The 113,309-nt window shown below is 63.6% G+C and carries 105 protein-coding genes, 1 tRNA gene and 1 pseudogene (2 of these 107 cut by a window edge); 54 read left to right on the forward strand and 53 right to left on the reverse strand.

Features of this window, described 5'->3' with window-relative positions; all coding sequences use genetic code 11:
* A protein-coding gene (locus tag MUN81_RS21330; RefSeq protein ID WP_245114114.1) for a M1 family aminopeptidase crosses the window boundary here: on the reverse strand, positions 1-1,230 show its start. The gene continues 1,404 nt to the left of window position 1, outside the view; the window shows 1,230 of its 2,634 coding nt (coding positions 1-1,230); the start codon lies at positions 1,228-1,230; its stop codon lies beyond the left edge, outside the window.
* A gap of 112 nt (positions 1,231-1,342) precedes the next feature.
* Between MUN81_RS21330 and pxpB the strand changes: the two genes are divergently transcribed.
* From pxpB to MUN81_RS21400, 14 genes and pseudogenes are all read left to right on the forward strand, one after another.
* A complete protein-coding gene (pxpB, locus tag MUN81_RS21335) occupies positions 1,343-2,086 on the forward strand; it encodes a 5-oxoprolinase subunit PxpB (RefSeq protein ID WP_245114119.1) in 744 nt (247 codons plus the stop codon).
* On the forward strand, positions 2,076-3,080 hold the full coding sequence (locus MUN81_RS21340; RefSeq protein ID WP_245114120.1) for a biotin-dependent carboxyltransferase family protein: 1,005 nt from the start codon (positions 2,076-2,078) through the stop codon (positions 3,078-3,080). The genes pxpB and MUN81_RS21340 overlap by 11 nt, the downstream gene beginning before the upstream one ends.
* Before the next feature lie 108 nt (positions 3,081-3,188).
* Positions 3,189-3,971: a 5-oxoprolinase subunit PxpA gene (locus MUN81_RS21345; protein WP_245114121.1), complete on the forward strand. Its 783-nt coding sequence runs from the start codon at positions 3,189-3,191 to the stop codon at positions 3,969-3,971.
* Entirely contained in the window at positions 3,968-5,170 is a 1,203-nt protein-coding gene (locus tag MUN81_RS21350) for an NRAMP family divalent metal transporter (protein ID WP_245114122.1), read from the forward strand. Before MUN81_RS21345 ends, MUN81_RS21350 begins: the two co-directional genes overlap by 4 nt.
* A gap of 78 nt (positions 5,171-5,248) precedes the next feature.
* Positions 5,249-5,716 carry a hypothetical protein gene (locus MUN81_RS21355; RefSeq protein WP_245114123.1) on the forward strand — a complete coding sequence of 156 codons (468 nt, stop codon included), beginning with the start codon at positions 5,249-5,251 and terminating at the stop codon, positions 5,714-5,716.
* Positions 5,717-5,758: 42 nt separating this feature from the next.
* Complete coding sequence (locus tag MUN81_RS21360; RefSeq protein ID WP_245114124.1) at positions 5,759-7,282, forward strand: NCS1 family nucleobase:cation symporter-1; 1,524 nt, start codon at positions 5,759-5,761, stop codon at positions 7,280-7,282.
* A gap of 8 nt (positions 7,283-7,290) precedes the next feature.
* On the forward strand, positions 7,291-7,650 hold the full coding sequence (locus tag MUN81_RS21365; protein ID WP_245114125.1) for a hypothetical protein: 360 nt from the start codon (positions 7,291-7,293) through the stop codon (positions 7,648-7,650).
* 21 nt (positions 7,651-7,671) lie between these two features.
* The gene (gene msrB, locus MUN81_RS21370; RefSeq protein ID WP_245114127.1) at positions 7,672-8,157 is read left to right on the forward strand and encodes a peptide-methionine (R)-S-oxide reductase MsrB; all 486 of its coding nucleotides are present in this window, start codon (positions 7,672-7,674) and stop codon (positions 8,155-8,157) included.
* A 53-nt stretch (positions 8,158-8,210) separates the two neighbouring features.
* Complete coding sequence (gene uvrA / locus MUN81_RS21375) at positions 8,211-10,754, forward strand: excinuclease ABC subunit UvrA (RefSeq protein WP_245114128.1); 2,544 nt, start codon at positions 8,211-8,213, stop codon at positions 10,752-10,754.
* A 166-nt stretch (positions 10,755-10,920) separates the two neighbouring features.
* Complete coding sequence (locus MUN81_RS21380) at positions 10,921-11,559, forward strand: methyltransferase domain-containing protein (protein ID WP_245114130.1); 639 nt, start codon at positions 10,921-10,923, stop codon at positions 11,557-11,559.
* Between the two features lie 154 nt (positions 11,560-11,713).
* Positions 11,714-13,189, forward strand: a complete 1,476-nt coding sequence (locus MUN81_RS21385; protein ID WP_245114131.1) for a M48 family metallopeptidase — start codon at positions 11,714-11,716, stop codon at positions 13,187-13,189.
* A 35-nt stretch (positions 13,190-13,224) separates the two neighbouring features.
* Positions 13,225-14,811, forward strand: a complete 1,587-nt coding sequence (locus MUN81_RS21390) for a DUF6770 family protein (RefSeq protein ID WP_245114132.1) — start codon at positions 13,225-13,227, stop codon at positions 14,809-14,811.
* 103 nt (positions 14,812-14,914) lie between these two features.
* Positions 14,915-16,368, forward strand: a pseudogene (locus MUN81_RS21395) (NAD(P)/FAD-dependent oxidoreductase).
* A 29-nt stretch (positions 16,369-16,397) separates the two neighbouring features.
* Positions 16,398-16,748, forward strand: coding sequence for a hypothetical protein (locus MUN81_RS21400; RefSeq protein ID WP_245114133.1), 351 nt, complete (start codon positions 16,398-16,400; stop codon positions 16,746-16,748).
* Between the two features lie 70 nt (positions 16,749-16,818).
* Here the strand turns inward: MUN81_RS21400 and MUN81_RS21405 are convergent.
* Both MUN81_RS21405 and MUN81_RS21410 read right to left on the reverse strand, forming a co-directional pair.
* Positions 16,819-16,891, reverse strand: a tRNA-Met gene (locus MUN81_RS21405).
* Positions 16,892-17,011: 120 nt separating this feature from the next.
* The gene (locus MUN81_RS21410; protein ID WP_245114134.1) at positions 17,012-17,206 is read right to left on the reverse strand and encodes a hypothetical protein; all 195 of its coding nucleotides are present in this window, start codon (positions 17,204-17,206) and stop codon (positions 17,012-17,014) included.
* Positions 17,207-17,388: 182 nt separating this feature from the next.
* On the opposite strand from MUN81_RS21410, the gene MUN81_RS21415 reads away from it, so the two are divergent.
* The 8 genes from MUN81_RS21415 to MUN81_RS21450 all read left to right on the forward strand — a co-directional run bounded on the left by MUN81_RS21415 (position 17,389) and on the right by MUN81_RS21450 (position 29,736).
* Positions 17,389-18,645, forward strand: a complete 1,257-nt coding sequence (locus tag MUN81_RS21415; protein WP_245114136.1) for a TCR/Tet family MFS transporter — start codon at positions 17,389-17,391, stop codon at positions 18,643-18,645.
* Between the two features lie 61 nt (positions 18,646-18,706).
* The gene (locus MUN81_RS21420) at positions 18,707-19,135 is read left to right on the forward strand and encodes a hypothetical protein (RefSeq protein ID WP_245114137.1); all 429 of its coding nucleotides are present in this window, start codon (positions 18,707-18,709) and stop codon (positions 19,133-19,135) included.
* A 164-nt stretch (positions 19,136-19,299) separates the two neighbouring features.
* A complete protein-coding gene (locus MUN81_RS21425; protein ID WP_196287000.1) occupies positions 19,300-19,668 on the forward strand; it encodes a BlaI/MecI/CopY family transcriptional regulator in 369 nt (122 codons plus the stop codon).
* Positions 19,669-19,670: 2 nt separating this feature from the next.
* On the forward strand, positions 19,671-21,434 hold the full coding sequence (locus MUN81_RS21430; protein ID WP_245114138.1) for a M56 family metallopeptidase: 1,764 nt from the start codon (positions 19,671-19,673) through the stop codon (positions 21,432-21,434).
* A gap of 153 nt (positions 21,435-21,587) precedes the next feature.
* Positions 21,588-23,684: a M13 family metallopeptidase gene (locus MUN81_RS21435; protein WP_245114139.1), complete on the forward strand. Its 2,097-nt coding sequence runs from the start codon at positions 21,588-21,590 to the stop codon at positions 23,682-23,684.
* Between the two features lie 142 nt (positions 23,685-23,826).
* Complete coding sequence (locus tag MUN81_RS21440; RefSeq protein ID WP_245114141.1) at positions 23,827-25,536, forward strand: T9SS type A sorting domain-containing protein; 1,710 nt, start codon at positions 23,827-23,829, stop codon at positions 25,534-25,536.
* Between the two features lie 303 nt (positions 25,537-25,839).
* Positions 25,840-29,421: an endo-1,4-beta-xylanase gene (locus MUN81_RS21445; RefSeq protein WP_245114143.1), complete on the forward strand. Its 3,582-nt coding sequence runs from the start codon at positions 25,840-25,842 to the stop codon at positions 29,419-29,421.
* 96 nt (positions 29,422-29,517) lie between these two features.
* Positions 29,518-29,736 carry a hypothetical protein gene (locus MUN81_RS21450; RefSeq protein ID WP_223827735.1) on the forward strand — a complete coding sequence of 73 codons (219 nt, stop codon included), beginning with the start codon at positions 29,518-29,520 and terminating at the stop codon, positions 29,734-29,736.
* A 150-nt stretch (positions 29,737-29,886) separates the two neighbouring features.
* Here MUN81_RS21450 and MUN81_RS21455 read toward each other — a convergent pair whose 3' ends face one another.
* The 6 genes from MUN81_RS21455 to MUN81_RS21480 all read right to left on the reverse strand — a co-directional run bounded on the left by MUN81_RS21455 (position 29,887) and on the right by MUN81_RS21480 (position 36,750).
* Entirely contained in the window at positions 29,887-30,981 is a 1,095-nt protein-coding gene (locus MUN81_RS21455; RefSeq protein WP_245114146.1) for a chorismate mutase, read from the reverse strand.
* A gap of 134 nt (positions 30,982-31,115) precedes the next feature.
* Entirely contained in the window at positions 31,116-31,961 is an 846-nt protein-coding gene (locus tag MUN81_RS21460) for a prephenate dehydrogenase (protein WP_245114149.1), read from the reverse strand.
* 117 nt (positions 31,962-32,078) lie between these two features.
* Complete coding sequence (locus tag MUN81_RS21465) at positions 32,079-33,278, reverse strand: aminotransferase class I/II-fold pyridoxal phosphate-dependent enzyme (RefSeq protein ID WP_245114151.1); 1,200 nt, start codon at positions 33,276-33,278, stop codon at positions 32,079-32,081.
* Positions 33,279-33,284: 6 nt separating this feature from the next.
* Positions 33,285-34,163 (reverse strand): prephenate dehydratase domain-containing protein, encoded by an 879-nt coding sequence (locus MUN81_RS21470; protein ID WP_245114153.1) that lies wholly within the window; start codon positions 34,161-34,163, stop codon positions 33,285-33,287.
* 364 nt (positions 34,164-34,527) lie between these two features.
* The gene (locus MUN81_RS21475) at positions 34,528-35,082 is read right to left on the reverse strand and encodes a DUF4833 domain-containing protein (protein WP_245114155.1); all 555 of its coding nucleotides are present in this window, start codon (positions 35,080-35,082) and stop codon (positions 34,528-34,530) included.
* Between the two features lie 123 nt (positions 35,083-35,205).
* Positions 35,206-36,750, reverse strand: coding sequence for a tetratricopeptide repeat protein (locus MUN81_RS21480; protein ID WP_245114157.1), 1,545 nt, complete (start codon positions 36,748-36,750; stop codon positions 35,206-35,208).
* A 166-nt stretch (positions 36,751-36,916) separates the two neighbouring features.
* On the opposite strand from MUN81_RS21480, the gene MUN81_RS21485 reads away from it, so the two are divergent.
* The 6 genes from MUN81_RS21485 (at position 36,917) to MUN81_RS21510 (ending at position 42,929) form a co-directional block, all read left to right on the forward strand.
* The gene (locus MUN81_RS21485) at positions 36,917-38,083 is read left to right on the forward strand and encodes a 2-isopropylmalate synthase (protein WP_245114159.1); all 1,167 of its coding nucleotides are present in this window, start codon (positions 36,917-36,919) and stop codon (positions 38,081-38,083) included.
* A 3-nt stretch (positions 38,084-38,086) separates the two neighbouring features.
* On the forward strand, positions 38,087-38,263 hold the full coding sequence (locus MUN81_RS21490) for a hypothetical protein (RefSeq protein WP_245114160.1): 177 nt from the start codon (positions 38,087-38,089) through the stop codon (positions 38,261-38,263).
* Between the two features lie 115 nt (positions 38,264-38,378).
* A complete protein-coding gene (gene leuC / locus MUN81_RS21495) occupies positions 38,379-39,773 on the forward strand; it encodes a 3-isopropylmalate dehydratase large subunit (protein WP_245114162.1) in 1,395 nt (464 codons plus the stop codon).
* 149 nt (positions 39,774-39,922) lie between these two features.
* The gene (gene leuD / locus MUN81_RS21500; RefSeq protein ID WP_245114163.1) at positions 39,923-40,519 is read left to right on the forward strand and encodes a 3-isopropylmalate dehydratase small subunit; all 597 of its coding nucleotides are present in this window, start codon (positions 39,923-39,925) and stop codon (positions 40,517-40,519) included.
* Positions 40,513-41,631, forward strand: coding sequence for a 3-isopropylmalate dehydrogenase (gene leuB / locus MUN81_RS21505; RefSeq protein ID WP_245114165.1), 1,119 nt, complete (start codon positions 40,513-40,515; stop codon positions 41,629-41,631). Before leuD ends, leuB begins: the two co-directional genes overlap by 7 nt.
* A 200-nt stretch (positions 41,632-41,831) precedes the next feature.
* On the forward strand, positions 41,832-42,929 hold the full coding sequence (locus tag MUN81_RS21510; protein WP_245114167.1) for an NADH:flavin oxidoreductase/NADH oxidase: 1,098 nt from the start codon (positions 41,832-41,834) through the stop codon (positions 42,927-42,929).
* A gap of 124 nt (positions 42,930-43,053) precedes the next feature.
* On the opposite strand, the gene MUN81_RS21515 is transcribed toward MUN81_RS21510, so the two are convergent.
* Positions 43,054-43,584, reverse strand: coding sequence for a DinB family protein (locus MUN81_RS21515; protein WP_245114168.1), 531 nt, complete (start codon positions 43,582-43,584; stop codon positions 43,054-43,056).
* A gap of 91 nt (positions 43,585-43,675) precedes the next feature.
* On the opposite strand from MUN81_RS21515, the gene lysA reads away from it, so the two are divergent.
* A complete protein-coding gene (lysA, locus tag MUN81_RS21520) occupies positions 43,676-44,908 on the forward strand; it encodes a diaminopimelate decarboxylase (protein WP_245114169.1) in 1,233 nt (410 codons plus the stop codon).
* A 12-nt stretch (positions 44,909-44,920) separates the two neighbouring features.
* On the opposite strand, the gene MUN81_RS21525 is transcribed toward lysA, so the two are convergent.
* The 4 genes from MUN81_RS21525 to MUN81_RS21540 all read right to left on the reverse strand — a co-directional run bounded on the left by MUN81_RS21525 (position 44,921) and on the right by MUN81_RS21540 (position 48,244).
* Positions 44,921-45,274: a hypothetical protein gene (locus MUN81_RS21525; protein ID WP_245114170.1), complete on the reverse strand. Its 354-nt coding sequence runs from the start codon at positions 45,272-45,274 to the stop codon at positions 44,921-44,923.
* A gap of 73 nt (positions 45,275-45,347) precedes the next feature.
* Positions 45,348-45,770: a hypothetical protein gene (locus tag MUN81_RS21530; RefSeq protein ID WP_245114172.1), complete on the reverse strand. Its 423-nt coding sequence runs from the start codon at positions 45,768-45,770 to the stop codon at positions 45,348-45,350.
* Between the two features lie 114 nt (positions 45,771-45,884).
* On the reverse strand, positions 45,885-46,736 hold the full coding sequence (locus MUN81_RS21535) for a pirin family protein (protein WP_245114173.1): 852 nt from the start codon (positions 46,734-46,736) through the stop codon (positions 45,885-45,887).
* A gap of 167 nt (positions 46,737-46,903) precedes the next feature.
* Entirely contained in the window at positions 46,904-48,244 is a 1,341-nt protein-coding gene (locus MUN81_RS21540; RefSeq protein WP_245114175.1) for a Gfo/Idh/MocA family oxidoreductase, read from the reverse strand.
* Positions 48,245-48,428: 184 nt separating this feature from the next.
* Here MUN81_RS21540 and MUN81_RS21545 point away from each other — a divergent pair, with 184 nt between their 5' ends.
* From MUN81_RS21545 to MUN81_RS21560, 4 genes are all read left to right on the forward strand, one after another.
* The gene (locus MUN81_RS21545) at positions 48,429-50,510 is read left to right on the forward strand and encodes an ExeM/NucH family extracellular endonuclease (protein WP_245114177.1); all 2,082 of its coding nucleotides are present in this window, start codon (positions 48,429-48,431) and stop codon (positions 50,508-50,510) included.
* Positions 50,511-50,520: 10 nt separating this feature from the next.
* Complete coding sequence (locus tag MUN81_RS21550; protein ID WP_245114178.1) at positions 50,521-51,126, forward strand: pentapeptide repeat-containing protein; 606 nt, start codon at positions 50,521-50,523, stop codon at positions 51,124-51,126.
* Positions 51,127-51,433: 307 nt separating this feature from the next.
* Positions 51,434-52,468: a LacI family DNA-binding transcriptional regulator gene (locus MUN81_RS21555; RefSeq protein ID WP_245114179.1), complete on the forward strand. Its 1,035-nt coding sequence runs from the start codon at positions 51,434-51,436 to the stop codon at positions 52,466-52,468.
* Between the two features lie 187 nt (positions 52,469-52,655).
* Positions 52,656-54,308 carry an MFS transporter gene (locus MUN81_RS21560; RefSeq protein WP_245114180.1) on the forward strand — a complete coding sequence of 551 codons (1,653 nt, stop codon included), beginning with the start codon at positions 52,656-52,658 and terminating at the stop codon, positions 54,306-54,308.
* Between the two features lie 17 nt (positions 54,309-54,325).
* Here MUN81_RS21560 and MUN81_RS21565 read toward each other — a convergent pair whose 3' ends face one another.
* The 10 genes from MUN81_RS21565 to MUN81_RS21610 all read right to left on the reverse strand — a co-directional run bounded on the left by MUN81_RS21565 (position 54,326) and on the right by MUN81_RS21610 (position 62,185).
* Positions 54,326-54,751, reverse strand: coding sequence for a hypothetical protein (locus MUN81_RS21565; RefSeq protein ID WP_245114181.1), 426 nt, complete (start codon positions 54,749-54,751; stop codon positions 54,326-54,328).
* A gap of 68 nt (positions 54,752-54,819) precedes the next feature.
* A complete protein-coding gene (locus tag MUN81_RS22845) occupies positions 54,820-55,194 on the reverse strand; it encodes a DUF433 domain-containing protein (RefSeq protein WP_348533150.1) in 375 nt (124 codons plus the stop codon).
* Between the two features lie 37 nt (positions 55,195-55,231).
* Positions 55,232-55,867 (reverse strand): HAD family hydrolase, encoded by a 636-nt coding sequence (locus MUN81_RS21575; protein WP_245114183.1) that lies wholly within the window; start codon positions 55,865-55,867, stop codon positions 55,232-55,234.
* Between the two features lie 238 nt (positions 55,868-56,105).
* Positions 56,106-56,873: a creatininase family protein gene (locus MUN81_RS21580; protein ID WP_245114185.1), complete on the reverse strand. Its 768-nt coding sequence runs from the start codon at positions 56,871-56,873 to the stop codon at positions 56,106-56,108.
* A 72-nt stretch (positions 56,874-56,945) separates the two neighbouring features.
* A complete protein-coding gene (locus tag MUN81_RS21585) occupies positions 56,946-58,208 on the reverse strand; it encodes a M48 family metallopeptidase (protein ID WP_245114186.1) in 1,263 nt (420 codons plus the stop codon).
* 223 nt (positions 58,209-58,431) lie between these two features.
* A complete protein-coding gene (locus tag MUN81_RS21590; RefSeq protein WP_245114189.1) occupies positions 58,432-58,983 on the reverse strand; it encodes a GNAT family N-acetyltransferase in 552 nt (183 codons plus the stop codon).
* Between the two features lie 44 nt (positions 58,984-59,027).
* Positions 59,028-59,390, reverse strand: coding sequence for a VOC family protein (locus tag MUN81_RS21595; protein WP_245114191.1), 363 nt, complete (start codon positions 59,388-59,390; stop codon positions 59,028-59,030).
* A 167-nt stretch (positions 59,391-59,557) separates the two neighbouring features.
* A complete protein-coding gene (locus MUN81_RS21600) occupies positions 59,558-60,820 on the reverse strand; it encodes a TPM domain-containing protein (protein WP_348533178.1) in 1,263 nt (420 codons plus the stop codon).
* Between the two features lie 107 nt (positions 60,821-60,927).
* On the reverse strand, positions 60,928-61,557 hold the full coding sequence (locus MUN81_RS21605) for a YhcH/YjgK/YiaL family protein (RefSeq protein WP_245114197.1): 630 nt from the start codon (positions 61,555-61,557) through the stop codon (positions 60,928-60,930).
* A 52-nt stretch (positions 61,558-61,609) separates the two neighbouring features.
* The gene (locus MUN81_RS21610) at positions 61,610-62,185 is read right to left on the reverse strand and encodes a GNAT family N-acetyltransferase (protein WP_245114198.1); all 576 of its coding nucleotides are present in this window, start codon (positions 62,183-62,185) and stop codon (positions 61,610-61,612) included.
* A gap of 122 nt (positions 62,186-62,307) precedes the next feature.
* On the opposite strand from MUN81_RS21610, the gene MUN81_RS21615 reads away from it, so the two are divergent.
* The 4 genes from MUN81_RS21615 (at position 62,308) to MUN81_RS21630 (ending at position 65,052) form a co-directional block, all read left to right on the forward strand.
* Complete coding sequence (locus MUN81_RS21615) at positions 62,308-62,736, forward strand: hypothetical protein (RefSeq protein WP_245114200.1); 429 nt, start codon at positions 62,308-62,310, stop codon at positions 62,734-62,736.
* 42 nt (positions 62,737-62,778) lie between these two features.
* Positions 62,779-63,198, forward strand: coding sequence for a hypothetical protein (locus MUN81_RS21620; RefSeq protein WP_245114202.1), 420 nt, complete (start codon positions 62,779-62,781; stop codon positions 63,196-63,198).
* Between the two features lie 77 nt (positions 63,199-63,275).
* A complete protein-coding gene (locus MUN81_RS21625; protein ID WP_245114204.1) occupies positions 63,276-63,935 on the forward strand; it encodes a helix-turn-helix domain-containing protein in 660 nt (219 codons plus the stop codon).
* A gap of 139 nt (positions 63,936-64,074) precedes the next feature.
* The gene (locus MUN81_RS21630) at positions 64,075-65,052 is read left to right on the forward strand and encodes a hypothetical protein (RefSeq protein ID WP_245114207.1); all 978 of its coding nucleotides are present in this window, start codon (positions 64,075-64,077) and stop codon (positions 65,050-65,052) included.
* Here the strand turns inward: MUN81_RS21630 and MUN81_RS21635 are convergent.
* Positions 65,049-66,053 (reverse strand): DUF5694 domain-containing protein, encoded by a 1,005-nt coding sequence (locus MUN81_RS21635; RefSeq protein ID WP_245114209.1) that lies wholly within the window; start codon positions 66,051-66,053, stop codon positions 65,049-65,051. The genes MUN81_RS21630 and MUN81_RS21635 overlap by 4 nt on opposite strands.
* Positions 66,054-66,160: 107 nt before the next feature.
* Between MUN81_RS21635 and MUN81_RS21640 the strand changes: the two genes are divergently transcribed.
* The gene (locus MUN81_RS21640; protein ID WP_245114211.1) at positions 66,161-68,221 is read left to right on the forward strand and encodes an ExeM/NucH family extracellular endonuclease; all 2,061 of its coding nucleotides are present in this window, start codon (positions 66,161-66,163) and stop codon (positions 68,219-68,221) included.
* Between the two features lie 161 nt (positions 68,222-68,382).
* Here MUN81_RS21640 and MUN81_RS21645 read toward each other — a convergent pair whose 3' ends face one another.
* Together MUN81_RS21645 and MUN81_RS21650 are read right to left on the reverse strand one after the other, a co-directional pair.
* The gene (locus MUN81_RS21645; RefSeq protein ID WP_245114212.1) at positions 68,383-69,657 is read right to left on the reverse strand and encodes a cation:proton antiporter; all 1,275 of its coding nucleotides are present in this window, start codon (positions 69,655-69,657) and stop codon (positions 68,383-68,385) included.
* 105 nt (positions 69,658-69,762) lie between these two features.
* Positions 69,763-70,482, reverse strand: coding sequence for a DUF3826 domain-containing protein (locus MUN81_RS21650; protein ID WP_245114213.1), 720 nt, complete (start codon positions 70,480-70,482; stop codon positions 69,763-69,765).
* Between the two features lie 198 nt (positions 70,483-70,680).
* Here MUN81_RS21650 and MUN81_RS21655 point away from each other — a divergent pair, with 198 nt between their 5' ends.
* Positions 70,681-71,655, forward strand: a complete 975-nt coding sequence (locus tag MUN81_RS21655) for an NADP-dependent oxidoreductase (RefSeq protein WP_245114216.1) — start codon at positions 70,681-70,683, stop codon at positions 71,653-71,655.
* Positions 71,652-72,563 carry an AraC family transcriptional regulator gene (locus MUN81_RS21660; protein ID WP_245114217.1) on the forward strand — a complete coding sequence of 304 codons (912 nt, stop codon included), beginning with the start codon at positions 71,652-71,654 and terminating at the stop codon, positions 72,561-72,563. The genes MUN81_RS21655 and MUN81_RS21660 overlap by 4 nt, the downstream gene beginning before the upstream one ends.
* 155 nt (positions 72,564-72,718) lie before the next feature.
* Here MUN81_RS21660 and MUN81_RS21665 read toward each other — a convergent pair whose 3' ends face one another.
* From MUN81_RS21665 to MUN81_RS21710, 10 genes are all read right to left on the reverse strand, one after another.
* A complete protein-coding gene (locus MUN81_RS21665; protein WP_245114218.1) occupies positions 72,719-73,249 on the reverse strand; it encodes a transposase in 531 nt (176 codons plus the stop codon).
* 305 nt (positions 73,250-73,554) lie between these two features.
* Positions 73,555-73,974, reverse strand: coding sequence for a hypothetical protein (locus tag MUN81_RS21670; RefSeq protein ID WP_245114219.1), 420 nt, complete (start codon positions 73,972-73,974; stop codon positions 73,555-73,557).
* A 213-nt stretch (positions 73,975-74,187) separates the two neighbouring features.
* On the reverse strand, positions 74,188-74,520 hold the full coding sequence (locus tag MUN81_RS21675; RefSeq protein WP_245114221.1) for a hypothetical protein: 333 nt from the start codon (positions 74,518-74,520) through the stop codon (positions 74,188-74,190).
* 308 nt (positions 74,521-74,828) lie between these two features.
* Entirely contained in the window at positions 74,829-75,203 is a 375-nt protein-coding gene (locus MUN81_RS21680) for a DUF5615 family PIN-like protein (protein WP_245114222.1), read from the reverse strand.
* A complete protein-coding gene (locus MUN81_RS21685) occupies positions 75,200-75,445 on the reverse strand; it encodes a DUF433 domain-containing protein (protein WP_245114224.1) in 246 nt (81 codons plus the stop codon). The genes MUN81_RS21680 and MUN81_RS21685 overlap by 4 nt, the downstream gene beginning before the upstream one ends.
* Before the next feature lie 234 nt (positions 75,446-75,679).
* Positions 75,680-76,039: a YbbC/YhhH family protein gene (locus MUN81_RS21690; protein WP_243517733.1), complete on the reverse strand. Its 360-nt coding sequence runs from the start codon at positions 76,037-76,039 to the stop codon at positions 75,680-75,682.
* A 58-nt stretch (positions 76,040-76,097) separates the two neighbouring features.
* Positions 76,098-76,856 carry an abortive infection family protein gene (locus MUN81_RS21695; RefSeq protein WP_245114225.1) on the reverse strand — a complete coding sequence of 253 codons (759 nt, stop codon included), beginning with the start codon at positions 76,854-76,856 and terminating at the stop codon, positions 76,098-76,100.
* Positions 76,857-76,908: 52 nt separating this feature from the next.
* Positions 76,909-79,290 (reverse strand): ribonucleoside-diphosphate reductase subunit alpha, encoded by a 2,382-nt coding sequence (locus tag MUN81_RS21700; RefSeq protein ID WP_245114227.1) that lies wholly within the window; start codon positions 79,288-79,290, stop codon positions 76,909-76,911.
* A gap of 280 nt (positions 79,291-79,570) precedes the next feature.
* Positions 79,571-80,188, reverse strand: a complete 618-nt coding sequence (locus MUN81_RS21705; protein WP_245114228.1) for a YceI family protein — start codon at positions 80,186-80,188, stop codon at positions 79,571-79,573.
* 200 nt (positions 80,189-80,388) lie between these two features.
* Positions 80,389-81,348, reverse strand: a complete 960-nt coding sequence (locus MUN81_RS21710) for a ribonucleoside-diphosphate reductase small subunit (RefSeq protein ID WP_190926887.1) — start codon at positions 81,346-81,348, stop codon at positions 80,389-80,391.
* Between the two features lie 521 nt (positions 81,349-81,869).
* On the opposite strand from MUN81_RS21710, the gene rplU reads away from it, so the two are divergent.
* Positions 81,870-82,175, forward strand: a complete 306-nt coding sequence (gene rplU, locus MUN81_RS21715) for a 50S ribosomal protein L21 (protein ID WP_190926885.1) — start codon at positions 81,870-81,872, stop codon at positions 82,173-82,175.
* An 82-nt stretch (positions 82,176-82,257) separates the two neighbouring features.
* Positions 82,258-82,533 carry a 50S ribosomal protein L27 gene (gene rpmA / locus MUN81_RS21720; RefSeq protein ID WP_245114231.1) on the forward strand — a complete coding sequence of 92 codons (276 nt, stop codon included), beginning with the start codon at positions 82,258-82,260 and terminating at the stop codon, positions 82,531-82,533.
* A 76-nt stretch (positions 82,534-82,609) separates the two neighbouring features.
* Here the strand turns inward: rpmA and MUN81_RS21725 are convergent, their stop codons facing one another.
* The 5 genes from MUN81_RS21725 to hemW all read right to left on the reverse strand — a co-directional run bounded on the left by MUN81_RS21725 (position 82,610) and on the right by hemW (position 86,536).
* Complete coding sequence (locus tag MUN81_RS21725) at positions 82,610-83,269, reverse strand: hypothetical protein (RefSeq protein ID WP_245114232.1); 660 nt, start codon at positions 83,267-83,269, stop codon at positions 82,610-82,612.
* Positions 83,270-83,355: 86 nt separating this feature from the next.
* A complete protein-coding gene (locus MUN81_RS21730) occupies positions 83,356-84,132 on the reverse strand; it encodes a cyclase family protein (RefSeq protein ID WP_245114235.1) in 777 nt (258 codons plus the stop codon).
* A gap of 169 nt (positions 84,133-84,301) precedes the next feature.
* Entirely contained in the window at positions 84,302-84,943 is a 642-nt protein-coding gene (locus MUN81_RS21735) for an alpha/beta hydrolase (RefSeq protein WP_245114236.1), read from the reverse strand.
* Between the two features lie 13 nt (positions 84,944-84,956).
* Positions 84,957-85,391, reverse strand: coding sequence for a hypothetical protein (locus MUN81_RS21740; protein WP_245114238.1), 435 nt, complete (start codon positions 85,389-85,391; stop codon positions 84,957-84,959).
* Complete coding sequence (hemW, locus tag MUN81_RS21745) at positions 85,388-86,536, reverse strand: radical SAM family heme chaperone HemW (RefSeq protein ID WP_245114240.1); 1,149 nt, start codon at positions 86,534-86,536, stop codon at positions 85,388-85,390. The genes MUN81_RS21740 and hemW overlap by 4 nt, the downstream gene beginning before the upstream one ends.
* 183 nt (positions 86,537-86,719) lie before the next feature.
* Between hemW and MUN81_RS21750 the strand changes: the two genes are divergently transcribed.
* The 3 genes from MUN81_RS21750 to MUN81_RS21760 all read left to right on the forward strand — a co-directional run bounded on the left by MUN81_RS21750 (position 86,720) and on the right by MUN81_RS21760 (position 90,577).
* Positions 86,720-88,033, forward strand: a complete 1,314-nt coding sequence (locus tag MUN81_RS21750) for an O-antigen ligase family protein (protein ID WP_245114242.1) — start codon at positions 86,720-86,722, stop codon at positions 88,031-88,033.
* 90 nt (positions 88,034-88,123) lie between these two features.
* On the forward strand, positions 88,124-89,989 hold the full coding sequence (locus MUN81_RS21755) for a BamA/TamA family outer membrane protein (protein WP_245114244.1): 1,866 nt from the start codon (positions 88,124-88,126) through the stop codon (positions 89,987-89,989).
* Between the two features lie 204 nt (positions 89,990-90,193).
* Positions 90,194-90,577 (forward strand): Hsp20/alpha crystallin family protein, encoded by a 384-nt coding sequence (locus MUN81_RS21760; protein ID WP_190926867.1) that lies wholly within the window; start codon positions 90,194-90,196, stop codon positions 90,575-90,577.
* Positions 90,578-90,753: 176 nt separating this feature from the next.
* On the opposite strand, the gene MUN81_RS21765 is transcribed toward MUN81_RS21760, so the two are convergent.
* Entirely contained in the window at positions 90,754-91,077 is a 324-nt protein-coding gene (locus MUN81_RS21765) for a hypothetical protein (RefSeq protein WP_245114247.1), read from the reverse strand.
* Between the two features lie 5 nt (positions 91,078-91,082).
* Positions 91,083-91,358 carry a VF530 family protein gene (locus MUN81_RS21770; protein WP_190926863.1) on the reverse strand — a complete coding sequence of 92 codons (276 nt, stop codon included), beginning with the start codon at positions 91,356-91,358 and terminating at the stop codon, positions 91,083-91,085.
* Positions 91,359-91,455: 97 nt separating this feature from the next.
* On the opposite strand from MUN81_RS21770, the gene MUN81_RS21775 reads away from it, so the two are divergent.
* The 3 genes from MUN81_RS21775 (at position 91,456) to MUN81_RS21785 (ending at position 93,116) form a co-directional block, all read left to right on the forward strand.
* Positions 91,456-92,343, forward strand: a complete 888-nt coding sequence (locus tag MUN81_RS21775) for a glycoside hydrolase family 25 protein (RefSeq protein ID WP_245114250.1) — start codon at positions 91,456-91,458, stop codon at positions 92,341-92,343.
* Between the two features lie 96 nt (positions 92,344-92,439).
* Positions 92,440-92,877 carry a septal ring lytic transglycosylase RlpA family protein gene (locus MUN81_RS21780; RefSeq protein WP_245114251.1) on the forward strand — a complete coding sequence of 146 codons (438 nt, stop codon included), beginning with the start codon at positions 92,440-92,442 and terminating at the stop codon, positions 92,875-92,877.
* A 44-nt stretch (positions 92,878-92,921) separates the two neighbouring features.
* Complete coding sequence (locus MUN81_RS21785) at positions 92,922-93,116, forward strand: hypothetical protein (RefSeq protein ID WP_245114253.1); 195 nt, start codon at positions 92,922-92,924, stop codon at positions 93,114-93,116.
* Positions 93,117-93,157: 41 nt separating this feature from the next.
* On the opposite strand, the gene MUN81_RS21790 is transcribed toward MUN81_RS21785, so the two are convergent.
* The 4 genes from MUN81_RS21790 to MUN81_RS21805 form a co-directional block, all read right to left on the reverse strand.
* A complete protein-coding gene (locus MUN81_RS21790; protein WP_245114254.1) occupies positions 93,158-93,532 on the reverse strand; it encodes a hypothetical protein in 375 nt (124 codons plus the stop codon).
* 83 nt (positions 93,533-93,615) lie between these two features.
* The gene (locus MUN81_RS21795; RefSeq protein WP_245114256.1) at positions 93,616-94,278 is read right to left on the reverse strand and encodes an SOS response-associated peptidase; all 663 of its coding nucleotides are present in this window, start codon (positions 94,276-94,278) and stop codon (positions 93,616-93,618) included.
* Between the two features lie 169 nt (positions 94,279-94,447).
* The gene (glgP, locus tag MUN81_RS21800; RefSeq protein WP_245114257.1) at positions 94,448-96,100 is read right to left on the reverse strand and encodes an alpha-glucan family phosphorylase; all 1,653 of its coding nucleotides are present in this window, start codon (positions 96,098-96,100) and stop codon (positions 94,448-94,450) included.
* Positions 96,101-96,324: 224 nt separating this feature from the next.
* On the reverse strand, positions 96,325-96,780 hold the full coding sequence (locus MUN81_RS21805; protein WP_245114258.1) for a PA2169 family four-helix-bundle protein: 456 nt from the start codon (positions 96,778-96,780) through the stop codon (positions 96,325-96,327).
* Between the two features lie 292 nt (positions 96,781-97,072).
* On the opposite strand from MUN81_RS21805, the gene MUN81_RS21810 reads away from it, so the two are divergent.
* From MUN81_RS21810 to MUN81_RS21825, 4 genes are all read left to right on the forward strand, one after another.
* Complete coding sequence (locus MUN81_RS21810; RefSeq protein WP_245114260.1) at positions 97,073-98,950, forward strand: alpha-amylase family glycosyl hydrolase; 1,878 nt, start codon at positions 97,073-97,075, stop codon at positions 98,948-98,950.
* Between the two features lie 119 nt (positions 98,951-99,069).
* The gene (locus MUN81_RS21815; RefSeq protein WP_245114262.1) at positions 99,070-99,777 is read left to right on the forward strand and encodes an SDR family oxidoreductase; all 708 of its coding nucleotides are present in this window, start codon (positions 99,070-99,072) and stop codon (positions 99,775-99,777) included.
* A gap of 110 nt (positions 99,778-99,887) precedes the next feature.
* Positions 99,888-101,708, forward strand: a complete 1,821-nt coding sequence (locus MUN81_RS21820; protein ID WP_245114263.1) for an alpha-amylase family glycosyl hydrolase — start codon at positions 99,888-99,890, stop codon at positions 101,706-101,708.
* 91 nt (positions 101,709-101,799) lie between these two features.
* Entirely contained in the window at positions 101,800-103,473 is a 1,674-nt protein-coding gene (locus tag MUN81_RS21825) for an MFS transporter (RefSeq protein WP_245114264.1), read from the forward strand.
* A gap of 75 nt (positions 103,474-103,548) precedes the next feature.
* On the opposite strand, the gene MUN81_RS21830 is transcribed toward MUN81_RS21825, so the two are convergent.
* The 5 genes from MUN81_RS21830 to thrA form a co-directional block, all read right to left on the reverse strand.
* Positions 103,549-104,850: an NAD(P)/FAD-dependent oxidoreductase gene (locus MUN81_RS21830; protein WP_245114267.1), complete on the reverse strand. Its 1,302-nt coding sequence runs from the start codon at positions 104,848-104,850 to the stop codon at positions 103,549-103,551.
* Between the two features lie 119 nt (positions 104,851-104,969).
* On the reverse strand, positions 104,970-105,653 hold the full coding sequence (locus MUN81_RS21835) for a DUF3365 domain-containing protein (RefSeq protein WP_245114269.1): 684 nt from the start codon (positions 105,651-105,653) through the stop codon (positions 104,970-104,972).
* A gap of 69 nt (positions 105,654-105,722) precedes the next feature.
* Positions 105,723-107,018: a threonine synthase gene (gene thrC / locus MUN81_RS21840; protein WP_245114272.1), complete on the reverse strand. Its 1,296-nt coding sequence runs from the start codon at positions 107,016-107,018 to the stop codon at positions 105,723-105,725.
* Positions 107,019-107,029: 11 nt separating this feature from the next.
* Positions 107,030-107,959, reverse strand: coding sequence for a homoserine kinase (locus tag MUN81_RS21845; RefSeq protein ID WP_245114273.1), 930 nt, complete (start codon positions 107,957-107,959; stop codon positions 107,030-107,032).
* A gap of 82 nt (positions 107,960-108,041) precedes the next feature.
* A complete protein-coding gene (gene thrA / locus MUN81_RS21850) occupies positions 108,042-110,486 on the reverse strand; it encodes a bifunctional aspartate kinase/homoserine dehydrogenase I (protein ID WP_245114276.1) in 2,445 nt (814 codons plus the stop codon).
* 114 nt (positions 110,487-110,600) lie between these two features.
* On the opposite strand from thrA, the gene prfA reads away from it, so the two are divergent.
* A complete protein-coding gene (gene prfA / locus MUN81_RS21855; RefSeq protein WP_198975568.1) occupies positions 110,601-111,674 on the forward strand; it encodes a peptide chain release factor 1 in 1,074 nt (357 codons plus the stop codon).
* Positions 111,675-111,779: 105 nt separating this feature from the next.
* Positions 111,780-113,309: the 5' portion of a hypothetical protein gene (locus tag MUN81_RS21860; RefSeq protein WP_245114279.1), read on the forward strand. The gene runs 36 nt beyond the window's last position; only the first 1,530 of its 1,566 coding nucleotides appear in the window; the start codon lies at positions 111,780-111,782; its stop codon lies off the right edge, out of view.

Here is a 113,309-nt window from a genome sequence, read left to right on the forward strand (position 1 = left end):
GATGGGGTTGGCGCCGGCCGTGCGGTCGATGCCGTAGGCGGCCGGGTAGTGGTCGATGACGAACTTGAGGTCGTAGTTCGAGTTTTTGACGGCCACTTGGGTGATTTTATCGGCCATGAAATTGGCAAACACCTCCTTCATCCACACGTCGTTGAACCACTGCATGGTCACGAGGTCGCCGAACCACATGTGGGCCGTTTCGTGCGAAACGACGTTGGAGCGGGCCAGCACCTGGTCCTGCGTGGCGCCCTCGTCCAAAAACATGGTCGAGGCCTTGTAATCAATGGCCCCGACGTGCTCCATGCCGCCGTACTGAAAATCCGGAATGGCCACAAAATCAAACTTCTGAAACGGGTACTTGATGCCCGTGTACTGCTCCATGAACTGCAGCGCATCGGCGTGCAGCTGGAAAATGGGGCCGAGGCTGGGGCGCAGCTTGGTGGGGTCGGTTTCGCGGTGCAGCAGCGTCATGGAGCGGCCGTTGAGCGTGCGGTTTACCCGCGTGAACTTGCCCGCCGCGAAGGAAAACAGGTAGGTGCTGATGCTGTCGGAGGGGGCGAAGGTGTAGCCTTTGGACGGACTAGGACCAACGTTGAGCACCGAGTCGCGCACCGGCGCATTGCCCACGGCTTTCCAACCGGCGGGCACCGTGAGGGCCAGCGTAAACGTGGCCTTCAAATCGGGCTGGTCGAACACCGGAAACACGGTGCGGGCGCGGTCGGGCACCAGCAGCGTGTAGAGGTAGTCGGCGTTGCGGTTGAGCGACTGCTCGCCGGCCGTAAAGTTGATTTCGGCCACGTTGCGGCCCACTTTCAGTGCGGCGGCTGGCAGCACGAGGTGCTCGTTGCGGTGGTCAATTTCAACGGTCTGCCCGTTTACCCGGAGGCTGTGCAAGTTGGCCGTAGGCGCTTTGAAGTCGAGCTGCACCGGGTCGAGCGCCTCGCGCAGCGTGAACGACACAGACTCAACGGCTTCGATGGGCGCAGCTCTCGAGGCCGGAATGTTCAGGCTAAGGTCGTAGCCTACGCGGCTGATGTTCTGTATGCGCGCCGTGGCCAGAGCTTCGGAAACGCCTTTCTCAACCGGTGGCAGGGGACGCGCCGCCACCGACGACACCGGGGTAGCCACTGGCGCAGCGGTTTGGGGGATAGGCTGGCGCTGGCAGGCCGCAGTTCCGAGCAGGAGGCTAGCCAGCGCAACAGTCGGGGCAGCGTGGGAAAGAAATTTCATAGAAACTAGCCGGGGGTAGAGACGCATATTTGCGTCTCGTCGTTGAAACCGCTACGCAAACGACGCGCCCGCAGAGACGCAAATATGCGTCTCTACCCCCAACCGCCGACCCGTGACCAGCCTCTCCCCGCCTCCCCTGCCCCCGCCCGCCGACGTGCGGCTGTTTCCGCTGGGCGACGCGGCCGTGGTGCTGGAATTCGGCACGGTCATCAGCCCGGCCACGCACCGCGCCATTCAAGCGGTGGGCGCGTATCTGGCTCAGCACCCGTTTGCCGGGCTGCGCGAGTGTGTGCCGGCTTTCACCACCCTCACGGTGTACTACGACCTGTGGCTGCTGAGCAAAAACGGCCAGCCACCTTACGAAACAGCCGAAAAGATTCTGCAGGAACTGCTCCCCGCGGCGCTTGCTACCGAAGTAGCAGCAGTGGCCGCCGTCGTGGAAATACCCGTGTGCTACGGCGGCGCCTTCGGGCCTGATTTAGACGCGGTGGCCGCCCACGTCCGCCTCACCCCAGCGGAGGTCATTGCCCGCCATTCGGCCCCAGACTACTTGGTGCACATGATAGGCTTTGCGCCCGGCTTCCCCTACCTGGGCGGGCTTAATGAGCGACTGGCTACCCCGCGCCGGGCCCAGCCGCGGGCGCTGGTGCCGGCCGGCTCCGTGGGCATCGCCGGGGCCCAAACCGGCATCTATTCCCTGCCCACGCCGGGCGGCTGGCAGCTCATCGGGCGCACGCCGCGGCGGTTGTTCAACCCCGAATGGGCACAGCCCAGCTTGCTGCAGGCCGGCCAGCGACTGCGCTTCGTGCCGATTGACGAAGCCGGGTTTTACCGCCTTCAGCAGCATGAGCATTAGCATCTTGCGCCCCGGCCTGCTCACCACCGTGCAGGACCTCGGCCGGCACGGCTACCAGAAAGACGGCATCCTTGTGAGCGGCGCCACGGACGCCGTGTCCCTGCGCGTGGCCAACCTGCTGGTGGGCAACACCGAAGATGCGGCCGGGCTCGAAATCACCCTGCTCGGCCCTCGCCTCCGCTTCGATGCCGACCACCTCATTGCCCTCACCGGCGCGCACCTTTCGCCTACCCTCGACGGCCAACCCGTGGGGTTGAACCGCCCCGTGTGGGTAGCCGCCGGCACCGAACTGGCTTTTGGGACGGCGGTGGCGGGCAGCCGGAGCTACCTGGCCGTGGCGGGCGGCCTGGCGGTGGCGCCGGTGCTGGGCAGCCGCTCTACCTACCTGCGGGCGGGCTTTGGCGGGCTCGAAGGCCGGGCTTTGCGAGCGGGCGACCACCTGCCCTGCGCCGCCCCCAGCGCCACCGGCCGCCAGCTGATGGCTGCGCTGGCTGCGGCAGCCGCTTCGGCCACGTGGGCGCAGGCCCGCTGGGCGCCCGGCCCGGCACTTTGCCCCGTGCCCCGCGCCAGCCCCGTTGTTCGGGCCGTGGTTGGGCCGGAGTATGGGCAGTTTTCGGTGGAAAGCCAGCAGGCTTTCTGGCAGCAGCCATTCACGGTCACGCCTGAAGCCGACCGCATGGGCTACCGGCTGCAAGGCCCGACACTGACGCGACACACCGCTGCCGAGCTGCTTTCCAGCGCCGTCACGTTTGGCACCGTGCAAGTACCAGCCGGCGGGCAGCCCATCCTGCTCATGGCCGACCACCAGACCACAGGAGGCTACCCGCGCCTGGCCCAGGTGATAACGGCCGATTTTTCGGTGCTGGCGCAGCTGCGACCGGGGCAGACCGTGCGGTTTGCCGAGGTTGCGTTGGCCGAAGCGCAGGCGCTGTACCTTGCGCAGGAGCGGCGCCTGCGGGCCTTGCGCCAAGCGGTGGAGACTAGAACAAGGTAGAGACGCAATATTTTGCGCCTCGTCGTTGAACGGTCATCGTCAGCGCGGCACGGAGCCAATCGTTCAACGACGAGACGCAACATATTGCGTCTCTACAACCCGCCTTCTATGCCCCCAACCCTTACCGTTGACCTCAACTGCGACATGGGCGAAAGCTTCGGTGCCTGGACCCTGGGCCACGACGCGGCCCTGATGCCTTTCATCACCTCGGCCAACATTGCCTGTGGTTTTCACGCCGGCGACCCGGCCATGATGAAGCAAACCGTGCGCGCTGCGCTCAGGCACAACGTGGCCCTCGGCGCCCACCCCGGCCTGCCGGATTTAGTGGGTTTTGGGCGGCGCAACCTGGATATTTCGGCCGAAGAGGCTTTTGACATGACGGTGTACCAGCTTGGCGCCCTAGCGGCCGTGGCCCGGGCCGAGGGCGGCCAGCTGCACCACCTCAAGCCCCACGGTGCCCTCTACAACATGGCCGCCACCAACGCCGCCCTGGCCGAAGCCATTGCCGAAGCCGCGTACCAAGTGCAACCTGAGCTGGTGCTCTACGGCCTGGCCGGCTCGGAGCTGACCCGGGCCGGCGAAAAGCTGGGCCTGCGCACCGCCCACGAAGTATTTGCCGACCGCACCTACCAGGCCAACGGCACCCTGACCCCGCGCCGCCAGCCCGATGCCTTAATTACCAGTGCCGAAGAATCCCTGGCCCAGGTGCTGCGCATGGTGCAAGAGGGCCGAGTACGCGCCCAGCAAGGCCAGGACGTAGCCATTCGGGCCGATACCGTGTGCCTGCACGGCGACGGCGCCCACGCCCTGGAGTTTGCCCAGCGCCTCAATCAGGAGCTGCGCCAGGCCGGCGTGACGCTGCAAGCGGCCGGCGGGTCCGCCGCCCAATGAAGCCGCAGCCCAAAGCCCGCTGGTGGGGCGGGGCCACGCTCGGCGCCGCGTTTTTGATGGCCAACTCGTCCATCGGGCCGGGGTTCCTGACCCAGACCACGGTGTTTACCCAGCAACTGCTCACCAGCTTCGGGTTTGTCATTTTGCTGTCGGTGCTGCTGGACATTGGGGCGCAGCTCAATACCTGGCGCATTCTCACGGTGAGCGAGCTGCGGGCCCAGGATTTGTCAAACAAGCTGCTGCCGGGGCTGGGCTACTTCCTGGCCGCCATGGTGATACTGGGCGGCTTTGCTTTCAACATCGGCAACATTGCCGGCTGCGGCCTGGGCCTGAACGTGCTCACCGGCCTCAGTTTCGAGCAGGGCGCCATGATAAGCTGCGGGGTGGCGCTGCTGCTGTTCTGGGTGCAGGAAGTGGGGAAGATGCTCGACGGCTTTACCAAAATCCTCGGCACCGTCAAGATTCTGCTCACGCTGGGCATTGCCATCAGCGCGCATCCGCCCGTGCTGCAGGCGCTGCACCACACGGTGTTGCCGGTCAAGATTAGCGCGGCGGCCATTGTCACCATTGTGGGCGGCACGGTAGGCGGCTACATCACGTTTTCGGGCGCGCACCGGCTGCTCGACGCAGGCATTAAGGGTCGCGAAAGCCAACCGCAAGTGACGCGCAGCGCCCTCAGCGGCATTGTTATTTCCACCATCATGCGGTTTGTGCTGTTTCTGGCCATTGTGGGCGTGCTCAGCCACGGCGCGGTGCTCGACAAGGACAACCCCGCCGCGGGCGTGTTCCGCTCGGCGGCGGGCGAGGTAGGCTTCCGGGTGTTTGGGGTCATTTTGTGGAGCGCGGCCATATCCTCGGTGGTGGGCGCGGGCTACACGTCGGTGTCGTTTTTCAAGACCTTTCACCCCGTTTTCGAGCGGTATGAGCGGGTGTGCATTTCGGTGTTTATTCTGCTTTCCACGGCGGTGTTTGTGCTGGTGGGCAAGCCCGCCCAGCTGCTGGTGCTGGCCGGGGCCGTGAACGGGCTCATCCTGCCCATTGCGCTGGCCATTGTGCTGGTGGCCGCCACCAGCCGCCGGCTGATGGGCACCTACCGGCACCCGCGCTGGATGCTGGCCGCCGGCTGGGTGGTGGTGCTGATAATGGGCGGCCTGAGCGTGCCCGTGCTGGTAGAGCAGGTGACGGGGCTGCTGCGCTGAGGCCGCACCGCTTTTCCGGCAACCCGTGTATCTTGGCGGCCCCTTGCCTGGCCAATTCTGCTTTCCCAACTCCCTCATATGAAACGTCTTCTACTGCTATCGGCCTTTCTGGGCCTGGCCGGCTCCGCTTCCGCGCAGGCCAATCTCATCCACGCCATTTCGCTGGGCACCCGGCTGGGCGTGGATGCCGCGGTGGCGGGCGGCCGCAAGCACCGCGACGCCACTTCCGACCGCTACGTGACGACGGCCACCTACCGCGGCGATTCCTATTACCAGAAGCGCACGCCCGCCAGCAAGCTCAAAGGCCCCGGCGGCCCCCAGATTGCCTACCAGGAATCGACGCTGCAACAGTGCCAGGCGGCGCTGCTGGCCGATTCTACCAGCGCCCTTGGCACCGCCGAGACCTGGGCCATGCTCGAAAGCTCGCGCGGCCTCATCGTCCGCGACCGCCCTTCCTGGAACGTCGATGCCTACGCCGATGAGGCGTCTTTCTACCAGGCCGAAACCATCCGACGGCAGCGCCGCGCGGCGGCCGGCAAGCACTAGCCCGCCCGCCATTCTCCGGTAAATTCTTTGCTCTCAACCGCCATGAACACCGCTACTGAATCTGCTCCCGCCCCCGGCCTTACCAGCCCCGACCTGGCGCCCGTGGCGCCCGCCGAGCGCACTTGGGGCACCGGCAACTACGCCGCCCTCTGGGTCAGCATGAGCCTGTGCATCCCCACTTACATGCTGGCCAGCTCGCTCATCGAGGGCGGCATGAACTGGTGGCAGGCCCTGCTCACCATTTTCCTGGGCAACACCATTGTGCTGGTGCCCATGCTCTTGAATGGTCGGGCCGGCGCGCAGTACGGCATTCCGTTTCCGGTGTTTGCGCGGGCCAGCTTCGGGGTGCGCGGGGCCAACGTGCCGGCGCTGCTGCGGGCCATCATTGCCTGCGGCTGGTTCGGCATTCAGACGTGGATAGGCGGCTACGCGCTGTATCAGATGGCGGTGCTGTGGGTGCCGGGGCTGGCCACGCTGCCGGCCGTTTTTCCGGCCAGTTGGGGGCTGGCCACGGGGCCGGCCATCGTGTTTCTGCTGTTTTGGGTGCTGAACATGTACGTGGTGTACCTGGGCGTCGACAGCATCCGGAAGCTGCTTGTTTTCAAGGCATTTTTCTTGCCGGTGGCGGCGCTGGCGCTGCTGTGGTGGGCCATCTCGGCCGGGCACGGGCTGGGGCCCATTCTGGCGCAGCCGAGCAAGTTCACGTCCAGCGCACAGTTCTGGGCGTTTTTCTTTCCCTCGCTCACGGGCATGGTGGGCTTCTGGGCCACGCTCTCGCTCAACATTCCGGACTTCACGCGCTACGCCACCAGCCAGCGCGCCCAGCAGATGGGCCAGGCCATTGGCCTGCCCGCATCCATGACCATGTTTTCGTTCGTGGGCGTGGTCGTGACCTCGGCCACGTTCGTCATCTACGGCAAAACCATCTGGGACCCGGTGGTGCTGGCCGGCAAGTTCGACAGCAAGCTGCTGGTGAGCTTCGCCATGCTGGCCGTGGCCCTGAGCACGCTGGCCACCAACATTGCGGCCAACATCGTGAGCCCGGCCAACGACTTCGCCAACTTCTCGCCCGAGCGCATCAGCTTCAAAACCGGCGGCTACATCACCGGCGTTATCGGCCTGCTAATCTTCCCCTGGAAGCTGATTGCCGACCCGTCGGGCTATATTTTCACCTGGCTGGTGGGCTACTCGGGGCTGCTCGGGCCCATCGGCGGCATCATGATAGCCGACTACTACCTCATCCGCCGCCAGCAGCTCGACGTGCCCGACCTGTACCGGTACCACGGCCGCTACGGCTACCGCAACGGCGTGAACCGCGCGGCCATGCTGGCGCTCATCATCGGCATTCTGCCCAACGTGCCGGGTTTCCTCACCGCCATTGGCGTGCTGGAGAAGGGCGCGGTGTGGCCGGGGCTGGTGGCGGTGTACAACTACGCGTGGTTTGTGGGTTTCCTGGTGTCGGGCGGCGTTTATTTGCTGCTGATGCGGGCCCAAACCGCCGGCCAACCCGCGCCGCACGGCCCGGAAGCCGCCATTCCCAATTCCTCACCTTCGCTTGCTCAATAACCTGGTTCATGGTTGATGTCACCATTCAGCACGACACCGTCGTGTTCACCGTGCAGGGTCTGCACAAAATCTGGGCTTTCAAAAGCTCGCTCACCATTCCGCGCAGCCACATTTCGGGCGTCCGGGCCGATGCGGAAGCAGGCAAAAACCTTAGCGGCTTCCGGGCGCTAGGCACTTACATGCCGTGGGTCATCAAAGCCGGCACCTTTTACCTGCACGGCGTGCCAGGTCTCAAACCTGCGTTTGTCGACGTGGTACATCCCGAAAACGTGGTGGTCATCGACCTGCAAGACGAAGAATACCAGCAGCTCATCATTGAAGTCGACGACCCCGCAGCCGTGGTGGCCCTGCTAACCACCAGCGCCTAGCCGCGCCCGGCCAATCGTAGCATGCTGCGCTGGAAAGACGTCCTCACCTACGCCAAATACGGCAACCCCGAACCGCCCCGCCGCGTCCGGCATCCGGAAACCGAATGGACCCGCTTGCTCACGCCCCTGCAGTATCAGGTGCTGCGCCAGCACGCCACCGAGCCGCCCTACCGCAACGTCTACTGCCGCAGCTACGCGCCCGGTCGCTACGCCTGCGCCGGCTGCGGCAGCCTCCTTTTCGAGGCAGAGGAGAAGTACCACGCCATTTCGGGCTGGCCCAGCTTCCGGCAGCCTGCGGCCCGCAGCGCCATTGCGTATTTCTTCGATGAGAGCTTCAGCATGCAGCGCATTGAGGCGCGCTGCAACGTGTGCGAAGGTCACTTAGGCCACGTTTTCGCCGATGGGCCCGAGCCAAGCGGGCTACGCTACTGCATGAATTCAGCCAGCTTGGTGAAGCTGGATGTTGCCACCGAGACAACGAATGAACCGGCGGGCTCGTCTGGCTAAGATGCGCGGCCGGCTATTGGCGGCCGGCTTTTGCCTTACGCTTCCTCTTTTTCATGGCCAAACCAGCCACTCCGGCTTCTGCCGCCGCTCCTGATTTCACCGGCTTCGTGCGCGTGCGCGGGGCCCGCGAGCACAACCTTAAAAACGTCGACGTCGACATTCCGCGCGATGCGCTGGTGGTGTTCACCGGCGTGTCGGGCTCCGGCAAATCGAGCCTGGCGTTTGGCACGCTCTACGCCGAGGCCCAGCGCCGCTACCTGGAGTCGGTGTCGCCCTACGCGCGGCGGCTGTTTCATCAGATGGCGGTGCCCGAGGTGACGGCCATTGAGGGGCTGCCGCCGGCCGTGGCCCTGCAGCAGCAGCGCGGCGCGCCCAGCACCCGCTCATCGGTGGGCTCGGTCACGACGCTTTCCAACCTGCTGCGGATGCTGTACTCGCGGGCCGGCGACTACCCGGCCGGGCAGGGCATCATCTACGCCGAGGCCTTTTCGCCCAATACGGCTGAGGGCGCCTGTCCTACCTGCCACGGCCTGGGCCGCGTGTACGAAGTGACCGAGCAGAGCATGGTGCCCGACCCCACGCTCACCATCCGCGAGCGGGCCATTGCGGCTTGGCCCCAGGCCTGGGGCGGCCAGAACCAGCGCGACATTCTGGTGAGCATGGGCTACGACGTGGACACCCCGTGGAAAGACTTGCCACGGAAGGAACGGGACTGGATACTCTTCACCGAGGAGCAGCCCGTGCTGCCCGTGTACCCCGGCTACTCGCCCGAGCAGACGCAGCGTGCCATCAAGCGCCGCGAGCCGCCGAACTACATGGGCACGTTCATGGGCGTGAAGAAGTACGTGTTGCACACCTTCGCCACCACCCAAAGCGCGCTCATGAAGAAGCGCGTGGCGCAATACATGCTGGGCTCCGACTGCCCCACCTGCCACGGCAAGCGCCTGCGCGTGGAGTCGCTGTCGGTGAAATTCGCCGGGCTGGACATCGCCGAAATGTCACGCTTGCCCCTGAAGCGGCTGGCGGCGCTACTGCAGCCCTTCGCCGAGGGCAAAGCTGGCAAGCAGAAGCACGACAAGGAGCACCCGGAGCAGGCCATCGTGTCCCGGCGCATTGCCGAAGATTTGGCGGCGCGCTTGGCCGTGCTACTCGATTTGGGCCTAGGGTATTTGTCGCTGGAACGCGGCACGCCCACGCTTTCGCCCGGCGAGTTGCAGCGGCTGCGGCTGGCCACGCAACTCTATTCCAACCTGTTTGGGGTAGTATACGTGCTCGATGAACCGTCAGCCGGCCTGCACCCGGCCGATACCGAAGCGCTGCTGAAAGCCCTTGCGGGCCTGAAAAGCGCGGGCAACTCGCTGTTCGTGGTGGAACATGATTTGGACGTCATCCGCCAAGCCGACTGGCTGGTGGACGTGGGCCCGGCCGCCGGCGAAAAGGGCGGCGAAATTCTCTACAGCGGCCCGCCCGAAGGGTTGAAAAGCATTGAAGCTTCGCAAACGCGCCAGTTTCTGTTCGACATTGCGGCCCTGCCCGAACAGTCGCCGCGCCGGCCCAACGGCTGGCTGAAGCTGGCCGGCGTGACGCGCAACAACCTCGAGAATCTGAGCGTGGAGTTTCCGCTGGGCGTGTTCACCGCGGTTACGGGCGTGTCGGGCTCGGGCAAGTCCAGCCTCGTGAGCCAGGTGCTGGTGGAGCTGGTGGCCGAAAGCCTGGGCCAGGCCATTGAGGCCGAGGAAGCAGAAACCGACCCACTGGCTGCCCCCGCGCCGGCCACGCTGGGCGGCCACATCGCCGCCGGGTTGGAAACCATCAAACGCCTGGTGCGCGTCGACCAGAAGCCCATCGGGCGCACGCCGCGCTCCAACATGGCCACGTACACCGGCTTGTTCGACCACGTCCGCAAGCTGTTCGCGGCCACGCCCGAGGCCCGCAAGCGCCGCTACGATGCCGGCCGCTTCAGCTTCAACGTGGCTAAAGGGCGCTGCGAAAACTGCTCGGGCGAGGGCTTTGTGATGGTGGAGCTGCTCTTCCTGCCCAGCGTGTACGCCCCTTGCCCCGTGTGCCACGGTGCGCGCTACAACGCCAAAACCCTGGAAGTACAGTACCGCGGCCGCAACATCGCCGAAGTGCTGGGCCTGACCGTGGACGACGCCTGGGAATTCTTCGCCGACGAGCCCGCCATCCACCGCGCCCTCACGGTGCTGCGCGAAGTGGGCCTGGGCTACCTGCGCCTCGGCCAGCCCGCCACTGAGCTTTCGGGCGGCGAGGCCCAGCGCATCAAGCTGGCCACCGAACTGCAGCGCATCGGGCGCGGCAACACACTCTACGTGCTCGACGAACCCACCACCGGCCTCCACCCATCCGACATCGAGAAACTGATGCTGCAGCTCGAAGGCCTGGTGGAAGCCGGCAACACAGTCATCGTGGTGGAGCACGACATGCGCGTGGTGGCCGGCTCCGATTGGGTTATTGACATCGGCCCCGGCGCCGGGGAAGAGGGCGGCCGCGTGGTGGCCGCCGGCCCGCCGCGCGAGGTGGCGAAGGTGCCGGGAAGCCGCACGGCGCCGTATTTAAAAGCGTTTCTGGCGGGGTAGGGGCACGTATTCGCGTCTCGGATTCGGCCGACATACTCGGATTCGGCTGACATAAAAACGTCATGCAGAGCGCAGCGAAGCATCTTGCGTGCCACCACTAATCAATTGATTTCTTCCCCACGCGAGATGCTTCGCTGCGCTCTGCATGACGTTCAAACACTTCTCTATGAACCCCAACGACGCTCTGCCCGCCAACCTCTTCCGCCGCCAGGACGAAACGCCCGACGCGGAGTTCTACCATCACCCGCGCTTCGTGACGCACATCGATGACCGCGCCATTGCGGCCGTTACGCAGCTGTACCGCGAGTACTTCCCGCCCAATGCGGACCTACTCGACCTGATGAGCAGCTGGGTGAGCCACCTGCCGGCCGAGGTGCCCTACCGCCGCGTGGTGGGCCTGGGCATGAATGCGGCCGAGCTCAAAGCCAACCCGCGCCTCGAATCCTACGTGGTGCAGGACCTCAATCAGCAGCCTAGCCTGCCTTTCGCCGATGAGGAATTTGATGGTGCCGCCATCTGCGTTTCCATCGACTACCTGACGCAGCCCGTGGAAGTATTGCGCGAATTAAGCCGCGTGCTGCGGCCCGAAGCCCCGCTGGTCATCACCTTTTCCAACCGCTGCTTTCCCAGCAAGGCCATTGCCGCCTGGCACTCGCTTGACGACCATGGGCACCTGGCGCTAGTGCAGCAATATTTAATCGCCGCCGACGGCTGGCACGCCATCGAGCTGCTCGACCGCAGCCCCTTGCCGCCCGGCCGCTCCGACCCGTTGTTTGCCGTAGTGGCCCGAAAAAAGGTAGCCTGAGTATGCTTTGGCAGCGTCGGGTAAGCTCCTAGCAGCCAGAAACAAAAAATTGCTGTCGGTCAGGATTTTCAGCTAGGATTATAGCAATTCGTCGCTCTACCTTTGGTTCGACGGATTGTCTGCCTTTCCCAAATCTTATTCCTCCGACGGCTTTATGCGTCTCATGTTTTTGCTGGCCGCAGTGGGCAGCATGCTGGCTACCCCGGCGTTGGCGCAACAGGCGCCTTATCTCCCCTTCTACTCCCCCGACACCTTGCAGGTGCACCAGCTGGCCGTCACGCACCGCACGGCCGTGCAGAAGTACCTCGTCACGCCCAAGTCGGTGAGCGGCGAGTACAAGGACCATTACAAGAAAATTGCGCAGGAGGCCTGCACCGATGTGTACAACACGGTGCGCTACTCGGCCCTGCTCGACCCCGTGCTGAACCCTTACGTGCAGCGCGTTTTTTCCCAGATTCAGAAGGCCAACCCGCAGCTGCCGCCCGTGCAGCTGGTGCTCAGCCGCAACCCCGAGCCCAACGCCCACGCCGTGGGCAACAGCACCGTGATGCTGAACGTGGGCCTGCTCGGCCGCCTCGAAAACGAAAGCCAGCTGGCCTACGTGCTGTGCCACGAGCTGGCGCACATCCAGGAGCAGCACATGGCCACCGGCCTGCGCGAGCAGCTCACCAAAATCCACAGCAAGCAGGTGCGCAAAGAGGTGAAGCGCATCGTGGCCGACGAGTACAACATCAGCTCGAAGCTGAAGGCGCTAGCCCTGGGCCTGACCCTGAACAGTACTTTCCACCACCGCAAATACGAAAAGCAGGCCGACTCGCTGGGCTACACCCTGCTCAAGCGCACCAGCTTCGATACCAAGCAGGCCTACCGCGTGCTGCAGCTGCTCGACCAGATTGACCAGCCCCTGACGCCGGAGCCGCTGGCGCTGGGACAGTTTTTTGGCTGCGCCAATTTCCCCTACCCGCTGGCCGAAGCGCCGGCCAAGCCCAAGTCCATTTTCACGGTGGCCGCGCCGGTGAAAACGGTGATGGAAACCTCCGACACCCTGAAAACCCACCCCGACTGCGCCAAGCGCATGCGCTACCTCAGCGAGCTGGCCCAAGGGCAAATCACCGACGGGCCCTCGGCCGTGGCACCGGAGTTTGCCCGCGTGGTGGCCCAGAGCCGCCTGGAGGCCGTGCAAAGCTGGTTCGACTACGACTGCTACGACCACGCCCTGTTCGAGGCGCTGCAGCTGCTGCGCCAGGACCCGCAAAACGCCTACCTGCGCTCGGTGGTGACGCTGAGCCTGTACGAGCTGCGCGAGCACCTGCTGAAGCACGACTTCTACGAGGTGGTGGGCAACGTGTCGAAGCACCACCATGAGAACTTCAACCAGCTGCTGACCACGCTTTACGCCTGGAAGGCCGACGACTACAAAGGCCTGCTGGCTTGCTTTGCCCAAAACGGCACCGCCCCGGCCGCGCCGGCCAACGAATACGCCCTAGCCGCCAGCTACGCCGCCGCCGCGCTGAGCGGTGAGCCCACGGCGGCCACTCTCAAGCAGCAATACCTGGCGCATTACCAGGACGGCAAATTCTCGAAGCTGCTGTTCCCAAAGCCGGTTACCTCTAAAAAGTCCATTCGTTAATTCTTCCGCTATTCACCACCCTTACCCCCATTTCCATGTTTGTTAAACGCACGCTGCTGGCGGCCTCGATGGCTGCGCTGGCAGCTCCGGCGGCTCTGCACGCCCAAACCCAAACCCTCGACGGCATCTCGCGCGTGTCGCGCACGGCCATTGAGCCGGTGTATGCCGGCAACGAGGTGAAAGGCTACGTGACCTACACCAAGGGCGACAAGGCCGACAAGAAAAACGACAACTTCCTGCTCGATTTCTACGACCAGGACCTCAACAAGGTGACCAACATCACCCTGCAGAAGCCCGCCGGCAAGTACTTCCTGCTGCGCAACGCCTTCAACGGCTCGGCCTTCGCCATGTACTACTACAACGCCAAGGACAAAACCCTGGAGCTGGAAACCTACGACACCAGCCTTAAGAAGCTGGGATTCAAGGCTATTGGCGAGTTGAACCGGGCCGATATGGCTGCCACCATGCAGTCGTTTGGCGCGCAGGGCAACGACGGCGACAGCGGCGGCGGGGGCATGTTTGGCTCGATGGGCCTGTTTCCGGTGCCCAACTACGGTTTCGTGCGCAACAGCTACGAGGGCACGATGAAGGGCTACAACCTGCAGATGTACGACGACAAGCTGACGCCGCGCTGGCGCATTGCCGCCGACCCCAAGGCCAAGTTCTACGAAACCATCAGCCTGACCCAGGCCGTGGACAAGTACATTCTGGGCACGGCGCTGCGGCGCGACGGCATGATGTCGAAGAAAATTAACCCCTACATGGTGGCCATTGAGGCGGCCACGGGCAAGAAAGTGTTCGAGATGCCGGTCGAAACCAGCACCACCGAGCAACTGTCGCTCAGCTCCTTCACCTTCGACCCGGTGAAGCGCGAGTTCATCGCCGTAGGCGAGTTTTACAAGCTGAACGACAAACCGTTTGTGAACAAAAGCCAGGGCTTTTTCATCAAGCGCTTTAGTGAAGCCGGCAAGCAGGTGGCCGTGACCAACTACGGCTGGCACAACCAGGTGGCCGCCGCCATGCCCGCCGAAGCCCGCCAGAGCCTCGAAGACGGCTTTGTGAACTACACGCACTCCATCGTGCGCGGCTCCAACGGCATGACCTACATCGTGGCCGAGCAGTACAAAGTAGTGGGCGACGGCCTCGGCATTGCCATGACCATGCTGGGCGGCAACTCTTCGGTGTCGAAGGGCAAAATCGCCAACATGCTGGTGTTTGCCCTCGACCCCGAGTACAAGCTGGCGCAAGTGAAATTCTTCCCCAAAGACCCCTCCGTGGCCTATGTGCCGCCGGGAGCCGGCCTCATGGGCACGGGTTTCCTGGGCATGTACTTCCGCCAGTCGGGCCAGTTCGACTACCAGTTCACCCAGAAAAACGACGCCAACTCGCAGTTCAACGTGGTGTACATCAACTACGACAAGGAGAAGGGCGAGGCCACCAAGAAGGTCATCGGCAACGTGGCCTTCGGCGACAACGGCCAGTTCAAAGTCGACAAGATTGACGGCACCAGCAACGCCACCGCCTCTTACCTGTACCCGGCCAAGCCCGGCTACGTGATGCTGGTGGATTACCTGAAAAAGGAAAAGAAGATGGGCATGAAGCTGGTGAAAATCAACATTTAACCCGCTACGTTTTCTGTTTGTGTGAAAAGGCCCGGCATCCGCCGGGCCTTTTTCGTTTAACTGCCCTACGCTCGGTTTCACTAGTTTTTAACCTCTCGTCTCCTTGACCAAACGCGATTTCGACGCCGTCGTGGTCGGCTCGGGCCCCAACGGACTGGCCGCCGCCATCACGCTGCAGCAGCAGGGCCTGTCGGTGCTGCTGCTGGAGGGCAAGGACACGGTGGGCGGCGGCCTGCGCACCGCCGAGCTCACGCTGCCCGGCTTCCGGCACGACATCTGTTCGGCGGTGCACCCGCTGGCGGCCGAGTCGCCGTTTTTTCGCACCCTGCCGCTGGCCGCTCACGGCCTGGAATTTATTTACCCACCGGTGGCCGCGGCCCACCCGTTTGCCAACGGCACGGCGGCCGCGCTGCACTCGTCATTGGCCGAAACGGCGGCACAATTCGGTGCCGATGCCGAGGCCTATAACCAGTTGATTGCGCCCGTGGTGCAGGACTGGCGGGAACTGGCACCGGCCATCCTGGGCCCTTTGCGGTTGCCAGCGCACCCGCTCGCCATGGCCCGCTTTGGCTTGAAAGGCCTGCTGCCGGCACAGCTGTTGGCCAACCGCTACTTCAATACGCCCGAGGCGCGCGGCCTGTGGGCGGGCATGGCGGCCCACGCGCAGCTGCCGCTGGGCAGCGTGACCACCTCGGCCATTGGACTGGTGCTGCTGGCGCTGGGGCACGTGGGCGGCTGGCCTGTGCCCAAAGGTGGCTCGCAGCAGATTGCAGCGGCCCTCACCTCCTACTTCACCTCGCTGGGCGGCCAAGTGGAAACGGGATTTTATGTGAAGTCGCTGCGCCAGCTGCCGGCGGCGCACGCGGTACTGCTCGACGTGACGCCCCGGCAGCTGCTGGCCATTGCGGGGCAGCAGCTGTCGTCGCTCTACAAGTGGCAATTGGCCCGCTACCGCTATGGCATGGGCGTCTTTAAAATTGACTGGGCCCTGGCCGAGCCTATTCCTTTCACCGCCTCCGAGTGCCGCCAGGCGGGCACGGTGCACCTCGGCAACACGCTGGAAGAAATCACCCACGCCGAGCAGCTTACCTGGGACGGGCACCACCCGGAAAAACCTTTCGTGCTGCTGGCCCAGCAAAGCCTGTTTGATGCTACGCGGGCGCCGGCGGGCCAACATACGGCCTGGGCCTATTGCCACGTGCCCCACGGCTCCACGCGCGACATGACCCAGGCCATCGAGCAGCAGGTGGAGCGGTTTGCGCCGGGCTTTCGGGAACGCATCCTGGCCCGCCACACCATGAGCCCCGCCCAGATGGAAGCTCACAACCCCAACTACGTGGGCGGCGACATCAACGGCGGTGTGCTCGACATTGGGCAGTTGTTTACGCGCCCCGTGCTCCGCTTCTCACCCTACCAGACCTCGGCCAAAGGCCTGTATCTCTGCTCCTCTTCGACTCCCCCGGCGGCGGTGTGCACGGCATGTGCGGCTACCACGCCGCCCGCCGGGCCCTGGCCGACGTTTTTAACATCCGCCTGGCCAGTAACTTGGTGGCATGAGACCTTCTTACATCTTCGCTCTTGGGGCCATGGCCCTGCTACTCTATCTGGCAATTCCCTACGGGTCACGGTTATTTTTTCCCCGCGTCGTCATCGGGTATGATACCGCAGTAGATGCACGCGTGACCGGGCACATGCAAAGCCGCCGCTTCCACAGCTTTTTCTTTAACAACCAGACCGACAACCAGTACGACGTAAGTGACTTCGTAGCAGCCACACCCGCCAACGCCGGGCCCGGAACTGACAGCGAAGACCAGCCCGACCTGGGCGAATACCTGAAACACGGCGACTACATCCACAAGGAAGCCCATTCAACTACCCTCACCGTGCGCCGCGGCAACAATGTGACCCGTTGGGTGTGCCCGCTACCGAAAAAATAAAGATGCTCCCTACGCGTAACCCGGAAAAGAAAAGAGGCCGTTTTCACTAGGAAAACGGCCTCTTCTTAGGTAGCGGGGACTGGACTCGAACCAGTGACCTTTGGGTTATGAGCCCAACGAGCTACCAACTGCTCCACCCCGCACTGTTTGGTTCTGCAAAAGTACGGGGATTTTCCGGGACGGCAATTATTTGCCTGATATTTCCTGGCCTGTGCCGGTAACCGCTTAGCGGACAGGAAATAATTTTTCGACGGCTAGTCGGGTTAGGCGCGGTCGCCGGTGGCCTTCACCAGGTTGATGCCGGCAAAAAAGAAGATGAGGCCCACCACAAACGGGACGATGGAGTTCATCTTGCTCAGGCCAATGCCGCCTACGCCCAGAAAAGCGAGGGCGCCAATGATGATGCCGATGATGCCCAACACGGTGAGAATGCTGCCAAAAGTGCGTTTCTGATTCATGGCTAAAGGTATTATACTGAAGAGGCGAAGGAGAACCCAGCCCAGCCGGGACTTGCGCCTCATACGCCAACCGCACGCAAATGGATAACGGCCCGTGCCGAATAGCCTCGGCGGTGCGCCGGCCGGGCTGCCAGATGCCAGCATAATCCCCCATCTTTGCTAGCGTATTTAGCATTGGTATTATGTCGTCTCAGCGCTCGCCTGCCCTTGGGTTCATTTTTATCACGCTGCTGATTGACGTCAGCGGGCTCGGCATCATCATTCCGGTGGTGCCTACGCTTATTCGGCAGCTTACGGGCGAGGGGCTGAGCCAGGCGGCGGTGTACTCGGGCTGGCTCACGTTTGCCTACGCCGGGGCGCAGTTCTGCTTTGCGCCGGTGATGGGTGGGCTCAGCGACAAGCTGGGGCGGCGGCCGGTGCTGCTGGCCGCGCTACTGGGCCTGGGGCTCGACTACATTTTTCTGAGCTTCGCTCCCACCCTGGGCTGGCTGTTTGTGGGCCGGGTGGTGGCGGGCATCACGGGGGCCAGCTTCACCACGGCCACGGCCTACATTGCCGACATCAGCACGCCCGAAAACCGGGCCCAGAACTTTGGCATGGTGGGCGTGGCGTTTGGGCTGGGCTTCATCATCGGGCCCACGGTGGGCGGGCTGCTGGCGGGCTTTGGCGCCCGCACGCCGTTTATGGTGGCGGCGGCGCTGAGCTTGTGCAACTTCCTGTACGGGCTGCTGGTGTTGCCCGAGTCGCTGGCGCCGGCCAAGCGCCGCGCGTTTGAGTGGGCCCGGGCCAACCCCGTGGCCTCGCTGCTGCGGCTGAAGCGCTACCCGGCAGTATTGGCCCTGGTGGCCTCGCTGGTGCTGATTTACCTGGCCGGTTCGTCGGTGCAGTCGGTGTGGACGTTTTACACCGAGCTCAAGTTTGGCTGGGGCGAGGGCATGGTGGGGATTTCGCTGGGCGTCATCGGCCTGTTTTCGGCCCTGGTGCAGGGCGGACTGGTGCGCGTGGCCATTCCGAAGCTGGGCGCGGCGCGGGCCATTGTGGTGGGGCTGCTGTGCTACACGGTGGGCTTTGTGCTGTTTGCCTTTGCCTGGCGCGGCTGGCTGATGCTGGCGTTTCTGGCGCCCTATTGCCTGGGCGGCATTGCGGGCCCAGCGCTGCAAAGCACCATTTCGGGCCAGGTGCCGGCCAACGAGCAGGGCGAGCTGCAGGGCGCCCTCACCAGCCTGATGAGCGTGACCGGCGTGGTGGGCCCGCTGCTGATGACGGGCTTGTTCCACTACTTCACCCGCGAAGATGCCCCGGTGCATTTTCCGGGGGCGCCGTTTGTGCTGGGCGCGGTGCTGGCCCTGGGCAGCGCGGCGCTGGCGCTGCGCTCGTTTCGGCGGCACCCGCCCGTGGAAGCGGGGACTCCGGCACCGGAAACCCTGGCGGCGCATTAGCGAGTATGTAGGCCGCAAGGCCGCCGCCCGCGTACTTTGCTTCCCGCCGCCCTTTCCGCCTATGACAACAGACACGCCCACTCCGCTCATCGAATTTCTGTACCGCGACGACCTCGACATCTTGGTGGGGCGCTGGGGCTACCAGCCGCACCCGCGCGAGCTGCCGGCCGTGTACCAGCAAATGACCGACGAGGCGTTGCGCCGCAACGCCCGCTTCTGGCTCCAGGACATTCGCCGCCGCACCCTCAACGACCCGGAAACCACCCTGTGGCTGCTCAACATCTTCTTCCCCGACATGGCGCGCCGGCTGGGTGGCCGGCTCTACATTGCCTACCTGGTGGGGCCAGCGCTGCACGAGTCCATTGTGAAACAGCCCGGCTACGTGCCGGCCGAAGCGTACGACGACAAGCCCTTTGCCACCTCCTTTTTCGGCGATGAGGGCGCGGCCATTCGTTGGCTCCAGATTCAGCAAACCGACAAGGTGCACTAGCCATCAGTCGGTTGTCCGGAATTCATTTTCTAATGAAAAAGCCTTTCCAGCGCCTGGAAGGGCTTTTTCATTTGCACCACAACATTTTTCAGCAGCAGACGTTTCACTATTACGAAATTTTCGTAGATTTACGACACAATCGTAATACTACTCCAACTCCTCGAATGGAACGCCTCACCCAACCCGAAGAAGACGCCCTGCGCGTGCTGTGGCCGCTGCCCGCTGGCGGATTTGTGAAAGACGTGCTCGACCAGCTGCCCGAGCCACGCCCGCCCTACACCACGCTGGCCAGCACCCTGCGCAACCTGGAGCGCAAAGGCTACGTGCGCGCCGAAAAGCTGGGCAATTCCTACCGCTTCGTGCCCGTGGTGACGGCCGACGACTACCAGCGCCGCTCCCTGGGCACGCTGGTGAAGCAGCACTTCCAGAACTCCTACAAGGAGCTGGTGTCGTTTTTCGCGCAGGACAACAAAATCAGCGCCGCAGAACTGCAGGAGATTATCAAGCTCATCGAAAGCAAGAAGGAGGACTAGCCATGCTCTCGCCCACCTTGCTATATCTGCTGAAGGCCAACGGCGCGCTGCTGCTTTTCGCGCTGGCCTATTTCGGGTTGCTGCGCCGGCTCACCTTCTTCACGCTGAACCGGTATTACCTGCTGTTTGCGCTGCTGTTTTCGGCGGTGTACCCGGCCCTGCCGGTGCCGGCGCTGCTGCCCCCGGTGGCGGCCGCCCCCGTGGCCGTGGTGCTGGTGGAGACAGCCGCCGGGCCCACCGGGGGCCTGACAACGCCCGCCCCCACCGACTGGAACGCCGTGGCGCTGGCCGTATATGGCGCCGGCGTGGCCCTGGGGCTGCTGCGGTTGCTGGTGCAGTTGCTGTCGCTGGCGCGGCTGCGGCGCCTTTCGCGGCCGGCGCTGGTGAGCGGCGTGGCGGTGCGGGTGCTGCCGGGCGAGGTCAGCCCCTTCTCCTTTGGGCCAACCATTTACCTGAACCCGGCGCAACACCCGGCACCCGAGCTGGCGGCCGTGCTGCGCCACGAGCAGGTGCACGTGCGCCACTGGCACACGCTGGACGTGCTGCTGGCTCACCTGGCCCAGGCCGGGGCCTGGTGCAACCCGGCGGCGTGGCTGCTGCGCCGCGCCCTGCTCGATAACCTCGAATTCCTGGCCGACCACGCCGCCCTGCAGTCGGGCCTCGACCGGCGCGCCTACCAATACAGCCTGCTGCGCCTGAGCCAGGCACAGCCGGGCCCGGCCCTCGTTTCGCATTTCACATTTCCAACCCTCAAAAACCGTGTTGCCATGATGAACACACCGCTTTCTTCGACCGGGCAGCTGGCCCGCTATTTTGTGGCCGGGCCGCTGGTGCTGGCTGCTGCCCTGGGCTTTTCGGGCGCGCGGGCGCAGGGCGCCGGGCCGGTGGTGCCAGTGGCGGCCCACGAAGCATCGGCTCAACCAGACCGGGAGCACGCCACCGACTACCACATCACCCACTACCTCGACGGCAAGGTGAGCTCCATAGAGGATGAACGTAAACTTGGTGCTGAAAATGTGGCATCTATGGTGGCATTAAAAGGCGAAGACGCCCGCAAAATCTCCGGCAACCCGCAGGACGAATACGTGATGGTGATGACCTCGAAGCAGAACCAGAACCGCCCCGATGTGCTTGCCTTCAACCAAAAAGTGGCCGCGGCCGAAGCCCGGGCCGCCTCTACACGCCCGGCGCCCGCGCCCGCGCCCGCCGCACGCCGCCGTCCGGCCGGGCAACCCTCGTCGGTTCGGACTGTGCAAGGGGTTCGCCTCGCGTCGGCGCCCGCGTCGAGCGCCGCGCCGGCGGCTTCGCAGCCCAGCGGACCGCCGCCGGTGTATTACGTAGACGGCAAGGTCACCCGCGACGGCTTGGCGAACGTCGCCCCCGACGCCATTGCCTCCGTCAACGTGTTCAAGGGCGAAAAAACGCGGGAGCTGGCGGGTAACGCGGGCGCGGCAGGCGTCGTGGTCATCACCACCAAGCAGCGCCAAGACGCGCCCGAAGTGCGCGCATTCAACGAGAAGCTGGGCATTGCGGCCTCACCGCCGGCTCCGGCCGCCAGTGTGCCCTACCTGGCTGCGCCAGCGCTGGCCTACATCACGCAGCACTACCCGGCCGCCCGCCTGCTGGGCGTGAGCGAAGTGAAGGCAGCCGACGCCACCCCCTTGCACTACCAGGCCAATATTGTGATGGGTCGCCGGCCGGCCTACCTGCTCTTCGACGCGCAGGGCCAGTTCATCTCGGAGTCATACACCAGCTACCTGAAATAACAGCCCCACCAGACGACGGGCATTATTTGTTCTTTGCGAAAGCCGCTTCCTTTACCGGAAGCGGCTTTTTAGTGTTTGCCGAGATGCAGCCCCGGCCGCAATTTGCTTTCTTTAGGAGCTTTTTGCATCAGTGTAACACTCCTTTTTGCGTCTATGAACAATCGATACGTTGTGGCCAGCACAGCCGCCCTGCTGGCCCTGGCCAGCTGCGCCGGCACCAAGCCTGCTACCGTGGCCACCGCCACGCCGCCCGCACCTGCCCCTACCACCGAAACCTATCCCAAAGGCGTGGGCCTCGACATGGCCGACCTCGACCGCTCGGTGAACCCCTGCGACGACTTCTTTCAGTTTTCGGGCGGCAACTGGCTGCGCAACAACCCCGTGCCGAGCTACGCCAGCAGCTGGGGGCCGCGCAACCTGCTCGGCAACCGCACGCAGGACTTGCTGCGCAAGATTCTGGAAGACGCGGCGGCCAACCGCAGCGCCCCGCCCGGCTCGAACCTGCAAAAGGTGGGGGACTTCTACGCCGCCGCCATGGACACGGCCGCCATCGACCGGGCCGGCCTCGCGCCGCTGAAGCCGGAGCTGGACCGCGTGGCCGCCGTGCGCGACGCCGCCGCGCTGCGCGCCGAACTCATCCATTTGCAGGACCTGGGCCTTGGCGTGCTGTTCCGCATCGGGGTGGACGTGGACGAGAAAAACACCTCGCAATACGCCGTGCAGATGAACCAGGGCGGCCTCACGCTGCCCAACCGGGAGTTTTACTTCAAAACCGACGCCCGCACCGAGAAGGTGAAAACGGCTTACCGCACCTACATGCAGGAGCTGTTTCGCCTGCAGGGCGCGGCGCCTGCAGTGGCCCAGCTCGACGCGGCCGTGGTGGAGCGCATCGAAACGCGCCTGGCCAAGGCCTCGCGCACGCCCGTGGAGCTGCGCGACCCGCAGGCCAACTACAACAAGATGACCGTGGCCGCCGCCCAGAAGCGCTACCCGGCGCTCGACCCCAAGAGCCTGCTGGCGGGCCTGCAGCTGGGCAAGGCGCAGGAAATCATCGTTGGGCAGCCGGCGTTTTTTGACGAGGTAAACGCCGTGCTGAAAACTGAGAGCGTGCCCGACCTCAAAACCTACCTGCGCTGGCACCTGCTGCGCAGCGCGGCCGCGGCCCTGCCCGCGCCGTTTGCCGATGCTTCTTTCCGCTACAACCAAGCCCTGACCGGCGCCAAGCAGCAGGCTTCGCGCTGGAAGCGCATGCAGGCCGTGACCGACCAGACCCTGGGCGAGGCCTTCGGGCAGCTCTACGTCGACCAGGCCTTCAGCCCCGAAGCCAAGGCCAAGGCCCTGGAAATGGTGAACAACATCAAGGCCAGCATGGCTGAGCACATCCAGACCAACACCTGGATGAGCGCGCCCACCAAGGCCGAAGCCTTGAAAAAGCTGAACGCCCTGCGCGTGAAAATCGGCTACCCCGACGTGTGGAAGGACTATTCGACGCTGCAAATCAGCCGCGAGAGCTACCTCAAAAACGTGCTGGCCGCCCGCCAGTGGGAGCGCCGCCGCGAGGCCGCCCACCTGGGCCAGCCCATCGACCGCAACGAGTGGGGCATGACGCCGCCCACCATCAACGCCTACTACAACCCGCCGATGAACGAAATCGTGTTTCCGGCGGGCTACCTGCAGCCGCCCTTCTTCGACCCCAAGGCCGACGACGCCATCAACTACGGCGCCATTGGCGGGGTGATGGGCCACGAAATGACCCACGGCTTCGACGACCAGGGCCGCCAGTACGACTCCGAAGGCAACCTGCGCGACTGGTGGACGCCGGCCGACGCGGCCGAGTTCACGAAGCGCGCCGCCGTGGTTGGCCGCCAATACGACGCCTTCTCGCCGCTCGATTCGGTGCACGTGAACGGCCAGCTGACCATGGGCGAAAACCTGGCCGATTTCGCCGGCCTCACGGTGGTGTATGGCGCCCTGCAGAAGCAATTGCAGCAGCGCTACGGCAACGGCCCACGCCCGAAGTACGATGGCTTCACGCCCGAGCAGCGCTACTTCCTGAGCTGGGCCCAACTGCGCCGCACCAACATTCGCCCCGAAGCCCTGCGCCAGCAAATTGCCACCGACCCGCACTCGCCCGGCCAATACCGCACCATCGGCCCGCTGATGAACATGCCGCAGTTCCAGGCCGCCTTCGGGTGCAAGGAGGGTGATAAGATGATACGCCCGGCCGCCCAGCGCGCCGTGATTTGGTAATAGCCAGTAGCGCGGACTTTGCAGTCCGCGTCCCCGCGTCACTTTCAATCCTCAAAGAAGCCCCGGTGCCCGCACATCGGGGCTTCTTTATGCGCCTATATTTAAGCCGGCATTCTACCCATGGTATCCCTTTTCACTCAGTATGAAGCTTTTTTTCTCTTGGAAGCGCGTCGGGCTGGCGCTATTGATTCTTCTGTGGCTGCCGGGGCCGGCGGCGCGAGCCCAGGCGCCGGCCTGGCAAATGGCCGTGGCCACCACCGGCAGCGGCGACCTTTCCCAGGCGTACGGCAGCGCCGCCGATGCCGCCGGCAATGTGTACATCGGGGGTAGCTTTCGGGGCACAGTCGCGTTTGGGGGCACCACGCTCACCAGCGTGGGCAGCTACGATTTGTTTGTGGCCAAGTACAACCCGGTCAGCCGCACCTTCGAGTGGGCCGTGCGCACCGGCGGCGCCAACAACGAGCAGGTGAATGCCGTGGCGGTGAGCAGCGCGGGCATTTACATCGCCGGTTTCACCCAAAGCGCGCTCATCAACTTTGGCCCCAGCACCCTGAGCGCCAGCGGCGGCGCCGATGCCTTCGTGGCGAAGCTCACGCCGGCCGGCAGCTTTGTGTGGGCGCTGCCTGTCAGCGGCGATGGCTTCGATGAAGCGCTGGCCCTGGCCGCCAATGGAACAAGCGTGTACGTAGGCGGGCATTTTAGCAGCAATTCGGCTAGCTTCGACGCCATACGCCTGCTGAATACCGGCACCGTGAATGCGGGCTACGACGATGGGTTTGTGGCTAAAATCGCCGACGCGGGTGCCACGGCAGGCTTTGCCTGGGCCCAGGGCCTGGGCGGCACCAACCACGACAAGGTGACGGCCCTGGCTGTGACCGGCGCTGATGTGCTGGTGGCCGGCAGCTTCCGCGTGACCAGCACGTTCGGGCCCTTCACGCTGACCAGCGCCGGCTTTCAGGACGTGTTTGTGGGCAAGTTGCTCGACACCGGCAGCAGCCGCAGCTTTGCGTGGGTGCAGCGGGCCGGCGGCAGCACCGGCGACGACGTGGCCCAGGGCGTGGCCGGGCGCGGCAACCGGGTATACGTGGCGGGCTATTTTGACAGCAGCACGGCCAGCTTCGGGACCACTACGCTGGCCCGGGCCGGCGACTACGACGCGTTTGTGGCCCAGCTCACCGATGCGGGCAGCAGCGGCAGCTTCGGCTGGGCCCAGCGCGCCGGCGGCACCAACGAGGACCGGGCCTACGGCGTGGCGGCCACGGCCGATGGCGTGTGCGTGGCCGGGTTTTCGCGCAGCGCCACGGCCACGTATGGCAGCACCACGCTAGCCAATTACGGCAGCAACGGCAGCGCCGACATCTTCGTGACCCGCCTGGTCGACAACGGTAGTAGCGGCGTCTTCGGCTGGGCCCAGCGCGCCGGCGGCACAGGCTCCGACCAGGCGTATGCCTTGACGCTTGCCGGTCCGGTCCTGTACGTGGCCGGCGCGGTTTCGCCCCAGGCCATTTTTGCCCCACTCACCATCAACGTTCCCACGAACGTGTCTATCCCCTTCCTCGCCTCCCTCACCGACCCCACCCTCACGGCTACCACCGCGGCAAAAGGCGACCTGCGCTTCACCCTTTCTCCCAACCCGGCCCGCACCACAGCCACGGTGCAGCTGCAGGCCACGCCCGGTGCCGCCACGGCCACGCTCACCCTGCTCGACGCGCTGGGCCGCGCCGTGCGCACCCAACAGGCCACTCCCGGCGCCCGCGCCGAGCTGGACCTACGCGGCCTGACTCCCGGCCACTACGCCCTGCGCGTGAGCGCGGGCACCGAGGCAGGTACCCGCCGCCTCGTAGTGGAGTAAGGCGAAGGCCGGCACGGCTTCCAGCAGTTTGAAACAGAGAAGGGCTCCCGCCGTAGCGGGAGCCCTTTTTCATTGTGGCGGTGCCTGATGCGACGGAGCAACAAAAGATTTTGGCCTGCCTCGTCTATCGCAAACGGTTGTGTAACTATCACAATCGTTGCCGGCAAAAAACTTGGCTATTGGCTAGAAAAACAGGCATTTAATCCGGAAAGGCGGGACATACTTTTAATCCGACGCTGGTGCCAACTGGGCCTTCAGCATCAGGTTTTTCTTTCCATCATCCCACCCAAACCCGTCTTCCCTATGAAGAAACTTCAACGCGTTTTTCTTACGCTGGCGGCTGCTCTCAGCGGCCACCTCAGCCTTTCGGCGCAGAACGCGCCGGTGCCGTTTGAGGCCGAAGCCGGTACTTCGGCCGGCACGCCCATCACGGGCGCGGCGCAGGGCGACTGGGCCTTCCGCACCACCGGCACGCCGGCCGTTACCTACGCCACCTCGCTCACCGACGTCAGCGCTTACACGGCGCCCACCTCGCCCGGCGGCGGGGTGGGCGCCTCGGCCCCGGCCACGGCCAACCGGGTGCTGAGCTACACCGTCACGTTCCCCGGCCCGGGCACTTACGATTTGTACGTGCGCGTGCGGGTGGGCAGCGCTGGGGCCAACGACGACAGCTTTTACTACGGCAAAACCTTGGGCGCCAAAAGCCCGACGACGGCTGCCGACTGGACAAGCGCCAACAACATCTACAACATTGGCTACACCGGGGCCACCCAGGTGGTGGACGGCGGCGGCGGGGCCGGCACCGGCGTCTGGAAGTGGATTAACATCTCAAAATACAGCTTTGGCGGGCAGGCCCTGGTGACGTACACCGTGCCGGCCGGCAGCCTCACCCAAACCTTCCAGATTGGGGCCCGCGAAGACGGGCTGGACTTCGACAAGTTCGTGTTTGGCCAAACCGGGTATTATTTCACGGTGGCCAACCTCGACGCTGGCGCGCAGGGTTCCGCCACGCCGCCGGTCACGTTTACGCCCACCGGGCCCCCTTTCGCCACCGGCAAGCCCAAGTACCTGGGCTGCGCCTACAGCTCGGCCCAGGCGCCTTTTTTTGGTAATTACTGGGATGCCGTGACGCCCGAAAACGGCGGCAAATGGGGCGTGGCCGAAAGCACCCGCGGCACCTACAACTGGGCCGAAGCCGACGCCGCCTATGCCCAGGCCGTGGCCACGGGCGGGCCGTTTCGCTTCCACACCCTCATTTGGGGCACGCAGCAGCCCACTTGGCTGGTGGGCCTCTCGCAAGCCGACCAGCTGGCGGCCATCAACCAGTGGTTTGCGGCCGTGCGCGACCATTTCGCGGGCAAGCGCATCGACTTTATTGATGTGGTGAACGAGCCCACCCACCAGCCGCCCGTGGTGCGCGCCGGCGTGGCCGACTGCGGCGGCTACATCGACGCGCTGGGCGGCAGCGGCACCACCGGCTGGGACTGGGTCATCACCTCCTTCCAGCTGGCCCGCCAGTATTTCCCCAACGCCAAGCTGATGCTGAACGAGTACAGCGTGGAAAACGAGCCCGCCCGGGCCGCTACCTATGTCACCATTGCCAACCTGCTGAAGGCCCGCGGGCTGATTGACGCCATCGGCATTCAGGGACACTCGTTTTCGCTGCTGAACACCTCCTCGGCTTCTATTCAGGCCAACATGGCCACGCTGGCCGCGCCCAACCTGCCGCTCTACGTCACGGAGTTCGACCTCGACGGCTTGGCCGACGCCGACCAGTTGGCCGCCTACCAACGCATTTTCCCGCTGTTTTGGGAAAACCCGGCCGTGCGCGGCATCACCATGTGGGGCTACCGCGTGGGCCACTGGCGCACCGCCCAAGGCGCCAACCTGGCCAACGCCGACAACACCGAGCGCCCGGCCCTGGCCTGGCTGCGCACCTACGTGGCCGGTGCCTACACCGGCCCTATGTGGACGGGCAACACCAGCGGCGCCTGGAACACGGCCAGCAACTGGATAACCAACAACGGCGCCCCTGCCAACGCGCTGGTGTCGTCGGCCACCGCCTACACCGTGCCCCTGGCCACCGACGATGCCTTCTTCCCCAGCTACGCCGCCAACCAGCCCGTGGTAAGCGGGGCGCAGGCCATTCGCAGCGTCACGCTCTCGGGCAGCGGCGCCAGCCTGACCACGCCCGCCGGCAGCACCCTTACCCTGACCGGTAACCTCACCAACAACGGCGGCGCCCTGGCTGGCAGCGGCAACGGCACCATCGCCCTGGCCGGCACCGCCGCCCAAACCATTGGCGGCACCAGCGCCTCCACCTTCCAGAACCTGACCGTGGGCACGGCCGGCGCCACGCTGGCCGCACCAGCCAGCGTGCGCCAGCTGCTCACCCTCACGGGTAACCTCACCACCAACGGCCGCGCCTTTACGCTGCTTTCGGATGCGTCGGGCACGGCGATGGTGGTGAATGCCAGCGGAACGGTAGTAGGCGATGCCACGGTGCAGCGCTACATCACGCCCAATAACACGGGCCTGGGCTACCGCCACTACGCGCCGCCAGTGAGCGGCAGCACGGTGGCCGATTTGGCTACGGCCGGCTTCACGCCGGTGGTGAACCCGAACTACAACACGGTGGGCAACACCGTAACGTCTTTCCCCACGGTGTTTGGCTATAATTCCTCGCGCCTGTTTGCTTCGGCTGCGCCCACTACCAGCGCGTTCGACTACGGCTGGGAATCGCCCACGACGCTGGGCGATGCGCTGATTCCCGGCCAGGGCTATTCCGTGAACCTGAGCGGCACGCAGCTCGTGGATTTTGTGGGCTCGCTTAATAACGGCAGCATCAGCCGCACGGGCCTCACGCGCAGCGCGCAGCCCGAGTCGGGCTGGCAGCTGCTCGGCAACCCCTACCCTGCCCCGCTCGACTGGGAAGCCGTGAGCACCAGCGGGCTTGATGCGGCCGTGTACGTGTTTCGTTCCAGCGGGCCCTACGCCGGCACCTATTCCAGCTACGTGCGCGGCGGCGCCAGCACCAACGGCGGCACCAACCTGCTGCCCGTGGCCCAAGGTTTCTTCGTGCGCACCACCTCGGCGGCCACGCCAGGCGCCATCAACTTCGCTAATTCGGCCCGCGCCACCACCTACGCCAGCCCCGTATTCCAGCGCGGCAGCGCCGCCACCGACCCGCTGGTACGCCTCGACCTGCGCGGCGCCTCCGGCCCGGCCGATGAAGCCGTGGTAACGTTCAGCAACGGCGCCACGGCCGGCTTCGATGCCACGGCCGATGCCTATAAGCTCACGGCGGCCGGCGCGCCCGTGCTGGCCGCCGAGCTCAGCGCCACCGAGCTGCTTTCCATCAACACGCTGCCGGCTCTTGGCGCCGCCGACGTGAGCGTGCCGCTGCGCGTGCAGGCGCCGCAAGCCGGCGCCTATACCCTGCGCGCCACCGAGCTGCTGAACCTGCCCGCCGGCCGCTACGCCTACCTGCGCGACGCCCAAACCGGCACCTTCTTCGACCTGAGCCAGGCCGCCGGCTATACGGTGAGCCTGACGGCCGGCCCGGCCACGGCGGGCCGCTTCACGCTCGTCATCACCCAAAACCGCGTGCTGGCCACTGCCCCGGCGGCCATCAGCCAGCAGGTGGCCTTGTACCCCAACCCGGCCCACGGCAGCGTCTCGCTGGCCCTACCTGCCGCGCTGGGCGCCCAAACCGTGGAAGTGGCGTTGCTGAATACGCTGGGCCAAACCGTGCTGCGCCAAACGCTGGCCGCCAGCACCGAGTTGCTGCGTCCACTGGCGCTACCCGGCCTGGCCCCGGGCATCTACACGGTGCGCCTGCAAACGGCCGCTGGCACCATCAGCAAGCGCCTGACCATCGACTAGTCCGGCTGCCTCCGGGAGCTGCCAGCCGCTTGTGTTAATTGGCGGCTCCCGGAGGCAGACACGGTTTTGCTTCTCATCTTTTGCATCAATAGCATTATGAAAAACACCAACATCCGGCGCAGAGCCCTGGCGGTGGCTGCCTTCACTCTCCTGGCTGGAGCTGCCTCCGAAGCCCAAGCCCAAGGCCCCGGCTCCGGCGGCCCCACGCCCGGCACACCCGCCGCAGAGGTGCCTCTGGACGGCGGCGCCTCGCTGCTGCTGGCGGCCGGCGCGGCCTACGGTCTTAAACGCCTGCGAAACCGCCGTAAATCATAAACACATCATCTCACCCAACAACAAAAAGCCGCCCTACTCACTGCAGGGCGGCTTTTCTTCATGCCACGAGTACAAAACCCGCACAAAACAATTTGTGTTTTTTTCAATAGTCAATCCTTAGTCTAAAATCAGATTGACTTTCTGGGCTGGTTAGCTTTCCATCACCTTGTTTTGGCGGTTGATGGATTCCAAATGTACAGCCGCAAGGTATTGCTCCACAAATTCTGTCGATAAGCCTACTGAATGCCCTTGACGCATAGACCGCTCCAGCACTTCATTAAAGCGTGCTGTTTGCAAAATGGTGATGTCGTTTTCCTTTTTGTACTGACCAATTTTCTCGGCCACGGCCATGCGGCGGCCTAGCAGCTGCATAATCTCGGCGTCGAGTTGGTTGATTTGCTCGCGGAAGCTGGCCAGCGCCGTGAGGTACTCGCGCTTGTCGGTGCTTTCGTGGCGCCACACCAGGTCCTCAATCAGGTCGCGCAACACTTCCGGCGTGATTTGCTGCTTGGCGTCGCTCCAAGCGTGGTCGGGGTCGATGTGGCTTTCAATCATGTTGCCGTCGAAGCCCAGGTTGAGGGCTTGCTGGGCTACTGCCGCCAGCGTGTCGCGCCGGCCGCAGATGTGGCTGGGGTCGCAGAGCAGCGGCATTTCGGGCATGCGGCGCTTCATCTCGATGGGCAGGTGCCACATGGGCGCGTTGCGGAAATCAGTGTTGCCGTAGCTCGAAAACCCGCGGTGAATGAGGCCCACGTGCGTCAAGCCGGCTTTTTGGAGGCGCTCCACGGCGCCCACCCACAGCTCCAGCTCGGGGTGAATGGGGTTTTTCACCAGCACCGGCACGTCGACGCCGCGCAGGGCATTGGCAATTTCCTGCACCGAAAACGGGTTGCCGGTGGTGCGGGCGCCCACCCACAAAATATCTATGCCGAAGGCCAGGCAGTCCTCGACGTGCTTGGCGGTGGCCACTTCCACGGCCGTGGGCAGGCCGGTCAGCTCACTGGCTTTTTTCAGCCACGGCAGGCCCTTGGTGCCCACTCCCTCGAACATGCCGGGCTTGGTGCGCGGCTTCCAGATGCCAGCGCGCAGGGCCTGCACCTTGCCGGTGGCGGCCAGGCGCTGGCAGGTTTCGAGCACCTGCTCCTCGGTTTCGGCCGAGCAGGGACCGGAGATGAGGAAGGGCTTGTCGTCGGGCTGGCGGTTGAACAGCGCGGATTTCATGGCGGGGATGGCGGATTGAGTCATGGGAATGATGGTTTAGTTGTTTCCGGAACGTCATGCTGAGCGCAGCCGAAGCATCTCTACCGCTTCGTTGGCTCGATTGAATTACTTGCGCGGTAGAGATGCTTCGACAAGCTCAGCATGACAGCCTTTTACCTCTAAGGCAGTATTTTACGAATGTGATTGGCTTGTTGAATTTGCTGGGTGAGGCCGTCGTAGTCTTCCCGCGCCAGCAGGTCGCGCAGGTGCTGCAGCTGGTGCAGATGCTCATCGAGCACGTCGAGCACGTTTGTGCGGTTTTGGCGGAAGATGGGCACCCACATGGCCGGCGAGCTTTTGGCCAGGCGCACCGTGGAAGCAAAGCCGCCGCTGGCCAAATCGAAAATGCGCTGCTCTTCTTTCTCCTTTTCGAGCACCGTGAGCGCCAGCGCAAACGAGGTGATGTGCGAGATGTGCGACACGTAGGCCGTGTGCAGGTCGTGGGCCGCGCCATCGAGGTAGAGCAGCCGCATGGGCAGCGCGTGAAACAGCTTTTCGACTAGCTGCACGGCGTCGGGGTCGCTGTGCCCGGTGTCGCAGAGCACCACGGTTTTGCCGTCGAACAGGCCCTGCGTGGCCGCATCGGGGCCGGAATACTCGGTGCCCGCCATGGGATGCACTGCCACGAAGCGGCCGCGGCGCGGGTGGCCTTCCACGGCGGCCAGCAGGGCCTGCTTGGTCGAACCCACGTCGATGACCACCTGGTTCGGCGCTGTGGCGTCCAGTACGGGCGGCAGCACGGCCAGCATGGCATCCATGGGCACGGCCACTACCACCAAATCGGCCCGGCGCACCGCCGCCGCAAGGTCGGTTTCGATTTCATCGACCAACCCAAGCTCCAGCGCCCGGCGCGCGTGGTCCGGACTTGCTTCCACGCCAATGAAATGCTGGGCCAGCCCGTGCTGGCGCAGGCTAAGCGCCAGCGAGCCGCCGATTAGGCCCAGGCCAATGATGGTGACGTTCATGTTAGTTGTCAGTTGTTCGTTGTCAGTTGTTAGTAAACACCTGTCATCCTGAGCGCAGCGAAGGACCTTCTCACATTCGCACTGTCTATGCTGACGTGAAAAGGTCCTTCGCTGCGCTCAGGATGACAGGTGGTGCACACTTTTCACCCGTTCCAGCGCCTCGCGCAGCACGCCCTCCGGCTGGCAGAGACTGGCCCGCACGTAGCCCAAACCATTGCTACCGAAGATGCCACCGGGCGTAATGAATACCCGCGCCTGGGCCAGCACAGCGTCGCTCAGGGCGTAGCCATCAGCGTATTCGGCGGGCACGGGAGCCCAGATAAAAAGGCCTACCTGGCCCGGCGCGGGCTCGCAGCCTACAGCACGCAGCAGCTCCACCACCAGCTCGCGGCGGGCGCGGTAGGTAGCGTTCAGCTCCTGAAACCAGTCATCGCCCAGGGCCAGGGCGGCTACGGCCGCCTGCTGCACCGGCAGAAACATGCCCGAATCCATGTTGCTTTTGAAGCGCAGCACGTCGGCAATGAGGTCGGCGCGACCGCAAAGCATGCCCACGCGCCAGCCCGCCATGTTGTGCGACTTGCTGAGCGAGTTCAGCTCCAGGGCCACCTCGTGGGCGCCGGGCACCGAAAGCAGGCTCACGGGCGGCGTTTCATTCAGGATGAAGCCATACGGGTTGTCGTGCACGAGCAGGATTTCGTGCTGCTTCGCAAAAGCTACCAGCCGCGTCAAAAACGCCACATCGGCCGAAGTGCCGGTGGGCATGTGCGGGTAGTTCACCAGCATAAGCTTCACCCGCGAGAGGTCGGTTTGAGCCAATGCGTCCAAATCGGGCAGCCAGCCGGCCGCGGCAGTGAGGTCGTATTCGCGCACCTCGGCCCCGCTGATTTCGGCCACGGCGCGGTAGGTGGGGTAGCCAGGGTTAGGGATGAGCACCGCGTCGCCGGCCTCCAGAAAGGTCATGGCCACGTGCATCAGGCCTTCTTTCGAGCCCAGCAGCGGCAGGATTTCACTGGCCGGGTCCAGTGTAACGCCGTAGTGGCGTTGGTAGAAATCGGCCATGGCGGCGCGCAGCGCAGGCGTGCCCTGGTAGCCTTGGTAGCCGTGGGCGTTGGGCTGGGCGGCGCTGCCGGCCAGCGCCGCCGTCACGCTGGGGTGCGGCGGCAAATCGGGACTGCCGATGCCGAGGTTGATAATATTAGCGCCAGCCGCGTTGCGGGCCGCCAGCTCGCGCAGCTTGCGTGAGAAGTAGTATTCGCCGGTGTGGGCCAGGCGGCTGGCAACGGGCACTTGCAGGCGGGTTTCGGAGGTGGTCGTCATGATTCGTTAAGCCAGTTGCGGTGCGGTGTGGGTGTCGGTGGTTTCGGAGGCAGCGGTGTTCCAGCAGCCGCGGCGGTAGGTGCCCAGCACCCGTAGCTCCTCGGTCACGGGGGCCAAATCGGCCAGCAATGCCTCCAGCTGCGCCAGGTTCTCAAATTCTACATCGGCGTGGAAGCCGTAGTGCCAGGGCTGGCCCGGCCGCGGGCACGACTGCAGCTTGCTCAGGTTGAGGCCGTGGGCGGCCACGCGGGTGAGCACGGCGGCCAGGCTGCCGGGCGCGTGCGGGGCGCAGAAGTAGAGCGAAGCCTTATCGGCCTGCGGGTTGGGCTGGGCCATTTCGGCGCGTTCCAGCACCAGGAAACGGGTGTAGTTGTGCGGGTCGTCGTGAATGGCAGGGGCCAGAATTTGCAGGCCGAACTGCTCGGCCGCTTGGGCGCCGGCCACCACGGCCACGCCGGGCGTGCGGTGCTGGGCCAGCAGTTGGGCACTGTGGCCGGTGTCGTCGGTTTCGACGAGCTTCCAGTGCGGATGGCGGTCCAGGAATTCGCCGCACTGGCGCAGGGCCATGGGGTGCGAGTGCACCTGCTGCACATCGGCCAGCGTGGTGCCGGGCAAGGCCAGCAGGTGCTGGTGAATGGGCAGATACACCTCGCCCGTAACTTGCACCGCGTGGCGTTCCAGCAGCAGGTAGTTGGGCAAAATGCTGCCGGCCAGCGAGTTTTCCATGGCCATCAGGCCGGCCTCGGCGGTGCCCTGCACCACGTGGGCCACCACGGCGGCAAAGGTGGCGCAGGGCAGCAAGACCGGCGCCGCGCCAAAAAACTGCCGGGCGGCTACTTCGTGGAAACTTCCCTGAAACCCCTGAATGGAAACGTGCTTGGGCATGAGCGTAGGTGTGAGTAATAGGCAATAAAAAAGGGCCTCCGTTGTGCGGGGCCCTGGGGTTGTTGGCAGCGAGTTGGGGGGGTTAACTCAGGCAACAGCGGGCCGGCTTCTTCGAATAGAAGAAGGTATAGCCGTAATAAAAGAAGCGCTGCTGCGAGGGTACCATGAGTGAATTGGGCATTAAAAAAGCGCCTTCCCGATGAACGAGCGGCGCTGGAGTTGGCTGAGGATTAGCTACGCGGCGGCTCGTTCTACGCGGTGGCGTAGAAGTAGTAATAGCCAAAAAAGTAGCGCGCCTGGAACATGAATGCTGGTGTTTGCGGCTGCAAGGTAGCCACGCGGCCGACAATTCCAAATCCGACCGCTACGGCAGCACCCGCTCCACCGCTGGCTCGCGGGTGGCGGTATTCATCCCTTTGAATTCGATGTACTTCACATTCGGCACCCAGAACGTGCCGCCCTCGATGCGCAGATACACGCGCTCCAGCTGCAGCTGCTTGCCGGCAATGGTGGCGTAGACGTGGAACGCCTTGTCGGCCGGCGACTTCAGCAGGAAAAACCGGACCTTGTTGTAGGCCGCAAACTTCAGCTCGAACTTGTCGGCAGCCAGCTTTTCGGCGGTGAGGCCGTAGGCAAACTTGCGCTGAATGAAGTTCAATTCCTTGCGCTCGCCGTGCTCGTCGTAGCGAATCCAGAAGGCGTTCACGGGCTCGTCCTCGTTGAGGCGACCGGCGCGGTCCACGTTCAATTGGTAGACGACGGTGTTGGTATTCGGGTCGCGCTGCAGGTAGAAGAGCTGATTGGGCACCCCGCTCGGCACCGGAAACACGATACCGGATTTCGCATCCTTTGGCGGACTGAAAAGCAGGCTAAAAAGCAGCAAAAAGGCCGTGGCCGACATTATTTCGAGCGAATGCAATGGGTGGGCAAAGGTACCACGGACACCGCCCCGCTGTAGCGTGGACGCTGCGAGTCCGCGCCCGTTTGCACGTGCGCCCATGCGCGGGCTCGCAGCGTCCACGCTACAAATCGTCCTGCCGCGCTACTTCATCTGCCGAAATTTCTGCTTCATCACATCCTGCACCGGCACGTTCGAAATCTTGCTTTCGAGCCAGGAAATGATGTCCAGGTACAGGAAAGGGCGGCTTTCGTACGGGTTAGCGGCGATGACCTGCAGCTTCTCTTTGAGGGCAATAAAGGCCTCCCGGAGCTGCTGCGGCGCCAGGCCGCCCAGCTGCCGCAGAAACCGGAAAATCTCGACCTGCATGGGCTGCTGCTCGTCCATCTTGCCCAGAAAATGGTACACGGAGCGAATCTGGTACTCCAGGCTGGCGTCGTCGCCGGCCTCGTAGTGGGCTATGAGGTTGAGGATGCGCGCGAAGCACTGCAGGTCCTCGCGCAAGCTCAAATCCTTGTGCTGAATGATGAGGCTGAGGTATTCAATGGCCTTTTCGTACTCGCCGCTGCCGAAGTAGAGGCTGGCAATCTTGTAGTAAAACACCAGCGTGCGGTGCATGTCGAGTTGCCCTTTGAAATGTTCCAACTGCTCCAGCAGCTCCGGAATGATGCGCAGGCCCTCGCTGAAGCGCCCTTCGAGGAAGTAAGCGTTGATTTTGTTGGTGTAGATGTATTGAAAGAGCAGGATTTCGGTGTTGGGGCTGCTGCGCCGGGTCTGGTTGGCGGCGAAGTCTTCAAGCGTGCGCAGCACTTGCATGAACCTGCTGTAGTAGAGCAGGTTGTAGAGCGCCGCTAGCAGGTTGTGCAGGCCTTTGATATAGAGCATGGTTTGCAGCTCCTTCATGGGCGGGGCCTGCTCGAAGAGGTCTACCCACTTCTGGGCGTAGCGGTAGCTGGCCCGAAAATCCTGGTTGAGCGTGTGGTACCACACGTGCGCCTGGTAGAAATACAGCTTCTCGAAAAAGCCGCCGCGGCTGTCCTCAGCGGCTGGCAGGTTTTCGCGAAAAAACGCCGTAATGCGCTCGTGGTCGGCGCGGTTGCGGGCGTGGCCGGCCTTCAGGTAGAGGCCGTAGAGGCGCAGCGAGGCGTTGGACAGCGCGTGCTGGCGGGCCAGGTGGCCCACGGTGTCCGCAGCTTCGGTGGTGAGGGTTTCGGCGCGGTCTTTCAGGCTCCGCGTGATGTACTGCGACTCAATCAATTTCTCAAAATCGAGGGCCAGCAGCACGATGTGCGGCATTTCGGCTTGGCGGGCCTGCTGCTTCACCTTTTCCAGCATGCGCAGGGCTTGCTGGTAGAAGCCCTTGTTGTAGAGCACGCGGGCGTAGTCGAGCTGCTCGTGCAGCTGGATGTCGGGGTTTTGGCCAGCGTGGTACACGCGCAGGCTGGCCAGCACCTGCCGGTAGAGGTTGGCCTTGAGGTTGGCCAGCTGGGCGCGCTTGAGGGACGGCACCTGGGCCAGCACCTGGGCCTCGTCGTAGGCGGCGGCGGCGTCGAGGGCGTCGAAGAGCTGCAGAAACTTAAGGTCCTCGGTCGAGCTCTGCCGGTTGGTGAACAGGCGGAAGTGCCGCTTCTCCGAGCGCGTCAGGGATTTTATCAGCTGAAAAACGGGCTCTGAACTCTTATTAGGCATCGTATGAACAATTTACACAACCTCTTTACCAACAACACTTTATTAATAAAAAAACACCGGTTAGAAATAGTAAAAACCACAAAATTGCGGTTTCGCCCCGGCTGCACGCGCCGCTACTTACGCTCTTATTCTACTCCCCGGCCCGGCTTGTGCGGGCATTTGCAGCATGGCGAACCAGCAAATCCACATCTTCGATACCACGCTCCGCGACGGCGAACAGGTGCCGGGATGCAAGCTAAACCGCGACGAGAAACTGCTCATCGCCCGGCAGCTCGAACAGCTCGGCGTCGACGTCATCGAGGCCGGCTTTCCGGTGTCGAGCCCCGGCGACTTTGCTGCCGTGCAGGCCATTGCCGCTCAAACCCGCGAAGCCACGGTATGCGGCCTCTCGCGGGCCGTCGAAAACGACATTCGGGTGGCCGCCGAGGCCCTGCGCCCGGCCCGCTACCCGCGCATTCACACCGGCATCGGCACATCGGACGTGCACATTCAGCACAAGCTCTGCACTACGCGGGAAGACGTGCTGGCCCGCGCCGTGGCGGCCGTGAAGCTCGCCAAAAGCTTCGTGGAAGACGTGGAGTTTTACGCCGAAGACGCCGGCCGCACCGACAACGAATTCCTGGCCCGCGTGTGCGAGGCGGCCATTCGGGCCGGTGCCACGGTGCTCAATATTCCTGATACCACCGGCTACTGCCTGCCGCAGGAATACGGCGCAAAAATCAAGTTCCTGCACGAGAACGTGCGCGGCATTCACACCGTGCGGCTGTCTACGCACTGCCACAACGACCTGGGCCTGGCCACTGCCAACTCCATTGCCGGCGTGATGAACGGCGCCCGTCAGATTGAGTGCACCATCAACGGCGTGGGCGAGCGGGCCGGCAACACGGCCCTGGAAGAAGTGGTGATGATACTGCGCCAGCACCCTTACCTCCACCTCGACACCCGCATCAACACCCGTCTGCTGGCCGAAACCTCGGCCATGGTGTCGCACCTGATGACCATGCCCGTGCAGCCCAACAAGGCCATTGTGGGGGCCAACGCCTTCTCGCACAGCAGCGGCATTCACCAGGACGGCATCATCAAGCACCGCGAAACCTACGAAATCATCGACCCGCGGGAAGTGGGCGTGGCCGATTCGTCCATCGTGCTCACGGCCCGCTCCGGCCGCGCCGCCCTGGCCTACCGCCTGCAGAAGCTGGGCTATGATTTCGAAAAAACAGCCCTGAACAAAGCCTACGCGTGCTTTCTCGAACTCGCCGACCGCAAGCGCGAGGTGGTGGACGACGACCTGCACGCCCTTGTAGAACAAGAAAACCTAGTAGCCGCCAACTAACCCATGACGACTCCAGAAGAATACCGCCCCCTCGCCGCCGGCCCCGCCCAACCCAGCAGCCAGCCTCCCCAACCGGAAACCCCACAACCGCCGCGCTTCACCGACTGGATTAGCTACGGAGTCGCGGTGATTCAGCAAGCAGCACCCACTGCCGCTGATTTCACCCCAGCAGGCGGCTGAAAGATGTAGAGACGCATACTTGCGTCTCGTCGTCGAATGATAGATAACGCCTCGTTTTCCTCTCCCAAACCACCCAACGACGAGACGCAAGTATGCGTCTCCACACCCCACCCCAATGGCCAAGTCCTTATTCGATAAAATCTGGGAGGCGCACGTGGTGAAAGCCGCGCCGGGCGGCCTGGATATCGTGTATATCGACCGGCACCTCATCCACGAGGTGACCAGCCCGCAGGCCTTCGACGAGCTCGAAGCCCGCGGGCTGCCGCTGTTTCGCCCCAGCCGCATCCTGGCCACGGCCGACCACAACGTGCCCACCCGCCACCAGCACCTGCCCATCGAGGAACCGCTGAGCCGCTCGCAGGTGGACACGCTCACAGCCAACTGCGCCAAATACGGCGTGGAGCTGTATGGCCTGGGCCACCCGCGCCAGGGCATTGTGCACGTCATCGGGCCGGAGTTGGGGCTCACGCTGCCCGGCACCACCATTGTGTGCGGCGACAGCCACACCTCCACGCACGGCGCGTTTGGGGCGGTGGCCTTCGGCATTGGCACCAGCCAGGTGGCGCAGGTAATGGCCACGCAATGCCTGCTACTGAGCCGCCCCAAGCGCATGCGCATCACCGTGGACGGCGCGCTGCGGCCCGGCGTCACGGCCAAGGACCTGATTCTCTACGTCATTGCGCAGCTGGGCACGGGTGGGGCCACCGGCTACTTCGTGGAATACGCGGGCAGCGCCGTGCGCGGCCTGAGCATGGAAGGCCGCATGACGGTGTGCAACATGAGCATCGAAATGGGCGCGCGCGGCGGCCTCATCGCCCCCGACGAAACGACGCTGGCCTACGTGCAGGGCCGGCCGTTTGCCCCCCAAGCGGCCGCCTGGGAACAGGCCGTGGCCTACTGGAAAACGCTGTATTCGGACGAAGACACGGTTTTTGACGCCGAGCACCGCTTCGATGCCGCCGCCATTACGCCGATGATAACCTACGGCACCAACCCCGGCATGGGCATCGCGCTCAACGGTCGCATCCCCAGCGAAGTGCCGGCCAGCGAAGCCGAGAGTTTCGACAAGTCGCTGCAGTACATGGGTTTTCAGCGGGGCGAGTCGCTGCTGGGCAAGGAAATCAACTACGTGTTTATCGGCAGCTGCACCAACTCGCGCATCGAGGACTTGCGGGCGGTGGCGGCCTACGTGCAAGGCAAGCAGAAGGCCGGGCACGTGGAGGCCATCATCGTGCCCGGCTCGAAGCAGGTGGAGCAGCAGGCCATAGCCGAAGGGCTGGACAAGATTCTGGCCGACGCCGGCTTTGAGCTGCGCGAACCCGGTTGCAGTGCCTGCCTGGCCATGAACGAGGACAAAATCCCCGCCGGTGCCTACTGCGTGGCTACCTCAAATCGAAATTTTGAAGGGCGACAGGGGCCGGGCTCCCGCACGCTGCTGGCGAGTCCGCTGGTGGCGGCCATCACGGCGGTGCAGGGTCGGATTGTGGATATCACGCAGTATTTGAATTGAGTTAAACCTGTCATCCTGAGCATTCTGCGCATTAAGCAGAGACGAAGGACCTTATCACGCTTGAAATACCCGAATTACTGCACGTCGTTCTGACCTGATAAGGTCCTTTGCTGCACTCAGGATGACAGACGATTTTGTTGCTACTCCCAATGGAAAAATTCCAGACCCTGTACTCCACCGCGGTGCCGCTGCCGCTCGAAAACATTGACACGGACCAGATTATCCCGGCCCGTTTCCTGAAGGCGACCACGCGCGCGGGCTTCGGCGAAAACCTGTTTTGCGATTGGCGGCGAGACGCCGACGGCAGCCCCAAACCCGATTTTGTGCTGAATGACCCGCGCTTTGGTGGTCAGATTCTGCTGGCGGGCAAGAACTTCGGCTGCGGCTCCAGCCGCGAGCACGCCGCCTGGGCGCTGTACGACGCCGGCTTTCGGGTGGTGATTTCGAGCTACTTCGCCGACATTTTTCGGGGCAATGCCCTGAACACCGGCTTGCTGCCGCTGCAAGTGACGGAGGCCGAGCTAGCCCGCCTGTTTGCCCTGGTGGAGGAAGATGCCCACGTGCAGTTCGTGGTGAACCTGCCCGAGCAAACCCTTTTTGTGCCGGCCACCGACGAGGTTTTTCACTTCGACCTCGACCCCTACAAGAAGGAATGCTTGATTAACGGCTACGACGACATTGATTTTTTGGTAAGTCAAAAACCGGCCATTGCGGCCTTCGAACAAAACCGAACCTGGTCATGGTAAGCAAGAAAATAGCCGTATTGCCCGGCGACGGCATCGGGCCCGAAGTGTGCCGGCAGGCCGTGAAAGTATTGGAAGCCGTGGCCACGCGCTTCGACCACCGCTTCGACCTGAGCTCGCACCTGATGGGCGCCTGCGCCATCGACGCCACCGGCAGCCCGCTGCCCGACGAAACGCTGGCCGCCTGCCGCGCCGCCGATGCCGTGCTGCTCGGCGCCATCGGCGACCCGAAGTATGACCACGACCCCAGCGCCAAAGTGCGCCCCGAGCAAGGCTTGCTGCGGCTGCGCAAGGAGCTGGGCTTGTTTGCCAACATCCGCCCCGTGACGGCCTACGACGTGCTGCTGGCCCATTCGCCGCTGAAAAAAGAGCGAATCCAGGGCACCGACATGGTCATCTTCCGGGAGCTCACGGGCGGCATCTATTTCGGTAATAAAGGCCGCACCGCCGATGGCGAAGTGGCCTACGACCATTGCACCTACAACCGCCCCGAGGTGGAGCGCATTGCGCACCTGGCTTTCCGCGCCGCGGCCGGCCGCCGCCAAAAGCTGACGCTCGTCGACAAAGCCAACGTGCTGGAAACCTCCCGCCTCTGGCGCGAAGTGGTGCGCGAAATGGCCGCCCAATATCCGGAAGTGGCCGTAGACTATCTGTTCGTGGACAACGCGGCCATGCAGGTCATTCTCAGTCCCACGCAGTTCGACGTGATTCTGACCGAAAATATGTTCGGCGACATTATCTCGGACGAAGCTTCGGTCATCGCCGGCTCGCTGGGCCTGCTGCCCTCGGCCTCCATTGGCGAGCGGGTGGCGTTGTTCGAGCCCATCCACGGCTCCTACCCACAGGCCAAAGGCAAGGGCATTGCCAACCCCATTGCCGCCATCCTTTCGGCCGCTATGCTGCTCGAGCACCTGGAGCTGGACGCCGAAGCCGCCCTGGTGCGCGAAGCCGTGGACGAAGCCCTGAACAACGGCATCCTGACGCCGGAACTGAGCCCCGCCGCCCCCTACTCCACCGAGGAAGTGGGCAACTACATTGCCTTCTGGATTGCGGACTCCAAAGAGAAGCAGTGGAATAAAAACAACGTGGAAATCGGACTGAGTACAATTATTTGACAGCTGGACGACGAAAAAGGAACGTCATGCTGAGCGCAGCCGAAGCATCTCGCGTGTGGTAGTAATTCATTTACTATTGCAGTAGAGATGCTTCGGCTGCGCTCAGCATGACGTTCTGTTGGTTTCCGGCACCATTCATAACCCCAAGGGCTAAAACCGGGTTAAGAAGGCTTGCTTTCCGACTTCATTTTTTGCCCCTCATGATTAAGCTATTTGAACCCCTGGCCCTGCGCGGCGTCACGCTGAAAAACCGCATCGTGGTGTCGCCCATGTGCCAGTACAGCGCCACCGACGGCTTTGCCAACGACTGGCACTTGGTGCACCTGGGCAGCCGCGCCGTGGGCGGCGCCAGCCTCATCATTCAGGAAGCCACGGCCGTGTCGCCGGAAGGCCGCATCAGCCCCGAAGACCTTGGCATCTGGACCGATGAGCACGTGCCCATGCTCCGACGCATCAACGACTTTATTGTGGCCCAGGGCAGCGTGCCCGGCATTCAGCTGGCCCATGCCGGCCGCAAGGCGAGCACCTACGCGCCCTGGCGCGGCGAGGGCGCCGTGCCCGAGGCCGAAGGCGGCTGGCCGGTGGTGGGCCCCGGCCCCGACGCCTTTGCCGATAACTACCCGCAGCCCCACGCCCTCGATGCCCAGGGCATTCAAAAAGTTATTGCCGATTTCCGGGCTGCCGCCTTGCGCTGCGTAGCGGCCGGCTACCAGGTGATTGAGTTGCATGCCGCCCACGGCTACCTGCTGCACCAGTTTCTGTCGCCGCTGAGCAACCGCCGCACCGACGAGTACGGCGGCTCGTTCGAAAACCGTATCCGGCTGTTGCTCGATGTGGTGGCGGCTACCCGCGAGGTCTGGCCCGAGGAGCTGCCGCTTATTGTGCGCATTTCGGCCACCGACTGGGTGGAGGGCGGCTGGAACGCCGATGACGCCGTGCAGCTGGCGGCCGTGCTCAAAACCCGCGGCGTGGACCTGATAGACTGCTCTACCGGCGGCAACGTGCCCAAGGCGCCCATTCCCGTCGGGCCCGGCTACCAGGTGCAGTTTGCCGAGCGCATCAAGGCCGAAGCCGGCATCCGCACGGGTGCGGTGGGCCTCATCACCAACCCGGCCGAGGCCGAGGCCATTCTGGCCAACGGCCAGGCCGACCTGGTGCTGCTGGCCCGGGAGTTTCTGCGCGAGCCCTACTTCCCGCTGTTTGCGGCGCACGAGCTGGGCGCCGAAATGCCCTGGCCGCCGCAGTACGAGCGGGGCAAGCCGCGCGTGCACAAGCAGGTGGCTGCGGGGCCGCGCTAGGAATTGATTTCAGGCATCGAAGTAGTCATGCAGAGCGCAGCGAAGCATCTCGCTTGAAGTAGTAATTGTTAAACACGCGAGATGCTTCGCTGCGCTCTGCATGACGTTCTTCTTGTTGGTGCGCCTACTCACCTGCAGCCACGCTGCGCACCCATTTCGCGGTTACCAGCAGCTGGCCGAGGTGGCGGGTGGTGTGTTCGGCGGCGTGCGTGAGCAGGCCGATGACGGTGGAGGGCACCTGCGCCCGTCCCACGCCGCGCACCGCGGTCAGGCTGGTTTCAGGGGTGGCTTTCAGTTGCGCCAGCGCCGCGTCTACTTCGTGGTTGAAGCGGGCCACCAGCTTTTGCACCGAATCGGGCGCAATGGGCAGCGGCGGCACTTCGGCGTGAAAATCGGCGAACTGGCTTTCGGTCAGGGTTTCGGCGCGGGCGTAGGTGAGCAGGCGGTTGAGGACGCCGGCCAGGTGCTGCAGGTGAAAGCCCACGGAAGCCACGCCGGCGGGCCGCTCGTTGAGCAGCGCGGGCGGGAAATCCTGCAGGGCGGCATTCAGCTCGTCGCGGGCTTGCAGCAGGGCGTGGGCCACGGGTTGGAGCAGCGGCGGCACGCCCGCAACGGGGCCGCGCAGCCAGACTTCGAGGGAAGCGGGGGAAGACATTAGCGGGAAAGAGAAACTATGGGTGCGCCGTGAATGTACTATCGGCTTGGTGTTCATGTAAGGCGCCGCCACGGGCCGTACTTTTGTAATTATGTCTGCTATCAACGATGCGCTGCGCGCCGCCGCCGACCAGTTCGGCACCCCTTTGTACGTGTATAATGCCGCCACCATCACGCGGCAGTACGAGAAGCTGAAAAACGCATTTACGGGGCATAAAACGCGCTTCTTTTATGCGTGCAAGGCGTTGAGCAACGTATCCATTCTGCGGCACATCCACAGCTTGGGCTCGGGGCTCGACTGTGTGAGTATCAACGAAGTGAAGCTGGGGCTGCACGTGGGCTTTGCGCCCGACGACATCCTGTTCACGCCCAACAGCGTGACGTTTGAGGAACTGGTGGAAGCCAAGGAGCTGGGCGTGAACCTCAACATCGACAATATCTCGCTGCTGGAGCGCTTCGGGGCCACGTTTGGCAGCTCCTACCCGGTGTGCGTGCGCCTGAACCCGCACATCGAGGCGGGCGGCAACTACAAGATTCAAACCGGCCACATCGACAGCAAGTTTGGCATTAGCATTCACCAGATGCGCCACCTCGAACGCGTGGTGAAGGGCACCGGCCTGCACGTGCGCGGCCTGCACATGCACACGGGCTCCGAAATCAAGGACGTGGGCGTGTTCATGCGCGCGCTGGAAATTCTATTTGACGCGGCCACGCGCTTCCCGGAGCTGGAGTTTCTAGATTTGGGTTCGGGCTTCAAAGTGCCCTACAAGCCGGGTGACCCCGAAACCGACGTGAACGCGCTGGGCACGCAGGTAGCCGCCGCCTTCAAGAGCTTTGAGAAAGAATATGGCCGCGAGCTGGAATGCTGGTTTGAGCCGGGCAAGTATCTGGTGAGCGAAAGCGGCTACCTGCTGGTGAACGTAGCGGTGGTGAAGCAAACCACGGCCACCGTGTTTGCGGGCGTCAATTCGGGCTTCAACCACCTCATCCGGCCCATGTTCTATGACAGCTACCACCACATCAGCAACCTCACCAACCCCAAGGGCACGGAGCGCCTGTATACCGTGGTGGGCAACATCTGCGAAACCGACACCTTTGCCTGGGACCGGCTGCTGCCCGACATCCGCGAAAACGACCTGCTGGCCTTCCACAACGCCGGCGCCTACGGCTTCGAGATGAGCAGCAGCTTCAACTCGCGCACCCGCCCGGCCGAAGTGCTGCTGGACGAAAGCGGCGAGCTGCGCCTCATTCGCAAGCGCCAGACGTTTGAGGACCTGCTGGCGGGGCAGGTCGAGGCCGGCGTGGCCCAGGAAAACGCGCGGTAAGCGCAGGCCGGGCTACTTGGCGCGCCGCAGCAGGTAGCCGGTCTCGGCGGTGGCGCCGGGCAGGCTGTTCACGTTGATGCACTCCCAACCCTGGCTGCTCATGTAGTCGAGGGCGGCCACCACCGAGTTCAGCCTGCGAACGGTGGCGTTGGCCTGCAGCAACTCGGGCTTGGGGGCGGCCTTTCTCACGTCCTGCCCATACTCCAGGTGCAGGCTGTTGCCAGCATGGTAGGCGTCCTCCAGCACCAGGATGCAGTGCTCGTATTGCGGGGCACGGGCAGCGCTGGCGGGCGGCGGGATGGTTTGGGAAAAGGCGGCAGGGCCGGTCAGGGCCAAGGCCAGGACGAAAAGCAGGGGGTTGCGCATAACCGAAAGCGTGGAAAGGTACCCCAAAGCTAACGGCAGCCGACGAACCCGGTCCCGCGGCGGAATGGCGCCTTTAGTTCTGGCCGAGCAGCCACGCCACGGCGTCGGCCTCGCTTTCGAAGGTGCGGTAGGTGTGCGCCAACCCGCGGCTGGCCATCACCAGCTGGTTCATGGCCAGGCGGGCGAATACGTCGTGCGCCACCAGGGCCGCGCCGTAGCGGTAGCCGCACTCGCGCACGGCGCTGGGCAGCCACTCGTTGGCCATCCAGTCGAGCTCGGCGGGGGTGAAGGGCGTCATCTCGCGCTGGTCAATCAGGGCTTTCGACCAGCGGTGCCGGCCCATGGCCTGCGCCAGGTGCGTGAGCATGGCCCGGAACTGCACCGGCTCGCGCACGCCGGCCCGGTATTCCAGCCGCACGTAGCCCTCGGGCTCTTCCCATATGCGGCCTATGCTGTTTTCAAAATAAAGGGAACGGGTGGTGGTAGTGCGCATCAAGGGAGTAAAAACAGAACGCGAATTCCGAGCCTTCCAACCGGGCAGGTCTTGGTCCGCAGGGCTCAACCGCAAAGGCTTGGCGGAGGTTGCGTAACGGCTCAGCTTTTCGACCAACTACCCGTTCCAGACGCCAAATGCCCCGCTTTGGTAGTCGCGGTAAGCCTGTTGAATCTCGGCTTCGGTGTTCATCACAAACGGGCCGTAGCTCACCACCGGCTCACCAAACGGCAGCGCGTGGCCCAGCAGCAACACAGCCGCCTCCGTTGCTTCGAGGGCCAGCTCGTCGCCGTCGTGGTTGAACTCAACCAGTTGACGGGCCCTGGCTTCGGCGCCGCTCACCTGCACCGTGCCGCGCACCACGTAGAAGAAAATGTTGCGCTCGGCGGCCACGGGCAGCGTGACACGGCTACCGGCCGGCAGTTCCAGCCAGGCCAGGGCCACGTCGGCCAGCGGCTGCACGGCCCCGGCGGTGCCCGCCCACTCGCCCGATACGGCGTGAACGACCACGCCGCCGTCCAGCGTCGCGGTCGGAATCTCGTCCTGCTGCAGGCCGATGTAGCGCGGCGTCACCATCTTGTCTTTGGCCGGCAGGTTCACCCACAGCTGCAGGATTTCGAGCGGCCCGCCGGTCTGCTTGAATTGCTCCGACGACACTTCGGCGTGAATCAGCCCGCTCCCCGCCGTCATCCACTGAATGCCGCCGGCGTTTATCACGCTTTCGTGCCCACCGGTGTCCTTGTGCAGAATGTCGCCCTCCAGAATAAACGTCACCGTCTCGAACCCGCGGTGCGGGTGCGGCCCGAAGGGCAAGCCGTTGTTGTTGGGCCGGTACACCTGCGGGCCGTGGTGGTTCAAAAACAGAAACGGGTCGATATACTCCACCGACGCCGTGGGCAGCGCCCGGTACGTGACGAGGTCGGCAATGGGGGCATTGATGGCCCGGTGCTGCTGCTTGATGGTGCGCATGGTGGTGGGGTTGAAGTTAGATGTTCTTGCGGGCGCCTCACCCCCGGCCCCTCTCCTCAGGGAGAGGGGAGCCAGCCGATTTATATGGAAGAATAACCGGTGCCCCCTCTTTTTTGGAGAGGGGGTCAGGGGGTGAGGCGTCAACGTCAGACGAGTAGACCGACTCGCTACGCCTCCTGCTCCTGCGGTGGCGAGCCCCGGAAGGCATCCAGCTTGCTCACCACTGGCAGTTTCACGGGCTTGTTTTCCTTAGCCGATTGGTAGATGGCTTCCATGATGCGCTGGTCCTGCAGGCCTTCTTCGCCGGGCGTGTAGGGCGTTTTGTTCTGGCGCACGCACTCGGCCATATGGTCGAGCTCCAGGGCAAACTGGTCTTTCTGCGGGTCGTTGGGCGTTTCCTTCAGCTGCTTGCCTTTGGGGGCGCGCACCCGCTCCTGGTGCAGGCCCTGGTAGCTAAAGGCCGGGTCCATCTTGATGGTGCCCTCCTCGCAGTGCACCATGTAGCTCTTGCTGTTGAAGGTGCCGTAGCCCGTCATGCACTGCGAAAGCACGCCGCTGGGGAAGCGCATGGTAAACGTCACGTTCTCCTCCACTTCCTTGAAGCGGGCATCGCCGGGCGTGGTGTATATCTGGGCCGATACCTCGGTGGGCTCCTCGCCCAAGAGGAAGCGGGTGGTGTTGAGGCAGTACAGGCCGATGTCGGGCAGGGCCCCGCCGCCGGCCAGGGCCTTTTTGTGGCGCCATTGCTGGTCGTGGGCCTGGTTTTGGTTATTCACCATCTGCATGAGCTTGGGCTTTCCGTAAGTTTTGTCGCGCAGCAGCTGCATGGCCATGCGGTTCAGCGGCTCGTACTGAATGCGGTAGGCAATCATGAGCTTTTTACTCGCCTTTTTACAGGCTTCTATCATCTCCTCGCACTCTTTGACCGAGTTGGCCATGGGCTTTTCGCAGAGAATGTGCTTGCCGGCCTTGGCGCCCCGCAGCGTGAACTCGTGGTGCATGGAGTTGGGCAGCACGATGTAAATCACCTCCACCTCGGGGTTGTCCTTGAGCTGGTCGTAGGTCTGGTAGGAGTAGCAACTGCTGGGCTTGATGCCGTACTGCTGGGCCACTTTGCGCATCTTTTCGGGGTCGCCGCTCACCAGGGCCACTGGCTTGGCGTGCTTGCTCTGGCCGAAAGCGGGCAGAATCTCGTTCAGCGTGAGGTGGCCCAGGCCCACCAGTGCGTAGCCCACGCGGCGCTCGGGCGCGTCGGGGTTGAAGGGCTCCGAGCCTTTCGGGTCGGTGGCAGCTTCCAATGGTGGCAGCTTGATGTCGAGCGGGCCGGTCACGGGCGGCATCCCAGCATCGGAGGTCGCAGCGGCTTCGGCGGCCGCCACGGGCAGGGCGCCGGCCACGCCCACGGCCAGCAGGCCACGCCCCGCGTGGTTGATGAATTGGCGGCGCGACTCGTCGTAGCGCGATTCCGAATCGGTAGCAGCGGGCGCGGTAGGGTTGTCTTGAAACATGAGGCAGGAACGTGGAAAAGTGGAAAGCCTAGTGGCAGCTGTACGTACGAGCCGAAGGCGGGGCTTTGTTGCCACAGTATTCGGGCATGGCATTACGCCACAGGTTTTTGGACCGCGCCAGCCGCTGGGCCAATGCGCAGTACATTTATAGCCCTGCATTTGGGTTATGTTGATTTTTAACTGCATGATAAAGCTTTCTACCGCCTCGCGTGGGGCTGTTCTCACGATATTTCTGGCCGCGGCCGGCACCCAGGCCCGGGCTCAAACCGTCACCCCCATCGGCACCATTCAAACCAGCGGCGTACTGGCCATGGCGGGTACCTATACCGTCGAGGGCATCGTGACGGCCGTGTACCCCGGCCTGAGCCCGGCCGGCTTCTACGTGCAGAACGACGCCGCTACCGCCGACGGCGACCCGACCACTTCCGACGCCCTGTACGTGGTGCAATCTTCCCCCACGGTGGCGGCCGGCACGCGCGTGCGCATCACCGGCGCCGTGCAGGAAATGCCCACCACGCCCTCGTTCAACCAGGCCGTACTCACCAGCCCCATCATCACGGTATTGGCCACGGGCCAGAACCTGCCGCCTTTCACGCTGCTGAACAATGCCACCTTCGCCATTGCCGATGCCGAAGCGTTTGAAGGCATGCTGGTGCAGTTTTCGGCGCCGGTCACGGTGTCCGATGTGGCCACGCTGAAGTCGCGCGGCGAGCTCAACATCTCGACCCGGGGCCTGGTGTACCAGCCCACGCAGTATGTAGACCCCAACGACGACCCGGCCAGCGGCACCAGCAGCACCGGCACCACCAACGTGCCCGCCGTGACCGCCTACCAAGCCGCCAACGTGCAGAAGTCGCTGCTGCTCGACGACGGCCTGGCCGCCACCAACCCCTCGCCCACGCCCTACCTCGACGCCGCTACCGGCACCGTGCGCGTGGGCAGCACCCTTGCCAGCCTGCGCGGCATCATGGGCTACGGTTCCAGCAAATGGCGCATCCAGCCGCTGCCGGGGGCCAACGCCCCGGTGGTGACGACGGTGCGCCCGCCGGTGCCTACGTTCAGCCCGCTCTCGGTGAAACTGGCCAGCTTCAACGTGCTCAACTACTTCAACGGCGACGGCGCGGGCGGCGGCTTTCCCACCTCGCGCGGGGCCCTGACCCTGGCCGATTTCAACCGCCAGCGCGCCAAAATCATCACGGCCATTGCCCAGATGAACGCCGACGTGGTGGGCCTGATTGAGATTGAAAACGACGGTACCGGGCCCAACTCGGCCATCCAGGACCTGGTGAACGGGCTGAACCAGGTGATGGGCCCTGGCACCTACGCCATCATCAACGACGGCGTGCTGCGCCAGCCCAACAACACCGACCTCATTCACTGCGCCATCATTTACAAGCCCGCGGCCGTGACGCCCTACGGCAACGTGCTGCTGGCCAGCGTCACGGGCGTGTTCGAACGCCCGCCGGTGGCTCAGCTATTCATCACGACCCGCACGGCGGCACGCGACACGTTTGCGCTGGTCGTTAACCACCTCAAGTCGAAAGCCAGCGGCAGCGGCGCCAATGCCGACCAGGGCGACGGCCAGGGTGCCAGCAACCTGCGCCGCAAGCAGCAGGCCACGGCCTTGGTGCAGTTCATCAACGGCGCGGTGCTGCCCGCCGGCACACGCTACGTGGTGAGCGTGGGCGACTACAACGCCAATTACGAAGAAGACCCCATGGACATTCTGCGGGCGGCCGGCTTCGTGCTGGGCAGCCCGGCCAGCAGCGCGTCCTACGTCTTCAGCGGCCTGAGCGGCTCGCTCGACCACGCCGTGCTCACGCCCAGCCTGCTGGGTCACGCAGCCGTAGAAAAGTGGCACATCAACGCCGCCGAGCCCGAATTTCTGGAATACGACGTGGCCGGCGCCGCCACCGACATCACCAGCCCCTTCCGCTCTTCCGACCACGACCCCGTGCTCATCGGGCTGAATTTCGGTGGCGTGGTAACGGCGGCCGCCCGGCCTGCGGCGGGCGTGCAGGTAGAGGTTTTTCCCAACCCCGCCGCCGCCGGCTTCAGCCTACGGATAACGGGCTTGGCCCCCACCGAGGCCCTGACGCTGGACGTGGTGTCGGCACTGGGCCAGCGGGTGCTGGCGCTGCATGGCCCGGCCGCCGAGCTGCAAGCTGAAACCGGCCGGCGCACGGCTGCTTTTCAGCCAGGGGCCTACTTGCTGCACCTGCGCGGCGCTGGCTTCAGCCAGACGCTGCGGGTGGTGAAGCAGTAGCTTTGCCGGCATGAAACCCGCCCGCCGCAAGCCCGTCGCCCTTCGCAAACCCGACCGATTTTCCGAGGATAATGTGGCCGTGGGCTGGGACGCGCGGCACCTGCTGGGCCACACCGAGTTCGACGAGTACCGGTTTGTGAATTGCGACTTCAGTGGGGCCGATTTCAGCCGGTTGCGGTTCAGCGAGTGCCTCTTTGAGCACTGCAACCTGAGCACGGTGCGGCTGGCGGGCACGGCCCTGCAAAACGTGGCCTTTGCCGATTGCAAGCTGCTGGGCCTGCAGTTTGCGGCCTGCCGCGACATGCTCTTTGGCGTGCACTTCGACCAGTGCCAGCTGCGCTACGCCTCCTTTGCGGGCCGCACCCTGCCCGGCACGCGCTTCGTGGGCTGCGGCCTGGAAGAAGCCGACTTCGCCGATGCCGACCTGACCGGCGCCGTATTCCAAGACTGTGCCTTGTCCGGGGCGGTGTTCCAGAATACCCGGCTGACGGGAGCCGACTTCACCACCGCCTCCGACTTCGTCATCGACCCCGAAACCAACCCGCTGCAAGGCGCCAAATTCACGTTGCAGGGCCTAGTGGGAGTGGTGGCCAAGTTTGGTTTGGTGATAGAATAAGGGCGTCAAGACGGATGCTTGCCCCGGGCAGGGCTAAACCGGCTTGCGCGGGGCGGAAGCAACATTTTCCGGCGGGCAACGGCCCGGATTCGATTGCGGCTAGTAGATTGCGGCTGAATTCCCATCTATGCCCGAAAGGGGACGCTTTCATCCCCGCCGCGTCCGTCAGCTTTCGGTAAATTGTCAGCATCCTGCGCCGGTCCAGCGCGGGGCAAAAACACGAGTTGCGGCCGCCCGCGCCCCGGTTTGGCGGCGCCGGCGACTGCGCCGAGGCTCGGGTATTTTATCACTTCGCTACAACCACCAGATGGCCAATCGCCGCGCCTCCATCACTGACCTGGCCAAGACGCTGGGGCTTTCTCCCTCCACCATTTCGCGGGCCCTGAGCGACCACGACGACGTGAGCGAGGCCACCAAGGCCCGCGTGCGCCAGCTGGCCGAGGAGCTGCACTACCAGCCCAACCAGCTGGCCGCCGCCCTGCGCCGCGGCCGCAGCAACACGCTGGGCGTACTGGTGCCGCACATCACGGGGCACTTTTTCCCGCAGGTGGTGCACGGCATCGCCACCGAAGCCGCCAAGCTGGGCTTCAACGTGATGATTTGCCAAAGCAACGAAGACTCGCGCCAGGAGCAGAAAAACATCGACCTGCTGATGAACTCGCAGGTGGAAGGCATCCTCGTGTCATTGGCCAACACCACCCAGAGCTTCGGCCACTTCGAGGCCGTGCGCCAGCAGAACATTCCGCTGGTGTTTTTCGACCGCGTGGTGGAAGATTTCAGCGGCAGCAACGTGAGCGCCGTCATGATTGACGACTACCAGGGCGCCTACCAGGTGGTGACGCACCTCATCGAGCAGGGCTGCACCCGCATTGCCCACTTCACCGGCCCGCTGCACCTCAACATTCACAAAAACCGCCACCAGGGCTACCGCGACGCCCTGCAGGCCCACGGCCTGCCCATCGACGACGAGCTCATCATGTTCTGCGAGATGAGCCAGAAGGGCGGCACCCAGGCCATGCGCCAGCTTCTGAAGCTGCCCCAGCGCCCCGACGCCGTGTTTTCGAGCAACGACCTGGCGGCCATCGGCGCCATTCAAGCGGTGAAAAGCGCCCGTCTGCGCGTGCCCAAAGACGTGGCCGTGGTGGGCTTCAGCAACGAGATGTTTACCATGCTCACCGAGCCCATGCTGAGCAGCGTGGACCAGCGCTGCGAGCAAATGGGCAAAACGGCGGTGCAGCTGCTGCAAAAGATGCTGAAAAGCGGCCCCAACCGCCAGGGCCCGCCCAAGCCCATCGTGCTCAAGCCCAAGCTGCTGGTGCGGGAGTCGTCGCAGAAACGGTAGAAAGTCGTTGTTTTATCTGTCATCCTGAGCGCAGCGAAGGACCTTCTCACGCCTGAACAAGTGGTTCTGTCTTGAGAAGGTCCTTCGCTGCGCTCAGGATGACAGACAGAGCCTTTTACTGCTCTCAGCCGTAGGAAGCCATTCGCCCCTTTCGCTTGTTGAAGAGGTAGAATTTTTGCTGCTTCCGATGACGCCGACCACCGCCCCTGCCCCGCCCAAGGCCACCCTGCTTACGCCCTTCACCATTGCCATTTTCCGGGCCGTTTGGATTGCGGGCATGGTGTCGAACGTGGGCACCTGGATGCAGAACGTGGCCGGCGTGTGGCTCGTCACCACCCTCACCACCTCGGCCCTGCTGGTGGCCCTGATGCAGGCCGCCACCAGCCTGCCGGCCTTCCTGCTGAGCATGCCCGCCGGCGCCATGGCCGACATGGTGGACCGCCGCAAGCTGCTGCTGTTCACGCAAGGATTCATGGCGGTGGTGGCCGCCATTCTGGGGGCACTCACGCTCACGGGTGGCATTTCGGCTTACGGCGTGCTGGGGTTCACGTTCCTGCTGGGCATGGGCTCGGCCCTGAATTCGCCCATCTGGCAGGCCGTGACCACGGAACTGGTGCCGCGGCCCGTGCTGCCGTTCGCCATCACGCTCAACGGCGTGAGCAACAACATTGCGCGGGCCATCGGGCCGGCCATTGGCGGGGTCATCATTGCGTATTACTCGGCGGGCTGGGTGTTTGTGCTGAATGGCATCTCGTTTCTGGGCACCTGGGCGGTGGTGTATTTCTGGAAGCGCGAGCCCACCGTGACCAGCGGCCCGGCCGAAAACTTTGTGGGGGCGCTGCGGGCGGGGCTGCGCTACGTGCAGTATTCGCCGGCCATTTATGGGGTGCTGGTGCGCACGTTTGCGTTTTCGTTTGGGGCGGCGGCCATGTGGGCGCTGGTATCGGTGGTCATTGCCCGCAAGCTGCACCTGAGCTCGGGGCACTACGGCGTGATGCTGTCGTGGCTGGGCGCGGGGGCCGTCACGGGGGCTTTTCTGATGGGCCGGGCCGGCTCGCGGCTCAATTTCAACCAGCGGGTGCTGCTGGGCGTGCTCATGTTCGGCGTCACCAACCTGGCGCTGGCGCTTGTGGAGCAGATTTATGTGCTGTATGCGGTGATGTTCCTGTCCGGCATTGCCTGGCTGATGGTGATGACGAGCTTCAGCACCACCGTGCAGCTGAACGTGCCCAAGTGGGTGCAGGCGCGCGTCATCAGCGTGTACATGCTGGTGTTTCAGGCCGGCTTGTCGCTGGGCAGCCTGGTGTGGGGCGAACTGGCCGACCACCTCACGCTCCAAACTTCGCTGCTCATCGCGGCCGGCTGGATGGTGGCCAGCGCGCTGCTGGCCATTCCCTTCCCCATGCGCTCGGCCGAAGGCCTGAACCTAGACCCCGCCGAGCACTGGCCCGACCCCGAAACCGACGGCCATATCGACCCCGATGACGGCCCCGTGGTCATCATGATTGAATACCATGTGGAGCCCGCCGATTGGCCGGCCTTTCGCGCCGCCACCGAGCAGCTGACGCGCCTGCGCCTGCGCGACGGGGCCCTGCGCGCCGGCGTGTTTGCCGACGTGGCCCACCCCACGCGCCTCACCGAGTTTTATTACGTGGCCACCTGGGGCGAGCACCAGCGCCAGCACCACCGCTTCACCAAGGAAGACCAGGCCGTGGAAGCCCGGGTGCTGCAGTTTCACAGCGGCCCTGCCGCGCCGCGCGTGACGCACTTTCTGGCCTTTCCCAACACGTCGAACGTGGAAATGGCCACCCCCATGCAAACGCTGGAAAGCCAGCGGTAAGGAGCCGCCTGCTACTACTATTCCCCTCGGCGCTTCTGGTCGAGCCAGGCGTTGGCGGCACCTTCGTCGATGAAGCGGGCGTACTGGAACGAGGCATTGGGCGAAGGCACTTTTTCGGCCATGTGGAGGTCGGCTTCCACTTCGCGCAGGTGGTTGGGCAGCACCAGGAAGGCCACGTAGAGCGGGGCGCCCATTTCGCGCTGCACCTGCGGCAGAAAGGTGGTCACCACCCATTCGGGGCCGTTGAGGCGGCGGTCGGTGCGACGGCGGGCGTCCATCAGCCAGTGGCGGCACTGGTGCTCCTCGGCGGCGCGGCGCATGGTTTCGTAGCCCTCGCGCAGCTGCTCGTCATTAATGGAGCACAGCCAGCGGCCAATCAGCAGGCACGAATCGGGCCGGTAGGCAACGTGCAGAAAAGCCGTCGAGGCAAGGTCCTGATACATGAAAAAAGCGACTCAGTTGGCGGCGGCAAGGGGCTCAAAGCTACGCATCTATTCCGGCTCGCAATCAGTCATTTGGGTGCGTGCACGCGCTCAAAATTATCGGTAGCCCCCGGGCCGGGGTTGCGTTCCCACAGCTGCTTCAGAAACTCCTGCTCGGCCAGCCACTGGCTCTGCCGGCTCAGCAGCCATTCTTCCGACGTCTGGTCTTCGGCCGTGAGCGGGGTGCGGTCGAGGGGCTTGAGGCGCTCGGCGGCGAAGGTGAGGCAGGCGCGAAAGTCTTCGGCTTCGAGCGCCGGGTGCGCGGCCAGTAGCTCGGCCTGGGTAGCGCCGCTGGCCAGCCACTCCAGCACCTGCCACACGGGGTAGCGCAGCCCGCGCACGGTGGGCTGCCCGTTGCAAATGGACGGATGCGTGGTGATGCGTGGAAAAGCCGGGAATTTCATGCCTCCAATGTACGAAGCCGGCTTTTTTTTATCACCATCAGAGCAGCTCCTGCAGGTCGGCCAGCTGGTGGATGCGCGTGGGCGCCTCCGCCTCACTAAGCTGCCCGAAGCCGTAGGTGGCAAAGATGAACGGCACGCCCGCGCCCTGGCTGGCGGCGAGGTCGCCGGGGGTGTCGCCCACGTACACGGGCGCTTGCAGGCCGTAGTCGGCCACCACTTCCCGAATGTTCTCGGCCTTGGAAAGCAGCTTGGTGCCGTAGCACTGGTGGCCCTCGAAGAACTCGCCCAGCCCGCTGTGTTTGAAAAACGCCTCCACGTAGCCCAGTTGGCAGTTGCTGACGATGAACAGCCGGTAGCCCCGGCCGCGCAGGTAGCGCAGGGTTTCGGCCAGACCGGGGTAGGGCGCGCCGCCGTGGTCGACGGCCGCAGCCAGTTCGTGGCGGGCGCAAAGGGCGCGGTATTCGTCGAGCTTGTCGGCGGGCAGTTTAGGAAAAAGCCGCTCGTACACCACGGTGTAGGGCTGACCAGTCACGGCCTGCACCTGGGCCAGCGTCACGTCGTTTTCGATGTAGTCGACGCTGCTGCTGGCTGCTTGAAAAGCCCGCGTAATGGCTTCGGAGGCGTTCCACAGGGTGCCGTCGAGGTCGAAAATGACGCTATCGAATCGGGTCATAGAATCAGTGAGCAGTTATCAGTGAGCAGTTATCAGTGAGCAGTTATCAGTGAGCAGTTATCAGTGAGCAGTGAGCAGTTATCAGTGAGCAGTGAGCAGTGAGCAGTTATCAGTGAGCAGTTATCAGTGAGCAGTTATCAGTGAGCAGTGAGCAGTGAGCAGTGAGCAGTGAGCAGTCGGCAATTAGAAGCTTGCTGAACGAAGCTGTTCACTGCTCACTGATAACTGTTAACTGCAATTATTCATACAAATCCTGCGGGTCGGCGGCGGCCAGCTCTACAAGGAACTGGCCGATGTTGGTGGTCACGGCTTCGAGGAAAGCCTGGCCTTTTTCGGCGGTGGCGGCGGCGGGGTTGCCCACGCCGGTGTCGGCGCTCACCTTGCTCCACTCGCGCTGGGCCCAGGCCCAACCCTGGCGCAGGGCCGCAACGCGGAACTCCTTGGAAGCACCATCGCCGGCTTCGGCCAAGGGGCGCACCAGCTCGGGCGCGATGTGCTGCATCACGCTGGTTTCCAGCTCGTCGGCATGGTCGCCGGGCGCCGAAAAGTACCGGTTACGGTCGGCGGCTTTAAACCAGTTGAGCGTGCTCAGGAACACCGTCGGGAATTCGGCCTGCAACTCGCGCAGGATTTGGCGGAAGTCGTTGCCGCCGTGCCCGTTCAGAATGACCAGCTTGGGGATGCCCTGGCGGGCCAGCACCTGCACCACGTCGCGCAGCAGCGCCAGCTGGGTGCTGGGGCTCATGTTGATGTCGAGGGTAATGTCGAGTTGGCCGGTGTTGACGCCAAAGGGCACGCAGGGCAGCACCACTACTTTGGCGCCCTGCTCCCAGGCTTTGCGCGCGGCCTCGGCCGCCACGTAGTCAGACTGGTAATTGTCGGTGGCGTAGGGCAGGTGGTAGTTGTGCGCCTCGGTGGCGCCCCAGGGCAACACCACTACCTGGTAGGCGTTTTCCTGCACGGTTTTCCAGGTGGTTTCGGCGAGGATGTAGGGACGGGCTGACATGGTTTTGCAGGCTTGTAGTGAGCAGTACACAGCCCCGACCTGACGGCAAGGCGCCGCAAGTTCGCCCGAATTCTACTTTTCGCCCAGGTGCTCGGCCTTCCAGCGCATGGCGGTGTGCACGCGGGTGTGGCCGCTGGGGTGGTCGAAAAACAGCGCTTCTTCCAGCGGCCCGGGGTTAATCTTGCGGTATTCCGAAAGCTTCATGGCGATGGTGGCAAAGCCGTCGGGCTGGCGGGCGGCGTTCAGGCCAAACATGTCGGCCTCCTGTTCCTGCGTGCGAATGATGGTGTTGAACACCGGCGTGGCCAGGAAGCTGAGCACGGCCAGCAGCGTCACCGCCAGCGGCAGGCCGCCCACGTCGGCGCGGTCGGCCACGCCCCAGCGCGCGCCGAAGCGCGCCACCAGCCGCTCAAACGCCCAGTCGAGCGCCCACAGCCCCAGCCCAATGAGCACAATGAATAACACCAGCATTTTCTGAATGTGGTTCAGCACGTAGTGGCCCAGCTCGTGGCCCATCACGGCCTGTACTTCCTGCGGCGTGCTGCGGCGCAGCAGGTTGTCGTTGAGCGACACCCGAATGGTGCTCCCTATGCCGCTCACGTTGGCGCTGATGCGCTTGCTCTGCCGGGAAGCGTCCACGAGGTACACGTTGTCGGCGGGAACGCCGTTGGCCCGGGCCATGCTCAGGATGGCCGCACGCACCGGGCTGGCGGGCAGCGGCGTGTATTTGTTGAACAGCGGGCTGATGAAGACCGGGCCCAGGAAGATGCCAATCACCAGAAACACGCCCACAATGCCCGTGCCCCACACCCACCAGCGGTTGCCCGCACGCCGAACGGCCGCGTACAAGGCCAGAATCAGCAGGCTGCCGAATACCACGTTCAGGGCTAGGCCCGTGAGGTCTTCACTTAGCCACGCACCAAAGCTTTGGTTGGAAAGCCCGTACTGATGTTCGCGGAAGTAGCCTTCATATACCGTTAGGGGAAAGCTCAGTACCCAAGCCAGCAGCAGATAGAGCGCCGCGTAGGCCAGCGTGCGCAGGAAGCGCCGCGGCAGCCGCTCCGTCAGGGCCTTGATGCGGCGCGATAGCCCCAGGCCCAGAAACACGGCCGCAATGCCCACGGCATACAGCATGTTAATCAGCAGCAACCAGTAGCCGCCCTCGAAATAAGCATCGGAACTAGCTTTCTGGGCCGGCGTGAGGGTGTTGAGGTAGGCTTGGGTGGCGGCTTCCACATTGAAGGCCGGCTGAGCGGTGGCCGGCGCCTGGGCCTGCGCCAATCCGGCCGTGGCCAGCAATAGGAAAACCAACAGAAACTTTAGAAGTGCTGACATACAGAACTGAGCAGAAAGAGGTGAGCACCACAGCGGTGCGGCGCGCAAGCTACTCTATTCCACCCAGCGGGCCAACCCATGACAGACAATACCGAACGGGGTAGAGACGCAATATTTTGCGTCTCGGCGTCGAACGTCTTGCATGGCACGGCGTGATGCCAACGACACCCGAACGGCGCGGACGACGAGACGCAAGATATTGCGTCTCTACACCAATCAAATCCTACAAACTCCCCGGCCGCTCCAGCAGCACGATGGGCTGCTCGTGGTAGGTAGTGCGGGCGTATTCGCGGTAGCCAAACTTATGCGCCAGGCGCAGCGAGGGTTCGTTTTCGGGGTGAATGATGCACACGGTGCGCACCGGCCCGAAGTGCTGCCGGCCCCAAGCCAGGGCCGCCTCCACGCCCTCGGTGGCGTAGCCCAGGCCGTGCACGGCAGGGTCGAGCACCCAGCCGATTTCCGGGGCTTCGCCCAGGGGTGGGTCGAGGGCGCGCTTGAGGCTGAGGAAGCCAATGGCGCCCACGAAGCGGCCGCTGGCCTTTTCCTCCACCGCCCAGAAGCCATAGCCCATGATGGCCCAGTGGCCGGCGCTGCGCAGCAGCAGCTTCCACACTTCCTCGGCGGGCATGGGCTCGGGCGTGAAGTAGCGGTGGTAGGCCGGCAGCCGGCTTATGGCAAACCAGCCGTCGAAGTCGTCGGCGCGGAAGCCGCGCAGGCGCAGGCGGTTGGTTTCGAGCACCGGCACGGCCGAGAAGGCAGCAGAATTTTCAGACATGGGGGAAGGACTTGACTGGCCCAAAAAATGGTGCACCCGGCTGCTTAGGCCGGCAGCGCGAAATGCGGGTTCTGAATGACGCCCAATAGGTTGCCAAAGGGGTCGAGCACAGAGCCGAGCAGAACGCCGCCGCCCACATCCTGCACGGCCTCGCCGGGCTGCGCGCCCAGGCTCAGCAGGCGCTCGTAGGCCGCCGCGGCATCGGGCACGCCCCAATAGGCGGTGGGGCCGGCCGGGCCAGCCGCCTTGCCGTCCGGCACAAAGCCCAACTCGTAGCCGCCCACGTTGAAGCCCACATAAAAAGGCTCGTTGAAATAGGGCTCCTGCTCCAGCGCCCGGCTATACCAAGCCGTGGCTTCAGCCAAATCTCCCACCGGATACACCACCGTGCGCAACCCCTGAAACATCGCAGAAAAAGTAAAGCGTGAATAATTGCCGAAAGGTATAGCGCTTTACCGATTTACCCGGCGGCTTCACTTCTGACTGGAGCACACTGCTTGCGCCTACAAAAAAGCCCCGATGCGCAATGCATCGGGGCTTTTAAGTGGCCTACTTGCTAGTGAGTTCGGCAGCGCTACCAGGAGCCGCTGTTGTCGTCGCCGCTGTCGAAGCCACCGCCGCCCATGTCGCCGGAAGAGCTGTCGTCGTAGGAAGAATTGTCATCGGACGAGAAATAGTCCGATGAGTTGTCGGCCGCCGTGTTGTCGTCGGAAAAGTAATCGGGAGCCGTGTTGTCGGCCCCGCCGCCGTCGCGGCCCGAGAAATAGTCGCTGGCGGCGCCGGTGCCCGCGGCCCCGAGGCCTGCCCCTGCGGCACCGGCCGCGCCGGTGTTGAAATTGCTGGTGTCGTTATCGTTGGTGTAGTTATGGCCAGAGGTGTCGTGGCCCGAGGCCATGCGGTTGCCGAGGTAGGCGCCGGCAGCCGCGGCGGCGCCAGTGGCCAGCACGCCACCCATGCCACCCATCATGCCGCTTCCGCCCTGGTTGGGCACGTTGCCGTAGCCGGGGCTTCCCTGGTTGTAATTGCCGCCCACCGGGCCGCGGTTAGAGCCGCCCCGGTTGGGTAGAAAGTCGGGCGTGGGGCCCGAGGGACCCATGTTGGGATTGTTGCCCGCGGTGGCAGCGCTGCGGTTGCGGAACATGCGCACCACAAACCACAGGATGCCGCCGATGACCAGCGTGCCAATCAGCAGCGTGCCCATGCCAGGGCCTGACGGCGTGGGCTCAGCGGGTGGCGCGGCCAGCACCGGGTCGGTGGGTGGCACGGCGGCGGGGTCCTGCGAGAGGTTGCTCGGCGTGTTGAGGTCGGTGCTGGGGCCCGCGTTGCCGGTGGCCGGGCTGCCGGCTTGGCTGCGCGTGGTGGCGTTGGGGTCGGCGGCGGCCATCAGCGTGTTCAGGCCGCTGCGGAGGCCGGCGAAGTAGTTGCCCTGCTTAAAGCCGGGGCCCATTTGGCCGATGGCCTGCTGCGTCACGGCCGGGGTGATGCTGCTTTGCAGGCCGCTGCCGGGCTGGATGCTGATTTTCCGGTCTTTGGCGCTCACCAGCACCACCACGCCGTTGTTCTTGCCTTGCTGGCCCACGCCCCAGGCCGTGCCAATGGCCCGGGCGTAGTCGGCCACGTCGCGGCCGCCCAACGCGGGCACCGTCACCACCACAATCTGGGTGCCGTTGGTGTCGGCGTAGCGGCGCAGGCCGCTTTCCAGCTTTTTGGCGTCGGCCGGGGCCATGAGGCTGGCCTCGTCATTGATGAAGTGAAAGGGCTTGGGCCGTGGGGCACGTCGGCGGTGCCGGTTTGGGCGGCCGCGGGCAAGCCCAAACCGGCCGACACAAACAGGAATACGAGAAACAGGAGTTTAGCCATAGCACTGAAGGAGAAGAGTGGAAGAAGGGTATCTTCCGCCTTCTACGGCCCCGATGCGAGTTTGGCTGTTGCGGTGGGCCGGCCCTACTGGGCCACGTGCACCTTCACCACCACCTTCTTGTCTTTATCAATGCCCTCGACCTTAATGTTGGGCCGGTGCACGTCCTGCGGGAAGAAGACGTAGATGGTACCGGGCCGGGCCTCGTACTGCGGGCCCTCGGCCGAGTAGTTGGCCACGTCGCGGGCTTCGTCATACGGCTTGGTCACGGTGGCCTTGTCCATGGGCACCTGGCCCATTTTCTCGGCGCCGCGCACCACGTACTGCATGTCGATGTACTTGCGGTGCGACTCCCATTTGGTGTCGGCGTACTCCTTGGTGGGGTTGTCGGTCACAGCCGCAAACACGTTCTCGGCATCGATGGGGTACTTGCCCACCGGCAGCTCTTCCAGGTTGGTGTCGCGGAAGTACGCAAAGGCCTTGTCCCAGGCCGCCTTGTTGGCGTGGTACTGCTTCGCAAACTCTACCTTGTTCACCGACTCCTGCAGGTTCAGCTTCAGGCCGTTGGCCCATTCGCGGCTGCGGTACCACTTCTCAGCTTTCTGAGGCGTCCAGGTTTCGGCGGTGGCCTGGGTGGCGGCCGGGCCGCTGGTTTTGCAGCCCAGCGGAGCCAGCGCCAACGTGAGGAAACCGAATTTCAGCAGGGCATTTTTCATGGAAGCGCGGGGCAGTCAGGAACGAGGGATGAGGCAAATGTAGCCAAGGCGGCTACGGTTGCAGCGGCGGCTGGGGCACATTTTCGGGCGGCAGCGGCTCCACGGCGCGCTCGAAGCGCAGGCGGCCATCGGGGGTCGGGCCGGCGGCCTCGAAGCCGTTGCGCAGCAGCACCTCCTGCGAGCCCGCGTTGTCGGCATCGGTGTGGGCCACCAGGCGGCGCACCATGCCCGTAGCGGCCGCCTGGGCCACCAGGCCGCCCACCAGCTCGGTGGCCAGGCCCTGCCGGCGCCAGTCGCTGGCAATGGAATAGCCGATTTCGGCCGTGCCCTCGGCATCGGGCCGCCCCATGAAGCCGCCGCTGCCGATGAGGGTGCGGGGCGTGTCGCCCTCGGCCTTGCGCAGGGCATACCAGCCGTACCAGCCGGCGGCGTCGCGCCCACCAGCCGTGAGCTGCTCCAGGAAGTACTCCATGGCCGGGCGGTCGTACTGGCCGGGCGGCCAGTCTTCGGGCAGGGCAGCGCCCAGCAACACGGGAAAGTAGTGGGGCTTGTGCAGCTCGGCCGTGAGCAGGGCGCGGCTGGCGGCCAAGATGAGCAGGCGCGGGGTATGGGTGATAAGCGGAATCATAGCCCGAGTATACGGCCCGCGGCACTGGCGCGGCCAGCCCATCGCGCCAGGCCAAACGGGCGGGACCGGCAGGTGCCCGAAGGTATATTTGCCAAGACCGTTCAACCCGTGGGTGTGTACTGATGCCAATAGCTCTTCTTTCTACCTCTGAAGTACTTGACCTTTATCACGATGAAGAAAACGACTGGTTGTACCTGGACTGGAAAGGCGCTCTTGAGCTGGCCAACGTGCAGGAAGACTGCCAGCACATTTTGACCTACATTGGCCGGCTGGGCACGAAAAAAGCCCTCAACGACAACTCCCACATCACCAAAATCAGCTGGGAGCTGGTGAAGTGGGTAGCCGATGTGTACCTGCCCGCCACGGCCCGGGCGGGCATGGCCTGCGTGGCCTGGGTGCACAGCCAGGCCCTGGAGTGCCGCAGCGACGTGGAACTGCTGCTGCCCGTGGCCGACAGCCGCCCCCCGCTGCTGAGCATGTTCGACGACGTGGCCGCCGCCTACGCCTGGCTGCGGAGCGTGCGCCTGCCCGCCGCGCCGGCGAGGCGGTAAGGCCCGTGGCTTTCCGGCGCGGCGGGCGGTACCTTTGCGCCGATGAACCAAGCGGCCCTGCCCCTGCTTTTTGAAAATACCGCCGGCCAGCTGCTGGCCGACCCGGCTGGCTTTCTGCGTGCTACCTGGGGTCCCCGCCCCCGCACCCTGGCCGAGACCCAGGCCCTGTTTAACCAGATGCTGCGGTGCCTGCAGCAGCAGCGCTGGAGCCGCATCCTGATAAACCAGCTCCGCATGCCCCCCTTCTCGCCCACCGAGCAGCAATGGATAGCCCAGAGCTGGCTGCCCCGGGCCGTGACGGAGGGCGGCTACCGCCACGGGGCCGTGGTGGTGTCGCCGGACGTGCTGGTGCGCCTCGCCACGGCCTTCGTCACGACCAGTGTGCAGGGCCTGCCCCTCACCTACCGCTCCTTCGGCACCGACGCGGCGGCCACCGCCTGGCTCTCGCAGCAGCCGGGCTAGCCGGGCCTTTTACCTTTAAGCCCGAGTGCGCCGGGCGGGGCGCATGGTTCGCCGCTGTTCTACCCGTTGTTTCCCGCATGTCCGAGTTTTCCGGCACCCGCATTCTGGCCCTTCGCAAAAGCAAAGGCTTGTCGCAAGAAGTTTTGGCCGAGCAGTCGGGCGTGAGCCTGCGCACCATTCAGCGGGTGGAGCAGGGCGCAACCGTACCGCGCGGCCACACCGTGCTGGCGCTGGCCGCCGCCCTGAGCGTACCGCTGGAAGCCCTGCACGCCCCGACCGAGTTACCCGCGCCTGCCCCAGCTCCCGTGCACGAGCACGCCCCGCTTGCTCCGGGCCCGGCCCCAATCGAGCCATCAGCCACCATACCAACCCTTCACTCCGACCCCGAATTTCTGCAGCTCCTCAACTTAAGCGCACTGAGCTTTCTGGTGCTGCCCCTGCTGAACCTGGTGGTGCCGTGGCTGCTGTGGCGCAGCCGCCGCCACCGCACCGCCCACGTGGCCGAGCTGGGCCGCCGGGTGCTGGGCTTTCAGGCGCTGTGGCAGGTGGGCACTTTCTTCCTGATGCTGCTGGCGCTGGCCGCGCAGCTGGTGGTGTACCGGCACTACCACGTGGCCCTGCCCGAGCTCTGGCTCACGGCCCTGATTGGCACCTACGCGGCCAACGTGGCTACCGTGCTCTACTACAGCGCGCAGCTGCGCCGGGGCAATTTCGACGTGTATCGCTACCGGCTGTAGGGCGTCAGAACTCAAATCATTCGTATTCATTACCAACATCTTGCCTGAAGTGGCGGCAAAATGACGGGGTAATGACGCCCGACTTCGGCAGTAGCTCCGGATACTTTTGACGCAGTAAACCCCTCCTTTTTTCTGCGTCATGAAAACCCTTCCCAAAATCCTGCTGGCCGTGCTGGCGCTGTTCGTGCTGAGCAGCATTGGCGGCTATTTCTACTTTCGCCAGCAGTTCCTGCCGCCGGCCAATCAGCTGGTGGTGTCGGGGCTGCCGGCCACCACGCCCTTCGCCTGGCTGGCCGATACCGCCGCCGGCCGGGCCGTGCCGCACGCCGCCGTGCTGGTGCCCGTGCAGCTGCCCAACTGCCCGCGCACCTGCTACCTGCAGTTCGACACCGGTGCGCCCTACTCGGTGCTCTACGCCCGGCCGCTGGCGGCGCTGCAGGCCCGTTACCCCGCCCTGCGCCCGGCTCTGACGCTGTACGGCGACACCCTGCGCGACTTCCGCTTCGCGCTCGGCCGCGGGCAGGTGCAGGCCCGTTGGGTGAAGACGCGCGACCTGGGTGCCGCCGCGCTGCCCGCCGACAGCCTCGCGCCCTTCATCATCGGCACACTGGGCGGCGACGTAGTGGACGGCCGCGCCCTGGTGCTCGACTACGCCCGCCAGCGGTTCAGTCTGCTGCTCGCCGTGCCCGACAGCCTGGTCCGGCGTACCGACTTCGTGCCGCTGGCCTTCGACAGCCGCCGGCCGGTGTTCACGGCCGGGCTGCAAGGCGAGCCGCGCAAGCTGTTTTTCGACACCGGTACCAGCGCTTTTGCCCTGCTCACGAGCGAGGGCGAATGGCAGAAACTGGCCCGGCCCGGCGCGCCCGTGCGCACCAGCGTGACCAGCTCCTGGGGCCGGCCGCTCACGTCGTACACGGCGCCCACGGCCGCGGCCATGCGGCTGGGTACCGCCACCGTGCCGCTGGGCACCGTGAGCCACATGACGGGCACCAGCTTCACCCAAAACCTGCTGATGCGCTTCTCGGGCATGGGCGGCATGCTGGGCAACGAGCCCTTCAGCCAGCGCGCCGTGGTGCTCGATGTGGCGGGCGGCCGTTTCGGGCTGGTGCGGCCCTAGCGGCGGCCCAGGTAGTTGTTGGCGGCCACAACCTGGTAGGCGGGGTCGGTGCTGAAAATGCCGTGCAGCGAGCCCACGTGCCGCAGGCCCATGATGAGCAGTTGGCGGCGCTGGCGGGTGGCCAGTTGGGTGGCCACGACGTTGGAATACACCTTCAGGTCGCGGTTGAAAAACACCGAGATGAACTCCGCGCCTACGTACTTGGGATTGATGAACGCGGCGTCGACCATGGGGTCGGGCTTGAGGGTGCCGTTGGTGACGCGGGCCGGCGTGCGGTACACCAGCGTGTGCAGGCGCTGCACGGTGGCCGGCTCGTTCATGGCCCGGTAGTACTGGCTCATGGTGGTGGTGCCGGCCAGCAGCGGCTGGTCGATGGTGCGGGCGCCGAAGGCCCGCCATTCCGTGGTGGCCTGCTCGTAGAGCCCGATGTTTTGCCCTTCGCTCAGAATGCTCTGGGACGTGCCGCCGGGCGCGTTCACGCAGTGCACGCCGGGCAGGCCGAGGCGCTTGGCCAGCACAAAGCCGACCTGGTAGATTTCGTTGCGCCCGCCGGGCATGGTGTTCAGGTCCAGTTTGTCTTGCCGGTAGAGGCGGAACAAGCTGTCGAGGCGGCCCTGGTTTTCGGGCACTTCTTCCACCAAAATGCCGTCGGGCCGGTAGCGCTGCAGCTGGTCGCACATGGCCGAAAGCTCGGCCTGGCGGCGGGGCGTGAGCACGTCGGAGTTGGGGTTGTTGGCCTTGTAGAGCTGGGTGAGGTGGTTGGAGCCCAACAGTAGAATGGAAGTGGGGTTCGGGGAGCCGGCCGCTGTTGCCGATGGCGCTTTGGAAGCAGTGCAGCCGGCCAGGGCCAGCAGCCCGGATAAAATGGCGAAAGGAAGTCGGTCGAAGCGGCCGAAGAAGGACATGCGGGGGTTGCGGAAAAGGTGGTAGAAGCGGCCAAAGGTAGCCGGATGGCAGCCCATGGCTGCATCCACCGCCGAAGGGCCTCGTTCTTCGTACACGCTGACCTAGCCAATGCGTTTCGGTGGCGGTAGCGTCCGGCCGGGGCCGGGTTTGGCCGGCGGTAATACCTTTAGCGCCCGTTACAACTCTTTCTTTCTTTTGTCCGATGCGCGGTAAACTCGTCCTTCTTTCCGGCTTTTTGTTGGGTGCCAGCGCGGCCGGGGCCACGCCAATTGGCGCCATTCAGGGCACGGGCGCCAGCGCCAAGGCCGGCACCTACACCATCGAGGCCGTGGTGACGGGCGTGTACGCAGGCCTGAACCCGGCCGGCTTCTACGTGCAGGACGACAAAGCCACGGCCGACGGCAACCCCGCCACTTCAGATGCTTTGTTTGTGGCCATGCCCTCGCCCACCGTCCGCATTGGCGACCGGGTCCGCATCAGCGGCACGGTGCGCGAGGATGCCGGCGCGCCCTCCTTCAACCAGGCCGTGCTGATGGAGCCAAACATCACGGTGCTGGCGTCGGGCCAAGCCCTGCCGGCCTTCGTCACCATCAACAACCCCGACTTTTCGGCCCCGGACATGGAGCGCTACGAGGGCATGCGGGTGCAGTTTTCGGACGCCATGACGGTGGTCGACAACTACAGCCTCAAGCAGCGCGGCGAGCTCACGCTCTCGGCCCAGGGCCTGGCCTACCAGCCCACCCAGTTCATCGACCCCAACGACGACCCCGCCACCGGCACCCACAGCAGCGGCACCAGCAACGTGCCCGCCGTGAACGCCTACCAGAAAGCCAACGAGGACAAGTGCGTGGTGCTCGACGACGGCAGCGCGGCCTCCAACCCCGCGCCCACGCCCTACCTCGACCCCAAAACCGGCACCGTGCGCGTGGGCAGCACCCTCACGGGCCTGCGCGGCATCATGGGCTACGGCTTTGGCAAGTGGCGCGTGCAACCGCTGCCGGGCGAGGCGGCGCCGGTGGTGCGGACCGTGCGGCCCAAGGGCCCGCCCGTGTTCGGCCGGCTCGACCTGAAGCTGGCCAGCTTCAACGTGCTCAACTACTTCAACGGCGACGGCGAGGGCGGCGGCTTTCCCACGCCGCGCGGGGCCAAAACGGCCGCGGACTTTGCCCGGCAACGCGCCAAAATCATTCTGGCTCTCAGCCAGATGAACGCCGACGTGGTGGGCCTCACCGAGATTGAAAACGACGGCAACGGCTCTACTTCGGCCATTCAGGACCTGGTGAACGGCCTGAACGAGGTGATGGGCAAGGACACTTACATTTTCGTGAACGACGGCGACGCCAACCACCAGCCCAACAACACCGACCTCATCCACTGCGCCATTCTGTATAAGCCAGCGGTGCTGGCGCCGCTGGGACCGCCGCAGCTGTTCACGGCGCCGGGCGTGTTTGAGCGGCCGCCGTTGGGCCAGATATTCATTACCAAACGCAAGGAGCGGCCCGACACGCTGGGCTTCGTCATCAACCACTTCAAGAGCAAGGGCAGCGGCAAGGGCCCCGATGCCGACCAGAACGACGGCCAGGGCGGCTCCAACGCCCGCCGCAAGGCCCAGGCCGCGGCGCTGGTGCAGTTTATCAAGCAGAAAATGATTCCGGCCGGAGCGGCCCGCGTGGTGAGCGCCGGCGACTACAACGCCAACTACGAGGAAGACCCCATCGACATCATGCGCGCGGCCGGGCTGGTGCCGGCCACGCCGCCCACCAGCGCGTCCTACGTGTTCAAGGGCCTCACGGGCTCGCTCGACCACGCCGTGATTACCAATAATCTAGTGGGCTTCATCGACGTGCAGAAGTGGCACATCAACTCGGCCGAGCCCAGCGTGCTGGAGTACGCCAACGCCGGCGCGGCCACCGACATCACCACGCCCTTCCGGTCGTCGGACCACGACCCGGTGCTCATCGGCGTCAACTTCGCGGGCATCGGCAACGCGGCCACCTCGCGGCCCACCTCGCGCCTGTTTGTGTACCCCAACCCGCCCGCGGGCGAAGTGCCTTTCACCCTGGCCGACGTGCCCGCCCGTGCCGGCCGCCTCACCCTCGACTTCTCGCTGCCCAACGGCCCACGCCTGCTCTCGCTGGCCGGCACGCCCGAGGCCCTGCAAAGCCAATTGCGCGAGTACACGGCCCACCTGGCGCCCGGCATCTACGTGCTGAAGCTGCGCGGCACCAATTTCCAGCAGACCCGCCGGGTGATGAAGGAATAGGCGCGTTATAGGTAGCGTAGCAGGGCACGAACGCCCGCACGAAGAAAGAACGTCATGCTGAGCGCAGTCGAAGCATCTCTACCGCGCAACGCAATCAGTTACTATTGCGGGAGAGATGCTTCGACTGCGCTCAGCATGACGGGCTAATGGCGGGCTTATTCTTACGGTTCGTCGGCGGTGGCTTCGGTAATCTCGGTTTGGGTTTTGCGGCCGTGGCGGCGGTCCAGCCAGTTCATCACGGGCGTAGCCAAGATGCCGTGCAGCGTGATGGACAGCAGCATGGTGAAGGCCAGCACCGCCCAGATTTGGCGGGCCTGCGGAAAGTCGGCCTCGCCCAGGGCATAGGCCACGTAAAACACCGAGCCGATGCCGCGAATGCCAAAAAAGGAAATCACGGCCCGCTCGGCCAGGTTGATGCGCTTGGAGCGAATGAGCGTGAGCATGCCGCCCAGCGGGCGCAGCACCAGCACCAGCAGCACGCCCAGCGCCGCCCCCTGCCAGGTGAGAGCGCGCAGCAGGCCGCCGGCAATGGCCGCGCCCAGCAGCAATAGAATCGCCACGATAAACAGCCGCTCCATCTGGTCGGTGAAAGCGTGCATCTGGCGGTGGTATTCGTGCTTGCGCTCGCGGCTGCGCAGCGTGATGGCGGCAATGAACACGGCCAGAAAGCCGTAGCCGTGCAGCAGTTCCGTGACGGCGTAGGACGTGAGCGTGACGGCCAGCGCCACGAAGCCGTAGCCCTCCGTCTTGATGCTGACGCGCTTGGGCAGGTTGAAAATCAAATAAGCCAGCACCCGGCCCGAGAGCCAGCCCATGAGTACGCCCGCCCCGATGCGGTAGCCCACGTCCATCCACAGCCAGTGTAGCAGCCGCTCGCCCAGCGGCGCGGCCGCGGGCAGCAGCGCCAGCGCCAGGTACACGAAGGGAAACGCCAGGCCGTCGTTCAGCCCGGCCTCGCCGGTGAGGGCAAAGCGCACGTTGTCTTCGCGGCCTTCGCCGGGGTCGCCCACCTGCACGTCGCCGGCCAGCACGGGGTCGGTGGGGGCCAGCGCGGCGGCCAGCAGCACCGCCGAGGCCGGCGCCAGCCCCACCAGCCAGTGCCCCGCCGCCGCCAGCCCGGCAATGGTGAGCACCATGAGCACGAGCACCAGCAGCAGCGGCGAGCGCCAGGCCCGAAAGGAAAACGGCCGGTCAATCTTCAGCCCCGTGCCCGTGAGGGCCACAATCACGCACAGCTCCGACAGGTGCGTCACCAGTGCTTTGTGCTGGTCCGGGTCGGCCGGGGGCAAGTGCAGGGGCAGGCTGCACACGCCCAGCCCCAATAGAATGTAGAGGATGGGGTACGACAGCGGGTATTTCTCCAGCAGCGACGGCAGCCAGGCCACGCCCAAAATGGCAACTCCGAGCAGCAGCAGCGCAATGGTGTAGTAGGGCATGAGCGAAAACCGGCCGCCAGCCTCTGCAAGGACGCAGGCCGACGCCAACCGGCAAGGATGGTGCCTCCGTCATACGGCCCCAGCGCCCCCAAGGCCGGGCCCGGGCTACTTCGGAGCCGCGGCGGGCGCCGTTGCGGCCCTGGCTTTGTCGGCCGCTTTTTTGGCATTGGCCGCGTCCACGTAGGCTTTGAACAGCTCGCGCCAGTTGCGGCCGTGGGTGTTCAGGTAATCCTCGTTTTTGTTTTTATAGATTTCGAACACGGCCGAAATTTCCTTCATGTTCTTAAAGTCCACGGCCTGCTCGCGGGCCTGTTTCAGGTTGGCCACAATCACGGCTTCCTCCGTGGGCGTCAGGTCGGGCACAATGGATTTGTAGCCGTTTAGCGTGAAGGCCACCTTGCCGATGGTGTACTTGTCGAGCACCGCTTCCACCTGCTCGGGCGTGAGCTGCTGGCGCAGGCCGGCCATCAGGTTGTCGTGAATGCTTTTCGGCATGGCCGACACGGCGATGAGCGTCCGGTCCATCACGCTCAGCGGCTGGTCGGTGCCGGGGTTGAGGCCGGCCGGCATTTCGGTGTAGGGGTGGGCGTTGTGGTAGTCCCGGATGGCCGTGAGGTGCGTGACAATGACCTGCTGCACGGCGGCCTGCTTCCGGGCGTCGTTGAGGTTAAGGGAAGCCACCCAATCGGCGGCTTTTTTTTCAATCTCCTGGTCGGCCTTGCCTGACGCTGCTGCGCTTGGGGCAGGGCTGGCGGGGGCCTGGCAGCAGGCGGCGCGGGCGCCCAGGCTCAGCAGCAGCACCAGCGAAATGGCAGGTTTTTTCATAGTGCAGCGAAGGTAGCGGCGCGCAGCACGGTCGCCTTGGGGGGTTATTGGCCAATTATTGTAGCCGATTAGCCGGTCTCAACCCTGCCGCCCGGCCGCTGCGCGTCATTTTGATTGAAACAAAGGGCAGTTTGGCTAATTATTCGGTTTCATCAATCGGGACCTTTGCACTCATCACCCAACCGAATTTCCTTTCCGATGAAAGCCATAAGAATCCACGCCTTTGGCGGCCCCGAAGTCCTGCAACTGGAAGACATAGCCCGCCCCGTACCGGCAGCCGATGAAATCCTCATCCAAGTATACGCCAGCGGCGTCAACCCGGCCGACTGGACCATCCGGGAAGGCGGCAACGACGTGCTGCGGTCTTTTCTGAACCTGCCCCTGACCCTGGGCTGGGACGCGGCCGGCGTGGTGGCGGCCGTCGGCGCCGACGTGACGGCCTTCCGCATCGGCGATGCCGTGTACGGCGAGCCCAACTTCCCCGGCGACGGCAGCTACGCCGAGTACTGCACGTCCCAGGCCAGCCGGTTTGCCCTGAAGCCCCGCCGCCTGAGCTTCGCCGAGGCGGCGGGCGTGCCGCTGGCTGGCCTCACGGCCTGGACGGCCCTTTTCCACGACGGGCAGCTGCAAGCCGGCCAGCGCGTCCTGATTCAGGGTGCTTCGGGGGGCGTGGGGGGCTTTGCGGTGCAGTTTGCCAAGGCCAAGGGGGCCTACGTCATTGCCACCGCCTCGGCCGCCAACCTCGACTACGTGCGCGAGCTGGGCGCCGACGAGGTGTTCGACTACCGCAGCCAGCCGGTGGAGCAGCTGGTGCACGGCGTGGACGTGGTGCTGGAAGCCTCGCCCCTGCGCGACAACGCCGCGCGGGCGCGCATCATTCCGGTGCTCAAGCCGGGCGGCATCTTCGTGACGGTGAACCTGGACGTGCCCTTCGACGAGGCCGTGCAGGCGGCCCTGGCCCGGCAGCAAGCCACGGGCGCGCTGTCGAACAACCAGGCGCGCGGCGAGTGGCTGCAGGAAATTGCCGAATTGATTGACGCGGGGCAGGTGCAGGTGTTCATTAGCCGGACCTTTCCGCTGGCGCAGGTAGCCGAGGCCCACCGCGAAAGCCAGACCCACCGCGTGCGGGGCAAGCTGGTGCTGGAAATTCGCCCCAACGACGAACCGGCATGAGGCGCTTCCACACCATCAGCGCGTTCCACGACTTCGTGCAGCTGCCCAAGCCGCTGCATCCGCTGCTGAGCGTGGTGGACGTGGGCACCGTGCCGCCCCCGCCGCCCGGCCGCGCGCCGGACAGCATGGTGCTGGACTTCTACATCATCTCGGTCAAGCGCACGCGCAACGTGCAAGTGAAGTACGGGCAGCACCCGTTCGACTTCAACGAGGGCGTGCTTTCGTTCATTGCGCCCGGCCAGGTGTTTAGCGTGGCGGTGGCGGATGAGACGCAGGCCGCAGAACAATCGGGGTGGGTGGTGTACCTCCACCCCGATTTTCTCTGGAATACGCCGCTGGCCAAAACCATCCAGCAATACGATTTCTGGGATTATTCGCTCCGGGAAGCCTTGTTTCTGTCGGGCAAGGAAGAGGAAGCCATTCTAAGCCTCGTCTTCGCCATCGAGCAGGAGTATACGTCCACCATTGACCGGTTTAGCAAGCAGATTATCGTGTCGCACCTCGAAAGCCTGCTGCACTACGCCGACCGGTTCTACAACCGCCAGTTCATCACCCGCGAAAAGGCCAACCACGAGGTGCTCGAACGCTTGGAAACCCTGTTGCACGCGCATTTCAACAGCCCCGACCTGCCCGAGCGTGGCCTGCCCACCGTGCAGTACGTGGCCGACCAGCTGCACCTCTCGCCCAAGTACCTCAGCAATCTGCTGCGCGTCCTCACCGGCCAGAACACCCAGCAGCACATCCACGCCGCGCTCATTGCCAAGGCCAAGGAAAAGCTCTCCACCACTACCCTCACCGTGAGCGAAATTGCCTACGGCCTGGGGTTCGAGCACCTGCAGTCGTTCAGCAAGCTCTTCAAAACCAAGACCAGCCTCTCGCCGCTGGAATTCCGGGCGTCGTTCAACTAGGAGACGGATGGCGCGGGGCTGTGCCCCGTGCCGACTATTGGCAGGCCTCCGGCCTGCAATCGTTGAACAACATACGACTTGCCCAAACGGCGCGGACGCCTGCGGGCCAGAAGCCCGCAAATAGCCGGCACGGGCGCAGCCCCGCGCCATCGTGCTTACAAAAATTCACTCAACGGCACGCCGCAATCCAGAAAAGCGCTGCTGAATGGATAATGGTGCGCCTCATCAACCAGCCGGCTTTGCACCGGATTTTGATGGATGTATTCCTGCTTTTCCTGCATCCAAGCCGTCGATTTCAAGTCAATCGGGTGGTTGCCTTCCTGCCAGAACTTGAATGCCTGCCCATGTGGCCGGCCATAAAATTGCAGCAGGTGCAACAGCCAGTCGCGGCGGCTTTCCTGCGGGTGCGTTTCGAGGAGCTGATAGATGCTTTTGGCGGTGAAGCTTTTTAAGTCGCGCAATACGTCGGCCAGCAGCAAGCCATCCTCCACGTCGGCGATAAGGTGAACGTGGCTGGGCATGATGCAGAACGCATACACCCGCAGGCCTTTGCGCCGGATGCAAAAGCGTAGGCTGTCCAGAAACAGGTCGGCGTAGTCGGGGCGGGTAAATACGTCAATCCAGCCCACCACCGTCAAGGTCACGAAGAATATGCCACCCTCATAGGTTTTATATTTCTCTGACATCGGTAGAAATTGACAAGTGAAAGGCGATGGCGCGGGGCTGCGCCCCGTGCCGACTATTCGCAGGCCTTCGGCCTGCAATCGTTGAACAATATGCACCGCAATACCCAAACGGCGCGGACACCTGCGGGCCAGAGGCCCACAAATAGCCGGCACGGGGCGCAGCCCCGCGCCATCTGCCTCCCCCCAGCCGCCCCCGGCGCCCCAGCGGCTGAACGATGCTTCGTGTTTCTCGCCATGCCGCGCGAGCTTCCTCAAAACCAACCCAGCCGCTCTCGGGGCGAAGCGGCTTAGTGATACTATTGAGGTTACTGCGTGCGCAAGTGCAGTTCAACAACTCCTCCTATTGCACAGGAGGTCATCCAAACGTGGTAGGTGCCATCTCTCAAGGCGCTCAGGTCAAGTACTGGAGCCCTCCTATCCGCCGACATACCGTTTTCTGGCAGCTTGATGATGGGCTTATAAGTCCCCAAGCGCTTGCTCAGCTTGCGGAAGTTTTCTTCGTCCCAAACGGAAACCGCCGCTAATGGCGCATTGGGCATCACCAGTTTCACCGTTTCCCCATTTTGCCGGTTGATAACAATCGGGTGGCACTCGCCCACTCCGGTTTCACAGGCTTCCAAATAGTCAAAGCCAACCTCCACAACTTTAGCAGGGCGGCGATGGGCAATGCTCCCAACCATTGAGAATGCCATTAGGAAACTGACACCTAGCGAAAGCGTTTTCATTTGATTATCCGGTAGCCCTTGAAACAAAAGCGTCTGAGCGTCACAATATACAAGCCACCCCACGCCCCCACCCGCCCCCGGCGCAACGGCGGCTGGGCGATGCTTCGGTTTCTCGCAATGCCGCGCGGGCGCCCCCAAAACCAAACCAGCCGCTCCCGGGGCGGAAGCGGCTGGTGAAGCTAATCGGAAGTGAAATGCCCTAAAAAATGCGCCCTATTCTGATTTTTGAGAGGGCCCATTGAGAAGCAGGGCAACTGCCGCCTGCAGCTTGGGGTTGTGCTCCAAGCGGGCGCGCATGGTGGCGTCTTGGCGGAGAGAGCTTATAAACCGCCCGGTTTCGCTGTTTTGCAGTTGCAGCTCAACCGCCTTGCGTTCGGCCGCCGACAAAGTCCGCTGCCATGCGGCAATTACGGGCTCCGCCTCTTGCTCCCGCTTGAGAACCTGGGCCGCTTCCGTGCCTTGCAGCATCGCCAGCGCCTTGGTATCGTTGGGCTCCGCCAGCGCCCGACGCAGCAAGGCCCCCATGTCGTTGAATAGACGCAGCATATCGGATTCGGGCGAGGTTCGCGCGTGGTTCATTGTCACCCGAGCGGGTGTTGTAGTCGGCAGATTTGTTGGCGCGCCCAATGGGAGGCTGCAAAGCAGTAGGGTAGCAAGCATAGACAAAAAAGAAAAAGTGTGGCAACCATAGAAACGGCTGTTTCTGGGCGGTCAAGATACACCTCCGCAGCCGTCCCCCAGCGCCCCAGCGGCCGAACGATGCTTAGTGTTTCTACCTAACGGCGCGCGAGCTTCCCCAAAACAAACCAGCCGCTCCCGGGGCGGAGGCGGCGGAAGAAGTTTAGAGTTTCTACCTAACGGTGCGTTACCAGCAGCGTGCGCGACAATTCCAGGTAGGAATGATGCCCGAACAGCTTCGTGAGCTGCGGCAGAAACTCCCGAAAAAGCGTCAATAAATCGTTCGTACTGATGTTGCCCGTCGACACGAGCAGCAGCTTATAGGGCTGACCGTGGAGCAGAAAGCTGTTCACGAAGTCGGCGTCTTTGGTGATGACCACCCGCTTCTCCGCCATCGAAAGCCGGGTGATGCTCCCGTCCTGCGTCTGATTGGCCGCCGGCAGGTCGAGGGTATGCAGGCAGTCGCAGCCGGTATGAAAGGCCAGAAAATCGGCTAACCGCTTCGGCAGCTGCGCATCGACCAGAAACCGCAGCGGCTCGGCGGTGCTCACGAAGCCAGCCGGAAGATGGACCGCACTTGCAGCATATCGGCCGCGTAAGCCTGGCAGGCGCGCAGGTCCTCGGCCTCCAAATCGGGGTAGTCGGCCAGGATTTCGGCCTCGCTCATGCCGGAGGCCAGGTATTCGAGCACGTTTTGCACCGGGTAGCGCAGGCCGCGCACCGTGGGCTGCCCGTGGCAAATGTTCGGGTCGAGGGTGATGCGCGGATGCGCCGCTGAAGCAACAGTTTCCATGTGGCTAAGATACGAAAGTGTCAGGGTGGCCCCACCCCCGCCGCCCCCGGCGCCCCAGCGGCTGAACGATGCTTCGGTTTCTCGCAATGCCGCGTGAGACTCCCCAAAACCACCCCAGCCGCCCCCGGCGCGCAGCGGCTGGGCGATGCTTAGAGTTTCTACCTAACGGCGCGCGAGCTTCCTCAAAACCAACCCAGCCGCTCCCGGGGCGGCAGCGGCGGAGTGATGCTACAGTTACTTCCCGTGAATCACTTTTAAGATTCGACCGTCCCGTTTATTGATTTCTATGTAAGCGGTTCCACCGAGGGCATACTGCTTGGGCAAGGAGCCCTGTACAACCCATACTTCGTTGTTCGTTAGCACAGCGCGGAACGGTTTCTCTTCCTCAATGTGCTCTTGCCCATAGATGGGCGCCCATACCGCTTCGGCTATCTTTTTTGCCACATCAGCGGTGGGCACGAATCCAGCATTGGGGTCATAGGCAGGTTTCGACGCTTGATTCTCTTCCCGTGGTCCTGCGTTACAGCCGGCTATCAGTAAAGCCGACACAAGTTGCCACCCAGCCACCTTGCGAATATTCGTGAACAAATCCATACCGCAAGCTACCCAAAAACAAACCAGCCGCTTCTGGAATAGAAGCGGCTGGAGAAACTTAGTTGCTTGTGCTATTCAAAGAGGTTTCGTGATGAGCCTGTATCAAATAGCTTGCGAATGTGCCAGCTAAGTTGACTGCTAACTCAGCATGTCTAACCAGTGGCTTGTAACCGCCTCCTGGCTTGCCATGAGCATCTCCTAAAGCATTTCGGAGAGTAGCGAATCCATGAATTGCGCTCTGCAAACCGCCAAGAATCTGCTTAAAAATAGCCTCGTCGTGCTGCTCAGCACTCATGTTTAAGCATTGGGCAGTTAGTTTAAAGAGTTTCGGAAGCGACAATTCATCTTCAAAAGCAACATTTCTCTCGGTGAGAATTTGCTTACAAACTGATTCGGCTAAAGACCGAGCAGCAGTTATAGCACCATCAGGGTCTGCCTCTCGACGCTCCAAAGCTTTTTCCCAGAAATGAAGCACCGAGTCACAATCAAACTTGGTTACAGCATCTCCAATTATGTCGTCATGGAAGTAGGCACGTTCCCCTTCCAAGTACCTCATTAGCGGCTCAAATTCCTGACGGATATAATCACGTCTGTCAGCGTAAGTTTTGAACTTACACTTGATGTAAGGCCAAAAATCGGCCAGCAGTCGACAAGATATTACGCACTCAGGGAGAAGCTTTCTTGTGAAAATATCACCCCAAAATTCACTTCTTAACTCAAGGTAAACTTCAGGGTCTTTGTCGATATTTTCTCCGGTTGCGTAACGCGTAAGGACCAAGCGAAGGTCTGTTGCCTTCTGAATCATTTGCTCTTGCATAATGATGCTTTTATTAAAAAGGCCGCTCTATTGAGCGGCCTTTTTAAATTCCTTACGACCCACACGCCTCGCAGGCGTCCGGGTTATCCAGGGAGCAGGCCATGTCGGACTGGTTTTGCTCCACCAGGGCCAGGGGCTCCAGGGTTTCGGCGGCTTGCTTTTCCACCGTGAACTTGATGGCGTCGGCGGCGGCTTTGGTGCGCAGGTAGTACATGCCCGTTTTCAGGCCGCGCTTCCAGGCGTGGAAGTGCATGCTGGTGAGCTTGCCGAAGTTCACGTTTTGCACGTGCAGGTTCAGGCTCTGGCTCTGGCAGATGTAGGCCCCGCGGTCGGCGGCCTGGTCGATGATGCGGCGCTGCGAAATCTCCCACACCGTCTTGTACAGGTCCTTGATGTGCTGCGGAATGCGGGCAATGCCCTGCACCGAGCCGTTGGCCGCGATGATTTCCTGCTTCATGGCGTCGTTCCACAGGCCCAGGGCCACGAGGTCCTTCAGCAAGTGCTTGTTCACCACCATAAACTCGCCGCTGAGCACGCGGCGCACGTAAATATTGCTCGTGTAGGGCTCAAACGACTCGTTGTTGCCCAGAATCTGGGCGGTGCTGGCCGTGGGCATGGGCGCCACCAGCAGCGAGTTGCGGGCCCCGTGCTTCACCACCTCGGCGCGCAGGCTGTCCCAGTCCCAACGGCCCGAGTCGGGCGTCACACCCCAGAGGTCGAACTGGAACTTGCCCTCGCTCAGGGGCGAGCCGGGGAAGGTTTCGTAGTGCCCGTCCTTGATGGCGAGGTCCTTCGAAGCCGTCATGGCCGCGAAGTAGATGGTTTCGAAAATGTCCTTGTTCAGGCCCGAGGCTTCGTCGCTCTCGAAGGGCATGCGCAGGGCAATGAACGTATCGGCCAGGCCCTGCACGCCCAGCCCGATGGGCCGGTGGCGGAAGTTCGAGCGCTGCGTTTCGGGCACCGGGTAGTAGTTCACATCAATCACCTTGTTCAGGTTCAGGGTGGCCTGGTAGGTCACCTCGTACAGCTTCTGGTGGTCGAAGGTGGTGTTGCCCTGCGCATCGGTCACGAGGTAGCGGGGCAGCGCCAGCGAAGCCAGGTTGCACACGGCAATCTCGTCGGCGTCGGTGTACTCAATAATCTCGGTGCACAGGTTCGAGCTCTTAATCGTGCCCAGGTTTTGCTGGTTCGATTTGCCGTTGGCCGCGTCCTTGAACAGCATGTAGGGCGTGCCCGTCTCCGTCTGGCTTTCCAGAATGGCAAACCACAGCTCCTGCGCCTTGATGGTGCGGCGGCCGCGGCCCTCCTTCTCGTACTTGGCGTAGAGGCGCTCGAACTCCGGGCCCCAGGTGGTGTCCAGGCCGGGGCACTCGTGGGGGCACATCAGCGTCCAGTCGCCGTTCTGCTCCACGCGCTTCATGAACAAGTCGGGCGTCCAGAGGGCGTAAAACAGGTCGCGGGCGCGCATTTCCTCCTTGCCGTGGTTCTTCTTCAGGTCCAGGAATTCGAAAATATCGGCGTGCCAGGGCTCCAGGTAAATGGCGAACGCGCCCTTGCGCTTGCCGCCGCCCTGGTCCACGTAGCGGGCCGTGTCGTTGAACACCTTCAGCATGGGCACCAGCCCGTTCGAGTTGCCATTGGTGCCCTTGATGTAGGAGCCCGTGGCCCGCACATTGCTCACCGAAAGCCCGATGCCGCCAGCCGACTGCGAAATCAGCGCGCAGTTCTTCAGCGTGTCATAAATGCCATCAATCGAGTCGTCCTTCATCGTCAGCAGGAAGCAGCTCGACATCTGCGGCTTCGGCGTGCCCGCGTTGAACAGCGTGGGCGTGGCGTGGGTAAACCACCGCTCGCTCAGCAGGTTGTAGGTCTTAATAACCGAGTCAATGTCGTCCTTGTGAATGCCCACCGACACGCGCATCAGCATGTGCTGGGGCCGCTCCACCACCTTGCCCTCCAGGCGCAGCAGGTAGCTCCGCTCCAGCGTCTTGAAGCCGAAGAAGTCGTAGTTGTAGTCCCGGTCATAAATAATGGCCGAGTCTAGGGTGTGGGCATTCTTATGAATCACCTCCCACACGTCGGTAGCCAGCAGCGAGGCGTTATCGCCGTTCTTGGGGTCTTCATAGGTATAAAGCCGCTTCATGGTGCTGCTGAAGGACTTAGAAGTTACCTTGTGCAGGTTGCTCACCGCAATGCGGGCCGCCAGAATGGCATAATCGGGGTGGCGGGTGGTGAGCGAGGCGGCCGTCTCGGCGGCCAGGTTGTCCAGCTCAATGGTGCTCACGCCATCGTAGATGCCGTCAATCACCTTCTTGGCCACCTCGATGGGCGACACGTAGTCTTGGTTCAACCCGTAGCACAGCTTCTCAATGCGGGCCGTGACCTTGTCAAACTTCACGGACTCGCGGCGCCCGTCGCGTTTAATTACTAGCATACCAGTGGTGTTTGGTTGGGGAATTTTTCTTATAAAAAGCGGCCGGTCCTAGGAGGGCGCAGCCGCAACTTGTTCAGTCCGTTGTGAAAGCGTTGCATCAACGCCGCGGTCCATTGCCGGCCGCGTTGCATTGAATCCCGGAAATTACCTCCTGTGTTTGCCGGGGGCAAACAAAAAATATAGAAGTTTTCCACATACCGCCAACGCAAGCCGCCCGGCCGCTTTTTAGGGCGTGCCGGGCGGCAAAAGCTTCAATAGCAACCTCTCTATCTAGCCGAGCCTAGCGGCTGGCCGTCACGGCCGGGGCGGGCTGACAAGTCATTATCACGCTCACGTCGATGCTCTTGGCGATGTTGTTGCGCACCAGCGCCGGGATTTTAATCTTGTAATCGGCCGGCGCCACCGCAAATTTCGAGGTCACCACCAAGTCATTGTCGCGCAGGTGCAGCGTGCCGGGCACCCGCACCTTGCGCTTCACGCCATGAATGGTGAGCACGCCCTGCACGTACACCGGCTGCGGCCCGCTGCGCAGCGTGGCCTCGTCGGGCATGGTCACCAGCGTGCCGGTGAAGCGCGCCCGCGGGTACTTCTCGCTCTCGGCGTAGTTCTCGTTGAAGTGCTCCTGCATCAGCGTGTTCTTGAACTGGAAGTCGCGCATCAGCATGGAAAAAGCCAGTTGCCCGGTAGCCAGTTCAAACACCGCCGCCACCTTGGGGTTCAGCGCCTCAATGTCTTCGAGCGGCGCCGTGGAAAAGAAGGTGATGAGGCCCGCCGACGTAGAGTAGCGCGGCAGCTTGGTAGCAGCAGCGGCCGCCGCGGCCGGAGCAGGTGCCGTTTGGGCCCGGGCCAGAGGCGCAGCAACGAGTAGAGCAAAGAGAGCGAGTAAACGGTATGTCATAAAGAACTGATTATCGGAAGACAGCAAATATAAAAGGAAGCGGGCCAGCGGCCCGCTGTATCACAACTCGAAACAATTGATTTCGTGGTTGCCTCGCGTTTTTCCTTTTTTCGTTCCGGCGCCGTCGGCCATAAACAAAGGCCTGTCCTGCTGAACACCACTCAGCAGGACAGGCCTTTGTCAAAAATCAATTACGCTTTCTAGAAGTCTTCGTCGAGCGAGAACACGTTGTCGTTGCGCTCGCTCATCACGCCGGCTTTCTGGTACTCGGCCACGCGCTTCTCGAAGAAGTTGGTTTTGCCCTGCACCGAAATCATCTCCATGAAATCGAAGGGGTTGGTGGCGTTGTAAATCTTGCCGCAGCCCAGGGCCACCAGCAGGCGGTCGGCCACAAATTCGATGTACTGCGACATGGCCTTGGCGTTCATGCCGATGAGGCTCACCGGCAGCGCGTCGGTCACGAACTCCTGCTCAATGGTCACCGCGTCGCGGATGATGCTTTGCACCCGGGCCGGGTCGAGCTTGTGTTGCAAGTAGCTATACAGCAGGCAGGCGAAGTCGCAGTGCAGGCCTTCGTCGCGCGAAATCAATTCGTTGGAGAACGTGAGGCCGGGCATCAGGCCGCGCTTCTTCAGCCAGAAAATGGAGCAGAACGAGCCCGAGAAGAAGATGCCCTCCACGGCCGCGAAGGCGATGAGGCGCTCGGCAAAGTTCTCCGAGTTAATCCACTTCAGGGCCCACTCGCCCTTCTTTTGCACGGCGGGCACCGTTTCGAGGGCGTTGAAGAGGTAATCTTTCTCCTTGGGGTCTTTGATGTAGGTGTCAATCAGCAGCGAATAGGTCTCGCTGTGAATGTTTTCCATCATAATCTGGAAGCCGTAGAAGCAGCGCGCCTCGGGCATCTGTACTTCCTGCATGAAGTTCACGGCCAGGTTTTCGTTCACGATGCCATCAGAAGCGGCGAAGAAAGCCAGCACGTGCTTGATGAAATGCTTCTCGTTGTCGTTGAGGCTATTCCAATCCTTCTGGTCCTGCGAGAGGTCGATTTCCTCGGCCGTCCAGAACGAGGCCTGCGACTTCTTGTAGTACTGCCACACCTCATCGTTCTGGATGGGGAAGAGCACAAAGCGGTTGGGGTTTTCGGCGAGGAGCGGCTCCATAATATCTCGGGGTTCTTGATGGCGGATTTCGTCGAGGAAAGTGGCAACTCAACCGTCGTTATCCGGCAGATGTTTGGCGTAGCGCCGGCAAACGCGGTCGACCTTCCAGCTTCAAATATAGACCCGGCCGGGGGGCCATCGGCCGGGGTTCCGGGCTTTTTTATTCGTTATTTTTTGGTTAATACCCGGCTATTCGGCCGGCTCCGGCTCCGAGGTTTTCCACAGGCGGCCCGAACGCTCAGCCGCCAAACATCCCTCAAAATCAGCCGCTTTTGCCGGAGTTGTCCACATTTATCGTGTGGATAAGCCTACTTGTCCCCAAAATACTGTACTGTACGTACGTACTCGCGTGCTTTTTTCATCAAGCCGCCGACTCGCCGGAAGCGGGCGCAGGCGGGCGCCAGCGCCGTTTTGCGGGCCGGGCAAGCGGGCAGCCAATGACGATTAAGAACTTAGGCTTGGAAATCCCAAACCAAAGCCGTACTTTTGCCTTCCCATTTCAGAAAAACCCGCGAAAGCTGATGTACGCAATTGTTAACATAGCTGGCCAGCAGACCAAGGTTGAGGCCAACAAATTCGTTTACGCTCACAAACTGGCCGGCAATGTTGGCGACACCGTGACGCTGGGCAACGCCCTGCTGACCGACGACAACGGCACCATCACCGTAGGCGCTCCCGAACTGAACGTAGCCGTAACCGGCACCATCCTCGCTCACGTGAAGGGTGACAAAGTTCTCGTCTTCAAGAAGAAGCGCCGCAAGGGCTACCAGAAGATGAACGGCCACCGCCAGCAGTTCACCAAAGTAATGATTAACAGCATCGGCTAGTTCTATGCTGCCTGCTCGCTATCTAATTCTCTATTAAACCAGCCGCTCCCGGCCATTTGCCGGCAGCATTAGCTTCAATACCATGGCTCACAAGAAAGGTGTCGGCTCGTCCAACAACGGCCGCGAATCGCATTCCAAACGTCTCGGCATCAAGATTTTCGGGGGTCAGGCCCTCGTAGCCGGCAACATCATCGTGCGTCAGCGCGGCACCAAGCACCACGCCGGCGAGAACGTAGGCATGGGCAAGGACCACACGCTGTTCGCCCTCGTTGACGGCGAAGTATCGTTCAAGAAAGGCCGCAAGGACCGTTCGTTCGTAACGGTTATCCCCCGCGAAGTCGTTTCGATGCCGGCTTAATTGCCAGCACGTTAGCACTAAAAAGGGCTGCTCCTCACGGCGCAGCCCTTTTCGCATTGTGCGAGAGACAGAAGGGTTAGCGTCCGAAAAAGATGCCGAGGTTAAACTGCGTCGCAATGGTGCCCACGGAAGTTCTGTAGCCGGTAACAGCACTGCTGTTGGGCCCAAAGCCTACGCCGGCGTTGAAGTCAAACAGGAAATTTCGCCCGAGTCGCCGTTGCATGCCCCAAAGCGCGTTAAGGCTGGGCCCGGTGCGTAGCGTGCCGTTGTAACGCTCCAGTTCGGTGTGCACTTCGAGCCCCACGTAGTTCCCAACGAACAGCCCATGGGCGCGGTTGGCCCGGGCGCGGCCCTCCTGGTTGTAATAATACCGGCCGCCTACCCCAATGGCTCCCGAAGAAACCAGCGGCAAGACGCGGCCGTCGAACGACTGCCGGCGCAATACGTCGACGTCGGTATCAAGCTGGCTGTAGAGGGTGAACTTGGGGCTGACGGCATACTCCGCCGCCAGGGAAATCGGAACCCGTCCAGACCAGCCTTCGTAGCCGCCCCAGCGAAGAGAACGGCCGGCGTTCAGGCCTACTTTCAACAGGAGTTTATCGGGGGCGTCTTTGGCAATGGCCGGCGTCGTTACGGCGGCGGGCAGGGTGGGTGTGACCGGGGCATTCTGCCCGAAGCTGAGGGTTGTGCCGGCGAGGATTACCAGGCCGGGGAGTACGGTACGGGAGAGGTGCATGCGCGCTGGCGGGAAAGAAGTGGAAGTACAGGGGCTAGATGCCGCTACTGCCGCTTCGGTTGCACCTGCCCTCGCCGGGCTCGCATTTATTGTTCCGGCATCAGCCGATAGAGCACGGGCTTGCTCGGGCTGGCATCGAGCTCCAGGCTGGTAATTTGTAGATTGAGCAGGTACAGGCCATCAGGCACCTCTTCGGGCACAAAAATCAGCTCGGTGATGGTGGCCGCGTAACGGGGTCGGGCCGGGTATTGCCAGAAGGCGTGGTGCGCCAGCAGCTGGCCATCGTCTTCTTCGCGGTCGACGCTGGGCAGGTCGAGCAGGAAGTGCTGGACGCCAAGCTCGACCAGCCACTCAGCCAGCGCGGGCTCGATGTAGGTAGGGTTGGTGCCGGAGTATTGGCGGTGGCGCTTGGCGGGGTCGTTGGGCAGGGTGCGCAGGACGAAGGCCTCGGGCATGGACCGGTCCGATTGTGCGGCGAGGGCGGCCTGCACATCGGCCAGCATCACCACGAGGTCACCGTTGGACTGGGGGCGCGGGGCCACGCTCACCAGCCGGGCCACCCACAGGAAGCGGCGCAGGCATTGGTTGAGCGTCACGGCCGGGTCGGGCGAGATGTGGCCGTAACATTCGGTGTGGGTGCCGTTGCCGTGGGGCGTGACGTGCACGCGCTGGTAGTTGGTGCTGCCACCCAGGGCCACGCTGCCCACAAAGCTGCCCACCCGAATGGTATCGAACTGCACGGGTTCGGCCCAGAAGCAGTTCACCTGGTTTTCGCCCGGGGCCAGCGGCAGGGAAATATCAATGGGTGCGGCGGGGTCAAAGGCGTAGGTGCGGCCTGCGTAGGGGTAGGTGGGCGTGTTCAATTGGCAGTGAGCAGTGAGCAGTGAGCAGTGAGCAGTGAGCAAAAGAACGTCATGCAGAGCGTAGCGAAGCATCTCGCGTGCTATAAATAATTCAATCGTGGATTGCGTTGCGCGGGCAAGATGCTTCGCTTCGCTCTGCATGGCGTTCAGAGTCTATATGACGTTCGGCTTACGTTGCCAGCTCATTCAAAATGCGGCTGATTTCGCGGGCTTGGCTAATGATGATGAGGTGGCCGCCCGGCAAGGCGTACTGGCTGTGCGCAGCGCCGGCGGGCAGGAGTCGGTCGGCGGTGCCGTGGATGCGGATGACGGCCTGCCCCGGCCGGCCCGGCCACTGCAGGAGCTGCGCAATAGCCCAACGGGTGAATGCCACGTCGGTATCGAGCAAAATCTGCCGCAGCAGCCGGTACTCGCCGCCGTTGCGCGCGCCAAACAGCCACTGCGCCGCACGGGGCATAAGCGGCAACAGTTGCGGCGGCACGAGACGATGCAGCCCGGTGGCGCGGGCCAGACGGCCCATCCACGGCAGCTCCCGGGGGCCGGTGAAGCTGGAAATGAGCACCACCCGCGCTAACGGCCGCAACGCCCCCACCTCCTGCGCCAACACGCCCCCAAACGAGACGCCGACCAGCCAGCAGGGACGCGCCTCGGGCACGGCCGCCGCCAGCCGGGCCGCGTAGTGCGGCAGCGGCTCCTGCGGGGTTTGCGGGGGCAGCCATTGCAGCACGTGCACTTCGCCGTGCAGGCGCAGAAACTGGAACACCCGCTCGTCGGCGCCCAGGCCGGGAATGAGGTAGAACACGGGCGGCATGGCCACGGCCCGGCTAGGTATCGAGGCGTACGTACACGCCTTCGAGATAGAAGATGTTGTGCGGCTGGGGGTCGTCGGGCTCTTCGCCGTCTCCGGTTTCGTCGTCTTCCACGGCGGGGTAGGTCACGGAGAGCTTGAGGGCCACGCTGGGCAGCGGCACGGGCGGCTTCTCGTCGGAGTTGTATTCGAGCAGTGCGGGCCACTCCTGCGCGGCGAGGGCATCGGCTACTTCTTCCTGCAGGGCGTCGGCGCGGGTGTGGGCCAGGCTCAGGAGCGTGTCGAGGGCTTTGAAAGGCAGCGCGAGGTGGAAGAAGTGCGTGTCGTTGTCGAACAGCGTGGTGGCCCACACGGTCACGTCGTCGGTGTTGTCGAAGACGATGGCCACGACGTGAATCTGCTCCACGAAGAAGTCGGCGTCGTCGGCAATGCTGTCGCTCAAGAGTCTCATGCGGCTACGGCAGGGGGTTGAAACAGCTCCAGCGTGATGTGGTCGGCCAGGAGCTTGCCCGCGTCGGTCAAAGTAAGCACTTCGTTTTGGATGCGGGCCCAGCCGTTGGCTTGCAGCTCGGCGAGGTAGGCGGCGTGGGCAGCCTGCACGTCGAAGCCCAGCTGGGTGCGCAGGTGGGCCAGGTCGCAGCCGCGGGCCGTGCGCAGGGTGGTAAGCAGGTACTCATTGGCGCGGTCGGTGGCCGTGAGCTCGTCGAGCGTCACGGGCACTTCGCCGCGCTCGAGCACGGCGGCCACGTACTGCGGATTGTTGGCAAGGGTGAACTGGCGGTTCCGGCCGTCGTAGCTGTGGGCACTGGGGCCGAGGCCGAGGTAGGGCACGCCGCGCCAGTAGTTGCCGTTGTGACGGCTCTCGCGGCCGGGCTGGCAGAAATTGCTGATTTCGTACTGCTCGTAGCCGTGGGCGCGCATGGCGGCCAGCAGCATCTCAAACTGCGTGGCCACAAACTCATCGGGCGCCGCCCTGAAGGTGCCCTTTTGCAGCCGGTGCCCGAAGGCCGTGCCGGGCTCAATCGTCAGGGCGTAAGCCGATACGTGCGGCACGTCCAGGGCGAAAGCGTTGGCCAAATCGGCTTCCCAAATGTGATGGCCCGGCGCGGGCACGCCGTAAATCAAATCAATGGAAATGTTCTCGAAACCGGCATCCTGGGCCCGACGCACGGCCGTGGTCGACTCCTCGGCGGTGTGGGCGCGGTTCATCAGCCGCAGGTGAGGCTCGTAAAAGCTTTGCAAGCCGATGCTGAGACGGTTGACGCCGGCCTGGCGCAACTCGTGCAGCTTGGCGGCGCTCAGGTCGTCGGGGTTGGCTTCGAGGGTGATTTCGGCGCCCGGCGCCACGGCAAAATGCCGATGGATGGCGCTGAGAATCTGGTCTAGCTCCGCGGCCTTGAGAAGCGAAGGCGTGCCGCCGCCGAAGTAGACGGTTTCTAGCACGGTATCTGTCGGCAGGTAATCACGGCGCAGTTCCAGTTCCCGCACGATGGCCTCCACCAACTGGCTTTTCAGCCCCAAGGAAGTGCTAAAGTGAAAGTCGCAATAGTGGCAAGCCTGCTTGCAGAACGGAATGTGGAGGTATAGGCCAGCCATGGAAACGCGGTGAAAAGGCGTAGAGGTAAACGGGCAGCGGCCCCGCAATAATTCCGCCGCCGGATACCAGCGACTCCGCAAAGGTAAAAACGGCCGGACGGGTCGCCTGAACGAGGCCGCCAAACCGCGTCCTCGTGGTTACTTTGTGGCGAAAAGCCCCGCCCACCACCAGAGCCTTCTTTCGTGAACATTGTGCAGCATTACCGGTCCGGGCGTCTTTCGCAATACCTGCTGTGGCTGGCCTGCGTGGCGGGCGTGGTGGGCTTGCTGTCGGCCCGCTTCCTGGTGGCGCTGGCGCCCGTGGTGGGCGTGCTGGCCGTGTTGGCCAACCCCCACCTGCGCCGCGACCTGCCTCGCTACTGGCACAACGGGGCCGCCATGCGCGCGGCGGCCATCGTGGTATTTCTGCTGCTGAGCAGCCTCTACACCAGCGAGTGGCCGGTGTGGCGGCACGAGTTGTTCCGTAGCCTAACGTGGTTGGGCGTGCCGCTGGCGTTTACGGCGGCTGTGCCGCTGGCCCGCGGGCAGCGGCTGGCGGTGGGGGCGCTGTTTGTGCTGGGCACGGCGGCCGTGGGCCTGGCCACCCTGGGCCAGTACCTGCTACACCCAGAAGCGGCCAACGCAGCCATCAAAATCGGGCAGAACATGCAGGCCGTCACGCGCATTTTCCATATCCCGTTCGGGCTGATGCTGGCGCAGGCGTTTTTCTGGGGGCTGCTGCTGCGGCGGCACCCGCTGGCGGGCGTGTGGCTGCGGCGGGCGCTGCTGGCGGCGGCCGTGGCGGCGGCGGCGGTGCTGCACGTACTGGCGTATCGCACGGGGCTGCTGGTGCTGTATGCCGGCCTGCTGGCTTACGCGGGCTGGCTGCTTACGCGCCGCCACCTGGCGCTGGGCCTGGGGCTGGTGCTGGTGCTGGGCGCGGCCCCATGGCTGGCCTACCGGGCGCTGCCGTCGGTGCGAGAGCGGGTGGGCGCCACCGTGTGGGACGTGCAGCAGTTTCAGCTCCGGCACGACATCAACGACTACTCCCTGGCCCGGCGCCTGGCCGCGGCCGAAACGGCGGCCTACGTCATCAGCGAGAACTGGCTGGTGGGCGTGGGCCCGGCCGATACCCACGCCGCCATGCTGCGCCAGTATGCTTGGCACGACTACGGCCTGCGCCTCAAAAACCGCGTGGAAGTGCACAACCAATACTTAGAAGCCATGATGGGCGGCGGCCTCATCGGCCTGGCCCTGTGGCTGGCAGTGCTGCTGTGGCCCCTCACCCGGGCTTGGGCGCGGCGCAATGCGGCCATCTGCATTTTCATTCTCACCCAAGCCACCGTTGCCATGGTAGTGGATATGCTGAGCCTGCAAATCGGCCTCAACCTCTTCGTGTTCGGCTACGGCTTTCTGGTGGTGGCCGGCGAAGAGGCCAGCAAGCGAACAGTGGCACAAGCCGAGGCCACGCCAGCCCCCGCGCCCCACTACCTCGCGGCCAGCCAGGAAAGCAGGTAGCCCGACCGCCCGGGCGCCGCTTCGGAGGCCAAGGCTGCGGCCGTTTTATCTTCGGGAAATTAAAAGGCAGCTTTCGCGTTAATGCCCCGAATGGTTATCCGGCTACTGTTGCGCTGCGTGGGAATATGGCTGCTGAGCGGCTGGCTCGGCAGCATTGCGGCCCGGGCCCAAACGCCCAGTCTTGACCCCACCGCGCCCAACCAGCCCGGCCTCGCCACTCCTCCCCTGCCACCGCGCGACGCGCCGCCCCAGGCGCAGGCGCCCCGCCGCGTGCTGGCGCACCCGCGGGCGCTGCTCCTGCAAACCGAAGCGGCCGACCGGCCCATTGTGCGCCGCTACAAGGTGCGCGCCTCCGTGCCCGACTCCTTGAGCGCGCTGCGCGAAGTGCGCGACCTAGTGGTGGCCCTGCAGGGCGACGCCTACCTCACGGCCTCGGCCGACGAGCTGCACTGGAGCCGCGACACGGTGCGCGTGCGCCTCTACGTGGGCGAGCAGTTCCGCTGGGCCCGGCTGCGCAACGGCAACCTCGGCGACGGCCTGATGACGCGCGCCGGCTACCGCGAAAAGCTGTTCCGGCAAACGCCCTTCCTGCCCGACGACTGGGCCCGGCTGCAGGAGCGCATTCTCACCGAAGCCGAAAACCAGGGCTTCCCCTTCGCCACCGTGGGCCTCGATTCGGTGCAGCTCAGCGGGCGCGACATTGCCGGGCGCGTGGTGCTCAAGCGCGGCCCGGCGGTGGTGTTCGACTCGCTGCAGGTGGTGGGCAACACCAAAACCAAAAAGCGCTTCCTGACCAAGTACCTGCAGATTTTTCCGGGGCAGCCCTTCAGCCAGCAGCGGGTGGCGGGCGCGGCCCAGCTGCTGCGCCAGCTGCCTTACCTGCGGCTGCGCGCCGAGCCCGAAATCCGGTTTGCGGGCGGCAAGGCGCGCGTGTACCTGCTGCTCGACGACCGGCCCAGCAACCAGTTCGATGCCATTGTGGGCATCTTGCCCAATGCCAACGCCGACCAGACCGGCGTGCAGTTCACCGGCGACGTCACCATCAACCTGCGCAACATCAAGGGCGGCGGCAAGCAGATTGGCCTGCAGTGGCGCAAGACCGATGCCTTCTCACAGTTGCTCGACGCCCAGTACGTGCACCCCAACTTCTTCGGCTCGCCGCTGGAAATATCGGGCACGTTCAACCTCTACAAGCAAACCAACGACTTCACCACCATTCAGCCGCGCCTGCAGGTGACGTACCCCACGGCGCGGGCCGGCCGCATCAGCTTCTTTGCCGAGCAGCGCACTTCCTCCCTCGACTTTCTGAAGGACACCACCGTGCTGCCCGCCAACCTCGACTCGCAGTACAATTCCTACGGCCTGGCCTATGCCTGGGCCAACCTCGACGACCTGTTTTTTCCGCACCGCGGCGCCCTGCTGCAGCTGCAATCGGCCGTGGGCACCAAAACCATCAGCCAGAACATTCAGCTGCGGCCCGAGCTCTACGCGGGCCTGCCCATGCGCACCACCCAGTACACCTTCGCGCTGCGCGCCGAGCGCTATTTCCCGGTGAAGCGCGCCGGTGTGCTCCTGCTGCGCCTGCGCAGCGAAGGCCTGCTCAACCCGCGCCTCTACACCAACGACCTGCTGCGCCTGGGTGGACTGAACTCGCTGCGCGGCTTCAACGAAAACCAGTTCTACACCAGCTCCTTCGCCGTGGCCACGGCCGAATTCCGGCAGTTTATCGGGCCCGATTCCTACGTGTTTTTGTTTGCCGACCAGGCCTACTTGCGGCACGACGTGACCGATGACCGGTTTTCGGACCAGCCCACCGGCCTGGGGGCGGGCCTCAGCTTTCGCACGCCGGCCGGGCTGTTTCAGTTCGTGTATTCGGCGGGCCAGGCGCAGTCCATTGGCCAGCAGTTTGGCCTGAGCAACTCGAAAATCCACTTTGGTCTGACAAGCCGTTTCTAAGGATAAAGCGGGGCATGCCTACGCCATTTCGTCGGCTTTTTCGGGGAGAAAAACGCCATTTCTGCCAGCGTGGCCGGAATGCTAAAAAATGGCTCAAAAACCCCGTCAATACGACTGATATTCAGGCTCAGTAAGCCATAATTAAGATTGGTACATCATTTGTCATAGCAAGCCCGAAGCCGCCCTTAAAAACGGCTCCTTGCCATGAAACTTATCAGCCCGAAATTCATTCGTTCTATCGCCCCGCAGCTTGACTTGTTCAACACCATTGGCGGCGGCGTAGCCCAACCCCAACTGCGCGTCGACCAGCGTCCGAAAGGCGTGATTCTGCGCGTGGCCATGCCCACCGTGCCGGCCGAGAGCTTCCGCGTGGTGCTCAACCAGCAGCGCCTCACCGTATTCGGCGAGTATCGCCACGAGCCCGACGACCAGCTGGCCGCCCCGCTCTTCGTGCAGACCCTCGACCTGCCCAACAACCTCGACTTGGCCCGCATCGACGCCGTGCACGAGGGCAACGAGTTGCAGGTCCGCATTCCCTTCCTCAACCCTTCCGACCAGCAGCGCGAAATCGATATTCGCCACAATTAATAACGGGCCTTTGCCCGAATTAAATTCGCTGAACTGCTGTTGATTAACTACCTATAACGCCGGGACCGACCGGCACCGCAGTCCATCGATAACGCCGGGACCGACCGGCCACGTATTGAGTCTCTTGGGTTTCACATTGAGCCACCGCCCACAGCGGTGGCTTTGTTTTTTGGGGCCTACCCAAACAGCGGCACCAGCAGCACGAAGCTCATGAGCAGGGCCAGGTAAAACCAGCCCATCACCTGCCCGCGGTAGTGGCGCGGCAGTTTGTTGCTAAGCACGAGCACGGCCGTGATGACCAGGGCGAGGTGCAGCACAAAAAACACCATCGTCTTCAGCCAGTTGCTCACGATGGTGTTTTCGGGCTGCATCTGGTTCGATTCGCCCAGGCCCGAGGTAAGATACTGCAGGCCGTAGAAGGCAGCGGTTTCGAAGGCCACGAACAGCAGCAAGCCGATAAACAGCGACTCTTTCGAGGATTTGGGGGCTACGTCGGCCATAGCGGTTAGGGGCGCGGGCGGCCCTGCACTTCGGCCGAGCGGGCTTTAATGTAAAGGGCTTCCACCTTGGCGCGGGCCCAGGGCGTGCGCCGCAAAAACGTGAGGCTGGACTTGATGCTGGGGTTGTCGGCGAAGCAGTTCATGCGCAGGCGCGCGTCGAGCTCGGGCCAGCCGTAGGCGGCCACCAGGTACTCCAGAATGGCGGCGAGCGTGACGCCGTGCAACTCGCTGATGAGGTGGCCCGATTCGTCGCGGGCGTCGGCGGCGCGGAGGAAAGACATAGCAAAGACGGAAAGCTGGAAACGCAAAGTTGGCGAAAAGCCAGCGGCCGAGGCACGATGCCGCCGGGCGGGGCGTTATTTTTGAGCCGCACCGCCCATGCCGAATTCGTCCGCCACCCGTCGCGCCGCCCCGTCCGCCTCGCCCCGTGCCCCCCGCCGGGCCTGGCGCCGCCCGCTGCTGGCCGGCCTGCTGCTGGCGCTGGTGCTCAGCGCGATATACTACCGCCGCCACCAGGTGCAGGTGAACCGCTACGCCCGCCGGGCCTGGGCCACCTTCACTCAGAATGGCCTGACGGGCCGCGAGAAAACCCCGCTGCTGGCCGGCTATTCGGTGCACGGCATCGACGTGTCGGCCTACCAGGGGCGCATCGACTGGCCCGAGGTGGCGCGCAATAAGGTGCGGTTTGCCTTCATCAAGGCCAGCGAGGGCGCCACGCTGCGCGACCAGCGCTTTGCCCGCAACTGGAAGGAAGCCCGCAAAGCCGGGGTGCTCTGCGGCGCCTACCACTACTTCCAGCCCAACCGCGACGGCCAGGTGCAGGCCGACCTGTTTGCCCGCACCGTGCCCCTGGCCCCCGGCGACCTGCCGCCCGTGCTCGACGTGGAAGCCTCTAATTTCCACGACGTGGCCGTGCTGCGCCGCGAGGTGGCCCGCTGGCTGCGCCTCATCGAGGCGCACTACGGCGTGCGGCCCATTCTTTATTCCAACCACAGCTTCTACCGCCGCCACCTGGCCGGGCACTTCGACAGCTACCCGCTCTGGCTGGCGCACTACGAGGTGGAAAAGCCCGCCATGCCCGCCAACAAGTGGATTATCTGGCAGCACTCCGACGAAGCCTACGTGCCCGGCATCCGCGGCGTGGTCGATTTCAACGTGTTTCAGGGCAGCTTCGAGCAGCTGCAGGCCCTGCGGGTGCCGGCTCCGCGCCCCAAAGCCGCGGCCCCTTCCCCGGCTTCCAAAAGCCGGCCGGCGCGTCGGCCCTGAGTCGGGCGGCGGCCAGGAGTACGAAAGCCGCTTCGGCCGCCCGTTTCATCTTTGGCCGGTATCTTGCTCCAAACCGCCAGCCAACTTACTGCTTTGATGACTTTCCATTCCAGAGCCAACCCGCTGTCTACCCGGTTATTGCTGCTGCTATTCCTGGCGCTGGGCCTGCTGTCGTCGTGCGGCAGCAGCCGCAACGCCGGCAACGACAGCAAGGGCAACTACAGCAAGTTTTCCCAATCGGGCCTCGGGTCTTATTACGCCAACAAGTTCAACGGCCGGGCCACGGCCAGCGGCTCCATCTACCGGCCGGGCCAGATGACGGCGGCCCACAACACGCTGCCCTTCGGCACGGTCATTCGGGTCACCAACACGCGTAACGGCCGCTCCGTCGACGTGACGGTGACCGACCGCGGGCCGCACACCAAGGGCTACATCGTGGATGTGTCGCGGCGCGCGGCGGCGCAGCTCGACATCATCGAAGCCGGCGTGGTGCCCGTGCGCGTGACCGTGGTGCGGGCAGCCAGCGCACCCTAAGCCGCGCTGTCGGCACCTTATTTTTGCCCCGCAAAACTGCCCCAATGAATATTCGCAAAAAAGTCCGCTGGACGCTGCCGCCTGGCACCAACCGCTACGCCGCCCTCGACCTGTGGGTACCTGCCGCCGAAGACGAAGGCTGGTCGGAAGATGAAATCCAGTACGTCATCAACGAAGTAGTGGAAGCCGACAACGACGCTGCCGGGCTGGATGTCCTGGCCTGGTACACCGCCCGATAGCCAGCCTCCCGGCGTTGTTGGCTGCCAGGACATTCCCCTTTCTAACGAACCAACTGACGCGGGCGCAGCGCCTGGCGCAGCCATGTGCCGGCCAACGCCGCCAGCCCGCCGGCCAAGCCAGCTATGAGCCCGGCCACCAGCACCAGCACGGGCACCGAGCCGCCCAGCGGCAGCAGCTGCGCCACGCGGTGGGCCAACAAGCCGTCGTTCTGATACGCCAGCCAGGCGGCGGGCAATATCCAGCTCAGTGCCGTTCCCGCAAAGCCCGCCCAAAACGCAGCCTTGCCGCTAGGCGCAATGGCCAGGCCGACCACGAAAGCCACCACGGCCAGGCTCCACCACGGCAGGTCCAGCTGCACGGCCGAGGCCAGCACGAGAATGAGAATAGGTAAAAGCCAGGGGTTGCGCCAGTTCATGTAGGCAAGATAGTGCTTTGCCGGGTAGTGTCATTGCGAGTCCGCAGACCGTGCAATGCCAAGCTGGCCCGTGTGCCCATGCCTCAGGCGGCGGCCAGCACTTCCGGGTCGTTGTTAGCTGGCGAGTTCACGCGCTTGCTGATGACGTATTCCTGCATGGCGGCGGCATCGTAGGGCAACAACAGGTCCTGGTGGGCCTTCAGGCCCAGGCCGTCGTCGAGCCAGGCCTGCTCGGCGGCGCGGGTGGGCAGAATGACCGGCATGCGGTTGTGAATATTGGCCATCAGCTCGTTGGGCTCGGTGGTGATGATGGTGAAGGTGGGGTGCACCTCGCCGGTGCCGCGGTCCACCCACTCATCCCAGAGCCCGGCGAAGGCGAAGGGCTGCTCATTGCGCAGCAGGATGCGGTGCGGCACCTTGCCGGCCGGCGTGGCCTGCCACTCAAAAAAGCTGTCGGCCAGCACCAGGCAGCGCTTGCGCCCCAGCAGCTGCCGGAAGCTGGGTTTCTCGGCCAGCGTTTCGGCGCGGGCGTTGATGGGCTTGGGGCCGGCGGCGGGGTCCTTGCTCCAGCCGGGCACCAAGCCCCAGCTCAGTAGCTGAATCTGGCCGGGGGCGGCGTTGGTGATGATGGGCAGGCGCTGCGAGGGCGCGGCGTTGTAAGTAGTGGGCGCGGGCTCGGTGAACGTGGCATCGAAGCGCTGCTCAATGGTTGGCGCGGGGGCAATGAAGGTGTAGCGGCCACACATGGGGAGGAAGGGAAATAGTGGAAAGGAAAATAGCTGTCATTCTGAACGCAGTGAAGGACCTTATCACGCCCGGACGAGTCGTTTATACGACAATCGTTCCGACGTGATAAGGTCCTTCACTGCGTTCAGGATGACAGCCGACCTCTAATGGGCCAACCGTCCCGCTTACTTACGCTTTGTACAGCAGCTCGTAGTACTCCTTGGCCATGCGGCCGCTCTCGAACTCCGGCTCCACGTCCTTCATGGCGGTTTTCACCACTTTCAGGAAGTTTTTGGGCTGGTCGTAGTACAGCGGCAGCACGGTGTTTTCGAGCACGTCGAGCAGGGTGGTGGCCTCCTGGTCGTCCTTCACGTTTTCGGGCAGGTTTTCATCGGCGTGGGCAATGAGGAAGCCGTTTTCGCCGTCGCGGCAGAACTCCGGAATCCAGCCGTCGGCGATGCTCAGGTTCACGCTGGCGTTCATGGCGGCGGTCATGCCGCTGGTGCCGCTGGCCTCGCGCGGGAAGCGCGGCGTGTTCAGCCAGATGTCGGAGCCCTTCTTGAGGGCGGCCGACAAGCCCAGCTCGTAGCCGGTGAGCACGGCGCAGTTTTTCAGGTGAGCCGTGCGCTTCATGATGTCATTGAACAAAGCCACCGCGCCGAAATCCTTCGGGTAGGGCTTGCCGGCCCAAATCATTTGGATGGGGCGCTTGGTGTTGCTGGCCAGCTCCACGAAGCGCTCAAAGTGACGTAGAATGAGGTCGGCGCGCTTGTAGCCGGCGAAGCGGCGGGCCCACACGATGGTGATGACCTCGGGGTCGAAGACGTTGCCGGTCTGGTCGGCCACGATTTTGAACAGCTCTTTTTTCAGCTCCTGCTTGCGGGCCAGCAGGTCGGCGTCGCTCTTACTTTTGAGGGCGGCGGCCAGCTGCGGGTCGCGCCAGTAGGTACCGTTCTGGCTGTTGGTGATGGGGATGATGGGGCATATGCCCTCGTAATGGCCCCACATTTCGTTGGCCACGCGGCCGTGCACCTTGCTCACGGCGTTGGCTTTGCGCGCGAAGCGCAGGGCCGTGAGGGTGTAGTTCAGGGCGTCGCCCTCGCCGATGCGGGCCACGCGGCGCACTTCCTCCTCGGGCATGGTGCCGAAGAAGGTCATGTCCGTCAGCAGCTTCATGGGGCGCTCCTCGTTGCCGGCCAGCTCGGGCGTGTGCGTGGTGAACACCAAGCGTTTCTGCACTTCGGCCAAGTCGCGGCCGTGCTTTTCGTAGAGGTAGAACGCCAGCGGCAGGCCGTGGCCCTCGTTGAGGTGGTACACGTCGGTTTTGCGGCCGAGCACATCGAGCAGCTTGCCGCCGCCCACGCCCAGCAGGATGCTCTGGGCCACGCGGGCCGCGGCGTCCGGGTCGTAGAGGTGGTGCGAGATGGTGCGCGAGATGTAGTCGTTCTCGGGGATGTCGGTGGTGAGGAAGAACATGGGCACGGTGCCGAACACCTCCGGGGCCAGGTACATCGCCTTCACCTGCACATCGGCGCCGTGAATGGTGATGGGAAACACGATGCCCGTGTCCTGCAAAAACGAGTAGTGCTTCTGGCGAAACTCGGCGCGCATGGTCTGGTCTTCGGCGCGGCCCTGGTCGTAGTAGCCAAAGCTCCACAGAATGCTGATGCCCACCAGGTTTTGCTTCAGCTCGAAGCCCGAGCGCATGTGCGAGCCGGCTAGGAAGCCCAAGCCGCCGGAGTAGGTTTTGAGGGCCTGGTCGACGGCGAATTCCATCGAGAAATACGCGGCGGCCGTCTTGTATTTGGCCGCGGGAGCGTAAGGTTTGAACGTAAAAGCCATAAGGAAATACTGCGCCAGCCAAGGCTGGCATGTAGGGAAATTCGGGTGAAAAAGTAACGCTGCCAGGCAGGCGGCAGCTCAACGAAGCCGCAATGTGCAAACGTTTCGACAAATAAAGCGAAAGCCCAATATTGCACCCGCCGGGCACACGCCTAGCTGCGCAGCGAAGGAAGCTGCGTTCTGCCGCCGTAAGTGGGGTTTGGTGCGGAAAATGAGGGATTCGCTTAGCTCACACTGGCCACGCCTTTGAGCTGCTGCAGCTTGCGCAGGGTGGCCTGCGAGGCCTGGTGCTGGCGCTCCACAGCCTGGCGGGCGGCGCCGGTGAGCTCGGCCGACTCCAAGGCTTCGGTGTAGGCCTTGATGGCCCATTCTTCGCCGTAGATGTTGGAATCCAGAATGCTGGCCTCGCTGCGGTTGGTGACAAGGGCTTTGGCATCCATGAAGCCGCGGTAGAACTTGCCTTTGAGCGTGGTGCTGCTTTCGGCGTCGCCGCCGGCGGCTTGGGCAAAATCGTTCAGGTCGCGTACGAACTGCTCGCTCTGCGCTACCAGCTGCTGGTAGTAGGCCTGGTTTTGTGGGTCTTTGGTTTCGTGGGCGGCGGTTTGGTAGCCCTCGATGCGGTCGTTTACGAACAGGGTGAGTTCGTTGAGGGTGTCAGCTAGTTTGGAGTTTTCGGCCATGGGTGCGGGGTGTGGGGAGGGGGTGGTGGGGCCGCGGGGCCGGCCCCGGCAACCATCCATAACGGGAGCCGCGAGCACAGAGTTGGCAATAATTCGCTCATCCGGTGATAAATACAAATTCTGGCGGAGTGCCGGGCACTTGTCTCGGGCACGGCAAACAACGGCTGTGCTCCTCCCTGTTGCGTTTGGAACCGGCCCACCAACGCGCCGGCCTGGCCCTCCCGGCCGCCACGCGCATTGCCAAAATCGTACTTTTGGTGCGCAAACGTTTCCACCACCCGCTTCGCCTCTCATGAAACTCACTCATTTGCTACTGGCCGCGGCGTCCGCGTTGGCCGCCTCGTCTCCTGCGTTGGCCAAAGCCGGCCCGCCGACCACCGCCGTTGCCAAACCTGCGGCCGGCGTTCGCATCGACCCTACTTACTGGTGGGTGGGCATGAAAAACCCCAAGCTGCAGTTGCTGGTGCACGCGCCGGGCGTGGGCGCCAGCGCCGCCAGCCTGGCCACGTATGCCGGCGTGAGCCTGGAAGGCACCCAGAAGCTGGAGAACCCCAACTACCTGGTGGTCAATCTCAACATTACCCCCGCTGCCAAGCCAGGCCAGCTCAAGCTCACTTTCAAAGGGGCCAAAACGCTGAACTACAGCTATGAGTTGCGCGCCCGCAATACGGACCCGCAGCGCACCCAGGGCCTCACGCAGGCCGACTTCATTTACATGTTGATGCCGGACCGTTTTGCGAACGGCGACCCGAAGAACGACGTGGTGAAGGGCACCCGCGCCCCCCGCGTGGCCCGCGACTCGATGTACGCCCGCCACGGCGGCGACCTGAAGGGCATTGCCACCCATTTCGATTACTTCAAGCAGCTGGGCGCTACGGCCATCTGGCCCACGCCGGTCATCGAAAACGACATGCCCAAGGCTAGCTACCACGGCTACGCCATGACGGACTGCTACAAGATTGACCCGCGTTACGGCACCAACGCCGAGTACCAGCAATTTGTGAAGGACGCCCACGCCCAGGGCCTGAAAGTGGTGCAGGACATCGTGCTGAACCATTGGGGCAGCTACCACCACTTGTTCCTCGACAAGCCGGCGGCCGACTGGTTCCACGCCTTCCCCACCTTCACGCGCAGCAACTACAACGCTTTCGCCCTCAACGACCCACACGGCTCGAAGCGCGACTACCAGCTGTTCAACGACGGCTGGTTTGATACGACCATGCCCGACGTGAACCAGAGCAACCCGCTGGTTTCCACCTACGTGATTCAGAACTTTCTGTGGTGGGTGGAGTCGACGGGCATCGACGGCTACCGCATTGATACTTACCCCTATTCCGACCCGCAGTTTCTCATGGCGTTTGGTAAAGCCATTGGGGACGAATATCCTAAGCTGGCACAGTTTGGCGAAGCCTGGGAAGGCACCGAGGCCGAGCAGGCCTTCTACGCCCAGAACATCCTGCCGCCCGTGAACGGCTTCAAGTCAAACCTGCCTGGCGTGCTCGATTTTCAAATCAGCTTCGCCATTTCTGATGCCTTGAAAACCGAAAACGGCGACCTGAGCAAGCTCTACCACGCCCTGCAGGCCGACTGGCTGTACGTGGACGCCACGCGCAACGTGCCGTTTCTGGACAACCACGACATGAGCCGCTTCTACTCGGTGATTGGCGAGGACTTCAACAAGTTCAAGACGGGCATTGCCTGGCTGCTCACGCTGCGCGGCACGCCGCAGCTCTACTACGGCACCGAGGTGCTGATGAAAAACTTCTCGAACCCCGACGGCAAGGTGCGCGAGGACTTTCCGGGCGGCTGGGCCGGTGATAAGCTGAACTACTTTGCGTCGCGGCCGGGCCAGGCCGGCGAGGCCTTCGACTACGTGAGCAAGCTGGCTAACTACCGCAAAACGCACCCGGTGCTGAGCAGCGGCAAGCTGATGCAGTTTATCCCGCAGGATGGCGTGTACACGTATTTCCGCTACAACGACGCGGGTGAGTGCGTGATGATTATCGCCAACAACACCAAGGATGAGAAGAAAGTGGACGGCATGCGCTTCGCGGAACGGACGGACGGCTTCTCGTCCGGGATGGAGGTGGTGAGCGGAGCGACGATTTCAGATTTGAAGACGCTGAACGTGCCGCCGCACACGGCCTGGGTGGTGGAGCTGCGGAAATAGCGCAAGGTTTCGCGAGGGTAAGGAAGGTTTCGCTAGGTGCCTAACGCCTGCTTTGTAACTTCCTTAAATCTCGCGAAAACCTTGCGAAACCTCTTTTACCCTCGCGAAACCTTGCGCCCATGACCGACCTCACCAACCAAGTAGCCATTGTATCCGGCGCGAGCCGCGGCATTGGCAAAGCCATTGCGCTGCTCCTGGCCCTGCAGGGCGCCAAAGTGGTGGCCGTGGCCCGCAGCGAGCAGGAGCTGGAAGACCTGACCCACAAAACCCGGGGCCTGTGCATCGTGGCCGACATTGCCGACGAGGAAGACGCCCGGCACGTGGTGGCCGAAACCCTGCGTCACTACGGCCGCCTCGACATTGTGGTGTGCAACGCCGGCGTGGGCTCGTTCAACGAGCTGGAGCATTTCGAGGCCGCCGAGTGGGACCGGATATTCGACACCAACGTGAAAGGCACTTTCCTGCTCTGCAAGGCTGCCGTGCCCCACCTCAAGGCCCAGAAGCGCGGCCACATTGTGGGCATCACTTCTGACGTGGCCCGGCGCACCTTTGCCCACGGCACGGCCTATGGCGCCAGCAAGTTTGCCCAGGATGCCGTGCTGGCCAGCCTGCGCAAGGAAGTGCGCCCCCACGGCGTCAAGGTGAGCACCATCTACCCGGGCCTGGTCGACACCTATTTCAACGACACCAAGCCCGGCAGCGCGGACGCTGAGAAAACCCACCTGCGCCCCGCCGACGTGGCCCAGGCCGTGCGCTACGTGCTGGAAGCCCCCACCCACGTGGTGGTCGACGAGCTGATGCTGCACCCGCTCACGCAGGAGTGGTAGAGTTCAATGGGTGAATGAGCGAATGGGTGAATGGCTGAATGAGCAAACATCCGCAGTCATTCGCCCATTCAGCCATTCACTCATTCACCAATTGCCTATCTTGCCGCATCATGAAACAATTGTTGCTGGCTGGCAGCCTCCTTGCTTTGGCTGCATTCGCTTTGCCCAACCCGCCCGTGGCCAAAAAACCCACCGCCCAGGACCCCAACACCACCGCGGAAGTCCCCCAGGACAACAAGCTCGTCATCTACCAGGTGATGACGCGGCTGTTCGGCAACAAAGTGGCTTTGAATAAGCCCTACGGCACCATCACGGAGAACGGCTGCGGCAAGTTCAACGACATCACCGATAAGGCGCTTGACGAAATCAAGAAGCTGGGCGTGAGCCATGTGTGGTACACCGGCGTGCTCGAACACGCCACCATGACGGACTATACCTCGCAGGGCATCCCGGCCGACGACGCCGACGTGGTGAAGGGCCGCGCGGGCTCGCCCTACGCCATCAAGGACTACTACGACGTGGCCCCCGACCTGGCCGTGACGGTGAAAAACCGTATGCCCGAGTACGAGGCTCTCATCAAGCGCACCCACGACCACGGCCTGAAAGTGCTGATGGACTTTATTCCGAACCACGTGGCCCGTTCCTACAAGTCGGACGCCAAGCCGCAGGGCGTGGTGGACCTGGGCGCGACGGACGACAAAACCAAAGCTTTCGCCCCCAACAACAACTTCTACTACCTGCCCGGCAAGAGCTTCGTGGTGCCGCCCGATTACAACCCGCTGGGCCCCGGCAAAGGCCCGCGCGAAGACGGCAAGTACACCGAAACACCCGCCCGCGCCACCGGAAACGACGTTTTCTCGGAAGCGCCCAGCGTGAACGACTGGTTCGAGACCATCAAGCTGAACTACGGCGTCGACTACCAGAACGCCCGCAAAGGCTACTTCGCTCCCGTGCCCGACACCTGGAAGAAGATGCGCGACATCCTGGTGTTCTGGGCCGGCAAAAACGTGGACGGCTTCCGCTGCGACATGGCCGAAATGGTGCCCGTGGAGTTCTGGGCCTGGGTAATTCCGGAGGTTAAAAAGGTGAACCCGGGCATCATTTTCATTGCCGAAGCCTACAACGCCAAGGAGTATAAAACCTACCTCTCCACCGGCAAATTCGACTTTCTCTACGACAAGGTGGGCCTCTACGACGGCCTGCGCCGGCTCATGACGGGCACCGGTACCACCGACGACATCACCAAAGTGTGGAAGGAGGAAAGCAACGGCTTCTCGTCCAAAATGCTGCGCTTTCTGGAAAACCACGACGAGCAGCGCATTGCTTCCAAAGACTTCGCCACCGACCCCAAGCGCGCCGTGCCGGCCATGACCGTGACGGCCACCCTGGCCAGCGGGCCGGTGATGCTCTACATGGGCCAGGAGGTGGGCGAGCCCGCCCACGGCGCCGAAGGCTTCAGCAGCGAAGACGGCCGCACCAGCATCTTCGACTACTGGGGCGTGCCCGAGCACCAGAAATGGATGAACCAGGGCAAGTTTGATGGCGGCAAGCTCAGCCCCGAGCAGAAAGACCTGCGCCAGTTCTACGCCCGCCTGCTCACCGTGACGAGCCAGAGCGAGGCCCTGCGCAAAGGCCGCTTCTACGAACTGCAGGACGCCAACAACCTCGGCAAGGAGTACGACCAGCGCCGCGTCTACTCTTACCTGCGCTACACTGATAAGCAGCAGGTGCTGGTGGTGGTCAATTTCTCGGCCGACAAAACCTACCGCCCCACCATCACCATCCCCGCCGAGGCGATGACGGCCATGGGCCTGAGCACCAAAAAATTCTACACCTACACCGACCTGCTCGACACCGACGAACCGCGCAACGGCCTCAACCTGACGCTGGCCCCGCTGTCGGCGTACATTTTCGAGATAAAGCCGCGCTAACGTTTGCGCAGGGTAGCGCGATTCCTTAAATTTGAAGGCTGTGGGGCCCCGGTTACGGGCGCGTCGCAGCCTTCACTCTTTCCCTCCCCTCATGGCCGCTCCCACCGCCGCACCCACTACTAGCACCAGCGTCAAGCCCCGCCTCAGCTTCTGGCAAATCTGGAACATGAGCTTCGGCTTTCTCGGCATTCAGTTCGGTTTTGAACTGCAGAACTCCAACGTGAGCCGCATTTTTGAAACCCTTGGTGCCAGCAAAGACGACCTGCCACTGCTCTGGATTGCGGCCCCGCTCACGGGCTTGCTGGTACAGCCGATTATCGGCTACTTCTCCGACCGCACCTGGCATCCTACTTGGGGGCGGCGGCGGCCATTCTTCTTCATGGGAGCCGTGCTGGCAGCCCTGGCGCTGTTTTTTATGCCCAATTCGGGGTCGTTGCTGATAGCTGCCGGGATGCTGTGGGTGATGGATGCGAGCATCAACATATCAATGGAGCCGTTCCGGGCATTCGTGGGCGACCTGCTGCCCACCAGTCAGCGCACCACGGGCTTCGCTACCCAAAGCTTCTTTATCGGAGTCGGGTCGGTTATCGCGGCGGGGCTGCCCTGGGTATTCACCAACTGGTTTCACATTGCTAATACTGCGCCCCAAGGCCTCATTCCGCCATCGGTGAAGTACGCGTTTTATGCGGGTGGGCTGGCTCTATTTCTGGCCGTGATATACACCGTGTTCACCACGCGCGAGTATCCGCCGGCCGACATGGCCGAGTTTGAGCGCGAGAAAGCCGAAGGCGGCGTATTTGATGGCTTGAAGCAGTCGTTTTTGGGTGTATTCAACATGCCCAAGGCCATGCAGCAGTTGGCAGTGGTACAGCTTTTTACCTGGTTTGCACTGTTTGCGATGTGGATTTATTCCACCAATGCCATTACGAGCAACATCTACAACATGCACGTCGACAACGAGCTGTTTGCCAAGATTTCGCAGCAGGTGAATGCTGCCAGCGCTACGGTGCAGAATGTGCCAGCCAAGAGCTTTTTTGACTTGAGCAAAACCACTCCGGCGGAGCAGGAGGCTAAAAAGCTGGCAGCCCTGCGCACCGACCTGGCCGAAATCAACGAATTTCAGCCGGGCACACCCGACAAGGTCATTACCACCAGTTTAGCTGGCTATGCCCTGGCTGGTGGTCAACTCACGGCCGCCGAAACCTCCACGCTCAAGCGCGTGCAGCAGCAGTACAACGATGGGGCCGACTGGCTGGGCGTCTGCTCGTCGGTGCGCAACGGGGTGGCGGCCGTGTTTGCCTTCTTACTGCCCGTACTGGCTCGCCGCAGCAGCCGGCGTTTCACCCATATGCTTTGTCTGGTGGCTGGTGGATTAGGGCTGGTGTCGCTGCTGTTCGTGCACAACCCCCATTTTCTGGTTGTGTCGATGGCTCTGGTGGGCATTGCCTGGGCCAGCATCCTGTCCATGCCCTATGCCATGCTCGCGGGGGCCTTGCCAGCGAATAAAATGGGGTATTATATGGGGGTGTTCAACTTCTTCATCGTTACGCCGCAAATCATCGCCTCAGTAGGACTAGGTTTTTTAACCCGTTACCTGTTTCACGGCAATACGCTCTACGCGTTGGTTTTGGGCGGCGCCGGGATGATAGCGGGCGGTCTGCTTTCGCTGCGGGTCCAGGACAATGATGATATTCACTTACCTGTTGAAGAAGAAGCTAACATCTTGGGCTACGATGCCCAGGCCCCGGCTAATCCGCAGGTGTAACATTAACGTTTCCCGGAAAAAAGCCCGCTTCTGTTACTGAAGCGGGCCTTTTCTTTCGGGAGTCTCGCTAAATAATCATCCTTTGATAATTATCTCCGCCACCTCGCGCCCGGTAGCCAGGGCGGCGTTGAGCGAGGGGTACGCGGCCCAATCGCCGCAGCGAAAGAGGTTTTCGGCCAGCTTCAGGGGCTGGCGCACGGGCTGGCCCGCCAGGTACACCGGCAGCGCCGCCGCAATGCGGTAGGTGCGCAGATGCTCCCATTGCCGGGCCGCCGGGCCAAACCACGCGGCCAGTTCTTCGCGCAGGCCGGCCGTGAGCTCGGCCTCGCCCAGGCTGCGCTCGCCGTGGGTGCTCACGGAAACCAACGAGCGCCCCGCCGGGGCATAGTCGCCGCTCACGTCGGCCGGAAAGGCCACGTTGTGCGCGAGGGCATTGGAAGAGGCGTTGAGACGCAGGAGCTTGTCGTTGCGGCCCGGCGAGTGGCCGCCGGGCGTGGCGAAATAGGTGCAGGTGGTGATGCGCGCCGCCGTGGGGAAGCTCGCTGCTTCGGTGCTGATAGAATCGTCGGGGTTGCCGCTGCGGCCGGCCAGCAGGCGCAGGCTGGTGAGGCCGTCGGTGGCCAGCACAATGGCGCTTGCGTTCAGCACCTTGCCCGAAGTGAGCCGCACCTGCGAGCCATCGACAATGGCCGCCACCGGCGCGTTGAGCTGCACCGCACCGGCGGGCAGGCGGGCCGCCAGCTGCTCGGGGAGCTGCTGCATGCCCAGCGCCGGCACGGCGGCCTCGCCCGTCACGAACTGCTGGAACACGAATTCAAAGAAGTTGCTGGCCGTGGTCAGCTCCCGGTCCAGAAACACCCCGCCAAAAAACGGCTTGAAGAACGAGTCAATCATTTGCTCGCTCCAGCCATAACGCTGCAAGAACGTGAGCGTGTCGGTGGCCGGGCGGGCCAGCAGTTCCTCGGGCTTGTATTTCAGCACGTGGCGCACCAGGCTGAGGATGCGCAGCTTATCAGGCAGCGTGCCAATGGGTGACGACAAAGCCGAAAACGCTGCCAGCGGCCGCTGCAATGGGTTTTCGAGGGTGGTTTCCTGGCCGTTGGGCAGCCGGATGACGGCCCCAGACCGAAACGCCCGCAGCTTGAGGGCGCCGTAGTCGAACAGGCGCCGGGCCTCGGGGTAGTTGGTTTGCAGCACCTGAAAGCCGCGGTCGAGCCGAAAGCCTTCGGGCGTGAGGTCGGTGCGCACGCGGCCGCCTACGGCGTCGCCGGCTTCGAGCACCCGCACCGGGCGGCCAGCGCGGTGCAGCCAGGTGGCGCACGCCAGGCCGGCCATGCCAGCGCCGATAATGATGATGGGTGAGGAGGGAGAACTCATGGAGAAAAACGTGGCTACAAGCTTTTTTGCGTTTACGGTCCTGATGAAGGCTGCAGACAAGCGCTTAAACAAAAAGATGGCGCAGCTAATTCGAACTGTGGTGGCTGCTCAAGCCGCGCTCAAAACAGCTTGGGCATTTTGTGCTCCTTCCACTTTTTGCGCGTTTTCATGGTCCAGAATTCGGCCACGCCGTCGCGGCGCAGGCTGAGCTGCCAGGCGCCCATGGGATGTCCCAGGCGGTAGCCGGTGGCCTGGTCCTTCGGAAACTGCTGCTGAATAAGGGCGTAATCGGCCTTTGAAATGTCCTTGCCCACTTCGCCATGGCAGCGCAGGCACAAGGCGTTGTTCAGCACAACAGGGCGCTGGTAAAAAAACACCTCCTGCGACTCGCGTGTGACCGTGCGCGTGGTGTCCGTGACCATGCTTGCGGCCGATAATATGCCCTGGCTGGCCGGATTACGCGGGCGCGGGCTCACCCGGCGGGCGGTGGCCTTCAGCACCTTGGCCAATGAATCGACCGAACGGTAGGTTTCGGGCCGGCAGAAGGCGGCGGCGCGGGCCACGCCGCCCGCGGCCAGTTCTCGGGCCAGGGTTTGGCGCAGGAGCGTGTCGGCGGTGGCGGTGAGGGAGTCGCCGGCCCAGCGCGCCGACTTCAGCAGTTCCTTGGGCATGATGCGCTTCACCTCCCAGTTGGCGGTTTCGATGCCAATGCGCTTGGTGTCCTTGAGGTGCTCTACCTGGTCGGGGCGGCAGGCCCCCAGGGCGGCCAGCACGAGCATGGCCCCGAGGCGAGTGGTTGACAAATAAGTAGCTAGGCTACGGTGCGTTGAGTGTGGCATGTTCGGTAAAGGCCAAGCCCGGATGGCTCGTTCCTAAGACAAGAAAGCTTTCAGTTCTTCGTAGTCAACCGCCAGGGGCACGCTTCGTTTGGCGCGGCCCTGCAGGGCCTGCACCACCTCGGGCAGCTGAATGGGCTGGCCCAGAATGGGCTCCACCACGGTTGGGAATTTCACGGGGTGGGCCGTGGCCAGAATCATGCCCGCAGCCCCAGCGTTTTCGGCCTGGTAGCGGCGCAAGGCCGTGTAGGCCACCGCGCCGTGCGGGTCGAGCAGGTAGCCTTTTTCGTTCCACACCTGCCGAATGGCGGCCACGGTGTCGTCGTCACTCACCGTATCGGCGCCCAGCGCGGCGCGCATCTTGCCCAGGTCGTTATCGAACAGCTCCAGAATGCGGGCAAAGTTGCTGGGGTTGCCCACGTCCATGGCGTTGGAAAAAGTGGGCACGGCCGGGCGCGGCGCAAAGGTGCCGGTGCGCAGGTAGGCCGGCACGGGCTCGTTGGCGTTGCAGGCCGCAATGAAATGCCCCAGCGGCAGCCCCGACGCCCGCGCCAGCAGCCCGGCGCAGATGTTGCCAAAGTTGCCACTGGGCACCGAAACCACCGGCGGCGCGGCGCCCTCTGGCCATTGCTGCGCGGCAAAGCAGTAATAGAGCTGCTGCGGCAGCCAGCGCGCCACGTTGATGCTGTTGGCCGACGTGAGGAAGCGCCGCTTGCTCAGCTCTGCGTCCTGAAACGCCTGCTTCACCAGCGCCTGGCAATCGTCGAAGGTGCCCTGCACTTCCAGCGCCGTGATGTTCTGGCCCAGGGTGGTGAGCTGCTGCTCCTGCACCGGGCTCACCTTGCCCGAAGGGTAGAGAATGACAACCTCCACCCCCGGCACGCCCAGAAAGCCGCTGGCCACGGCCCCGCCGGTATCGCCGGAAGTGGCCACCAGCACGGTCACGGGCGGGGTGTCGCCGCGCTGCGCGAAGTAGCCCAGGCAGCGGCTCATAAACCGCGCCCCCACGTCCTTGAACGCCAACGTGGGCCCGTGAAACAGCTCCAGCGCCGCCACACCCTCCGTCACGGGCACCAACGGAAAGTCGAAATCAACCGCCTCGGCGCAGATGCGGAGCAAATCGGCGGGCGGAATGGCGTCGCCCACGTAGGGCTGCATCACGTTCAGGGCCACCGTGGCTTTGCTCAGGGTGCGCAGCTCGCGCAGGAAGCCCGGCAGGAACTTCGGGATGGTTTCGGGGAAATACAGGCCGCCGTCCGGCGCCTGGCCGGTAACCGTGGCCGTGCGAAAATCAACCCGCGGCGACTGGTGGCGGAGGCTGTAGTATTTCATTAATCAATGCTTTAGGCTGAAACGACCCGCGCGCCCTGCGTGGCCACCGGCCCTACATAGACGTGGAATTCAATCCCAAGTTCGGCGAACACCTCGCCCATGGCCGTGCCTACCGTTTGCGCCGTTGCCGCCGTCTTATTCAGCATGAAGATGGACGGGCCCGAGCCCGATATGCCCCCGCCGATGGCCCCGGCGGCCAAGGCCCGCCGGCGGGCCTCGGCCAGACCGGGAATGAGCGGCAGGCGGGCCGGCTCCACGATGTAATCGTCCAGCGAGCGGCCTATCAGGTCATAATCAGCCGTTAGGAAACCCGACACCAAGCCCGCCACGTTGGCCCATTGGCGTGTGGCCAGCTTCAGGGGCACGTCGGTGGGCAGCACTTTGCGCGAGTCGCTGGTTTTGACTTCAATCTGGGGGTGCACCACGGCCACCCACAGCGGCGGCGACTGCAAAGCGACAATGTCGATGGCCGGCGTCACGGCCCGCACCACCGTGAAGCCGCCGAACACGGCCGGCGCAATGTTGTCGGCGTGCCGCGCGCCCGAGGCCACGGCCTCCCCTTCCATGGCAAAATCAACCAGCTCCATTTTGCTGAAGCGGTTATGCAGCAGCGCATTGGCGCCCACCACGGCGCCCACGGCGCTGGCGGCGCTGCTGCCCACGCCGCTGCCCGGCTTGATGCCTTTGGTAATTTCCACGTCGAAGCCCACGGCATCGGGCGCGGCTTGCAGCATGGCCAGCAAAGCCACGCCCGCCACGTTGTGCGCGGGGTCGGTGGGCAGGTTATAGGGGTCGAGGTGCTGGATGCGGACGCCGGGCGTGGCACTCAGCGTGACGCGCACGGCATCGTAAGGAGCCTCAAGGGCGAGGCCCAGTACATCGAAGCCACAGCCAAGGTTAGAAAGGGTGGCGGGGGAATGAACGAGAACGGAATCAGGCATGACTTTTAGTGAACAGTTAACAGTGAGCAGTTAACCATGAGCCATTGCTTGTTCACTGCTCACTATTAACTGTTCACTGATTTTAAAGCCGCGCGGCGCGAATAATGTCGGCGAATACGCCGCTGGCCGTTACTTCCGCGCCAGCCCCGGCGCCCTTCACCACCAGCGGCTGCTCCACGTAGCGGTCGGTGTAGAAGAGCACCACGTTGTCTTTGCCGCGCAGGTCGTAGAGGTCGTGGCCGGGCGCCACGGTTTGCAGGCCCACGCTGGCGCGGCCATCGGCGTAGCGCGCCACAAATTTCAGGCGCTTGCCGGCGGCCGCGGCTTCGTCATAGAGGGCGCGGAAGTGCGCTTCGTGCGCGGCCATCTGCGTGTAGAAGGCTTCCACATCCCCTTCCAGGCAGGCTGGCGGCAGAAAACCGTTGATTTCGATGTCGGCCATTTCCATCACCTGCCCGGCTTCGCGGGCCAGGATGAGGATTTTGCGGGCCACGTCGGTGCCGCTCAGGTCGAGGCGCGGGTCGGGCTCGGTGTAGCCTTCGGCCTGGGCCTGGCGCACCACCTCGGCAAAGGGCCGCGTGCCGTCGTAGTGGTTGAACACAAAATTGAGCGTGCCCGAAAGCACCGCCTCCATGCGCCGCACCACGTCGCCGCTGCGCGTGAGGTCGTTGAGCGTGCCGATGACAGGCAGGGCCGCGCCCACGTTCGTCTCAAACAAGTAGCTGGCGTTGAATTCTTTCGACAGACTCTTGAGCCGGGCGTAGTGCGCGTAGTCCGACGACGCGGCCACCTTGTTGCAGGCCACCACGGCCACGCTCTTGGCCAGCAAGTCGGCGTAGATGCCGGCAGCGGCCGGGTTGGCCGTCACGTCCACGAAGATGGAGTTGCGCAGGTTGCGGCTGATGATGAGCTCCTTGAACTCGTTAAGCGTCTGGGCCGGCGCCTGGGCCAGTTCGGCGGGCCAGGCCGTCAGGTCGAGGCCATTTTCGTCCACCAGGCAATGGCGGCTGTTGGCAATGGCCACCACGCGCACCTGCAGGCCCATTTTTTCGAGCAAATGAGGCTGCTGGCGGGCCAGCTGTTCCAGTAGCTTGCTGCCCACATTGCCGGGGCCGAGAATGAAGAGGTTCACCTGCTTCTTGGTGGCTTCAAAAAAGGCTTCGTGCAGCACATTGATGGCCTTGCGCACGTCGGCGGCCCGAATGACCGTTGAGATGTTCTTCTCCGAAGCGCCCTGCGCAATGGCCCGGATGTTTACCCCGTTTTGCCCAAGCGCCCCAAACAGCTTGCCGCTGATGCCGGGATGGTCCTTCATGTTTTCGCCCACCAGGGCCACAATGGCCAGGTCGGTTTCGGGCCGCAGCGGCTCGATGCGGCCCGCCGCAATTTCCACCGCAAACTCTTCGTCCACGGCTATTTTAGCCAGGCCGGCGTCCTGCGCGTTCACGCCCACACAGATGGAATGCTCCGACGAGCTTTGCGTGATGAGCACCACGTTGATGCGCTCGCGGGCCAAAGCCGCAAACAGCCGCATCGAAAAGCCTGGAATGCCCACCATGCCGCTGCCCTCCAGGTTCAGCAGCGTGAGGTTGCCGATGCTGGAGATGCCCTGCACCACGGCCGGCGTGCGCGGCGGCTCCACTTCCACCAGGGTACCGTAATCGTCGGGGGCGAAGGTGTTTTTAATCCAGAGCGGAATGCCGCGCCGCATCACCGGCTGAATGGTGGGCGGGTAGAGCACCTTGGCGCCGAAGTGCGACAGCTCCATGGCTTCCTGGTAGCTGATGCGGGCAATGGGCCGGGCGCCGCGCACGAGGCGCGGGTCGGCGGTCATCATGCCGCTCACGTCGGTCCAGATTTCCAGCTTTTCGGCGTCGAGGGCCGCGGCCAGCAGGGCGGCGGTGTAGTCGGAGCCGCCGCGGCCGAGCGTGGTGGCGGCGCCGTGGGCGTCGGCGGCGATGAAGCCGGGCACGACCCACACGTTGGCCGAATGATTACCGCGAAATTCGGCCACCTGCTTTTCGGTCGTGCCCATGTCCACCTCGGCCATGCCGAAGCGCGAATTGGTCCGAATCAGCTGCCGGGCGTCGGCCCACACCACGTCGAGGCCGTACGCCTGGGCGGCAGTGGCGATGAGCTGCGACGACAGCAGCTCGCCGTAGCTCATGAGCCGGTCGAGGGTGCGGTTCGACAGTTCGCCGAGGGCGAAAATGCCGTCGCACAGCTGCTTCAGCTCATCGAACTGGGCCTGGATGTGGGCAATGGCGGAGTGCTGGGCATCGGCCCCCAGCAGGTCGTGGGCCGCAGTTACGTGCCGCTCCTCTAGCTGCTGCAGGGCCTCGCGAAAGTCCTCGTTGGCTTGTTCGGCGGCCCGCCCGGCCCCAATCACGCCATCAGTCGTGCCGCCCAGGGCCGACACCACCATCACCACCGGACCTTGTTCGGCCGCTTTGGCCACGATGGCCAGCGACTTGCGGATATTCTCGGCGGAGGCCACCGACGTGCCTCCGAATTTCAACACGTGCATACACTCAGGCCGACGGGCGGCGGTTGGGTTATGATGCTGAATGAACGTCCGGCCTACATAGCGGTGTTTAGATTCAGTATCTTTGCAAACTACTGACTAAATACCGAACGCCCGATGCTGGATAAATTAGAAGCCATCAATCAACGATACGAAAACGTCAACGAGGAATTGATGCAGCCCGACGTGATGTCGGACCTGAAGCGCTATAAGGCCCTGAACAAGGAATACAAGGAACTGGGCAAGATTGTGGCCGAATACCGCAATTACCAGCAGGTGCTCAGCAACATCGAAAACGCCCGCGAAGTCATCGCCACCGAGAAGGACCAGGACTTCCGCGAGATGGCCAAGGCCGAACTCGACGAGCTGCAGCCCGAGCAGGAGCGCCTCGAAGAAGTCATCAAGGACCTGCTGCTGCCCAAAGACCCCAACGACTCCAAGGACGTCATCATGGAAATCCGGGCCGGCGCGGGTGGCGACGAGGCCGCCATTTTTGCCGGCGACCTGCAGCGCATGTACATGCGCTTCGCCGAAAAGCAGGGCTGGAAAATGGAGCTAATTGACGCCATGGAAGGCACGGCCGGCGGCTACAAGGAAATCATCGTGGGCGTGCGCGGCGAGGACGTGTACGGCAAGCTCAAGTTTGAGAGCGGCGTGCACCGCGTGCAGCGCGTGCCGGCCACCGAAACCCAAGGCCGCATCCACACCAGCGTGGCTTCGGTGGTGGTGATTCCGGAAGCCGAGGAATTCGACATCGAGCTCAACATGAGCGACATCCGCAAGGACTACTTCTGCTCCAGCGGCCCCGGCGGCCAGTCGGTAAACACCACCTACTCGGCCGTGCGCCTCACCCACTTGCCCACCGGCCTCGTGGCCCAGTGCCAGGACCAGAAGTCGCAGCTCAAAAACTTCGACAAAGCTCTGGCCGTGCTGCGCTCCCGCGTGTACGAGATGGAGCTGGCCAAGAAAAACGAAGCCGACGGCGCCGTGCGCAAAAGCATGATTGGCGGCGGCGACCGCAGCGACAAAATCCGCACCTACAACTACCCGCAGGGCCGCGTGACCGACCACCGCATCGGCTACACCGTCTACAACCTGGCCAGCGTGATGGAAGGCAACGTGGACGACTTCGTGGAGCAGCTGCGCCTGGCCGAAAGCGCCGAGCGCCTGCAGGAAGGCGTGACCAAGTAAGAAGGTCCACCCCAGATAAAAGCGCCGGCACTTGCCGGCGCTTTTGCAATTTTTTCTGGTTTCATCGTTTGTTCGGCGCCCCGGCCCGCGAGCCTGTTATCCTCTATGCGCTACCTCTTCCCGCTGTTTCTCATCCTGAGTTGCCTGCTCACCTTCCTGCCCGGCTGCGAGCCCAAGGAGGACCTGATTCAGACCTCGGGCAGCCTGGAAATGGGGGCCGACACGGTGCTGTTCGACACGGTGTTCACCACCATCAAAACCGTGACCAAGCGCGTGTGGGTGTACAACCGCAACGGCGGCGCGGTGAAAACCGATGTGAGCCTGGCCGGCCTGGCGGGCAACACCTACTCGCTGATTATCAACGGCGACGCGGGCCCGGTGGTGAACAACATCACCGTGCGGGGCAACGACAGCCTGCTGGTGCTGGTACGCGCCACCTTAGGCGACAACGGGCAAGCCACCGTGGCCAAAAAGTTTCTGGTGGAAGACGAAGTACGCTTCCGCACCAACGGCAACGAGCAGAAAGTGAAGCTGGTGGCCTATGGGCAAAACGCCTATTTCCACCGCGCCGACCTGATTCGGGTAGACACCACGTGGCCTACCGATAAGCCGCACGTCATCATCAACGCCAATTATGTGCCGCCAGGCGGCGGGCAGGCCTATCCGGTGGGCGTGGCTGTGCTGCAGGGCATCACGCTCACCATTCCGAAGGGCGCCCGCATTTATTCCCACGCCGGCGCCTATTTGCAGGTGGATGGCCGCCTGCTGGTGGGCCAGGACTTTGTGCCGCCCACGGGCACTAGCAACGACTCGGTAAAGGCCAACAACCCCAACATCGTGCGCTTTACCGGCGACCGGCTGGAGCCGCAATACGCCGATGCGCCGGGGCAATGGGGCGGCATCATTTTCACCCCCAACAGCATCGGCAACCGCATTCGCTACGCCGAAATCAAGAACGCCACGTTTGGGGCACTGCTTTACAATCCGGATAACACCGCCCCGCGGCACCCCAACTTGGTGCTGGACAATACGGTCATCCGCAACATTTCCGGGGCCAATGTTTCGTTTGCCAACGCTAATGCCAGCACGGGCGGCGGCATCATCAGCTATTCCGGCGACGTGACGGCCACCAACTGCCTGTTCACCAACTGCGGCGAGTACGCGGTGCTGGGCGTGGGCGGCGGCGTGTACGATTTCAACTTCTGCACCTTCGCCAACTACACGCCTTCCTTCCGTCGCGAAACGGCCTCGCTGGCCTTCACCAATGAGCTGGCCAGCGACGATACCAAGACCGGCCCCACCAGCGTCACCATTCGCAATTCCATTGTGTGGGGCTCCTATGAGGACGAGCTATTGCTGAAAAACAGCAGCGCTTACAGCCTGCTCAACATCAGCAACTCCCTGCTGCGCACCCAGGATTACAAGGCTGAAACCGACGCGGCTGACAAGCCCGGCCTGGCGCTTCCCACTCGCAGAAACATCATCAACGAGGACCCGCTGTTTGTGCGCACCACGCTCACCTCCAGCCGGCCCGACTACTCCCTGCAAGCCGCTTCCAAGGCCGCTACTCCCCGGCGCACGCCCGTGGGCGGCAACTTACCGGCCCGCGACCTGCTCAACCTGCCGCGCAACACC

The sequence above is a fragment of the Hymenobacter sp. 5317J-9 genome, from assembly GCF_022921075.1.
GTDB lineage: Bacteria > Bacteroidota > Bacteroidia > Cytophagales > Hymenobacteraceae > Hymenobacter.

Excerpts from the sequence above, each read along its gene's own strand:
- MUN81_RS21805 (WP_245114258.1), bottom strand. The coding sequence starts at position 96,780 with ATGGCCGAAAACTCCAAACTAGCTGACACCCTCAACGAACTCACCCTG.
- MUN81_RS21555 (WP_245114179.1), top strand. The coding sequence starts at position 51,434 with ATGGCCAATCGCCGCGCCTCCATCACTGACCTGGCCAAGACGCTGGGG.
- hemW (WP_245114240.1), bottom strand. The coding sequence starts at position 86,536 with ATGGCTGGCCTATACCTCCACATTCCGTTCTGCAAGCAGGCTTGCCAC.
- MUN81_RS21350 (WP_245114122.1), top strand. The coding sequence starts at position 3,968 with ATGAAGCCGCAGCCCAAAGCCCGCTGGTGGGGCGGGGCCACGCTCGGC.
- MUN81_RS21590 (WP_245114189.1), bottom strand. The coding sequence starts at position 58,983 with ATGTCTGAAAATTCTGCTGCCTTCTCGGCCGTGCCGGTGCTCGAAACC.
- MUN81_RS21675 (WP_245114221.1), bottom strand. The coding sequence starts at position 74,520 with ATGCTGCGTCTATTCAACGACATGGGGGCCTTGCTGCGTCGGGCGCTG.
- MUN81_RS21450 (WP_223827735.1), top strand. The coding sequence starts at position 29,518 with ATGAAAAACACCAACATCCGGCGCAGAGCCCTGGCGGTGGCTGCCTTC.
- MUN81_RS21735 (WP_245114236.1), bottom strand. The coding sequence starts at position 84,943 with ATGCCGCCCGTGTTCTACCTCATTCCCGGCCTGGGCGCCGACGAGCGG.
- MUN81_RS21545 (WP_245114177.1), top strand. The coding sequence starts at position 48,429 with ATGATAAAGCTTTCTACCGCCTCGCGTGGGGCTGTTCTCACGATATTT.
- MUN81_RS21490 (WP_245114160.1), top strand. The coding sequence starts at position 38,087 with ATGACGACTCCAGAAGAATACCGCCCCCTCGCCGCCGGCCCCGCCCAA.
- msrB (WP_245114127.1), top strand. The coding sequence starts at position 7,672 with ATGCTGCGCTGGAAAGACGTCCTCACCTACGCCAAATACGGCAACCCC.
- MUN81_RS21580 (WP_245114185.1), bottom strand. The coding sequence starts at position 56,873 with ATGTCAGCCCGTCCCTACATCCTCGCCGAAACCACCTGGAAAACCGTG.
- MUN81_RS21660 (WP_245114217.1), top strand. The coding sequence starts at position 71,652 with ATGAGGCGCTTCCACACCATCAGCGCGTTCCACGACTTCGTGCAGCTG.
- MUN81_RS21665 (WP_245114218.1), bottom strand. The coding sequence starts at position 73,249 with ATGTCAGAGAAATATAAAACCTATGAGGGTGGCATATTCTTCGTGACC.
- MUN81_RS21765 (WP_245114247.1), bottom strand. The coding sequence starts at position 91,077 with ATGGCCGACGTAGCCCCCAAATCCTCGAAAGAGTCGCTGTTTATCGGC.
- MUN81_RS21815 (WP_245114262.1), top strand. The coding sequence starts at position 99,070 with ATGACCGACCTCACCAACCAAGTAGCCATTGTATCCGGCGCGAGCCGC.
- MUN81_RS21790 (WP_245114254.1), bottom strand. The coding sequence starts at position 93,532 with ATGAACTGGCGCAACCCCTGGCTTTTACCTATTCTCATTCTCGTGCTG.
- MUN81_RS21340 (WP_245114120.1), top strand. The coding sequence starts at position 2,076 with ATGAGCATTAGCATCTTGCGCCCCGGCCTGCTCACCACCGTGCAGGAC.
- MUN81_RS21410 (WP_245114134.1), bottom strand. The coding sequence starts at position 17,206 with ATGAATCAGAAACGCACTTTTGGCAGCATTCTCACCGTGTTGGGCATC.
- MUN81_RS21575 (WP_245114183.1), bottom strand. The coding sequence starts at position 55,867 with ATGACCCGATTCGATAGCGTCATTTTCGACCTCGACGGCACCCTGTGG.
- MUN81_RS21755 (WP_245114244.1), top strand. The coding sequence starts at position 88,124 with ATGGTTATCCGGCTACTGTTGCGCTGCGTGGGAATATGGCTGCTGAGC.
- MUN81_RS21740 (WP_245114238.1), bottom strand. The coding sequence starts at position 85,391 with ATGAGACTCTTGAGCGACAGCATTGCCGACGACGCCGACTTCTTCGTG.
- MUN81_RS21645 (WP_245114212.1), bottom strand. The coding sequence starts at position 69,657 with ATGCCCTACTACACCATTGCGCTGCTGCTGCTCGGAGTTGCCATTTTG.
- MUN81_RS21690 (WP_243517733.1), bottom strand. The coding sequence starts at position 76,039 with ATGGATTTGTTCACGAATATTCGCAAGGTGGCTGGGTGGCAACTTGTG.
- MUN81_RS21620 (WP_245114202.1), top strand. The coding sequence starts at position 62,779 with ATGAACCAAGCGGCCCTGCCCCTGCTTTTTGAAAATACCGCCGGCCAG.
- MUN81_RS21550 (WP_245114178.1), top strand. The coding sequence starts at position 50,521 with ATGAAACCCGCCCGCCGCAAGCCCGTCGCCCTTCGCAAACCCGACCGA.
- MUN81_RS21485 (WP_245114159.1), top strand. The coding sequence starts at position 36,917 with ATGGCGAACCAGCAAATCCACATCTTCGATACCACGCTCCGCGACGGC.
- MUN81_RS21650 (WP_245114213.1), bottom strand. The coding sequence starts at position 70,482 with ATGAAAAAACCTGCCATTTCGCTGGTGCTGCTGCTGAGCCTGGGCGCC.
- MUN81_RS21670 (WP_245114219.1), bottom strand. The coding sequence starts at position 73,974 with ATGAAAACGCTTTCGCTAGGTGTCAGTTTCCTAATGGCATTCTCAATG.
- MUN81_RS21795 (WP_245114256.1), bottom strand. The coding sequence starts at position 94,278 with ATGTGTGGCCGCTACACCTTCATTGCCCCCGCGCCAACCATTGAGCAG.
- MUN81_RS21770 (WP_190926863.1), bottom strand. The coding sequence starts at position 91,358 with ATGTCTTTCCTCCGCGCCGCCGACGCCCGCGACGAATCGGGCCACCTC.
- MUN81_RS21515 (WP_245114168.1), bottom strand. The coding sequence starts at position 43,584 with ATGTCTTCCCCCGCTTCCCTCGAAGTCTGGCTGCGCGGCCCCGTTGCG.
- MUN81_RS21830 (WP_245114267.1), bottom strand. The coding sequence starts at position 104,850 with ATGAGTTCTCCCTCCTCACCCATCATCATTATCGGCGCTGGCATGGCC.
- MUN81_RS21630 (WP_245114207.1), top strand. The coding sequence starts at position 64,075 with ATGAAAACCCTTCCCAAAATCCTGCTGGCCGTGCTGGCGCTGTTCGTG.
- MUN81_RS21360 (WP_245114124.1), top strand. The coding sequence starts at position 5,759 with ATGAACACCGCTACTGAATCTGCTCCCGCCCCCGGCCTTACCAGCCCC.
- rplU (WP_190926885.1), top strand. The coding sequence starts at position 81,870 with ATGTACGCAATTGTTAACATAGCTGGCCAGCAGACCAAGGTTGAGGCC.
- MUN81_RS21695 (WP_245114225.1), bottom strand. The coding sequence starts at position 76,856 with ATGCAAGAGCAAATGATTCAGAAGGCAACAGACCTTCGCTTGGTCCTT.
- MUN81_RS21710 (WP_190926887.1), bottom strand. The coding sequence starts at position 81,348 with ATGGAGCCGCTCCTCGCCGAAAACCCCAACCGCTTTGTGCTCTTCCCC.
- leuB (WP_245114165.1), top strand. The coding sequence starts at position 40,513 with ATGGTAAGCAAGAAAATAGCCGTATTGCCCGGCGACGGCATCGGGCCC.
- MUN81_RS22845 (WP_348533150.1), bottom strand. The coding sequence starts at position 55,194 with ATGAAATTCCCGGCTTTTCCACGCATCACCACGCATCCGTCCATTTGC.
- MUN81_RS21705 (WP_245114228.1), bottom strand. The coding sequence starts at position 80,188 with ATGACATACCGTTTACTCGCTCTCTTTGCTCTACTCGTTGCTGCGCCT.
- MUN81_RS21615 (WP_245114200.1), top strand. The coding sequence starts at position 62,308 with ATGCCAATAGCTCTTCTTTCTACCTCTGAAGTACTTGACCTTTATCAC.
- MUN81_RS21365 (WP_245114125.1), top strand. The coding sequence starts at position 7,291 with ATGGTTGATGTCACCATTCAGCACGACACCGTCGTGTTCACCGTGCAG.
- MUN81_RS21535 (WP_245114173.1), bottom strand. The coding sequence starts at position 46,736 with ATGCGCACCATCAAGCAGCAGCACCGGGCCATCAATGCCCCCATTGCC.
- MUN81_RS21565 (WP_245114181.1), bottom strand. The coding sequence starts at position 54,751 with ATGTATCAGGACCTTGCCTCGACGGCTTTTCTGCACGTTGCCTACCGG.
- MUN81_RS21440 (WP_245114141.1), top strand. The coding sequence starts at position 23,827 with ATGAAGCTTTTTTTCTCTTGGAAGCGCGTCGGGCTGGCGCTATTGATT.
- MUN81_RS21825 (WP_245114264.1), top strand. The coding sequence starts at position 101,800 with ATGGCCGCTCCCACCGCCGCACCCACTACTAGCACCAGCGTCAAGCCC.
- prfA (WP_198975568.1), top strand. The coding sequence starts at position 110,601 with ATGCTGGATAAATTAGAAGCCATCAATCAACGATACGAAAACGTCAAC.
- MUN81_RS21470 (WP_245114153.1), bottom strand. The coding sequence starts at position 34,163 with ATGCCCAAGCACGTTTCCATTCAGGGGTTTCAGGGAAGTTTCCACGAA.
- MUN81_RS21655 (WP_245114216.1), top strand. The coding sequence starts at position 70,681 with ATGAAAGCCATAAGAATCCACGCCTTTGGCGGCCCCGAAGTCCTGCAA.
- MUN81_RS21355 (WP_245114123.1), top strand. The coding sequence starts at position 5,249 with ATGAAACGTCTTCTACTGCTATCGGCCTTTCTGGGCCTGGCCGGCTCC.
- uvrA (WP_245114128.1), top strand. The coding sequence starts at position 8,211 with ATGGCCAAACCAGCCACTCCGGCTTCTGCCGCCGCTCCTGATTTCACC.
- rpmA (WP_245114231.1), top strand. The coding sequence starts at position 82,258 with ATGGCTCACAAGAAAGGTGTCGGCTCGTCCAACAACGGCCGCGAATCG.
- thrC (WP_245114272.1), bottom strand. The coding sequence starts at position 107,018 with ATGAAATACTACAGCCTCCGCCACCAGTCGCCGCGGGTTGATTTTCGC.
- MUN81_RS21400 (WP_245114133.1), top strand. The coding sequence starts at position 16,398 with ATGGCCCTGCTACTCTATCTGGCAATTCCCTACGGGTCACGGTTATTT.
- MUN81_RS21390 (WP_245114132.1), top strand. The coding sequence starts at position 13,225 with ATGTTTGTTAAACGCACGCTGCTGGCGGCCTCGATGGCTGCGCTGGCA.
- leuC (WP_245114162.1), top strand. The coding sequence starts at position 38,379 with ATGGCCAAGTCCTTATTCGATAAAATCTGGGAGGCGCACGTGGTGAAA.
- MUN81_RS21605 (WP_245114197.1), bottom strand. The coding sequence starts at position 61,557 with ATGAAAAATGCCCTGCTGAAATTCGGTTTCCTCACGTTGGCGCTGGCT.
- MUN81_RS21810 (WP_245114260.1), top strand. The coding sequence starts at position 97,073 with ATGAAACTCACTCATTTGCTACTGGCCGCGGCGTCCGCGTTGGCCGCC.
- MUN81_RS21785 (WP_245114253.1), top strand. The coding sequence starts at position 92,922 with ATGAATATTCGCAAAAAAGTCCGCTGGACGCTGCCGCCTGGCACCAAC.
- MUN81_RS21460 (WP_245114149.1), bottom strand. The coding sequence starts at position 31,961 with ATGAACGTCACCATCATTGGCCTGGGCCTAATCGGCGGCTCGCTGGCG.
- MUN81_RS21380 (WP_245114130.1), top strand. The coding sequence starts at position 10,921 with ATGAACCCCAACGACGCTCTGCCCGCCAACCTCTTCCGCCGCCAGGAC.
- MUN81_RS21385 (WP_245114131.1), top strand. The coding sequence starts at position 11,714 with ATGCGTCTCATGTTTTTGCTGGCCGCAGTGGGCAGCATGCTGGCTACC.
- MUN81_RS21540 (WP_245114175.1), bottom strand. The coding sequence starts at position 48,244 with ATGTTTCAAGACAACCCTACCGCGCCCGCTGCTACCGATTCGGAATCG.
- MUN81_RS21435 (WP_245114139.1), top strand. The coding sequence starts at position 21,588 with ATGAACAATCGATACGTTGTGGCCAGCACAGCCGCCCTGCTGGCCCTG.
- MUN81_RS21625 (WP_245114204.1), top strand. The coding sequence starts at position 63,276 with ATGTCCGAGTTTTCCGGCACCCGCATTCTGGCCCTTCGCAAAAGCAAA.
- MUN81_RS21445 (WP_245114143.1), top strand. The coding sequence starts at position 25,840 with ATGAAGAAACTTCAACGCGTTTTTCTTACGCTGGCGGCTGCTCTCAGC.
- MUN81_RS21780 (WP_245114251.1), top strand. The coding sequence starts at position 92,440 with ATGACTTTCCATTCCAGAGCCAACCCGCTGTCTACCCGGTTATTGCTG.
- MUN81_RS21455 (WP_245114146.1), bottom strand. The coding sequence starts at position 30,981 with ATGACTCAATCCGCCATCCCCGCCATGAAATCCGCGCTGTTCAACCGC.
- MUN81_RS21425 (WP_196287000.1), top strand. The coding sequence starts at position 19,300 with ATGGAACGCCTCACCCAACCCGAAGAAGACGCCCTGCGCGTGCTGTGG.
- MUN81_RS21610 (WP_245114198.1), bottom strand. The coding sequence starts at position 62,185 with ATGATTCCGCTTATCACCCATACCCCGCGCCTGCTCATCTTGGCCGCC.
- MUN81_RS21725 (WP_245114232.1), bottom strand. The coding sequence starts at position 83,269 with ATGCACCTCTCCCGTACCGTACTCCCCGGCCTGGTAATCCTCGCCGGC.
- thrA (WP_245114276.1), bottom strand. The coding sequence starts at position 110,486 with ATGCACGTGTTGAAATTCGGAGGCACGTCGGTGGCCTCCGCCGAGAAT.
- MUN81_RS21845 (WP_245114273.1), bottom strand. The coding sequence starts at position 107,959 with ATGCCTGATTCCGTTCTCGTTCATTCCCCCGCCACCCTTTCTAACCTT.
- MUN81_RS21345 (WP_245114121.1), top strand. The coding sequence starts at position 3,189 with ATGCCCCCAACCCTTACCGTTGACCTCAACTGCGACATGGGCGAAAGC.
- MUN81_RS21510 (WP_245114167.1), top strand. The coding sequence starts at position 41,832 with ATGATTAAGCTATTTGAACCCCTGGCCCTGCGCGGCGTCACGCTGAAA.
- MUN81_RS21415 (WP_245114136.1), top strand. The coding sequence starts at position 17,389 with ATGTCGTCTCAGCGCTCGCCTGCCCTTGGGTTCATTTTTATCACGCTG.
- MUN81_RS21560 (WP_245114180.1), top strand. The coding sequence starts at position 52,656 with ATGACGCCGACCACCGCCCCTGCCCCGCCCAAGGCCACCCTGCTTACG.
- MUN81_RS21465 (WP_245114151.1), bottom strand. The coding sequence starts at position 33,278 with ATGACGACCACCTCCGAAACCCGCCTGCAAGTGCCCGTTGCCAGCCGC.
- lysA (WP_245114169.1), top strand. The coding sequence starts at position 43,676 with ATGTCTGCTATCAACGATGCGCTGCGCGCCGCCGCCGACCAGTTCGGC.
- MUN81_RS21525 (WP_245114170.1), bottom strand. The coding sequence starts at position 45,274 with ATGCGCAACCCCCTGCTTTTCGTCCTGGCCTTGGCCCTGACCGGCCCT.
- MUN81_RS21595 (WP_245114191.1), bottom strand. The coding sequence starts at position 59,390 with ATGTTTCAGGGGTTGCGCACGGTGGTGTATCCGGTGGGAGATTTGGCT.
- MUN81_RS21760 (WP_190926867.1), top strand. The coding sequence starts at position 90,194 with ATGAAACTTATCAGCCCGAAATTCATTCGTTCTATCGCCCCGCAGCTT.
- MUN81_RS21585 (WP_245114186.1), bottom strand. The coding sequence starts at position 58,208 with ATGTCAGCACTTCTAAAGTTTCTGTTGGTTTTCCTATTGCTGGCCACG.
- MUN81_RS21700 (WP_245114227.1), bottom strand. The coding sequence starts at position 79,290 with ATGCTAGTAATTAAACGCGACGGGCGCCGCGAGTCCGTGAAGTTTGAC.
- MUN81_RS21685 (WP_245114224.1), bottom strand. The coding sequence starts at position 75,445 with ATGGAAACTGTTGCTTCAGCGGCGCATCCGCGCATCACCCTCGACCCG.
- glgP (WP_245114257.1), bottom strand. The coding sequence starts at position 96,100 with ATGGCTTTTACGTTCAAACCTTACGCTCCCGCGGCCAAATACAAGACG.
- leuD (WP_245114163.1), top strand. The coding sequence starts at position 39,923 with ATGGAAAAATTCCAGACCCTGTACTCCACCGCGGTGCCGCTGCCGCTC.
- MUN81_RS21480 (WP_245114157.1), bottom strand. The coding sequence starts at position 36,750 with ATGCCTAATAAGAGTTCAGAGCCCGTTTTTCAGCTGATAAAATCCCTG.
- MUN81_RS21640 (WP_245114211.1), top strand. The coding sequence starts at position 66,161 with ATGCGCGGTAAACTCGTCCTTCTTTCCGGCTTTTTGTTGGGTGCCAGC.
- MUN81_RS21430 (WP_245114138.1), top strand. The coding sequence starts at position 19,671 with ATGCTCTCGCCCACCTTGCTATATCTGCTGAAGGCCAACGGCGCGCTG.
- MUN81_RS21775 (WP_245114250.1), top strand. The coding sequence starts at position 91,456 with ATGCCGAATTCGTCCGCCACCCGTCGCGCCGCCCCGTCCGCCTCGCCC.
- MUN81_RS21820 (WP_245114263.1), top strand. The coding sequence starts at position 99,888 with ATGAAACAATTGTTGCTGGCTGGCAGCCTCCTTGCTTTGGCTGCATTC.
- MUN81_RS21420 (WP_245114137.1), top strand. The coding sequence starts at position 18,707 with ATGACAACAGACACGCCCACTCCGCTCATCGAATTTCTGTACCGCGAC.